Origin of the sequence: Lysinibacillus sp. FSL M8-0134 (assembly GCF_038069745.1) — a bacterium.
In the GTDB taxonomy this organism is placed as follows: domain Bacteria; phylum Bacillota; class Bacilli; order Bacillales_A; family Planococcaceae; genus Lysinibacillus; species Lysinibacillus irui.
The window spans coordinates 2,647,588-2,762,930 of the sequence record NZ_JBBPAJ010000001.1; the positions used below are offsets into that span (position 1 = coordinate 2,647,588).

Consider the following 115,343-nt stretch of genomic DNA (forward strand, 5'->3'; position numbering starts at 1 on the left):
GGTAGTATTTAGCCTTGGGAGATGGTCCTCCCGGATTCCGACGGAATTTCACGTGTTCCGCCGTACTCAGGATCCACTCAGGAGAGAACGAACTTTCGACTACAGGGCTTTTACCTGCTCTGGCGGACCTTTCCAAGTCGCTTCATCTAACTCGCTCTTTTGTAACTCCGTATAGAGTGTCCTACAACCCCAAGAGGCAAGCCTCTTGGTTTGGGCTCTTCCCGTTTCGCTCGCCGCTACTCAGGGAATCGATTTTTCTTTCTCTTCCTCCAGGTACTTAGATGTTTCAGTTCCCTGGGTCTGCCTTCAAGACGCTATGTATTCACGTCAAGATACTACGCGATTAAACGTAGTGGGTTCCCCCATTCGGAAATCTCCGGATCAAAGCTCACTTACAGCTCCCCGAAGCATATCGGTGTTAGTGCCGTCCTTCTTCGGCTCCTAGTGCCAAGGCATTCGCCGTGCGCCCTTAATAACTTAACCTACAGCTTTCAATACACATCGCATTTCGTTGTCAGCTTCACTCGTTCAATCAGTCACGTACTGAAGTACGCTCCTTCATTCACTCGATTGCTTCCTAGAACTGCTTGTGTCTTGAAACCTTACTAATGTTATTAAGCCTATAAAAAACTTAAAAAATAAATGTGTTTGTTACAATTTCAATGTCGTTTTATCCAGTTTTCAAAGAACAAAGTTACTGCCTGCTTCTACTTCTTCGCAGCTTTGCGACGAAAGCGTAGCGACAGGAGCACATATTTGAAGTATTTCATTCGGAAGAATGAACCTTCAAAACTGAACGCAAAACGTAATCTTACAAACCCTAGGTTTGTATTCCGAAATAATCCTTAGAAAGGAGGTGATCCAGCCGCACCTTCCGATACGGCTACCTTGTTACGACTTCACCCCAATCATCTATCCCACCTTCGGCGGCTGGCTCCAAAAGGTTACCTCACCGACTTCGGGTGTTACAAACTCTCGTGGTGTGACGGGCGGTGTGTACAAGGCCCGGGAACGTATTCACCGCGGCATGCTGATCCGCGATTACTAGCGATTCCGGCTTCATGTAGGCGAGTTGCAGCCTACAATCCGAACTGAGAACGACTTTATCGGATTAGCTCCCTCTCGCGAGTTGGCAACCGTTTGTATCGTCCATTGTAGCACGTGTGTAGCCCAGGTCATAAGGGGCATGATGATTTGACGTCATCCCCACCTTCCTCCGGTTTGTCACCGGCAGTCACCTTAGAGTGCCCAACTAAATGATGGCAACTAAGATCAAGGGTTGCGCTCGTTGCGGGACTTAACCCAACATCTCACGACACGAGCTGACGACAACCATGCACCACCTGTCACCGTTGCCCCCGAAGGGGAAACTATATCTCTACAGTGGTCAACGGGATGTCAAGACCTGGTAAGGTTCTTCGCGTTGCTTCGAATTAAACCACATGCTCCACCGCTTGTGCGGGCCCCCGTCAATTCCTTTGAGTTTCAGTCTTGCGACCGTACTCCCCAGGCGGAGTGCTTAATGCGTTAGCTGCAGCACTAAGGGGCGGAAACCCCCTAACACTTAGCACTCATCGTTTACGGCGTGGACTACCAGGGTATCTAATCCTGTTTGCTCCCCACGCTTTCGCGCCTCAGCGTCAGTTACAGACCAGAAAGTCGCCTTCGCCACTGGTGTTCCTCCAAATCTCTACGCATTTCACCGCTACACTTGGAATTCCACTTTCCTCTTCTGCACTCAAGTCCCCCAGTTTCCAATGACCCTCCACGGTTGAGCCGTGGGCTTTCACATCAGACTTAAAGGACCGCCTGCGCGCGCTTTACGCCCAATAATTCCGGACAACGCTTGCCACCTACGTATTACCGCGGCTGCTGGCACGTAGTTAGCCGTGGCTTTCTAATAAGGTACCGTCAAGGTACAGCCAGTTACTACTGTACTTGTTCTTCCCTTACAACAGAGTTTTACGATCCGAAAACCTTCTTCACTCACGCGGCGTTGCTCCATCAGGCTTTCGCCCATTGTGGAAGATTCCCTACTGCTGCCTCCCGTAGGAGTCTGGGCCGTGTCTCAGTCCCAGTGTGGCCGATCACCCTCTCAGGTCGGCTACGCATCGTCGCCTTGGTGAGCCGTTACCTCACCAACTAGCTAATGCGCCGCGGGCCCATCTTATAGCGACAGCCGAAACCGTCTTTCAGTGTTCCACCATGAGGTGGAACAGATTATTCGGTATTAGCCCCGGTTTCCCGGAGTTATCCCAAACTATAAGGTAGGTTGCCCACGTGTTACTCACCCGTCCGCCGCTAACGTCAAAGGAGCAAGCTCCTTCTCTGTTCGCTCGACTTGCATGTATTAGGCACGCCGCCAGCGTTCGTCCTGAGCCAGGATCAAACTCTCCATAAAAGAAATTTGATTAGCTCAAATTGTTTTGCTGGCATCAATTTTGATGTCCAAAATTTTGTTTCGTTCACTAGCCGAAACTAGTTACTTAAAACTTTATTGATTACGTTTTGCTTGTTCAGTTTTCAAGGTTCATTTTATACTGCCATACAGTGACAGGAATTTTATTATATCAAAACATTTTCGTGTTTGTCAACAACTAATTCAAAATATTTTATTCGCTAAATGATGTTTCACAATATATCAAAATATTTTTATGTTAACACCTGTGATTAATACTTATTAACATCTATCGATATTTCACGATAGAAATCAATAATATATTATATTAACAAAATAGTCAACATGAAATTAGTTAAAAACTTTCTTTTCTATCTCCCTACTATTAAATATTGTATTTTATACAATAGCACGTTTTATATCGTTTCTAAAAAATAATCCCATTGCTTTGCAGTTAGAACCGATAACCATAGCACTTTCATCAGGAAAAAGCCTTACATACTCCTTCAGCATTATTATCCTGAAGCTTAAATAACGTATACCATCTTTTCAATTCACTGATTCTCCTAACACTATGTCTTCCAGTTAGAATGAGTAATAACTGAATATGCTTTTTCTTCAACTGTCGAATCGAAAGTTTCTACAGAATAGCTTTGAAATGGTGAACATAGAAGGCAATACATTCTTTCTGTAACTTTACTTTTATATAAAGCAAAACTAATTAATATATTTTTGATGAGTTAATGTATCAGAAGACTTTCTTATTGAAAAAATTTTAAAAGCCAACGAAATTTTATTAATCGTAAAATTTCACTGGCTTTTTAGTTTATAGCTAGGATTTATCCAGCCACTTTTGCTTAGAATGCTACCCGCTTTGCCTCATAGGCAGCAATATGTTCTTCGTATTTAAAGGTTAAAGCAATTTCATCCCAACCATTTAGTAATGTTTCCTTATAGTACGGATCAATTGTGAAATGATAAACTTTACCATCTTCACCTGTCACTGTTTGCTCTGCAAGATTTACTTCCATTGTATATGGCTTTGCTAATCCCTTAGCCAGAATTTCATCACATTCTGCTTCTGTTAACTTAATAGGTAGAATGCCATTTTTAAAGCAGTTATTATGGAAGATATCTGCGAAAGAAGGGGCAATCACCACGTTAAAGCCATAATCTAAGATGGCCCATGGTGCGTGTTCGCGGGATGAACCGCAGCCAAAATTATCTTGCGCCACTAAAATTTTGGATTCTTTAAATTCAGGTTTATTTAAAACAAAGTCTTTGATCTCTTTGCCTTGTGCATCGTAACGCCAGTGATAAAATAAAAATTGTCCAAATCCTGTGCGCTCAATACGTTTAAGAAATTCTTTTGAAATAATTTGATCTGTATCAACATTTTTACGATCAAGTGGTGTGATGACACTATTAACGATATTAATTGGTTCCATTTTTAATCATCCCTTCCGTGTAAAGCAAGACTTACACAGTTTCCTTCACAAATTCACGTACATCCACAAAATGACCTGCAATCGCAGCTGCAGCTGCCATCGGTGGTGATACTAAATGTGTACGAGAACCCGCTCCCTGACGTCCTTCAAAATTGCGATTGGATGTAGAGGCACAGCGTTCACCAGCTGGTACAACATCATCATTCATCGCTAGGCACATGGAGCAACCTGACTCTCTCCATTCAAAGCCTGCCTCGATAAAGATTTTATCCAAGCCCTCTTCCTCTGCTTGCTTTTTCGTCGTATGTGAACCCGGCACAACAATTGCTGTTACATTATCATGCACCTTACGTCCTTGAATGACACTAGCAGCTGCGCGTAAATCACTAATGCGTGAGTTTGTACAGGAGCCAATAAAGACATGCTGAATATCAATAGATGTTAAAGGTTGCCCTTCCTCTAAGCCCATATAGGCTAAAGCTTTTTGAAGAGCTGCCTTATCAGATTCATCCTCATAATCTGCTTGTGTTGGAACATGACCAGAAACACCCGTACCCATCGATGGATTTGTGCCCCATGTAATGATTGGTTCGATTTCTTCTGCATTTATGATACGAACTGTGTCGTACGTAGCATCCTCATCGGAAGCCAAACTTAACCAATAAGCGGCTGCTTCCTCCAATTTTTCACCTTGTGGCGCATATTTGCGACCACGAATATAATCCATTGTTGTTTGATCAGGTGAAATCAGCCCAGCTTTCGCTCCTGCCTCAATCGACATATTACAGATTGTCATCCGTTCTTCCATAGACAATTTATGGATAGCCTCTCCAGTGAATTCCACAATATGCCCAGTGCCAACACCAATACCAAACTTTGCAATAATGGCTAAAATAATATCCTTTGCAGCTACCCCAACTGGTAGCTCCCCTTCAACACGAATTTCCATCGTTTTCGGCTTATTTTGCCATAAAGTTTGTGTTGATAAGACATGCTCAACTTCTGATGTACCAATCCCGAAAGCAATCGCACCAAAGGCACCGTGAGTTGATGTATGAGAATCGCCACAAACGATAGTTTTCCCTGGTTGTGTTAATCCCAGCTCTGGCCCAATAACGTGTACAATCCCTTGGTCAGGATGACCCATTCCTGCTAGCTCAACACCAAACTCTTTTGCATTTTTAGCCAATGTTTCGATTTGGTTGCGTGCAATAGGATCATGGATTGTCGGTAAATTTTTCGTTGGTACGTTATGATCCATTGTCGCAAAGCTTAAATCAGGACGACGCACTTTGCGTCCGTTCAAACGGAGACCTTCAAAAGCTTGCGGAGATGTTACTTCATGAATTAAATGAAGATCAATATATAACAGGTCCGGTTTGCCCTCTTCCTGATAAACTACATGTTTATCCCAAATCTTTTCAATTATATTTTTACCCATTGTCTTCACCTATTTCTTTAAATATATGTTGTCATAATACTTTGTGAAACAAAACTAGTATCAATTTCGTTAATCACTTTATCTGTCCATTCATTTGTTGATAAAATGCGGCTGCCGTCACGAGCAAGATCTGCTGTAAAGTAACCATCATCAAATACTGCACTAACAGCACGCTCAATTTCTGCCGCCTCTTCTTTCAGGCCAAAGGAATATTGTAGCATCATCGCAACAGATAGAATTGTTGCCGCAGGGTTTGCTACTCCTTGCCCTGCAATTTCCGGAGCTGATCCATGTACAGGTTCATATAAGCCAAAATTATCACCACGAATAGATGCCGATGGAAGGACGCCCAAAGAACCAGTAATAACTGATGCTTCATCACTTAAAATATCACCAAACATATTTTCAGTGACTACTACATCATAGTGACCAGGATTTGTAATTAGTTTCATCGCAACAGAGTCGACTAGATTATGTTCTACGATGACATCTGGATAGTCTTTTTTCTTTGCTTCTACGACTTCACGCCATAAGCGACTTGTTTCAAGAACATTCGCCTTATCAACAGAGCATAATTTGCCTCCACGTAAACGTGCTAGCTCAAAGGCATTTTCAACGATACGCTCCACCTCTGCTTTTGAATAAACAGTTGTATCAATTGCGCCATTTTCAGTACGCATACGTGGTTCCCCGAAGTATACGCCGCCTGTTAGTTCACGAACAATCATTAAATCAACGTTTTCAGCTACTTCACGTTTTAATGGTGAAGCATCTAGTAAACTCGGGAACGCCTTTACTGGACGTAGATTTGCAAATAAATCGAAGTGTTTGCGAATACGCAATAACCCTTTTTCTGGGCGTAATTCAGGTGGGTTTTGATCCCATTTTGGTCCACCAACAGCTCCTAATAGAATCGCATCGCTATTTTCACACATCTCGATTGTTTCTTCTGGTAATGGATTGTTGTGCTGATCAATGGCAGCACCCCCAATTGTTGCATATCCTAAATGAAATGTATGATTAAATCGTTTACCAATCACTTGTAGTACACGTACAGCAGAAGCAACAACCTCTGGCCCAATCCCGTCACCAGGAAGGACTGTAATTTTTTTCTCCATCGTCAAAACACCTTTCTTTTTTTAGCGCATTCGCTAATTTAGTAAGAACGCTCACCTACCAACTATTTAGATGAGCGTATTCATTACGACTAAGCGTAATTTTTCTTGAAAGATACAATACGCCATGACATCATTGCATCCGACTCGTGAATGGTACATCACACAATTCACTACCTTTACAACCTATACAGGCTGTGCGCGAAGACTTGCTTGTATTAAATGACGGTTAATGGCATTTAAATAAGCTTTAGCCGAAGCTTCTAAAACATCTTGTGAAGAATTGCGGCCTGTTGTCGATACATTATCATAACGAATATTAATAACCGCTTCACCAAGTGCATCCCGGCCCTTCCCTACAGATGACACACGGTAATCAAGCACCTGAACAGCTCCAGGTACAAGCTGCTCCAGCGTATTAAAAATGGCCTCCACAGAACCAGAGCCAGTCGCAACAACCGTTTTCTCTAGCCCCTCTGGTGTTAGGACAATGGCTGTAGCAGTAGGAATATTTTCTGTTCCATATTGCACTTGTACCATCTTTAAATCAAAGAGTGGTACATCCTCTATTTGAACCTGTTGTTCTGTGAGAAGAGTTAGTAAATCCTCTTCTGTAATCTCTTTTTTCCGATCAGCTAGTTTTTTAAATTCCACAAACGCTTTGTTCAGCTTTTGATCGGAAAGGTTGAAGCCCATTGTTTCAGCACGATCACGGAAGGCAGCACGCCCAGAATGTTTCCCAAGTACTAATGGTATTTCACCCTCACCGATGAGGGCAGGTGAGATAATTTCGTAGGTTTCCGGATTTTTCAAGACGCCATCTTGATGGATACCTGATTCATGCGCAAATGCATTCTTTCCAACAATTGCTTTATTAGGCTGAATCACAACGTTTGTCAATTTACTGACTAATTGAGACGTGCGTTTAATCTCTTGCAGCTGTATGCCTGTTTCCACTTGGTAAAAATCTTTGCGAATATGCAGTGCCACCGCAATTTCTTCTAGTGCTACATTCCCTGCACGTTCGCCAATACCATTGATGGTTCCCTCTACTTGCGCGGCACCATTTTCGATGGCAGCAATCGTATTGGCTGTGGCCATCCCAAGGTCATCATGACAATGGGCAGAGAATTTTACTTTGTCAGCACCTTTTACATTTTCCAGTAGGAATTTAAATAATGCGCCATATTCCTGAGGGGAAGCATAGCCTACAGTGTCAGGAACATTAATCGTTGAAGCACCAGCAGCAACCACTTCATTCATAATTCGTACTAAAAATTCACGATCCGAACGGAATGCATCCTCGGCAGACCATTGCACAAGAGGAAAGAATTTTTTTGCATATTTAACTGCCGCAACCGCTTGCTCGATCACTTGATCTGGGGATTTTTTTAACTTATATTCCATATGAATGGGTGAGGTTGCTAGAAAAACATGAATATGTGGTTGCTCTGCTACTTTAATTGCTTCCCAAGTCGTATCGATATCCTTTTGGATACAGCGAGCTAGACCTGTGATAATAGAATTTTTTACGGTTCCTGCAATGCGATGGACGGCATCAAAGTCACCGGGTGACGAAGCAGGAAACCCTGCTTCAATAATTGTCACTCCAAGGCGCTCTAACTGTTTGGCAATTTCAATCTTCTCGGCCGTATTTAAGTTGATCCCAGCAGATTGTTCACCATCGCGAAGCGTCGTATCGAAAATATCAATTTTTCGCACTTGTAGCCACTTCTCTCACAACTTTTTCTTTACCTTCATTAATGAATGGCATCATAGCACGTAATTTTGCACCCACTTCTTCAATTTGATGGTTTGCACCAGCCTCTTTGAATTTTGTATATTCTGGGCGACCATTTTCATTTTCTTGAATCCAACGACGAGCAAATGTACCATCTTGAATATCTGTTAACACATCTTTCATTCGTGCTTTTACTGACTCATCGATAATGCGTGGTCCCGCCACATAATCTCCCCACTCAGCTGTATCTGACACCGAGTAACGCATTGTTGCCATACCGCCTTCAAACATAAGGTCAACAATTAATTTAAGCTCGTGAAGTGTTTCAAAGTAAGCTAATTCCGGTTGGTAGCCAGCTTCTACTAGCGTTTCAAATCCTGCTCTTACAAGTTGTGTTGCACCACCACAAAGAACTGCTTGTTCACCGAATAAATCTGTCTCTGTCTCTTCTTTGAATGATGTTTCAAGAAGTCCACCACGTGCGGCACCAATTCCTTTACCATAAGCAAGTGCTAAATCTTTTGCTTGACCTGTCGCGTCTTGATGGATAGCGAATAAACCTGGTACGCCAGCTCCTTCTTGGAATTGACGACGCACTAAATGTCCTGGGCCTTTTGGTGCTACTAAAAATACGTCAACATCTGCTGGTGGTGTAATTTGACCAAAGTGAATGTTGAAGCCGTGCGCAAACATTAAAGCTTTGCCAGCTTGTAGATGTGGTGCAATTTCTGCTTCATAAACTGCTTTTTGACGCTCATCTGGTAATAAAATTTGGATAACATCTGCTTCTTGTGCAGCCTCCGCCACCGTTTTTACATCAATACCATCTGCTTTTGCAGCATCGAAAGATCCACCTGGGCGAACCCCTACTACTACATCAAAGCCTGATTCCTTAAGGTTTAATGCATGTGCGTGTCCTTGTGAGCCATAACCGATGATTGCGATTTTCTTTCCTTTTAGTACGTCCTCGTTGATATTTTGTTCATAATACATAGTAGCCATAGTTCATTTCCTCCTAGAATTTGGTTTGTTTTTTTAGCTCCATAAAGCTTGTTAAATTTATATGCAAACTATTTTAAAATAGAGAGCTGTGGATTTGAGATTTTTTGTGTTTCACGAACAGAAGCAGTGGCCCCTGTACGAGTAAGCTCTTTAATGCCATATGGTCGAATGAGTTCGATAAAGGCATCAATTTTGTCTGGGTGCCCTACCACTTGATACGTCACAACGTTTTTAGCCGTATCAATAATTTGAGCACGGAATGGTTCGACAATCGAATTCATTTCCAAACGTAAATTTGGCGGTGAAATAACCTTTACCAGCGCTAGCTCTCGCAAAACAATTGATTTATCCGTTATGTCATTGACCTTTAACACATCAATTTGCTTCGATAATTGTTTCACTAGCTGCTCGATCTTGCGTTCATCCTCGACGTGGACTACAAAAGTCATCTTTGAAAAGTTTGCTTGTTCCGTATGACCTACTGTAATCGATTCAATATTGAATTGACGCTTCATCAATAGACCTGTCAATCGGTTTAACACACCACTTTGGTTAATCACAGTTACGGTAATTACTCGTTTCAATTCTTTTTCACCCCAATCATTTCATGTAAGCCTTTGCCTGGTGCTACCATTGGGTAAACACATTCAAGCTGTTTCACTCGACAATCAATTAATACTGGCTCATCAGAAAGTAGTGCCTCACGGAAAATATCCTCCGCTTCATCAATTGTGTTAATTCGATAGCCTTTTATATTATAGGCATCTGCTAACTTAACAAAGTCTGGTTGGATTGGCATAAGCGATGATGAATAACGCTCTTCATAGAATGTCTGTTGCCATTGACGGACCATGCCAAGGCAGCTATTATTCAAAATCACAATTTTTACTGGTAAGTTAAACTCCTGTAGAATGGATAACTCCTGTGCAGTCATTTGGAAGCCTGCATCTCCTACAATCGAAATAACTTTTTTGTCTGGCTTCGCAAATTGAGCGCCAATTGCGGCTGGGAAGCCGAAGCCCATCGTACCAAGTCCACCAGACGTTACCCATGCATGATCATTATTTAAATGGTAGTATTGCGCTGCCCACATTTGATGCTGCCCAACATCAGTCGTTACAATGGCATCACCCTCAGTAATTTTATGCACTAATTGCAATGCCTCTTGTGGTAAAACTTCCTGATCACCATCATTCTTGCAATACCATAATGGATAGTCATTGGCATGATTGTTTAAATAGGCTAACCAATCTGCTGTATCAGGACCTTCGAAGTCCTTTTTCAATAATGCTTTCAAAGCTTCTTTTGCATCTGCAACGATCGGAATATCTGTCGGAACGTTTTTGCCAATTTCAGCAGGATCTATGTCGATATGGATGATTGTTGCATTTGGTGCAAATGTGGCTAAATTACCTGTTAAACGATCATCAAAACGTGCACCAATATTAAGTAATAAATCAGATTTTGTGATGGCTGTATTTGCTGTTACTGTACCGTGCATACCTGCCATCCCAAGGAATAAATCATGTTCACCATGAATGGACCCAAGTCCTAGCAATGTGTTCGTTACTGGAATACGGTATTTTTCTGCGAAGGCTGTTAATTCCTCACGTGCATCAGCAAAGAGAACACCTGCACCAGCTAAAATGATTGGATTCTTTGCCAAGGAAATCGCTTGAATCGCTTTTTGGATCTGTAAGTAATTTGGTTTATATGTTGGCTGATAGCCTGGTAAATAAATATCATCAGGTGCTTGTGGCGGATTCTCTACATCAAACAACATTTGTGAAACGTTTTTTGGGAAGTCCACGACAACTGGTCCCTTACGACCTGTGCTAGCAATATGGAACGCCTCTTTAACAATACGTGGAATATCATTTACGTCCTGCACTTGGTAATTGTGCTTTGTAATTGGTGTCGTAATCCCCATGATATCTGCTTCTTGGAAAGCGTCTGTTCCAATTACAGAAGTAGCTACCTGACCTGTAAAGACAACTAATGGAATGGAATCAATCATGGCGTCCGCAATACCTGTTACGAGATTTGTTGCGCCTGGCCCACTTGTCGCAATAACAACACCCGTTTTACCAGAAACACGAGCATAACCCTCGGCTGCATGAATAGCACCCTGTTCATGTCTAGTTAAAATATGGCGGATTGGATTTTTATACATTGCATCATAGATTTGCAATACGGCTCCTCCAGGATAGCCAAAGATGATTTCAACACCTTGATCGTGCAATGCCTGCACTAATACATCTGCACCGTCCTTTGCTTGATAGGTTTGCTCAGCAGTAACAGTTGTTACTAATTGTTCTTGTTCATTCATTGAAACATTTGCACTCATCAAATTATGCCTCCTTTATATCTTTCAAACTCACACATCAGTGTTGTAGATTAATGAAGTGTCACAAGCTGGATTATCTGCACTCTCTTCCATTTGGTTGAGAGTTTGCATTTCATTCGTGAAAATAATAAAAAGCCTTTTTCTCCACACGCAAAGAACTACCTTACGTAGGGATGAAAAAGACTTTCCATGGTACCACCCTTTTTTATAGCAAATAATTGCTACCTCGCGAATAAATGATTGCATTTATGCACCAATGCGAAAGAATTCGCATCCAATAGAGTGTCATAAAACATTTATTCATTAATAACGAGCACTTTCGACTATGCCCGGAGCTATCTAATGGTGTAAACACGTTTAATAGCCCACTCCGAGGGGATGTCGGATCTAGTTGTATCGCCGGCTTCCAGCACGACCGGCTCTCTGGTAGATACAAGGCTCTAGAACCTTTAACCTCATCAACGTTTTCATATATTTAGTTGTTAAATTTTCATTACGCCGCCAGTTGAGGCGTTCGTCACTAATTTTGAATATCTTGCTAGCCAACCTCGTTTAATTTTTGGCTCAAAGACTGGTAATTTTGCACGACGTTCAGCTAAAACTTCATCTGAAACTTGTAAATTAATCGTACGATTTGGTAGATCAATTTCAATAATATCTCCATTTTCAACTAAAGCGATTGGACCACCTTCAGCTGCTTCTGGTGAAATATGTCCAATTGAAATACCTCGAGATGCTCCTGAGAAACGACCATCTGTGATTAAAGCAACCTTTGTACCAAGACCACGACCTTGAATCGCAGAGGTAGGTGCAAGCATTTCTGGCATCCCCGGGCCACCTTTAGGTCCCTCGTAGCGAATGACGACTACATGGCCCTCTTTAACTGTTCCATTATCAATATTCTCTTGGGCTGCTTCTTGTGAATCAAAAACGATTGCTTCGCCTTTGAATACTTGGATGGAAGGATCAACCGCCCCTACTTTAATAACAGAACCATCCGGTGCGATGTTACCGAATAATACGGATAACCCACCTACAGCACTATATGGATTGTCTTTTGTTCGAATGACTTGATCATTCGTGATGTGATAATCTTTAACAAGTTCTCCCATTGTCACTCCTGCAACTGTAGGACGATCTGGGTGAATAGCACCTGGAATCGTTGTTAATTCGTTAATAATAGCGCTAACTCCACCGGCTTTATTGATGTCATCCATTGAAATATCCGAAGCAGGCATAATTTTTGCTAAATACGGTACTCGTTCCGCTACTTTATTAATATCTTCAATGTTATAGTCTATTTCTGCTTCATTCGCAATGGCTAATGTATGAAGAACAGTGTTTGTTGAGCCACCCATTGCCATATCAAGAGCAAATGCATCATCAATAGCTTCTTTTGTAATAATATCGCGTGGCTTAATATCTTCTTTTACCATACGAATTAATTGTTTAGCTGCTTCTTTAATCAGCTGGTGACGCTCTTCAGAAGTAGCTACGATTGTACCATTCCCTGGTAATGCGACACCTAGCATTTCCATTAAGCAGTTCATGGAGTTTGCTGTAAACATACCTGAGCATGAACCACATGTTGGACATGCATTATTTTCAATATCTAACAGCTCTTCAGCTGACATTTTCCCTGATTTATGAGCCCCTACTCCTTCAAAAACTGATGTGAGGGAAAGCTGCTTACCTGTAGCAGAGGTACCGGCCTCCATTGGACCACCCGAAACAAAGATAGATGGTACATTCGTACGAACTGCTGCCATAAGCATACCAGGTGTAATTTTGTCACAGTTTGGAATATAAAAAACACCATCAAACCAGTGTGCATTAATAACCGTCTCAGCTGAGTCTGCTATAATTTCACGACTAGGTAATGAATAACGCATCCCAATATGCCCCATTGCAATACCATCATCGACACCAATTGTATTAAATTCGAATGGAATACCACCCGCTTCAATAATAGCTTCTTTCACTACATCAGCGAACGTACGTAAATGAACGTGACCTGGTATTATGTCGATATAAGAGTTACAAACCCCAATAAATGGTTTGCCTAAATCTTTTGCTTTTACTTTGCCTGTTGCATATAAAAGACTTCGATGTGGCGCTCGATCTACGCCTACTTTAATCATGTCACTTCTCATTTTAAACGCCCCTCATTGCTTTCCATACTTTGTTCGTCACTATAATCAAAATGTTCTGTCTCTTTTGTTTTTATTTATAGATTAACAGCTTTCTAGTCGATCACTGCTGTAACGAACGTGTTAAATTGTTGTTATCATAGTACGAAAAAAAGGTCTCGTCAACACTATTTTTTGAATTGTTTAAACAATTCAAAAAATCTGTCAAAATTGAAATCGTTTACATGCTGATTAAGCATAAGTTTTATCTCGCTTTGATAAAAATTTTGACATTTCGTTCAAATTTAAATTTTTCTGATAAAAACAAAAATGAATAAATAATAGACCTACCAAATACTAGGACAAGGTGGAATCATATAAAAATAGAGAGAGCGCTTACAATAGAAACAGTTTTTTTAAGTATCCTGTAAAAAATACTTGATCTGGATCATACTGCTGCCGAACCGTTAAAAACTTTTCGATCTCCGGATATAACTCATACACTTTTTGTGCTGTTAAATGATGTTGTTTTCCCCAATGAGGCCGACCTTCATATTTTTGCATCAATGTATGCACCCATTTAAAATAAGGCTCCTCCGACATCCCTTTATACATATGAAAAGCTATAAAGGCTGACTCACGCCCCTGCGTAGGACTTAAAAAACCTGCTTCACCCGCAGTTGTTCGACACTCTAATGGAAAATGTACATCAAAAAGGCCTTTTTTAAAGGTTGCATGAATTTCTTCTAAACAGGCTTCAAAGTGAGATAACGGGATGGCATATTCACTCTCTTGAAACTTTACACTACGAGGTGAAGGATAAATTTCATAGCTTATTCCTACTTTTTCACTTTCCACGACATTAGCAGCAGCTATTTTACTCATCGTACCACTTAACGAAGGTTTCCATTTACATAGCTCTGACATAGCAAAGAAAGCACCATTTTCTACTATTTGAAGTTTTAGAGTTTCAATTCTCTTATTCCATTCACTTTGATAGATAGGCGCTACAGCATTCATTCGCTTTACTTGAATCGTCTCACTTCCAGGGAAATAAAACCACTCTACATGTCGATGTAGACGAATATCCTCAGCAAATGTAGTAAGTCCATTGCTCAATGTCTCTCTTGCCCCCACATAATGTAAGCCATATAGTGGCATTACCTTGACCGTAACTTTGACAAGAATACCAAGCATACCTAATGATACATGAAGGGCTTCGGATACATCGTCCATCCCTCTCCTGTGCTCATGATAAGTACCCTTTCCATCTACAAAGCCCCATGCCATAACTGCAGATGACAATGAACCTAGTGTAACACCTGTACCATGTGTGCCGGTCGATACTGCCCCTGCAATCGTTTGCTCCTGAATATCCCCCATATTGATTAAAGCAAAGCCATGTTTTGCCAGCATTGGACCCATTTCATAGAGATAGGTTCCAGCCCACAAAGTTGCCTCCTGCCTTTCCTCATTTACAGCAATTAATCCACGCATATTATGTAGGGAAATAGCTATATGCTCCGGCATTGCCACAGCGCTAAATGAATGAGCTGCACCTGTGACACGAATCGATTTTCCTGTTTCGCGTGCTTGTTTTACAATAGTTGAAACTTCTTCAATAGAATGTGGTGCATACATTTCGCTTGGATATGAAATAACATTCTCTGCCCAGTTAGTCCATTTTTCTCCATTTCGCCATTTTTCTATAGAAAACATTGGCCATCCCCCCTGTAAGTTGTGTAACGCCCGATATACTTGTCCCCTCGAATACCATGTAGCACTTGGAAACGCTCACAAAGCTCTCCTGCTTTGGCATGTCGAAAATAAATTGTATCGCCAATATTGACCGTTTTTCCTTTGACCTTAATAGGTGTTTGCACCTCACCGGCTCCCTCTAAGGTAAGATATGCGAATGTGGTAGGTTCATAGAATACTGGCAAGCGGTCCATGTTTACTGCACCTGAAGCCGTATAGCCCCCTCCGTGACAAACAACGATATTTTTTTCAGGCTTTCTCGTCACCCTTAAAGCAAATCCAGCTGCTTTTTCTAGCTGTAAATGAGTAAATTGATCGAATAGTCCAGGAGCGTAAAATGCAGATCCTACAGTAATTTCAGTCACTTCTTTTTGCTTGGCGGTGTAAGACATACTCCCAGAGCCACCACCATTAACAAAGCGTAGGTTTGGAAAATACGCTTTAATATGGGCAATAGCTAGTCGACGGAATTGTGTAACTTGTTTTTTGGCCTGCACTTGCATGGCGTCTATGACCCTACCTTTTAAAGCATTTGCAGGACGATTACCAACCCCTGCAATTTGGGCCTCATAGCCCATCGCTCCAACAACTTCCAAGAAAGGATTTTTTTGAATATATTGTAAGAAAGGAGTTAACGTCTCAAGCGAATATAATGAGGAACGCTTTGTTCCAAAATACAATACTTTAAAATCATTCGACACATTGATATCGATACAGATTTGTACACGTACATCTATTTCTTCCCCTAACCTCGCCAATAATTGGACATGTTCCTGTCGATCAACCATAAAAGTAACCGTTTTTCCTTCTTTGACGAATTGCAACAAGCGGCGAATAGACGCTTCCTCCATTACCGGATAGCCTAGTAATACATCATCAAATTGCTGCTGAAGTAAGAAAATCGTCTCGGCAGCCGTGAACGTCATAAATCCTACAACCTGTGCGAGGTTTTTTTGAACATACCGGAGCACGTCGACAGAACGAATCGATTTTGTCGCAATGCGAATTTGTTTCTCGCCACAGGCATCTTGTACAATTTGGATATTTTTATCCAGCGCATCTAAGTCCAACCATGCAAAAGGTCTCTCCACATCAATGAATGCTTGATCTAATCTTAGCGTCATCATACCCCTCCCCTATATGTCTATGTATTTGACATTTGGCAGAAAAATCCCTCTTTTCAGTTATTTGGTCAAAATAAAAACAACCGTGAGCTGCAAATAATTTACACGACACGGTTGTTTTAGAATGAGACAAACATTTTATTCACCTTTCTATTTAATTGTTACGATGTGTATAAGAAATCGGCTGCAAGATTTAGTAAAACTAACAAATGCAAACCAGCGATAAGAAAACCTTGACGATTCAAACGTTTCATGACAGCCATATTCATAAATAACACGCTCCTTTTCCTACATTATAATCGTTTTAAACAAAATTTTCAAACTATTCAAAAAGTGATGATTTTCCCATTTTTCCTTTCACTAAAATGAAAAATGATTAGGTAACTATGAATAATAGCCTATAACAAATACGGAAAATGAACATGCATATAGGTGATAGGAAATTGAAATTCTGCATCAACAAAAATGTAGGTTGTCGCGAATGAACAGTCTGTTCTTGCAAATAATTTAGTTAGATGGTTGATTTTATACTACTTACAATGGGGAGTTGGCGTAGCTTGTAGATACTGGTACAAATTTCATTTGTGAACATACTATAGAAGTAAGCGATTCATTCGATGTATGGACCATATAGAAGTATTGTATTTAATGTGGACATTTTCACAATAAATTATGCAGAAGGATTGGCTGTCATCCCTCCAGCCAACGCAAATTAGGCATCATACCCCAGCCTAATTTAAAGCATGTAATAATTACTAAACAAGATCAATGCGTTTAATCTACTCCATTCAGGGTATAACTAAGTAATCGCCATTATATCTTAATTTTAAGGAGATGAAAATAATGATTAGTTTCATTTGGTATTTAATCATCGGAGGAATTCTTGGATGGTTAGCTGGCGTAATTTTAGGTAAGGATGTACCTGGTGGCATCATTGGGAATATTATTGCAGGTATTGTTGGTTCTTGGATTGGTAGTATGGTTTTAGGGAACTGGGGTTGGAAAGTAAGTGATTTCTACGTATTCCCAGCACTAATTGGTGCTATCGTGCTGATCTTTATCGTCAGCCTTATTCTAAAAGGTATGCGTAAAGCAACTTAAATATGTAATGAAGAGCCATCCAATGTGATGGCTCTTTATTATTCATTATTTATAAGAACAGCCGCTTTGAGATCATCATGATAATCATCATATAATTTGTAGTAATACAACACATCTTCTACATATTCTTTGCTATGGTTGTATTCAAAAACAGCGTTCTTAATATTCCCTTTTGCAGCACCGTATTTAGATAAGTAATTAGCTGCGCTAAATACCGCATCCTCTATATCATATGGGTCAGCTATGCCATCTCCATTTGCATCTACGCCAAAGCCTCCATATTTTGCAATGGTTTCTGGGTTCATTAATTCTGCCTTCGTGATATTACCTTTACCTAGCCCTGAACAAGTGGGATGCTTCCAACCAACGAATGTGCAAGGCATGAATTGCAAATGGCCTTCTGCTCCTGCTGACGAAACCATCGTTTTTATAGTAGAAAAACGTGTTTCAATTCGATGGTGTGCTGCAAGTAATGTCCATGGTACACCATATTTCTCCTCAGCCGCTACATATATAGGTATGTATTTCTCTGGAATATTCATATCGAAATGTTGTTGAATTTCTTCAATCGCCTTTTGTTGCGCGAGTTTTTCGAAAATCGGTAGTGTTTGAAGTTCCTTCCACGCAAAAAATGTCAGGACATAAACAGTTATCGCTATAGGAATTAATAATGCTATCATGCCCAATTTTGTGGCTGATGATAACATCGGTTTGTTATTCTTTTTCTTTGCCATAAGTCACACCTAATCTAGTATTCTTCATCCATTTTACCAAATTTTACGATATAGGTAGTAAATCTTTTGAAATTATGTACTTTATTAAACAAGATTACTATTTTCACTACGAAAGCGGTTGAAAGGTTTGGGAAAAATATAGTAAAATACAGATTGATTAATTTTATGGATAATAATAGGGAGGAATTTATTTTGTGGAAAGACTTTAAAGAATTTGCGATGAAAGGCAATATTGTCGATCTAGCAGTTGCAGTTGTTATTGGTGGTGCTTTCGGTAAAATTGTTACCTCCTTAGTTGAAAATATCATTATGCCATTAGTTGGTGTTTTAACAGGTGGTATTGATTTAACAAAGAGCTTTGTCTTTGGCTCAGGTGAAGCCCAAGTCAATTTAGGTGTATTTCTACAATCAATCATTGATTTTTTAATCATTGCATTTGCTATTTTTATGGCCTTACGAATCATGACGAAACTCACTCGTAAAAAAGAGGAAGCTGTTGTTGAAGAACCAGCTCCTGAACTGGATGCTAAAGAAGAGCTCCTCAAAGAAATTCGCGACTTGCTAAAAAAAGAACAAGCCTAACATAAGGGTCAAAAGCATCTGTCACATTGAGGCAGATGCTTTTATTTTGAGCTTCTATGTTGAAATTTACTTCTTTTGGTGGTCACTGCTTCCTTTCATAGTATTACCACTTCATAGTATTACCACTCTCCCTTCGTTTTATTTGACGTCATCACATTCTATACCCTACTATTCCTACTTGATTAACAATAAATAATCTAGCTAATTTTCTGAAATCACCCTTGTTCTTCTTGGGTATCCATGTTAAATTGGTAACAATTATTGAGAATACTATTAAATTGAAAGCGAAATTTGTCGCTTTTAATAATATTGGAGAAAAGAGTGACGTCATGACATTAAACAGAAGTATTGAAACAAAACTTGTACAACTAGGAAATTTAAGTGATCCGGCAACAGGTGCTGTGAGTCCACCAATTCATTTATCAACTGCTTATAAACATGGAGGAATTGGAGAATCTACTGGCTTTGACTATACTCGTACAAAGAATCCAACACGTGCTCTTTTAGAAGCAGGGATTGCAGATTTAGAAGGTGGCGACATGGGCTTTGCCTGTAGCTCTGGGATGGCTGCCATTCAACTAGTCCTATCCATATTTAAACCAGGCGATGAATTAGTGGTGCCAGATGATTTATATGGCGGTACATATAGACTTTTTAACTTCTTCCAAGAAACTTATAATATCAAAGCTGTCTATTCAAAATTTGAATCAGTTGAGCAAGTGGAAGCATTAATTACTGAAAATACACGTGCATTATTTATTGAAACACCGACAAATCCCCTTATGCAGGAATTTGATTTACAAGTGTATGCAGAATTAGCACATAAGCACGGAGCTTTATTAATTGTCGATAATACCTTCTATACTCCTTACTTCCAACGTCCGATCGAATTAGGGGCAGACATAGTAGTACATTCTGCTACGAAATATATCGGTGGACATAATGATGTCTTAGCTGGTCTAGTAGTAGCGAAAGGCGCAGAATTAGCAGAACGTATTGGTTTTATTCATAATGGCAGTGGCATGGTGTTAGGGGCGATGGATTCATGGCTGCTTATTCGCGGCTTAAAAACAATGCATCTTCGATTAAAACAACATGATGTGAATGCGAAAGCAATTGCTGCTTATTTAGAGGAAGAGGAATTAGTGACAGATGTACTTTATACAGGAAAAGGTGGTATGTTGTCATTCCGTTTGCAAAAGCCTGAATGGATAGATCCATTCCTTCGTAACTTAAAGTTAATTACATTTGCTGAAAGTCTAGGTGGTGTCGAAAGCTTTATTACGTATCCGGCTACACAAACACATGCCGATATGCCTTATGAAGAACGTGTTGAACGCGGCGTTTGTGATCGTTTATTACGCTTCTCTGTTGGTATTGAGGAAGCAGAAGATTTAATTGCAGACTTACGTCAAGTGTTCGATATCCTTAGAAAAGAGGCATAAAAAATGAAGCAACGTATTGAAACTAGTCTCATTCACGCAGGGGTTCGCGATGGCTATGCGAATCAAAAAGGGGCCGTTAACGTTCCTATGTATCTATCATCTACGTTCCACCAAGAAAGTATTGATGAGTTTGGCGAATATGACTATGCACGCTCTGGCAACCCTACGAGAGATGCGTTAGAAAAAGCTATTGCCGAGCTGGAAGGTGGCGTTCGTGCTCATGCGTTCTCTTCTGGAATTGCGGCCGTATCAGCAGCACTCATGTTGTTATCACAAGGTGACCATATCGTCGTGACGGAGGATGTATATGGAGGTACGTATCGTTTTGTAACGAAAGTGTTACCACGTTTTGGCATTTCCCATAGTTTTGTGGATTTTACAGATATAGCTGCAGTTGAGGCAGCGATAACCCCTGCTACAAAACTATTATATATGGAGACACCATCGAACCCAACATTAGGTATTACCGACATTCGTGGTGTAGTGGCACTTGCGAAGCAACATCAATGTCTTACATTTTTAGATAATACTTTTATGACACCATTACACCAGCGGCCATTAGAACTTGGTGTTGATGTAGTCATTCATAGTGCAACAAAGTTTTTATCTGGCCATTCTGATATCATTGCTGGCTTAACAGTCACAGCTGATGAAAAGCTAGGACAAGAGCTATATTTTATCCAAAATTCATTCGGAAATATTTTAGGTGTACAGGATTCTTTCACACTATTACAAAATATTAAAACAACCGATGTACGCTTTAGTCGTTCTGCTGAATCTGCTCAAAAAATTGCAGAATTTTTAGCTAGTAACCCACTGGTGGAACAAGTCTACTATCCTGGACTTGCCTCACACCCAGGATATGCCATTCATCAGCAACAATGTACAAGTGCTGGAGCTGTATTATCTTTCCGTCTACCAAGTTATGCAGCTGCAAAAGCATTAGTCGAAGCGATGACAATTCCTGTTTTTGCAGTCTCACTTGGGGGAGTGGAATCAATTCTTTCCTACCCAGCAAAGATGAGTCATGCTGCTATGGAGCCTGAGGAGCGTGCAAAACGTGGGATTACAGATGGCCTTTTACGTTTTTCTGTAGGGCTTGAGCATGTAGAGGATTTAATTGCTGATTTCACACAAGCTTTGGAGATTGCTGCACGAGCATAATTGAAGAAACATGAAAACCGCGCCTAGTATGACGCGGTTTTTATTATTGAACGCTCAATTTTCCACCTTGGCTAATAAACGATATAAATAATCCCCATGCCCCTTCGCCAACAATGCATCTTGCTCTACCGAAATCCAATAAAAAGAAAATAGTAAGTCTCCTTCGTTCAATCCCGTTGGATGATGCTGCCAAGAATCTGATGATTCATTCGTGGTTAAATGGAAAAAATATCGCTTCTGTAAAATACCTGACGGATGATTAAAGTAATCCTGTGCAATGAGTCCCTGGACGACAAGCGATGTGAGACCTGTCTCCTCCAACATTTCACGCTTCACTGCCTCTAATGGTGTTTCACCTTCCTCAACTGTACCTTTTGGAACTTGAATACCTGCCCCTATGGTATTTTGTTCAAATACGAGTACTTGTATTTGTTCCTCACGTTCTCTCGTAATATAGCCAAATGCTTTTTCAACTACTTGCATGAAAGTAATCCCCCTCTACTGATTGGATATTACAATAAAGATAAAAATTGGATTTTCAGGTGAAAAGTGTTGACACTTATTATACGATAGATACACGAAAATGACATTACTTTTGTACAGAATTTCCTAGTAAAAGTTGGTTTTAAATATATGAAGGTAACGCAGCTCCTGAAACTTAAATAGTTTATTATTATCTTTTTGAGACACTAGCGTTTTAATAAACATATCATATGGTAAAAGCCTGATGCTCGTGAAGAAATGGCGATGATATTGTGCAGACTTCTCAACAAGTTAAAAGTGTTTTGCGCAATATTATCAGTCGCCAGGGTTATACTTAATAAGATAAAGATTTTAGTTGAGATATCTTTTTCTTAAAATAACTGGCCCTCGTAGGATTAGCGATTCAGGAAAAAAGACAGAATTTAATCAACAAGCTTTGTCGATTAAATCTGTCTTTTTGATTTTAACAGCTATAGTTTTTGAATATACAGCCTTACATTAAATGGTCTTCTTAGTCAGCTATCGATATAATTAAATTTTACCAGATAGAAACTCGGTCCTCCGGGGCTACATACATGCCATCTCCCGCCTTAATTCCATAGGTATCATAGAATTGCTGGAAGTTTACAATCGTACGGTTTACTCGAATTTTATTGGCTGAATGTACATCGTTTTTGCTCAGAACCGCTGCAAATTCTTTTGTAGTTGTGGATTTCCACATTTCTGCATTACTTTCGAAATAGGCTTTATAATCAGGATTACTCATTTGAGAGACAACTTGTAGTGAAGCAGCCATCCCACCTAAATCAGCGACATTCTCGCTTAGTGTCAGCTGCCCGTCGTTCAATACTCCTGGAATAATCTCAATAGCATTATAAAACTCAATCAATTTCTGATTTTTATCTTTGAATTTCTCAAAGTCCTCATCTGTCCACCAGTTATTTGCATTTCCATGTTCGTCGTAGGCAGATCCGTTGTTATCAAAAGCATGGCTTATTTCATGACCAATAACCATGCCAATAGCACCATAGTTTTCTTCAGGTTTAGCGTTAATATCATAGAAAGGAGCTTGCAGAATACCAGCAGGGAATGTAATTTCGTTATTAAGAGCATTGTAGAAAGCATTTACAGTGTATACGCTCGTTACCCATTCTGATCTATCCACCGGTTTTCCTAGCTTAGCTTTCGTGTTCTCAATGTATGCTTTGTTTACTGCAAAGGTATTAGAGAACAGTGAACCGCCTTCGTCATAAGTCTTGATCGCTACGTTATCTAATGCCGCATCCCACTTATCTGGGTAACCGATTTTAACGATCATAGTATCCAGCTTTTTAATAGCTTTCGCTTTTGTTGTTTCAGACATCCAATCAAGAGATTTAATTCTCTCTTCATACGTAGTAATTAACTTCTCTACCATCTGCTCAACATCTTTTTTAGCATTTGGTGAAAAATGTTTCTCGGCAAACATTTGCTCCAAATATCCGCTCATTGTACTCGTTGTTAGGGCTACAGCGTTTTCCTGTTCTGTTTTTTCTCCTGTAACTCCATATAACGTTGCAGCAAACTCATTAGCAGCGTCCCCAAATTCATCTGATAGTAAACTGCCTGTTGCCATAAGTAATTGCACTTTCGAGTAAGCTTTAAGCACATGAAGGTTCGTATCATTCAAGACTTCCGCACCTTTTTCCGCCAGCTTTAAATCGAATACGATTACTTTATCAGCACTGTCGACCTTCATAGATGTCAAGACTTGCTTCATATCTACAGTTTTAAACATGTCATCGAATTGTTGAATTGTATATGGATTATAATATTTATTAACATCGCCTTGTTCATGAGGATCGAGCGACACAGAAGCTAAGCTTTTTTCCATTTCGTAAACTTGCTCAGCAAGTGCTTTCGCTGTAGACTCTTCCTCGCCAGATACTACAAGAAGTTTTGTCATATATTCAATATAGGCATTTTTTGCATTTGCATCTTCCGTAACAAAACTGTTCTTATCCAAACCAGTTGCTAATCCGGCGTAATACAATGCATTTTCACTGCTGTTCTTTGCATCGTTCATGATGGCAAAGCAGAAAAGTGAGCTTAGTCCTAATTCTTTTTCTTGAGCAAGATCTGCTTGAACAAGTTCATCAAGAGTTTTAGCTTCGTTAATTGCCTTTACATATTTTTGGATGGGCTCAATCCCCTGCTTATTTCTATTTTTTGTATCTAACGCTGTCGAATAGAAGTCGGAAATTTTTTGTTCCTTAGTGCCTTCTGCAAATTCTTTACCAGAGAGCGCGTTTATTATTTCTTCAATTTTATCGGTATTTTCCTTTTGAAGCTCAGGGAAACCACCACCCATGATTTCTCCTACCGGAATTGTTGATTTATTTAACCATTCTTTATTGATTGCTTCATAAAAATCATCATTTAAATGTGAGCCTTTAAGTGACCATATTCTAGCGATGATGTTTTGGAATTCAGCAATCGTAATCGTGTCATTTGCACCTAAGGTACCGTCAGCGTTACCCGTCAGGACGCCTGCTTTTGTCAGTTTATCGATATCTTTTTTTGCCCATGCAGGTACATCTGTAAACTCAATGTCAAATGTTCCACTGCGAAGGTCATTGCCAACTGGCTCTGGCAATTCACCGAATGCTCTGCTCAACATGACTAATGCTTCCACTTTCTTAGCTGGCTCATTCTCTCTTAAATCTCCGTTTTTAGAGCCTTGTATTACAGTTGCTTTGTTAATTCCTGGTTGATAAGCATCTGCTGCTGTCAACAAGGTTGTAACGATATCTCCTCTTGTCGCTACTGGCGATGTTTCATCGGCATACACCGATACGCTAACGGATAGGACCATTATTATGGTCATGAGTAAAGATAAAAACTTCTTTTTCATCGTCGTGCTCCTCTAGTGTATTTTGTATAAATAAAGATAAATAGGTAGAATTTAGAGTTTCTACCATCCGTCTATTGTAGTTGATTTTCTTTAGTTTGAAAATATGTAAGTGGCATTTTCATTTTAAGCGGGATAATCTAGTCCGTTTTTTAGCGAAGGTAACTCATCAATAAGGTCGCTTTTTTAGTTAGCACAGTTAAGTACTGCTTTAAATAAAAAACGATTATCAATTTTCTACGATTAGAAAATTGGCCTTTATAAATCACAGTGCATTTACTTAATACACCAAGCCTATAATAGACTTGCACCATCTATTGCTCTCTCTTAAGCTTTTTATACGAACAAATTCAATCTTTATGTAAGATGTAGATGCTCTGCCTGGATTACAAGTGCTGTTAATCCTGTCATACTGCCTGATTCGTGCGCTTGTCCTTGTTGCCAAAGTACACCCTCTCCTGTTTTTATAACCATCTTTTCTCCATCTTCACCGCAAACCCAACCTTCACCCTGAACAACAATAAATAGCTGTGGAATGGGGGCTTCATGCATACCTACGACACCGCCTGGTTCAATATAGATCAAGCCAATACTGGTAGGTTCTTCTGTTTTCATGATCTTTCGATAAAAAGCATCCACTGAATTATAATGGATGATTTCATTAGCTACTTCTTGTGTGAATTGTATTCGTTTCATTCATTCCTCGATCCTTTCCTACTAGGCTAATTCTTCTTGCGCAAATGCTAGTAGTGTGCCAACCTCTTTCTTGACATAAAAAGCAAAAGCATCATAACCATTGCATTTGATTGTTTCCCAGTCTGCTGTTTGTCCACTGATGAGGAGCACATTTCCATGGTCATCTGAACGATAGTCATCAGCCTCTTCATCATAGTCAATATTATAGAAAAATGAGACGACTATTTCAGTGGCCGGCATATTATATTTCTTTAACGGACGATTAACACGTTGATCTTCTGTATATTCATCGCAGAATAGCGCATTATAGCCATGTAGGGTCGCATCAAACAGTAAGATCTCCTCCGTTGTTTCAGAATCTTTAGCGACGATTCTAGCATGTTCGCCAGTGATGATAGGCAATGGTTCGTCTTCAATTGTTAATAAATCACCGTAAAACCAAATTTCAAACTGTCGATTGCCTGTACTAGAATGAAGCTGAAACTGGGTTTCAACATCTTCTTGTTGGATGTTTTCTGCAAATGACTGTAAATATGTAGGAATAGAAATATTCAAAGCTTAATCCTCCTTTTTATATAATAATACATGCCACTTTCTATTTTTATCCATAAAAAAAACCCAGAATTTTTTCTGGGCTTGATGACACTTACTTTTCTAGCATGATTAAAACTGACGGGCCTTTGCTTCACTTCGCAACAGGCGGTTATGGAGGGTAATCTCCGTTTCACCATTTACTTGCGATTTGGAATGCTTAATCCTTGACCAGTTGCGGTGGATTTTTTGAGATTTTGGATCTAAATTTTCGAACCTACTCATTTTTCATCCTCCTCATCATTATAGATTTCATAAGTGAATCTTTGTTATTATGAGCTACCTGGATGAATTTATACAAATTTTCATGGATGAAAACGCTACTCACTTTTTTTCATGAAGGAGATGGAGATTACAGTGATGACTACCACTTATAAAAGAGACGATGATGATCATTAAGTGAAAGAACGTTATTTTGCTTCCCTCTTTGCTCTCAGTCCTGGATCTCGACTTTCCCGCTTTACCTCTGGAGTCGCCGTCCTGCGTTCCAATCCCCTTCTACATAAAGAACTCCATATTCGTATGTTGATAAAAAGTAAACTTTCAAGGTGATTCATCACGAAAGAAATAAGATTGTAGACTAACTCGAAATTCATTGAGTTGGTCTACAGTCTGAAGAGCACCGGAAAATGTACATTTTAGTCTTGTCATTGCACGATTTATCTTTTGAAACGATTGCCGGTATTCACAAAAATCATTAAGAAAATCGTTAGGGCTATGAAAAGAATAAATCCTATACTAAATAACCACTGTGTATGAAATACTTCATCCAGAATCCACAAGAGAACGCAAAAACAATAACCATACATCATTTTCCCCATAAATTTTGCTAGTGCTTTTTCGTCATATTGTTTTTTATCTTCTTGTGGCAACGTATTAAAGCCGGCAATTAAAAATGCTCCTTTACCTTGTGATAAAACGATGGCAAAGATGAGAAATGGCAACATGATTATTAAATAGACAAGAACTCCCATAGTCAATCAACCTACTTTTTCGTTTGTATAAATTGCTCTATCGCTGGTAGTAATTCTTCATGTAACGGCAATGAAGGGTCTGCATAGGTTGCTAAGTTTTTGGCACTATCGACTGGTGCCTTTTTAAGCACATGATTCATGCCCTCCATATAAAGCAGCTGTGCCTCTGGTTTGCGATTCTTTAATGCCTCCGCATCGGCTTCTTTCACTTGTAAATCGGTTGTTCCTTGGACTAATAATACACGACTTTTCACTTTGGCAAGCTCATCGGCAGGATGATACTTTAACAAGGAAATAAGGAAAGGCTGTACAGATGGTCGGAAGAGTGCTTGAAGCTCTGGCGAAACATTTTTCACTTGCTCACCTTGTTTTAACGATTTCAAAATGTCTGTCGATTCGTTGAATAGCTTTGGCGGTAACTGACCTTTTATTTGCTCTAATAGCACCTCATCCAATGGTCTTCCCGCTCCCGCAATCGAGACAAAGGACTCTACATCTGTTTTTTGGGCTGCTAGCAAACCAATGAGCGAACCTTCGCTATGTCCAATAACGTGAATACTTGAGTAAGCTTCATCAGCTTGTAATGCTTGGATAATTTGTACTGCATCATCTACGTATTGATCGAACGTGCTATCCTCTTCCTTTGTTAAAAGTGCTTGATTATCACCAAGTCCACGCTTATCATAGCGCACTGTCGCAATGCCCTCTTGCGCTAACCCTTCAGCAAGCATTTTCAAGCTATTATTTTTACCAGCTAAAGCTGAATTTCCATCCTTATCTGTTGGTCCAGAACCAGCAATAATAAGTGCCACTGGCGTTGGAGATGCGCTAGCCTTTTGCAATGCTACGGTTAAGTTACCATCTTCAACAGGAATCTTTATTGTTTCGTACGTAACGGGTTGCTCTTTATAAGCTTTTAAGATTAATGGGAATTTGGCACCGTTTTGTTGGAATGTAGCCTCTATTTGCTCATTTTTTAATGTTCCATTTATAGCAATCACAGAGCCGTTTAAATGAATGGACACTGTTACTTTATCGCCTGTATAGCTCACGCTTTTAAATGGAAAGTTCGATAAGCCTTGCGCTGGGACAGATAATGTGCCAGCTTCCTTTTGTAAATCAACGATAATCGGTAGTGGTCCATTAGGTGTTTCAATATTTCCTTCCCATTTTCCAATAAACTGTTCACTCATGGCACGTTCCCCTTTTGTTTCTTGATTTTCAGCTGTCGCCTCTTTTTGCCCACAAGCCCCTAAGAGTAACAGCGTACAGCATAACAATAACCATTTTTTCATCTAATCTTCCTCTCTATATAAAAATCACCAATAAAATTGGCAATAATGTTATACCAATTAAGAAGTAGCTCCACTTGTTGGCAAAATTAACGGTCCAGCCAATTCCGTATTTTTTTTGCACTAATAGGGATGGATCATTTTTGTTGCAATAAAATATGCCCCATTTCCAGTATTGATCATCTGCTACAGCTGTTTCATTTGTATGTATTTCATCAAATCGCTCATTACTTGTACTGAACTTCCAAATTAGTAATAGCAAGCCCCCTAACGTAACGACATTAAAAACAAGAAAAAGTGGGAAAAAGTATGGGGCTGTTTGGTCATGTAAAATCACAGTTGTATAGTGTAAAACAACAAAAAGAATTGTCATACTAAAATTTATCGCAGCTAAATACCAGCTTCCATATTTACGATGAGCTAGCTCACGATGAATCGACGCTTCTTTGGCTTGTGCACTCAATTGTATTTTGGCACTTTTCATGCCCCGCCCCAGAATGAAAAAGCTGATTTGTATCGCTAATAATAGAAGCGGCATACTGATGACAGAGATCCATGATTTTTCCGTCCAGCCGTCTACCTTGCCTGCTGCATTCCAATGCGTCGCAAAAACATCTGGAATGGCCTCATAATTCATGTACGTAAAAGTGATGAGTGCTACTGTCATAATGATTGGTAAGCTAAAAAATACAGGCGATAGTGTTTCATCTTTTTGGCGAATAGATAAATCTGTAACGTAGACCATTTTTATGTGTGCTTCCCACTGCTCCTGTGCCTTTAATTTTTTCGTTCTGACATGGTAATTCATGTAAAGGCCAGATGAAAGAAGGAGCATAACATACAAGAAAATAAAGGAAATTAAAACCATCTTATCCTCTTTTATGGGTGAAAAGTATATGCCGATTTGTCCGAGTAAAAATAGACCTGTAAGAGCACCTATTATTTGGCTATACTTTTTCTTCCAAAGCAGTAATTGAGGATGCATGACATAGGGTTCTGGTATGGAAACTCCAAAGACTATCGATTTTCTTGATAAGTGTGGTGTCATGGCTTCCAAAATCCCGACGATGATAAAGATGCCTACTATTATAAGCATACTACCCCTACTTCCATTGTTTTAAAATTCGTTGGAACAAATTTGTCATTTGTTCTTTTTCGAGCCCACGAGCAAAAGCTTCCGCCATAATAGGCTTTAAAGCATTTTCTACTTTTTCCACCTCTGTTTCCTCAAGCTCCCGCTTTTGACCACCAATAATAATAGCTTTTGCCTTTGGTTTTAATTCAATTAAACCCTTATCTTCAAGCTCATGATAGCTCTTACTCACCGTGCTTACATTGACTCCTAAATCCGTAGCCATGGCACGTACAGATGGTAATGTATCACCGTTTTTTAACTCACCTGTAGCAATCATTTCAATCAATTGATTGGCTAATTGTTTATAAAGCTGCAATTCACTGCTTGGATCTAACCGTATTTGCATGTCACCCCTCCAATCTGTATTGTTAACAACCAAACAGAATCTGTTATATCTAGGGTAATACAGATTTGATTATATGTCAAATGAAGGTATTTATTTTGGTGATGGCTATCTTGTATTGGAATTTTTACTCTTAAAGGTGGCGCCCTTACATATAGTGAGCGCTTTTGCCTCTGCTAGGAGCGGATTCTACTGCTTTATGAGCGCTTCTGTTTTCTTTATGAGCGGGTCTTCACTTTTTTTGATCACTTTCGCTTCGTTTTCGAGCGGAGGCACACTCTTTATGATCACTTTCACCTCCTTTTCGAGCGGGTTCACACACTTTATGATCACTTTCGCTTCCTTTTCGAGCGGGTTCACACTTTTTATGATCACTTCCACCTCCTTTCCGAGCGGATACACACTCTTTATGATCACTTCCACCTCCTTTTCGAGCGGGGGCACACTCTTTATGATCACTTCCATCATCTTTTCGAGCGGGTTCACACACTTTATGATCACTTCACTTCCTTTTCGAGCGGGGGCACGCACTTTTTGATCACTTCCACCTCCTTTTCGAGCGGATACACAGTCTTTATGATCACTTCCACCTCCTTTTCGAGCGGATACACACTCTTTATGATCAGTTTCACCTCCTTTTCGAGCGGATACACACTTTTTATGATCACTTCCACCTCCTTTTCGAGCGGGGGCACACTCTTTATGATTACTTTCTCCTTTTCGAGCGGATTCCCCCCTTTTTTGATCAGTTCCAAACACTTATTCGGTGGTTTCTACCCAAATATCTTCTAACACCCTTGTTTCCTCAAACTAAACTAAAAAAGGACCCAGAAATAATTCTGGATCCATGGACACTTATTGCCTCTATTTGATTTTTAACTGGTATAGTTTACGCTTCTTCTTAATCTATAGCAAAACAGAATAGTTCTGTTTCACCTTTAGGCTTAAGATTTATGAAGCTTCAACCGTTGACAGTTGTGGCGGACTTTCCTGAGATTCTTGGTCTTTGGGTGTTTGACAATTACTCATTCTGCATCCTCCCCATCATCTTAGATTAATAAGTGTTTCCTCTTTTATTATGAGTCTTTGCTTTTGCTTTTATGCATGATTTTTTCTGCAAAAACTTGTTGTGCGATTGTTAAAGCATTTTGTACCTTTGGAAAGCCAATGTAGGGTACTAATTGTAAAAGTGCCTCGCCCAATTCTGTTTGTGTTAAGCCAGCATGTAAACCTCGCTGGATATGTGTTTTTGTTTGTGGTGTGGCACCTTGTGTGACAACTGCAGTAATAACAACAAGTGCCCGACTTTTCACATCCAGGCCTGGTCGTGAATAGACATCACCATAAGCAAATTCAATAATCATTTTGCGTAAATCGGGTGCAACATCGGCTAAGGCATCAGATTCAATCATCCTTGCTGCTTCTTCCTCTGTGACATATTGTTTGATTGTTTCGAGCCCCTTTGTCAAACGGTCATTCATTGTCTTAATTCCTCCCCATCTTTCCATATACAAAAACCCCAATTCCGCGTCTCCAGAATTGGGGATTGTCCTTCACGTATGTAAGGGTCTCTTTTTCACTTCACCCTCTGGCTCAGTTGAAAAGGTTAAAGGTTTTCATAGTGCCTCACAGGACAGCTTTAATGAATATCTATGCAAAAGTCACTTGGACATGCACGCAAAATTAATGTTCTTGAAGACAGGCTTTGGCTTTTTCAATTTGAATTTTTACTTGATCAAAGCCAGTTCCACCAAGGGAATGACGGCGACGAACAGCCGCTTCTGGTGCTAGCACATCAAAAATGTCGGCTTCAATGAGCTTACTTTCCTGCTGCATCTCTTCCAATGGTAAATCTAATAAGTAAATGCCCTTTTGAATACATGTAAAGACAAGTTTGCCTGTCACCTCATGCGCCTCACGGAATGGCATCCCTTTTGTAGCAAGATAGTCTGCTAACTCCGTTGCATTCGAGAAATCGGAATGGACAGCTTGATGTAAACGTTCCGTATTAACGGTCATTGTACGAATCATGCCTTCAAAGATTTTAAGTGAGCCAAGAATGGTATGCACCGTATCGAACATGCCTTCTTTGTCCTCCTGCATATCTTTGTTATACGTTAATGGCGTACCCTTTAATACAGTTAATAAGCCCAAAAGGTTACCATAAACACGGCCTGTTTTCCCACGAATTAGCTCTGCCATATCAGGGTTTTTCTTTTGTGGCATAATCGAAGAGCCTGTTGAAAAGGCATCATCTAGCTCGATAAACTTAAATTCATCTGTAGACCAAATAATAATTTCCTCTGCAAAGCGCGAGAGATGGGCCATAAGCAATGACGAATTACTTAAAAATTCGACGATAAAATCACGGTCACTTACAGCATCCATAGAGTTTGCATATACTTCAGTAAAACCAAGTAACTCTGCTGATTTTATACGGTCTATTGGGAAAGTTGTACCCGCCATAGCCCCTGCTCCTAATGGCAGAATATCTATGCGTTTCACGGATTCTGTAAAGCGTTGTTTATCTCGCTCAAGCATCCAAAAATAGGCCATTAAATGGTGTGCAAAGGAAATCGGTTGCGCACGTTGTAAATGTGTATAACCAGGTGCAATCGTTTCAATATGCTCCTGTGCCTTCTCTAATAGCGTTTCTTGGAATGTTACAATTAAATCAATGGCTTCCTGCACTCGCTTTTTCAAGAATAGATGCATATCCGTTGCTACTTGGTCATTACGACTACGACCAGTGTGTAGCTTACCACCAACAGGACCAATTAAATCAATTAGCATTTTTTCTAAATTTAAATGTATATCTTCATTGGCAACGCTAAATTCAAGTTCACCTGCAATTGCCTTTTCTTTTAATTGGGCAAGACCACCTAGTATGGCCTCTACGTCAGCTGCCGGTAAAATTCCTGTTGCACCAAGCATTGTGACATGTGCAACACTACCTTCAAGGTCCTCTAGCACAAGTTGCTGGTCAAAGCCAATGGATGCGCCAAACTCGTCTACCCATGCTTCTGCTGATTTTTGGAAACGTCCACCCCAAAGTTTTGTCATGTCAGCTCACCTTTTCCTTTAGTCCTTAGCCAAAGTGTAGTGAAAACACAAATGCCTCACCACACATTGCTCGTTCAATATTACTTTTTATTAACAGAAGAATTCACTACAGTTGGTAGACCCCATAATTCGATAAAGCCAACTGCGGAAGCGTGATTGAATTGATCTTCCTTGGAGTATGTTGCTAGCTTTTCATTGTATAGTGAATTCGGTGATTTACGTCCTTCTACAATGGCGTGACCCTTGAACAGTTTCACACGTACTGTACCATTTACATATTGCTGTGATTGTGCAAGGAACGCTTCAAGTGCATCACGTAATGGTGAGAACCATAAACCATCGTAAATTAATTCAGATAGCTTCTTCTCAATTACTGGCTTGAAGTGTGCTAATTCTTTTACAAGTGTTAAGTCTTCCAGTTCTTTATGAGCTGTTAACAACACTTTTGCGCCTGGAATTTCATACACTTCACGAGATTTAATACCAACTAGACGATTCTCCACGTGATCGATACGTCCTACGCCATGTGCACCTGCTACCGCATTTAATTCTTGAATTAAATCTGCTAGCTTCATTTCTTTACCGTTTAAGGCTACTGGTTTACCAGCAACAAATTCGATTTCCACATATTCAGCTTCATTTGGTGCATTTTCAACAGAAACGGTTAAACCGTAAGCTTCTTCTGGTGGAGACACCCACGGATCTTCCATAATACCTGCTTCATTGGCACGTCCCCATAAGTTTTGGTCAATTGAAAATGGTGAGTCTAATGTCGCTGGAATCGGTACATTATGTTTCATCGCATATTCGATTTCCTCATCACGGCTCCAACCCCACTCACGTACAGGTGCTAAAACTTCTAAATCAGGGTTTAAAGCTTTAATGGAAACTTCAAAACGAACTTGGTCATTTCCTTTTCCTGTGCAACCATGTGCAACAGCATCTGCGCCTACTTGGTTCGCAATCTCTACTAATTTTTTTGAGATTAAAGGACGAGAAAGTGCTGATACTAATGGATATTTTTGTTCATACCAAGTATGTGCTTGTAATGAAATTAATGCATATTCCTCAGCAAATTCGTCTTTTGCATCCACCATATAAGATTCAATAGCTCCTACTTGAAGAGCTTTATTTTTTACGAATTCAAGATCTTTTCCTTCGCCAACGTCAAGACATACTGCAATTACATCCCAACCTTGTTCTTTTAACCATGGAATTGCTACCGAAGTATCAAGTCCACCTGAATAAGCTAATACAACTTTTTTATTTGCCATTAAAAATGCGCCTCCATTGCACTATAGATATGTATGTTTATACATTCATTTAAAAGTTTATACACGAATAGTATCATGTTATAAAAATAAATACAAGTGTATTTTTATAAATTCATAGACAATTATTTTTCCTGTCAAAAGTCTGTCACTGCAGACATTAAGTCATGATGGTAACACGAATATTTACTCTAAAAAACGCTTTTTTACTATTTATATAAATGTATACAATATAAATTTAGCAATGAACAAAAAAAAAGAATCCATCTTAAAAACTGGATTCTTTTCTAATTATTCATGGGAATGGTCTTATATAATACATTTTTGGGGTTAATTAAAATAAGAAGAATGGCGGCTAGTGAATAAAGAATGGCATTGTACATTAATAAATCGACTAAGTTGCCATTGATCAAACCAATAAAAAAATTAAAGAACTGATGAATGATAATGGGGATGATGAGATTTTGGTTTAAATTATAAAATGCTGCCATGATGATACTCGTTGCTATGATAGACAACATAAAGAATAAACTATATTTGATTAAATCTATCCCCATAAATCCTGTTGTAAGCCAAATTGGTACATGCCACATCCCCCACCAAAATCCTATGATGATGGAAGCTATTAATGGGGAATATTTCTTTTGAAGCTCTAGTAGTGCAAAGCCTCGCCATCCTAATTCTTCACCTAATGGTCCAGATAAAAGATTTTTAATAAAGTAATAGCTTAGCATCCCCCAAGAAGATATTGTCAAAATAGAGTCTACCCCTTCCTTATTCCATACAAGAAAGACAATCATGAAAAAGATAGAGACTTGTATTGCCAGTACAACAACAATGACTGAAAGATGAAGCTTATTGGTTAATTTCTTTTTCACAAAGTGGGCAAAGCTTTGCGTAGGATAGATTTTTTTAAATAAGATGGCAAAGGCAAACGTTGATGACCAAGCTGACAAACAGCGAACTACGTCAAACACCCAAGTTGGAAGCCCTAAAAGCTTGATGGCTCCCACAAGGCAAAAAAGTGGCCAAAAAATGACATTAGTTAAAAGTATAAAGCTTGCTACTGGTCTTTTAAGCTTCTTTGTTCTACTCATGTTAAATCCCCCATTTCACTACGAATACCTTTAGCATAAACCTGGGGGTTACTCACAGGTCAATCGTATTTTTTCTTTACTTGACCGGTACATACATTTCTAAAAAAATACGTTCAAGTCCCTCTTCATAAGTGGTCAGTAATAAGTTAACATAAACAAGCCCTACCAGTTCATAGCCGTATTCTTTGGCTACTTGTCTAATGCTCGCTTCCACTTTTTCGTCTGTATTTTTGCCACCCGTAGACCATCGCCCATCTTCAATGACTGTATACAAACATTTGGGATGAGCTACAATGTCTCCATCGATTATGTTTTCACCATCTTCTACTTTCCTGACAATCACAAATTGATTTTCTACCATGCCTTCATCATTGAACCGTATGACTCTTCTTAACGAAGTAAGAATCACCGCTTTTTTTAAACTGTCAGTGTTTTCTTTTAACGTGTCATAATCATCATAAGCTTTATAATGGTCGATCTCCCCCATTACTTCTAGAGGTTTCATTTCTTTTATCGTGTAGTTTCCTAAAAATTGTTTTATTTTTTCGCAGTCTTCTTTTACGAGCTGGAGCTTTTTTAATTGGAGCTTTTTATAAGCAATCTCCTCTAACACTTCCTGTTCTTTCTCTTCTACTATAGATTGAATCCCTTCAATGCTCTTGCCTTTTCTTAATTCCTGGATTTTTTTGATTTCCAAATCAATTTCTCTATAAAAGTTGATCGTTGTTAAATCATAGATATCAAAATGATTGTAGGTTCTATACCCGTTTTCTCTATTATGCTGTGGTCTTACCAATTCCTTTTCCTCATAAAATTTGATTGTATCTCTTGTAATGCCTAAAAATTTAGCAACTTGTCCGATTGTATACATCGTATTCTCCTTTATTTGCTTCATTTTCACTACTATATCAACAAATTTACATAAATATGAAAAAAACTGTAGACACGCATAAAGCATGTTTACAGTTAGATTTTTGTTATTTCTTATGGAAAAACGATTTGCCTAAAAATTCAATGGTTGCAGGCGCAAGTGCATATAATTTACTTGATAATCCCATGATTTTTGGTAAGTTGACTTCACGTACTGGGCGTTCGATCGTTTTCACTGTTGCTCTTGCCACTTCCTCGGCTGATAATAAAAATCTACCTAGGGACTCTCGATAACCACTTGCATCATTTGCCTTATCTAAAAATGGTGTATCAATTGGACCAGGATGGATAGCGGTTACGTTGACCATGTAAGGTGCTAACTCCATTCGAAGTCCATTTGTAAAACCTACTATCGCATGTTTTGTAGCAGCATAGACACTCGCTTTCGGGGTAGCTACCTTTCCCGCCTGTGAACCGATGAATATCAAATGGCCTTGTTGACGCTCCATCATCGTAGAGGCTAATCTTTTCGCAAGATAGATTGGTACACTGACATTCAATTCGATCATTTGAGCAATATCCTCATCCATTAAGGCAGATGCATTAGCGAATTTTCCAACGCCTGCTGAGAGAATCGCAACATCAAGAGGGGGGAGCTGTGCACAAACATCATCCAGTGTATGTAAATTAGTTAAATCTGCTTGAATGACATGTGCTCCTAATCGTTCTAGTACTTTTAGAGCGACAGCATTGCGACCTGTGGCATATACCGTATGGCCTTGTGCAACAAGCAATTCTGTAATTTTTAAGCCTACACCACTTGTCGCTCCAGTCACAAAGATCGTCTTGTTATGGTTATTCATGTATGAACCTACTTCCTTTGAAATAAATAAATACCTGCTTCCGTTTTTGTAGAAGTTATATAATTTCTGGCTTCTAAATAATCTAAATGACCTAGTGTTTTGGAAAGGGTTAAGCCAAGCTGATGCTGGAAAATAGCTGGATACAGCCGTTTTGTTACTTGTACAACCGTTAATTGATCGTCTCCTAATAATTCATACACCTTCATCGATTGCTGGTGCTGACGCTCTAAACGTTTATCAATTAAATATGGTATATCCACTAGCTCTGCCCCATGCCCTGTATGCATCATTTTGACAGGTAATTGGCGTAAAATTTCAAGAGATTCATTATATTGCAGTAATGATTTTGGTCGTCCAATCGTACGATCCAATGGTGGCTCTATTAATGGGTTTGGCGTTATTTTTTCGAGTAATAAATCACCGCCAATAACATGATGTGTTTTTTCATCCCAGAAAATAAAATGACTTTGAGCATGACCCAAAGTTTCAATCGCCTTTAATCCTGGATGACCAGGCACTTCATCTCCATCTGCCAAGATTTGTGTTAATGGCCGTTCGCCCACTAGCTCTAATTCACGACGAACATGTACACTTTTTGAAATATATTCTTGTGGTACCCCATGCTCCAACAAACGCTCACTATAAAATTGCTCGTGATAGCGTAAAAATTCTTCATCATGACGTAGCCATTTATCATTATAGGCATGCCCCAAAATTTCTGCATGTGGAAAAGCATCGACCCATCCAGCATGATCTGGATGATGATGGGTTAACACAACTTGTTCAATATCACGCATGTCAAAGCCAGCTGCTCGAATCCCCCATTTCAAAGCATCATAGGCTTCCATTGTTTTTGGTCCAACATCAAATATGCTAAGTGCATCGCCTTTGACAACAAATGCGTTGACATCTCCTACTTCATAGGGTGTTGGTATTTCTATTTTGTATATAGACAAAGTTGTCTCCCCCTTTTCAAACGCTAGTGAATACTGATTCATTCTATTTTACAAGTTTTTTCTGTTTTCGTCATCCTCCTGTTGACACGTTGCCGATTCATCACTATAATTTTGAATAATCTAATTATTTATGTGCGTTGAGGAAGCCAAGTACGTAACTGGTGAAGGTGTTAGAGAGTGTTACATATGCTGAAAGTAACATCACCCACTCCCATTACCGAACCTACTTCTGAGCAGTTATGTAAACATAACCGTTTCCCTTGCGATAAAAGGGCTAAGAGTTGTGCCAACTAATGGCAAACAAAGGTGGTACCGCGGAAACAATAGCGTTTTCGTCCTTCGAAATAAGGACGAGAGCGCTTTTTTATTTTGAACTGGAGGTTTTGTTCATGAAAAAAATTTTATTTATCGGTGCAGGGTCGATGGCAGAGGCATTGATACAGGGCTGGATTAAGGAAAAGGTCTTTACCCCACAGGAAATTTACGTCACCAATCGCTCTGACAAAGAACGCTTACAATTTCTACAAGAAACATATGGCGTTCATTGTCTGTTTGATCAGGCGATTTACAAGGAGGCGGATCTTATTATTTTAGCGATGAAGCCAAAAGATGCTATTGCCGCGATGTGTGACCTTCAATCTAAGATTACGGAGCAATCTGCTATCCTGTCGATTCTAGCGGGAATTGCCATTACTACCATTACAGAATATTTAGGGAATCGCCCTGTAGCAAGAGTGATGCCTAACACGTCTGCCACAATTGGTATGTCAGCAAGTGGCATTGCATTTAATAACGAGGTGTCTTCAGGTCAGCGTGTCATGTTCCTCCAATTATTAGAGGCTGTCGGCTCTGTTATTGAAGTTGATGAGGATCAATTACACGCTGTAACAGCTCTTTCAGGCAGTGGTCCTGCATACATTTATTATTTAATGGAAGCCTTTGAACGAGTAGGTACGAAGGTGGGGTTATCCAAAGATACTGTGCGACTTTTAATGACTCAAACATTAGCAGGTACGGCCGAAATGCTTAAGCAATCAGTAGATGAACCAGATGTTTTACGCAAAAAGGTTACAAGTCCAGGCGGCACGACGGAGGCAGGTATTCAAGCTTTAGAGCAATATCAATTTAATGAAGCCATCGAAGCATGCATTAAAGAAGCAGAGGCTCGATCTCGTTCACTTGCAAATGGTTAATATTATGTGCAAAATAAAGTGTATCACTAGGAATTAGGAGGCTTTATTTTGAGTAAATTATTTGAACCTTATCAATTGCAATCAATCTCCTTAAAAAATCGTGTTGTCATGGCACCGATGTGCATGTACTCTGCTGAAGATGATGGCATGGTAACACCTTTTCATTTGGTCCATTATGCCACACGTGCAGCAGGTCAAGTTGGTTTAATTATTTTAGAAGCGACAGGTGTTGTTCCAGAAGGGCGCATCTCCAATAAAGATTTAGGAATTTGGGATGATGCACATATTGAAGGCTTGCGTCAAGTAGTGGAAGGAATAAAAGCTTATGGTGCAAAAGCAGGTATCCAGCTTGGCCACGCTGGGCGGAAGGCAGCAGTAGATGGTGAAATTTTTGCCCCTTCAGCCATTGCCTTTAGTTCAGATTATAAAACCCCGACGGAAATGACTGAAGATGACATTCACTATGTTGTAGAAGCATTTAAACAAGCAGCAGTTCGTGCCGCAAAAGCTGGCTTTGATGTGCTAGAAATTCATGGCGCACACGGCTATTTAATTAGCGAATTTTTATCACCTGCTTCCAATAAACGTCAAGATCAATACGGTGGTTCACAAGAAAATCGCTATCGTATCCTTCGTCAAGTTATCGATGCGATTCGCAGTGTTTGGGAGGGGCCTTTATTGGTGCGTGTCTCTGCAGAGGATTATGCGGAAGATGGCACGACAATGGAGGATTTCATCGTCTTTAGTCGCTGGATGAAATCCCAAGGTGTTGATTTAGTCGATGTCTCAACAGGTGGTGTTGTCCATGCAGCGATTAATGTCTTTCCTGGCTATCAGGTACCACATGCCGAGGCCATCAAGCACGGGGCTGACATCCCTACTGGCGCTGTTGGCCTGATAACAAGTGCCATTCAAGCTGAAGAAATTCTCCAAAACAATCGGGCAGATTTAATTTTCTTAGCACGTGTTTTACTACGGGAACCCTACTGGCCATTACATGCGGCTAAAGAATTAGGCGAAGAAGTTCAACCACCTGTACAATACGCTCGTGGTTGGTAAATGAGTATCCAGCAAAAACAGCTTGCTATCTAGCAAGCTGTTTTTCATTAGAAAAGTGGATTTTGTTTTAATTCTTCATCTATAGCCTGTACTAATGTCTCCGCATCATCTGCTGTCACAACTTCTCCATTTACTATTGCAAAAATACCTTGCTCGCAAATTTCACAATGGGATGTGCAACCCGACTCCTCGATATCTATCTCATCACGTTCCATTAATATGTCATACGCATCTGCTGCACCCAGTGACAAATTAGTGATACAAAACTCAACTCTATTTTTAAATGGCTGTGGCTGTGCTGCTTTCTTTTTTTTAAAAAGAGAAAATACCATATTTATTGCCCCCTTGCTCTCTAGAACTCTATGATAACATAATTAGTTAGGATATTTTTGAAAACCCTTTCAACTAACTGCATCATGTATATTGCATTTTTGAACGTCGTGTGAATTATAAATAATTTCTTGTTTGCAATACATCGACCAATCCCTGTGTAACCTGTGTAGACTCTTTATAAAATAAGTATACTGGCACACTAGGTAATGGGAAAGCTTCAAAAGGAACAATATTAAATCGCCCCTCCATCCGTTCTTTTCTTACAATCATACGAGGTAAAAATGACATCCCTAACCCATCTTTAATAAAGCGTTTTACCACATACGATTGAGAAATGGATACTTGCTTCGTTACAACATATTTTTCTCTTAATTTATGTAATAACTCTCCCCAAATGGTTGGATGATGGTGCGTAAACAAAGTGTACGTTTGAAATAGCTCCTCATAATCAATATAGGTTCCTGTTTCATCATCATAGGCATCAAGTGGAATAACTAACTCGAGTGGACTATCGATAAGTAATTCTTGATACCATTGTCGATAACGTGTAGGTAATAACGAAATACCGATATCGGCCTTATCCTGATTGACTAAATCTTCTATTTTCGTTGAATCTTCTACTAAAATTGCTATTTCAAGTGTCGGATTGTCATTGCTAAATTGATAGATGACATGAGGCAATATAGTTTCAACCATTAAAGGGGTCATCGCAATAATCATCTTCTCCTGAATACCTATACTTGCTAATCGGATACGTTCAATACTTTGCTCCCACTGGCTCATCATCTGCTGTGCTTCCAGTTTAAACAGCTTTCCAGCGTCCGTTAATTGGACACGGTTTTTTTCACGCTTGAACAATTGGACATGTAAAAATTCCTCTAACTGCTGGATATGGACGGTAATGCTTGGCTGTGATAAATGCAGTTGCTCCGCTGCTGTTCGAAAATTACAAGTTTGAGCTGCGACAATAAAAGATTGGACCCACTTATATTCCAACATCTCACCTCCTTGATTAAAATTTTTAATTAAATTCATTAAATATATTTAATTTACTAAATTATACAATAATAATAGACTGATAATTAATATAGATGCTACCAAAAGGAGAGAAACGTATGCTAAATACTACATTAAGTCAACAATTTCTGTTGTTTGCCAAAAATGAATGCAAAGGATCAAGCCCACTGTATGAACATTTAGCTTATAAAATTGCCAATGATGAGGATTTGTTAGCTATTGCCTCCTTGATCCCACAGGGTCAGCCTGCGCCCAATTTATTGTTGGCAGCAGTTCATTATTTGTTAGCAACATCTGATGAGCCATTAACTCATTATTATGCATCTTTAACACCCTCTCCTCTCCCAATACAGGAGGTGTTCCCTGCTTTTAAAGCATTTGTACTGTCCCATACAAATGAATTAAAGACATTGTTACAAGAAAGGCTTGTCCAAACAAATGAAATTCGACGTTGTTCCTATCTCTACCCAATGATGACTGAAATTTATGACAAGCATCAACAACCGCTAGCTTTCATTGAAATTGGAGCAAGTGCAGGGTTGCAGCTTGGCATGGATCACTACAATTATTGCTATAACCAACAATTAGCCATTACCAATACTGAAAATGATATCATGTTGATTTCAGAAAATCGTGGTGAACCATTGCCTGCCTCTCTGTCAAAGCCTCCTGTTGTTTGTCAACGAATAGGTATCGATTTAAATCCGATAGATTTGCGGGATATGAAAGAATGCCAATGGCTTCAGGCTTTGATTTGGCCTGAACACCATGAGCGCAGAACATTAGTCAATCAAGCTCTCCCAATCATGAATGAAATAGATATTCAATTGGTTAAAGGAGATGCTATTCAATTGATTAAAAAGCTCAGTCGGACAGTTGAGCAAGAAGCTATGTTGGTGGTGTATCATACACATGTTGCCAATCAAATACCACTCGAATTACGACATTCTTTACTAGAACAATTAAAAGAGATTAGCATGGAACGACCGCTCTACCATTGCTATAACAATTTATTTGATGGACAGCTACATCAGGATTTTATGAATCAAGGCACAATCGAGTCCATTCGTACAATGGAAAGTCCAGACGGTCATGCACGATGGTTTCAATGGTCAAATAGCTAGCCTGAAGCACAAAAAAACGCTGTGTCCTACTACTAACACAGCGTTTCTTCTATTAATCTTAAAAATCATATTCTGCATCTTTTTTTGCCCGAATATCTGCAAAAGCATCCGTAACCATAACTGTATCCTCAGCCAATCGTTCTAGACGGAAAAGGACATCATCGTTGACAATTTCTTTGCGTAAAAAATCCTTTTCTTCTATAAATACATAAGTCGGAACTATATGTGCTTTCATATAGGCAAGGATTGGCTTTAGTTGTTGCTCCACCATTAAATAGTGCTTTGACGTCCCCGCAGTCACAATGACACTAACCACTTTATCGCGAAAGGCATTGACAGGTAACAGGTCAAAGATATTTTTTAATGTAGCGGGTATAGAAGCTTGGAAGGTTGGTGTCCCAATGACAATAGCATCTGCAGCCATAATCGTTTCTGTGACATATTTTGTATCACCATCATAGTCAAAGTAATTGCGACCGTCACTAAATACTAGCTGATAGTCTGCGAGATCCAGTAGCGTGACTTCATGCTCTGGGTATTTTTTTTGTAATAGATCAACCATTTTAAGCGTAGCTGTTCTTGTTTTGGAACCGACAATCGAACCGGCAAGCGCGACTATTTTCATGATGGTACACTCCTTATTTTACTGTATATTTTTTTATTGCAGGGATAATATCATTGCCGATTATTTCAATGTTTTTCATGATTTTATCGAACGGTACCCCACCGAAATCAATTTGTGCCATAAAACGTTGCATACCATATAATTCATACTGATAGAGTAATTTCTCTATAATCTCTTCCTTACTACCGACCATCAAGGCATCACGTGTATCAGTAGCTTGAGCAAATTGTTGTTTTGGATACCCTCCACCACGAATGGCTTGGAAACCACCGTTTAAATGTGGATACATACCTTGTAAAGCCTCTTTCGTTGTGTCTGCTACATAAAATAAGCTTGTTGTCGCAACTGGCAATTCCTTTGGATCATAGCCTTGTCGCTCTGCCGCTTCTCGATAGGCGTCTACAGATGGTTTAAAATTAACAGCTGGTCCTCCTAATGTTGTGAGCATCATAGGGATTCCCATATAGCCCGCCTTGATAGCACTGGCAGGAGGGCCACCGACAGCGCGCCAAATCGGTAATGAGCCATTTTTTGGCTGCGGTAATATTTGTGCATGATGGAGTGGTGCACGGAATTGGCCCTCCCACGTCACAAGCTCTTCATCATTGATTTTCATAAGTAGCTCTAATTTTTCCTCAAAAAGCTCTTCATAATCATGTAAATCAACACCAAGCAAATGATAGGCCCCTACTCGCGAACCACGTCCCGCAACAATTTCCGCACGACCATCCGATAATAAATCAATTGTGGCAAAATCCTCATAGACACGTACAGGATCCGAAACACTTAATACCGTTGCAGAACTAGACAGCTTAATTTTTGATGTTGCTTGCGCGATTGCACCTAACACGACTGTATGTGCTTGTGTTGTGAAATAAGCTTGATGACTTTCACCAACACCGAAAACATCAATACCAGCTTGCTCTGCTAATTGACTAGCCTCTACTAGCTCTTTTAATCGCTGCTGTGCAGAAATACGGTGTCCTGTTAATGGGTTTGGAATATGGTCACCTAAAGAATATAATCCAAATTCTAGTCCTTGTGATTGATTAATACGATATTTTTCCATCATGTTCTCTCTCCTTAATCAAGTGGTTCTAAAATCGCTTCAATATCCGCACGTTTCTGTTCTAAAAACGGTGGAAGATCGAGCTCTTTTCCTAGGTCCTCGATGGCGGAATCCACTGTAAACCCTGGGCCATCTGTTGCTATTTCAAATAAAATACCGTTACGATCTCTAAAATAAAGACTGTGGAAATAATAACGATCAACGACACCTGAACTCTCCAATCCTCGCTCCTTAATTTTATCTTCCCATTGCCGTAACTCTTCAACGGTTGAGACACGTAATGCAAGGTGATGGATACTGCCCTTACCAGGTTTCTCGCTTGGCCCTTCTAATTCCTTGACGACAATTTCTCCATGCACTTCCCCTTCACTTGATTGCAGAATGGCTTCTTTGTCATCATCTTCAACCACTGAATAGTGAAATAAATCTTTTAGTAAATTTACTGTTCGTTGTAAATAACGTACAGTGATTTCAATTGTACCCATCCCTAAAATGCGATGTTCTTCTGGTATATCTGTGCCATCCCATGTTTGCCATTGAGCAGGCGCTTCCTTCCCCTGATGGTTTAACAGCACCATCCGTAATCCTTCGTGGTCTTCAAAAAATAACGCATCTTTACCTGCATACGATGTGAGGCCACTATGTTCAACTCCTAGCTCTTGAAAACGCTCCTGCCAATAAAGTAAGCTTTCAAAGCTTGGTACGAGTAAGCCAATACGTGTAATGGCATTCGTCCCTCTCACTGTACGTCCCGCAACCGGCATTTCGAAAAATGTCAATTCAGTACCAGGTGCTCCTGTTAAGTCACCATAAAATAAGTGATACATAGATGGTGAGTCTTGATTTACTGTTTTTTTCACACGGCGTAGCCCTAGAATTTTAGTGTAAAAATGATTATTTTGTTTGCCATTTTTCGTCAGCATCGAAATATGATGGTGTCCGTTTAATTTGTGCATCCTCAATTTCCTCCTTCTCGTTTTCACTTGACTAAGCAAGTGACGATGCAAAAAAAATTACACAGGTGGCAATTTTTTTTCTCGACTATGCTTTTCAAGCTTTGTCATGACTTTATATAAAGATTTTAGTTCTTCATCTGTTAACACTTCTTCAAAAAATGAGGACTGGAAGTGAAGCTGACTGGGGGTTGCAGCTTGAATCATGTGCTCCCCTTTTGCCGTCAATGAAATTGTTTTAGTCTTCCAATTTTGCTTACGCTCAATTAGTCCCTCTTTTTCAAGTCGGGCAAGCATACGAGACATGCCCCCTTGAGTAACCGTTACTTTCTTTGCTAATTGAGATTGTGTAATAGGTGCATAAGTTTGAATTTGAATCAGAACATCGAATTGTGCTGTTGTTAAATCAAAACGTTTTAAAAATTCATTCGATAGCTGATTACTTTGGGTTGTAAAGCGCATCATACGAATCCATGTTAATGAGCCTAATGTATGATTTCTCACGACTTCATCCTCCCTTCAGTTATCACTTTACCACGCAAGTGATAACTTAGCAAGAAAAATATCTTGAATTTGAGATATTTATTCATAGGGAATATCCCTATATGATGCCAGGTGTTGAAATGGGATATAGATTGCCTTGAAAGGCGAAGGAGATTTTGCCTGTTTCTTCGGAAACAACCATTACAAGAGCATCACTCATCTCACTTAATCCTAGCGCAGCTCGATGTCTTGTTCCTAATTTTTTTTCACCCGTGTAACGCTCTGACAGTGGCAGTACGTTGGCTGCTGACTCTATCTGATTACGATTGACTAACACTGCCCCATCATGTAACGGATTGCCCGGGAAGAAAATAGATTCTAATAAGGAATGAGTTAAATCTGCACCGATATGAATACCAGGCTGAATGAAAGCCTCTAAAGCATCTTGTCGCTGAATTACAATTAAACCACCATGCCTTCTCAATGACATATTTTGCACACTATGCGACAATTCCGGATACTTTTCTGTAAACGGGGAAAGATAACAATTTAAATAAAACGTAGCCGCCTTCATTTCAATTGTCATAAATCTCTCTTTAATTTTTTCAAAATTGCCGAGAAGACAATTCGTATTTGTATCCATTTCTTCAACACTTTGCTGCAAGGACAAAATTACTTGGAGAAGCTCATCCTTTAATGTTTCTTTCATCGGTGAAAAATCACAATTGATTGGATTCACAAAAAGCACCTCTCTTTTCTATAACTGCGAAGTCTCTTCTTGCCTTAGTTTCTCTAGGTGGGCTATTTTTATGCGCAGTGCATTTGAATGAAACAAGCGTAATGGTTATTCAGCCTTGTTTTCTTTACTTAAGTAGAAAGATAATAGTAACCCTATGGCACTCAATAATGTTGTCACAAAGAAAGACGCACGGATTCCATTTAACAAGGCGTTAGCTGCATCCATTGGCTGTTGTAATGTTGACACGGTACTCATGATTGTTACCAGCAATGCTGTTACCAATGCTCCCCCAACCATACGCAGCGTGCTATTAACTGCTGTCGCATGTGCCATCAAATGGGTAGGTAAAGCGTTCATGCCTGCAGTTGTAAGTGGCATCATGATCATTGATATACCAAAAGAAATGATTGTAAATGTCCCTGCAATGAGCCAGAGTTTTGTATGCATTGATACCCACATTAAAAAACTTGAGCCAAGTAAAATGCTTGTAAAGCCTACAAGTGCCAAGCCTTTTCCTCCAACCTTATCAAAAATTTTACCGGTCACTGGAGACATAAAGCCCATTACAAGGGCACCTATCAATAACACCAGCCCTGTTTCCAATGCCGAAAGTTGACGTACATTTTGAATATAAAAGGTTAATAATATTTGAATGCCGATCATGAGCGCATAAACCAAACCCGATAAAAAAGTTGTAATGGAAAAGATCTTTGATTGAAATACACGAAATTCAAGCATCGGTTTGGGTAATTGAAGCTGACGTCTAATAAATAGAAGAAGCATAATCCCACCAATTACTAGCGGTACAAATACTTGCATCGATTTGAATCCAACCGCTCCAGCTATACTGAATCCATATAATAGGCCACCCCAACCTAACGAAGAATAGACAATTGATAGACTATCTAACTGCCGCTCTTTTTTAGTCGTTACATTTTTCATAAAAATTGTGGCCACTGTCAATACAATGACCGAAACAGGTAATACCGTAAAAAATAAATGTCTCCATGTAAGCTGCTCTAAAATCCATCCTGATAAAGTTGGGCCTATTGCCGGTGCAAAACCTGTAACAAGACCTGCCAATCCCATAATAGAACCTCTTTTTTCTTTCGGATACAACGTTAATAATACCGTTTGCATTAAAGGCATAATAACACCTGCACCAGCCGCTTGAATGATTCGTGCTAAAAGTAAAACTGTAAAAGATGGTGCAAATGCGCCTAAAAAAGTTCCGACACTAAATAAAGTGAGGGCAACTATTAACAGTAAACGATTCGAGAAACGACCGATTAGAAAAGCTGTAATCGGGATAAGAATGCCATTTGTTAATAAATACACAGTTGTGAGCCATTGTGCTAAATTGGCATCTATCTTGAAATCTTCCATTATTGGTGGCATAGCAATAAGTAATAATGTCTGATTGAGAATAGACACAAATGCAGCAGCTAGTAAAATAGCTACTATTAAATTTCTTTTTCTATTCATATAAACCCCCTCTTCTATGTATGTTAGTACTAACTAACATTTTGTTTTAAAAAAATATAGTAAAGTTGTGTGAGTGAAAGTTATACAATAACTCCACTCACAAAATTAGTTATTAAATTATGAACAAAAGTATCCCTTTGATCTTTTAAGAAATGATAATCCCATAATGCATTTGATACAAAAAATCCAAAAAGGCTTGTTAAAAAAACAATAGCCTGTCCTTTTGTATCTATTTCCTTCATCCTTCCTTGTTCGATTTGAGATTGGAAATAAGCAGCTAATAATTGGAGCAATTGCTTCGTTTGGTTATCCGAAATGGTATCCATTAATCCAGGTAGCAAACTTCTATCTTGGGTTGTAATAAGAAAAATAGGTTTATTTTTCTCCATAAAAGCTAGATATGTATTGGCAATCTGCTGTAAGTCATTAGCAAGGTCCCCTGATAACTCTTGCGCAAATAAATGCTCAAAGTATGGGATATAAGAATGATGATGTAGCACTGCTTGTAGGATACCCAATTTTGTTTCATAATGACGGAAAACAGTCATTTCGCTAACACCAGCAGTTGAGGCAATATCTTTCACCGACACATTCGAGTAGCCCCTTTCCGTCATTAAGGTTGTGGCAGCAGCAAGAATTTTATCTTTTGTATCTTTTTTCATTCTAACTCCCCCAAATGTTAGTTGTAACTAACAAAAATATAGTCGATTGAGCACAACTTGTCAAAAAAAGTGTTACCCTAGAAAAAAATCTAGTGATAACACGTAATACACTTACATATGTCCCGCTCGAATTTTCTTGACGATACTGAAAGTCGTGTATGTCGCAGCTGGTGCTAGTACAACAATAAAAATAATCCAAACGGTTAGGTTGTTCGTCGCTTTTAATGTTTCATAATTGGTCATGACAAAAATAATTAAACCGAATAGTAATAAATAGCTCAGCACATTTGGAAAAATAACGATTAATCGTAATAGTGCTGGTGGCATCTTTTGTTGATTCATTTCACCACACCCCTTTTTCAATTATACGTGAAACAAGCTATTTATCCTACTATATTTTTCCTATATAGGTATCTGCTGATAGTTGGAGGTTTTCTAGTGTCGTATGTAACTGATCGATAAAGTCAGTCATGCTGTTCTTTAGCTTTTTGGGCTAAGAATCTTTATCTTCTTCACAAAAAAACATCTATTAGCAGCAATAGATGTTTTTTAGACATTAAATTAATTGATTGTTTTGCCATGTAAAGACGGCTTGGTCAGCAGTCAGGAGCGTTTGAGGGAAAATTTCCTGTGCTTCTGCCAAAAATTGAGGTAAATCATGTGGAAGAAAACGAGCACTTAAATGATTTAATAGTAAATACTGCGCACCCGCTTGCTGTGCGACTTTTGCCGCCTCCACATTTGTAGCGTGGCCATAGCTGGCAGCTAAATCCGTTGTTGTGCCGTCAAATGTGGCTTCATGCACCAGGATATCAGCACCCATCGACAACTGTATGGCCTCTTCACAATATTTCGTATCACCTAAAATCGTCAGGGTGAAGCCTTTTTTTGCAGGTGCCACAACGTCCTTCGCTTGAATCACTTTGCCGTTTTCAAGCACAATATCTTGGCCATTTTTCAATTGTCCAAGCAACGGTCCTTTAGGCACACCGAGTGCTTGTGCTTTGTCGATTAATAACTCGCCCGGTAAATCCTTTTGTTCAATACGGTAGCCGTAGCATGGAACAACATGACGAAGTTCTCTTGCACGAATTGTAAAGTGTGCATCCTCATAAATAAGCCCTTCCTGCACTTCTACAAAGCGAAGTGGATACGTTAAATGAGTTTTGGATAAGGCCAATGTTTGTTCAATCCATTGCTGTAACCCTGCTGGTCCGAAAATCGTAAGGGGTTCATCTCCTCCTTGAAAGGATCGAGAGCTTAAAAAACCAGGTAATCCTAAAATATGATCCCCATGTAAATGTGTAATGAAAATTTTTGTTACTTTCCGAGGCTTTAATGACGTGTGTAAGATTTGATGCTGTGTTGCCTCCCCACAGTCAAATAACCACATTTCGCTCACTTCATCTAACAGTTTTACCATCAATGCACTCGTATTTCGTTCTTTTGAAGGCATGCCTGCGCCTGTCCCTAAAAAATGTAGCTGCACATATGCCACCTCACTTCTTTTTTTATCATTTTATTGTACCTTATCATTCCCCATAAGAAAAACCTTTGGTGAATGGCCTTCTCCAAAGGTTTCTCGTTTATTTTGGTTGCCATGAAACAAGTGCTGCATGAAAATCATGACGATAATAATATCGCCCATCCTTTTCTTCAATAAAAGGGAGGAGAGATTCCTCCACATGTGCTCGCTGGAAGTTCGTCGTTAGTATTTTTTTACTTTGCGTTGTTATAAGCTGTTCATAGCTTTCATATTCATAGACACGTTCCAGCGGGATAATTTGACAATCCGCATAGATATCCATTTCATACAGTAAATTCAAAAATTCTATATAATCTCTGCGCGGGAATTTGATCTCATAGCCATACTTTTCATATAATCGCTCGTAGTGTGGCTGTATAGGCCCTGTTGTCATCCCAATGATGGCACGCTTTTTTGCTAGTCGATTCATATGGTGTAAGGCAGATTTAATCTCATACATGCGGTAAAAGCAATTCACACCCAAGACGATATCATGCTGTTCCATTTCATCATTCTCTAGACTTTCCCATTTAGCATGAACATATGAAACGTGCTCCTGATGAGCCATGCATTGTTGTAAGTATTGTAAAATGCTTTCTGAGCTATCCACACATGTTAGCTTGTTTACTATCTCGGCTAATGGCAATGTATAATTACCCCAGCCTGGGCCAATTTCTAACACAGAATGCTGTGGTTCAATGCTTTTCTGAAGCTCCTGGAAAATACGTGCAGCATAAGGATCTGTTTGCCCCTTTTTTTTACGTGCAACAGACTGCGCCCAAAATTGCTCCTCTAGCTGATCATTCACCATACGCTCAGGCATATTACCATGCCAGTCCTTCATGCCTTCTTGCCATAAAGCCTCATAATTAATGGCTAACGGTCCTTTTCTCGTCATACAGATACCTCTAATGCTAAAATTTCATAAATCTTTTTCATATCAAGATTGGCTCGAACATGCTCGGCTAACATATTATAGGCATCTTCTCTTCGTTCGGCGTCACTTTTTACATCACTTGGTAAAGCTGCTAACCCTTTTTTTGCTCGTATTTCATTAACTAGCTGACGAGTGAATGTACGATTATGAAACAGGCCGTGGAAATACGTTCCTATCACTTGTTCATCACGACTAACCGCACCATCTTCTCTGCCATCCTCTAGCTGTAAGAATGGCGATACTTCATCACGTAAAATTTTCGTGCGTCCTAGATGAATTTCATAGCCTGTCAATGTGTCCTGTCCTCTTGTTCCTGTCATTTGTACCGTTTTTTTATTGCCTACAAAAATCGTTTCCATTGGCAATAAACCAAGACCATGAGCAGATTCACCATTTCCCTCTACCGCCTCAGGGTCTAGCAATGTTTCACCAAGCATTTGAAATCCACCGCAAATGCCGATTATTTTTGTTCCGCGCTCACGTAAATGATGGATGGCTTGATCGAAGCCTTGCTCTTTTAACCAAGCTAAATCATCCATAGTACTTTTTGTACCCGGCAGTATAAGCAAATCTGGTGTGCCAAGCTCGTTAACATGTCCAATTAAGCGTACACCTACTTCTGGCTCATCAAAAAATGGATCAATATCGGTGAAATTTGAAATACGTGGCAAACGAATCATCGCAACATCTACGGCAAACTCGCCACGTTTTGGCTTTTTAAAGCGCAGTGATGATAAAGCAAGGGAATCCTCTGCTTCAATATTGACATCTACATAAGGGATAACACCAAGAACCGGGATGCCTGTTTCACGCTCCACCCATGCTAAACCATCATCTAATAATTCACGCATGCCTCTAAATTTATTGATAACTAGTCCCTTGACACGTGCACGTTCATCATCATCTAACAATGCTAATGTACCAACAATCGAGGCAAAGACCCCACCACGATCAATATCAGCAACAAGCACTACTGCTGCATCTGCTAAATGCGCCATACGCATATTGGCAATATCGCGATCCTTTAAGTTAATCTCTGCTGGGCTACCTGCCCCCTCTAGCACAATAACATCATATGTATTTTGGAGTGTGCGTACTGATTTTTCAACGATCGGCATCGCTTCCTGAACAAAATTATTGCGGTAGCTTTTGGCATCCATATTTAAAAAATGCTTGCCATGGACAATGACCTCTGACATCATATCTTGCTTCGGTTTCAGCAGAATGGGATTCATATCAGTCGTCGCCACAACACGTGCTGCCTCGGCCTGTACCCCTTGTGCACGGCCGATTTCTCCACCATCAGCTGTTACAAATGAATTTAGGGCCATATTTTGTGATTTAAACGGCACTACATGAAATCCATCATCCGAAAATATACGACACAATGCCGTACATATCATACTTTTTCCAACATCGGAAGCGGTTCCTTGAATCATGATCGATTTTGCTGGCATAGTCACTTTCCTCCGTAATTATTGGTGTAACGCGGTTTATGCTCTGGCCCCGCGGGTATTCACCTTCACTCCGCGAGTATTCACCTTCACTCCGCGGGTATTCACCTTCACTCCGCGGGTATTCCCCCTTCACTCCGCGGGTATTCACCTTGCTTCGCGGGTATCCACCTTCGTTCCGCGGGTATTCACCTTCGTTCCGCGGGTATTCACCTTCACTCCGCGGGTATTCACCTTCACTCCGCGGGTATTCACCTTCACTCCGCGGGTATTCACCTTTTCTCCGCAGATATTCCCTTCATCCAACGGATTGTTAAAATTCTAGTCCTTTTACTGCTGGAATACCTTCATCATAATAGTGCTTTGTTGCATCGATGGTCGATACTAAATCAGCCATTGCTAGTAACGCAGGATGTGCGCTTCTTCCTGTGATGACAAGGTGCATGGTAGATGGGCGTTGCTGGATAGCCTCGATGACTTCTGCTAATGGTAGGACATCATCGATTGGAAACTTGCTAATCGCGAGTGCATTGTTTAATTCATCTAGTACCAATAAATCGATGCTCTCATCTTGCAGAGCTGCCTTCGTTTTTATCCATGCCTTTGCTAAGGCAGTACGATGCTCCTCAGGTGTTTTTGTCCACGTAAAGCCAATACCCATCTGCTCCATCTCTACGCCAAGTTTACGAAGGGCAATTTGCTCTCCGTAAGTACGTTCGGGGGATTTGATGAACTGTAAATAGCGCACAGTTAAGCCTCGGCCAACCGCGCGTAATGTTACACCAAGTGATGCTGTCGTTTTACCTTTTCCTTCGCCTGTATATACTAAAAACAAGCCTTTTCTTGCCATGCTGTTAGCCTCCTTAGAGCCAAGTTGTCTTTTCTTCAAATGGCGTGCGCTTCTTGTCGTTCAGTTCTTGCTCTTGTGGGTACCCAATAAATATTGTTCCGACTACTTTTTGACTAGCACTTGCTCCAATAAATGCGTGCATACGTGGATCATGAACAAGTCCGACACCACGTGTACGCCAGACAAAACCAAGTCCAAGCTCTTCAGCTGTCAGCCACATGGACATAATGGCACTACATACGGCAAAGACATTGTCTTGCGTTGCATCGGCATCACCTTCTACCACATCTGCTGTTACGACAATCGCTACAGGCGTTGTTTGGACAACCTTTAAAGAGCTTTCTACTAAATTCGGCTTTGTTGGGAAACGCTCTTGTAAATAAGCACTCGCCATTGCCTCATAGCGCTTCATGGCTTCATCTTGGATGACATAAAAATGCCAAGGCTCACGCATACGGTCATTTGGCGCATAAGTTGCTGCCTGTAAAATTTGTTCAATTTTTTCCTTTTCTACTGGCTGCGTTGTGTAATTTCGAATTGCTCGTCGCTTTTTTAATGCTTCGATGACTGTCATATTACTTCCTCCTATTGCGCTTCAACTAAATGATTATGAAAAGGCAAGTCCCTGCTCTTCAAACCATTGAATTTTTTCTCGTACATTGACTACATCGCCAACTACAATCATAGAAGGATTATGATACCCTTCACGTTCAATAATGCCTGCAATCTCATCAAGTTGCCCTGTAATCGTTCGTTGTTGAGCAGTTGTGCCCCATTCAATGACTGCAACAGGCGTTGTTGCCTTACGTCCATTCTCGATTAATTTTCGAGCAATATAGGCAATATTGCCAACGCTCATATAAAAAGCAACGGTATCAATGCCAATTGCTAGTGCAGGCCAATTTAAGAAATCTTCCCCTTTTTCTTCACGACCATGGCCAGTCACAAGAGCAAAGCTTGTCGCAAAATCTCTATGTGTCACAGGAATCCCTGCATAAGCAGGAGCCGCAATTCCTGCTGTAATACCCGGAACGATTTCATACGAAATACCATGATTTTTTAGTATTTCTGCTTCTTCGGCACCTCGACCAAAGACAAAGGGATCGCCCCCTTTAAGACGTGTGACAACCTTTCCTTGTTGTGCTTTTTCAACAAGTAATGCATTAATTTCATCTTGGATGAGATGATGCTTCCCTGGAAGTTTGCCGCAATAAACGAGCTCGGCATCCTTTTTTGCAAAATCAAGCAATGTAGGATTCACAAGACGGTCATAAGCGATGACATCTGCCTTTTGAATACATTCCAGGCCATACACAGTAATGAGCTTCGGATCTCCAGGGCCTGCTCCAACGATATATACGATTCCATCCTTCATTGCTTTTCTCCCATCAATAATTGTTGTAAATATGCTTCACGTTGATCGATTTCACCATGACGTGTCCATTCCAAAATGTTTGGTTCTAGCAATGCTTGCAATGCCGCACGTCTTTGTGGGCCCTTGTCATACTTTGCAGCAATCATTAACCTGGCTTGTTGTAAGAAGCATACATAGTCTTCATAGATTTCATCAAATTGATCTTCTAAATCTGCTTTAATTTTGCGGGCTAAAGCTGGGCTTGCTCCCGATGTTGAGACAGTTAATACCAATGGACCTCGGCGAACAATCGCTGGCGTAATGAAATCACTTTCACTTTGCTGATCTGTTCGATTAATTAATTGCCAATGCTGTGCAGCCTCTTGTACAGCTTCGTTAACAGCCGTCTCATTCGTTGCTGCAATAATGAGAATCGCATCATCCAAATCACGTGGTTCAAATTCCTTTTGCTTCCAAGTAATTTGCCCTGATTCAGCAAGTGGCTGTAATGTGTCATGGAGTGTAGGACTGACAATGACGATATGGGCCTTTGCTGGTAACAAGGATGCTACCTTCTGTGTTGCAACATGACCGCCACCTACAATCACAACTGTTTTATATTCTAAATTGATATGAATTGGAAAATAATTAGTCATCATTTTTCACCTTCTTACAAGCTGTTAACCAATTATCAACTAGCTTTGGGTTTGATACAAAATGGAAATGTGTGTAACCAGCCACCAAATTTCCCCTTTGATAGCCTTCTTGCTTTTTACCAAAACGTCCAATCGTTTCGTAGGCAGGGGTGTGAAGAGAGCCACTATATTTAGAATAATGGAATTCATGTCCTTTCGCTTGTTCCTCTGCACCGATTAAGAAATTATCCGCAGTACCAAAAATTTCACGATAGCCTAGTGCTGCTAATTTTGTTTGCATCGCTACTTCTCCTGGAATGACACCTACCATATCATAACGTTCACCATGGCTATTGGTAATCGCCTCTGTTAAATACATAAAGCCTCCACATTCTGCTAATGTTGGCAGACCTTTAGTGATAGCTTCACGTATCGAATTTTTCACAGCGGTATTTTTAGCAAGTGTCTCCGCAAATTCTTCAGGGAAGCCTCCACCAATATATAAGCCATCAGCTTGTGCTGGTACAGGTTCATTGGCAAGTGGTGAGAAGAATTGCAATGTCGCACCCTTCGCACGTAACAAAGCCAAATTTTCTTCATAATAAAAATTAAAGGCTGCATCTCTTGCCACAGCGAGACAAATATTTTGTGAAGGCTCTTCTCTAAATAGCTGACCGCATTCTTGAAGCATGGGAGCCCTTGTTAAATCAAGTAATTGATCTAAGTCAATGGTCTCAGCCATAAGGTCACCTAGTTTCTCAAAAAAGGAATCGAGCTCCCCTCTTTCAATGGCGGGCACTAAACCTAAATGACGACTTGGAATATCAATCCCTTCCTCCCGCTTTAGATAGCCAATGACAGGGATACCACATTCTTGTTCAATAGCGGCCTTGGCGATTTCGTAATGACCCACACTGCCAACTTGGTTAGCAATAACGCCTACAATTCGTGGTTTATCTGAGAGCAATTGGAAGCCCTTTACAACAGCCGCCACACTACGTGCCATACTTGCACAATTGACTATTAAAATAACCGGACTCTCTGTCACTACACTAATATCTGCTGCAGAACCCGCATCTGATAATGGACTTTTTCCGTCGTAAAAGCCCATCACTCCTTCAATAATGGATACATCGGCATCTTTACTGGCACGTGCCACAATATCACGGACTGCTTCATGCGAGAACATCCAGCTATCAATATTACGTGAAACCCTGCCTGTTACAGCCGTATGATAGGTAGGATCGATATAATCAGGACCACATTTGAAGCCCTGCACAATGTTCCCTTTATTTTGTAGAGCTTTCATCAGACCAATAGTAAAGGTCGTTTTGCCTACGCCACTGCCCGTACCAGCCAGTACAAAACGATTTGTTTGCATGGACTTCCTCCTTAAAATAGGTATCTAGCAACTGAAATCGTAGCATTACCTGATTTTTTCTTTTCTAGAATGAGTGATTGGACCTGTGCATAGCGCATCGCCGCTGGTTCACTAACACCATATGCTCCTGTATATTTAAAAACCGTTTCTGAAGGTGATGGAAAGTCGATTTCATTTAATTCGGCCGGTGAATAGGTGATGAACTCCCAATCATATTTCTTTGTAATATCTATGAAACATGGCTCATCTTTCTTTAGATCAATTGTACATAACGCTCTTACACTTTTTTTCGAAAGTTTAAGCTCTGCCAACGTTTCATCAATTACTTGTTCAATTTCCTCTAAAGATGTACCACGATTACAGCCCATTCCTAGCACAATGGATTTTGGTCGAAAAATAACACCATTTTCTAGAAGAATCTCTTCCTCTTGCTCGATAATTCGGTCTGTTATTAATAAGGTAGCATGAGGTTTGGCATCAATGGCTGCCTGTGTAGATGGATATATTTTAATTTGCTCTGGCATTGGTGTGTCACGCATCCACCAATCACGTTCACCTGTTTCCTGCACGATCGCCACATGCTCCTCGTTGACGACAGAAGCACTAACAGGTGTCAATTTGTCGGCACTATCCCATACCCACCCAAAACGTGCGCCAAATAAATCAACAGGAATGGTCTTTTGCACATCAGAAGCAGTTGTAATGATCGGATTAGCACCAAGTGCAGCTGCCACTTCATGTGTTAGCTCATTGGCCCCACCCAGATGCCCCGATAAGACACTAATAACGTTTTCGCCTCGATCATCTATGACGACAACACCAGGATCTGTCTTTTTATCTTTTAAAATCGGCGCAATCATTCGGACGACTGCACCAAGTGAAATGATTAATATCAACCCTTTGTATTGCTTAAATAGCGTTGGCAATAATAAGCGTACTGTGCCCGTAAATAGTTGAATATGCCTTTCTGCTTCATCACCTTGTTCAAATTTGCTCATGTAATATAAATCACTGGCTGCAAATGTTTGCTGTAGGCGACGTCCAATTTGAACACCGTGCTTAGTAATCGCCACAACAGCATAGGGATTGCGTTGATCAACTTCTGGTAACACGCCCTCTTGTAACTCAATCACTTGTCTTCACACCTTTTCTAAAGCCATGTGTAAAGGTTGCATCATACAACTTTGAGCGATATTGGTCCTTATCATGAATAGTCGGATCTAACGCCCAACCTGCTAGAATCATGGCATGCTTACGAATACCGTTAACACGCATCGCTTCATCTAATTCTACTAATGTCGTACGGACTATTTTTTGATCTGGCCATGAGGCACGTTGAATTACCGCTACTGGCGTATCGTCAGCCCAGCCAGCACTTTGTAGTTCCTTGACAATTTTCTTTGTAAGCGTTGCACTTAAAAATAAAGCAATTGTACAATGATGACTCGCTAAATCACGAAGCTTTTCAAATTCTGGCACAGGTGTACGCCCTTCAGCACGTGTTAAAATAAGTGTTTGTGTTAAATCAGGAATGGTTAGCTCAGCACCAATAGCCGCTGCCGATGCAAATACAGAGCTGACTCCAGGAATGACCTCATAGCCAATGCCTTCTTTTTTTAAAAGTGCCACTTGCTCCATAATCGCACCATACATCGCTGGGTCACCTGTATGCATACGTGCCACTACTTTCCCAGCATTAACGCGATCAACCATCACAGCCACCATTTCCTCTAAATGCATACCCGCCGTCCGAATGACCTCTGCATCAGGTCTCGCTTTCGCAATGAGGTCTTCACTCACTAATGAATCTGTATACATCACAACGTCCGCTGTTTGTAACATATGTAAACCTTTAACAGTAATTAAATCTGGATCACCTGGACCGGCGCCGACTATATAGATTTTTTTCATTATTTACGCACCACCATTAATGTTAAATATTCTAAATCGACACCATCTAGCTCCCGTACATCCCAAATGACTTCTTCGTCTGATGTTACTTTTGTCACCACAGAAGCTTTATCAAGTAAATCTAGATCACGTAGCACCTCAAGCATTAAATCAATTACTTTTGCCACTTTTATAAAGACAACTGCATCATGGCTTTCAATGGCTTCACGCATTGCCTTATAATCATCATACGCAGGGATAATTGCAACACGGTCATCACCATCCGCTAGCGCAATTCCTAGACGAGATGCGGAACCATTGAATGAGGATATCCCTGGAACTGTACGGATTTCTACATCCGGATGCATCTCCTGCATTAATTTCATCATATGGATGAACGTACTATATAATAATGGATCACCTTCTGTGACAAAGGCTACATCCTTGCCCTCTTGTAATTTTTCGTAAACTAGTTCTACAGACTTTGTCCATTCACGTTCTAGAACAGCCTCATCTTTAGTCATTGGAAAGACAAGCCCCAGCATATCTTTTTCGTCAGGGTTTATATACACATCTACAATACGATGGGCATAGCTTTTACTACCTCTTAGCTTTTTTGGATAGGCAATAACAGGAGATTCCTGGATCACACGAAATGCCTTCACTGTAATTAATTCTGGATCGCCAGGACCGACGCCCAAGCCATATAAAACACCTAGATTACTCATGATTTTCTTCCTTTCGATAAGCCGAAATAATATATATTGGATTTAATGGTACAAAGCGTGTCATATCTAAAATAGGTTTGCTGCGTGCAAGCTGAGCCTGTAAAATGTCAACCGCAAAACCACAAGCCTTAAATGCCTCAACGGCTTTATATAAATTTTCAATTGTCGCTGCATTTAACACAATGCGCCCATTTGGCTTTAAACGCTGACAGCATAATTGCAGTAACTCAACCATTTCCCCACCAGTGCCACCAATGAAAATGGCATCAGGGTCAGGAAAGTTGTCTAGTCCTTGTGGTGCTTTACTATGAATAGCCGTTATATCGACTCGAAACTTTTGCTGATTTTGAAGACAGTTTTCTAAATCAGGTGCATTTTTTTCTACTGCAAATACTTGTCCCTCTGGAGCCAGTTTACCTGCCTCAATAGCCATAGAACCCGTACACGTGCCGATATCCCAAATAACACTATCCTTTTGAAGCTGCATCGCTTGTAAACTTAAAACACGAATTTCTTTTTTCGTAATAAGCCCCTTATCTGGCTTTCGTTGTGAAAACTCCTCATCATCTATCCCGAGTGTATAGCATTTTGGTTCCATTGTTTGCTTTAAAATCACGACGTTCAACGGAGAAAAATGACCGACTTCCATTTCATCAAGCGAGTACCAGCCGTATTTTTCATGAACACCCTGTAAGTTTTCTGCTACAAACGCACGGTATTCCGTCATACCAAAATGCTTTAAATAACGAGCAAGGGCATTTGGACTATTTTCTGCATCTGTTAAAAGCGCTACTTTCTTTTTCCCATCAATCTTTTGTGCCAAGCCTTTCATTGGTCGACCATGAATACTCGTTACATAAGCATCCTGCCAGCTTTCTCCCATCTTCGCAAAAGCAAGCTGGAGGGAGCTCATATAAGGGTAAATCTCTATGTCAAGCTTTTTCGCAAGATAGCTCCCAATACCATAAAATAATGGATCGCCAGAGGCCAGGATGACTGTATTTCTAGTTTCTTCAGACAATCTCTCAACAAGTGTTGAAAGTCCTCCTTTGATGGTGATTTTTTCACCTGCAAAGTCTGGGAAAAATTCAAGGACACGTTCACCCCCAACCAGTACCTCACAGTTTTCAATCAACTGCAGATATTGAGGGTATAAGCTTGCTAATCCGTTATCCCCGATCCCAATCAATTTCATCGATCGATGCAATGTCATCAGCCCTTCCTAATAATTGTCCCTGCATCGAATAGATCGATGTAGAAAGTGTTAAACCACCCTTTATATGACGGATGGATGAGTAGCAGCAAGCCTCACATAAATGATGGAAAAATGCATCATAGCCCTTGTCCATCATTATTTCTCCTACTTGTGACGCTGTGTTGGCTTCACGTACTTGTGCTATTGTTTCTTCATTTGCTCCTATATCTACTGCCAGTTGCGCTAAAAAATTAAAGTCAATGGGTGCACTTTTGGAATGCACCATCATCACGCCTTGGGCCACCTTCGAGAATTTTCCCATCATGCCAACAAGAGAAACTTGTTTGATGCCGAGTCGCTTACAATGTTTTAATGTAAAGCCGACAAAATCACCCATTTCAATAAAGGCCTCTTCTGGTAAATGAGGATATTGTTTCATCGCAAATTTTTCACTGCGACCACCTGTCGTTACCACGACATGCTCACAGCCTGCCTCTTTGGCAACGCTAATGGCTTGAACAATACTTGCCATATAGGCTGAACTTGAAAAAGGCACGACGGTTCCCCTTGTGCCTAAGATCGAGATGCCCCCAAGTATACCGAGTCGTCCATTTAACGTCTTTTTAGCAATCTCCTCTCCCTTCGGTACAGAAATCACCACATTCACGCCTCTTGTAATGTGAAATTCGTCCAGAACACCTTGGACAGTACTAACAATCATTTTACGTGGTACAGGGTTAATGGCTGCCTCGCCGACAGCTACTGGCAAGCCTGGCTTTGTTACACGCCCGACACCAATTCCTCCATCTAAATGGATGCCTGGTGTATCTGCCCAGCTTACTGTGCCAACGATGAGTGCCTGATGTGTGGCATCAGGGTCATCGCCAGCATCTTTAATCGTTTCACAGCTCACTGCATTTTCCTCAAAGGTACATTTTTCAATGGTAAAGGTTGCATCCCGACCAATAGGTAAATGAATGGTACTTGTCTCTTGTTCTTCCTTCGTAATAAGGGCCAGTAATGCTGCCTTTGATACTGCCGTCGCACAGGCTCCAGTCGTATAACCGTGACGCATGTCCTTGGGATCCTTTTTGGGCTTCCGCTCCATTATTTTTTCGCCTGCTCATCCGCTAAGAGTGAGATGGCGTTTAATGCGGCAACCGTCACTGTACTACCGCCTTTACGGCCAACATTTGTAATGTACGGAATACCTTCCAGTTTGAGCAACTCTTCTTTCGACTCAGCAGCTGACACGAAACCAACTGGCATCCCGATAATTAAATCTGGTTTTGCTAAGCCTTCCTTAATTAAACGAATCAATTCCAGTAATGCTGTTGGTGCATTACCGATTGCATAAATACCACCTTCATGCAACTTAGAAGCCTTTTGCATAGAAATGATGGCACGTGTTGTATTTTGTTTTTTCGCTTCTACTGCTACATCCTCATCTGCAATATAGCAATGCAGATCACCACCGTGCTTTTGGAAACGTTTTTTACCAGATCCACTTTCAATCATTTGGACATCGGCAATGACATGACGACCAGCAAGGATCGACTTAATACCCGCTTCAATGGCGCCGGGAGTAATAATGACACTACGACCTAGTTCGAAATCAGCCGATGCATGGATAATACGACGTACAATCTTCCATTCATCTTCGGAGAAGTCATGCTCACCCATCTCCTCTGCAATAATCGAGAAACTATAGTCGTAAATTTTATCTGGGTCTACTGTTAACGGTTTGAAATCTGTTTTAAAATCCATGGATAATGCCTCCTAAATAGTATGTTGAACAGCCTGTAAGACTTCTTCAAATGTTGAATATTGTTGCCCATATTGAATATTGGGTCTTGCTATCAAAATTGTTTCAATATTACAGGCAAGAGCTGCCTCTAGCTTTTCATCAACCGAACCGACTTTACCGCTTTCTTTGGTAATCATCAAAGTGACCCCATATTGACGAAAAAGGGCTTCATTTAATTCCTTTGAAAATGGACCTTGAATGGCTACAATATCACGTTGTGCAACACCAAGTGCCTCACATTTTTCCATATTGTCCAATCTAGGTAGCATGCGAGCGATCACTCTTGTATTTTCTAAGCCTTGTAAAACCTTTGTAAATGTCGCAAGTGTTTTACTGCCTGTTGTCAACATGATGACACCGCGTTTTTCTGCTGCTAGCTTGGCTGCCTCCTCATAATCCTTCACCACAGTAATAAGTGGATGCGTATAATGCTCATGCGCACGTTCATAACGGATATAAGGTACTTGCGCCTGTTTAGCTGCAGCCATTGCATTTTTCGAGGCTTCCTCTGCAAAGGGGTGGGAAGCATCTACTACCAATTGATAGCCCTGATCCAAAATAATGGACGCCATTTCTTCCGCTGTCAATCGACCTATTAAATGTGGCAAGCCAACATCAGCAAGACTTGAAGCTGCCGATTCTGTTACAACTGTGGCGGTTACAGCATGGCCTGCACTTTGTAAGGCAAGAGCTAGATCCCTTGCATCACTCGTCCCTGCTAACATGAAAATCATTTTACCGGCTCCTCTTCATGATGATGCTCGTGATGTTCGTGATCATGATGGTGGTGGTGGTGGTGGTCGTGACCATGATCGTGATCGTGATGATGGTGATGATGGGCATGACCATGAACCGCCGCATAGGCGCGATAATTTTCTAAATCTTGCATCCCTGTTGATGTACCGTTAACTGCTTGCTCAATACGCTCTAATAAAACATTTTGTAATCGTTCGTGGTAGCCAAAATAGTTAGCAATTTGAATATCACACGCTGGATATTGCTCATTAAATTTCTTACACATATCATTCATACGTTCCATTAAAATCCCTGTGAATAAAAAATAAGGAAGCATAACAATTTTTTTAGCACCTAGCTTGACACAGCGCTCGATCCCTTCTTCGACACGAGGATCCGTTACACCCATAAAAGCGCTTTCCACGTATTTAACAGGTAGCTCCTCCCATAAAAGACGAGTAATTTTATAAAAATCACCATTTGCAGATGGATCACTGCCACCTCGTGCAATTAATAAAATCGCTGTATCTTGCTCTTCCTGTTCCGCATTAAAACCAATTTCAGCGAGACGATCTTGTAATATCGCAAAGATTTCTTCATGAATTCCAATTGTTTGACCGTACGTGAAAGTAATATTCGGGTAATGCTCACGCGCATGCTCGATCTCTGCTGGAATATGTAGCTTCGAATGACCAGCATGCAGTAATATGATCGGTATTACATGAACCTCTGTCGCGCCCTTCTTCACGCAGTTTGTAATGCCCTCTTCAATATTTGGTGATGCAAATTCAAGGAAACAAGTTTCCACTAAAAACTGTTCATCAATACGAGGCTTCATTTGCTCGATAAATGTACGTACCTCATCATTCCCTGCTGCTAAACGGCTCCCATGGCCGACAAATAAAATCGCTTTCATCTCTTTTCTCCTTACCTAGTCGCCGCACGGAGCTGGCTCTACTTTTATTTTGGAAGACATATCTTGATACGTATAATGCAGTATCTTTTTCACACGTTTAAAGTATTTAAACAAGCGTTCATTTGGATGAGCATTTGCTTTATATTCTTCAATAATGTCTGTAATAAGTGGGAGTAGCTGTTCAGGCTCCAACCCTTCTACAACTGGCTGCGCTGCATGAGCCGTACGACCGACTGGCTTTGCTCCAATAAAAACATCAAATTTACTTTTACGATAGACGATGCCAATATCATCAAATACAGCTCGATAACAGGCCATACCACAGCCATTGAAGCCAATATTTAATGTTTTAGGTAAGGACATGCCGCCTAGTTTTTCTTGTATTTCTTCCGCATATGGAATGGAATCAGCCTTTTCACCATAGCAAAAATCACAAGCCTTCAATGACAGGACATCCCCAATAGGCGCTAATAAAAAGCCTACTTCCTGTAATTTCTCTGTAATGCGTTCAGGCTCTGTCGTCGGAATTTTTAAGTGGATTTGATGGTCTGGCGTATATTCCATCGTGCCCTCTTCTCCAACCACCTCTGCTAATGTCATCATTTGCTGTGGTGTGAAAAACTTATTGGCTACCCCAGGACTTACTGCTAGCTCAAAAATAGATTCTATTTTTTGCTGCACAAGCTTCGGCGGCGTGACCTTAATTGCACTTGTTCCTTTCACCATGGCGAGTGCCGCTGTTGCCATTTCAAGCGCTGTTTTTTTCGGCCGAGGCGTAGCCGCTACACTGGGTTTATTAAATCGTCCAGCATTAGGGTCTGCTGCAAAGTCATCACGTGCAGTCCCTGTCTCTTGGTTCATTGCCCACGGCTCATTTTCTTCACGTAAACGCTGATGTGGTCGTAATGGCTGTTTTTCTTCCCCAAGTGTATATTTACGCTGGTAGCCACGTGGCGTAATCATTTTATTATCATAGAAAAATGTCGATGAATTGCCGATAATCACGGTTGTCAGCATACCAATATCATGTTCGAGCATTTCTGCTAATGTTGTCATCGTCACTTCCTGACGTTCTCTATAGGCACTTTTTACAAGTCCTACTGGTGTGTCTGGCGAGCGATATTCTAAGAGAATTCGTTGTGCTTCTACAATTTGTCTTGTTCTCCTACCGCTTTTAGGATTGTATAAAGCAATAACAAAATCAGCCATTGCAGCAGCCTCGACACGCTTTGCAATTAAATTCCATGGTGTTAGGTGATCACTCAGACTAATGGTACAAGCATCATGCATAATCGGAGCCCCTAGTAAACTAGCACATGAATTGATTGCTGAAATACCAGGAACTATTTCTACTTCAATGCCTGTAGCTTCTGTCCAGCCTAATTCGATTAACACTTCGTACACTAATCCCGCCATACCATAGACGCCCGCATCCCCACTCGAAATTACGGAGACGATGCTGCCTGCTTCTGCTTGACGAACAGCCTCTTGAGCACGTGATACCTCTTCTGTCATTCCGGTACTGACAATAGACTTTGCACTGACTAAATCTTGAATAAGCTCTACATAGGTTTTATAGCCTATGATCATATCACTTTGTTGTAAAGCCTCTACTGCTCGTGTCGTAATATGCTTAAAATCTCCAGGTCCAAAGCCCACTACGAAAATTTTCCCTTTTTGCGCCATGCTGTTACCCCTCTTTCACCTTTTCGATCCCTTTAATGGCTGTCGTTTGTGCTGTACGCTGTAATGTACCTTCCCGAAGTGTAAAGACATGTTCGTTGTATAATGATTCATGATGTAAATCTTGTACGAGTATTCTTGCATGCTCTGTTGATGGCACTCGATACCAATTTCCTTGTGGATAGGCGATGACTACACAAGCATCCTTGCATCGTCCATTACAGCGCGTTCTTGTCGTATGTATTTCCTGATCGAGTGCTTGTCGCTGTATTTCATCTCGAATGGCTAAGGTAATTTCCTCAGCATCCTTTCTCATGCAGCTACTGCCATTGCAAATAAAGAGATGTGTTTTCATCCCCTCTAAATTCCATGTTGTCATCTTCTGTCTCCCCTCATTTGCTTTCTGGAAAAAGAAAAAACCCTCACTCTTAACGAAGAGTAAAGGTTTTGTAGAAGCCAAATAAAAACGAATAGAATAAAATACAGGTACTCGCTCTCGCTTCAACTTCTCCCTCCGAAAAGTTTGCATGCACAATCAAATAAGCAGGTTTCCTGACTTAAGCTTCATTTTACTATCGCACCTTCCCAAGTTTTCACCAGTGGTACCTGCGAATTCATCAGCTATTACAGTAGCGGGGGCTGTATTGGATTTTCACCAATTTCCCTATTATCTCGAGCTATTCGAGCACTTATTGACGTTTTATATGAAATTTATTATCTTCTTCAATTGTTTAGAAAACTGTCTCTATCATATCTTATTATTTTAAAATTTCAATATTTCTTTAAAAATTTATGACAAATTTATCAATTTTGCTCGAATCTTATTCTTTAAAAAACTAAGTACTCCTTACTTCTATCTAAATTTTCTATATGGATATGCAATTAAAAATTTTTATATAAAAAAATCTAGCACAATTATGGAAATTTATGTTACACTTTGTCGTGAAATCTCACAACTTTATGTTTTTTCGGTGTAAAATGCTTGCCATTTTACTTAAAAGGGAAGCCGGTTTGAATCCGGCGCGGTCCCGCCACTGTAATAGGGAGCTTTATAGATAATGTCACTGTCCAATGATGGGAAGACCTATAAAGTGTTGAACTAGAGCCAGGAGACCTGCCGAAAAAAAGGTGATCGTTTCAACCTACGAGGATAGGTGTGCGGCTTAGCAGATGAGAATGATTTGCTTTTTTTAGCTATGCACTTTTCCAGCAGCGGAGAAGTGCTTTTTTATTTTACGCACGCTACATTCTTAAAAAACTAATCGTTAGGAGGAAAGCTTTTGACATTTTCATGGTGGAAACTTAGTTATTTTTTATTGGCCTTGTTAATCGTGCCAAACCGGGCCTTTGCTATGCATATCATGGAAGGCTTTTTACCCATTGAATGGGCCATTTTTTGGTGGGTCATCACGACTCCCTTTATTATTCTAGGATTGCGTTCCATTCGAAAAACAATGGAAGAAAACCCTGAAACAAAAATGCTCTTAGGGCTTTCAGGAGCATTTGCTTTTGTGCTATCGGCCTTAAAGATCCCCTCTGTTACCGGGAGCTGCTCCCACCCAACTGGCGTTGGACTTGGAACAGTTTTATTTGGACCTTTAGCAATGAGTGTCATTGGGACGATTGTGTTATTATTCCAATCATTACTATTAGCGCATGGTGGTATCACTACTTTAGGAGCCAATGCCTTTTCTATGGCTATTGTCGGTCCGTTTATTGCTTACTTTGTTTTTAAAGGGGCTCAACAAATAGGGTTGTCATTTTCACTTGCCGTTTTCTTTGCCGCTATGCTTGGTGACTTAGGTACATATATTGTGACTTCTGTCCAACTAGCACTAGCCTTCCCTTCAGAGGTTGGAGGTTTTATGGCATCCTTTACAAAGTTCGCAGGAATTTTTGCCTTAACTCAAATTCCGTTAGCCGTTAGTGAAGGAATTTTAACAGTCATTGTGATGAATTTCTTGAAAAAATACAATGTCAGCGAATTAAAAACTTTACGTGTTTTCTCTACAAAGGAGGCACATTAAAATGAAACGTAATGTATTGCTATTAGTGATTGTAGTGCTGTTAGCCATCATCCCACTGTTCATCCAAAAAGGAGCAGAATTTGGTGGTGCTGATGGAGAAGCAGAAGCTGCTATTGGAGAAATCGATGCAGAATATGAACCGTGGTTCGACAGCTTATGGGAGCCGCCAAGTGGTGAAATCGAAAGCTTATTATTCGTCCTACAAGCCGCTATTGGTGCTGGTTTTATTGGCTACTTCATTGGCTATATGCGCGGCAAACATAAAGAAGGTTAACCAACATGTTGCTCATTGATAAATATGCCTACCTCAATAAGCTAGCGTTCGTTCATCCACTTGAAAAAATGATCTTTTCACTTGGACTACTTCTAGTAACGCTTATCATGAAAGATGAAGGTCTTTCACTCATTACATTTTTTGTAATGAGTGCTTTTATCATTATAGGTGCGAAAATCCCGCTTAAATACTATATTAAATTACTATTACTACCAGCTTTTTTCTTGCTGACGAGTCTCGTATCCATTTTACTAGCTATTACACCTTCAACCACTGTCTTACCTGCGCATGTTTGGTCTTTCACGTGGATGGCTTGGACAATATTCATCGGGAAAGCAAGTGTCCTAACTGCGCAACACTTGTTCTTTATCGTTCTTGGCAGTATTAGCTGTTTATATTTTTTAATTTTGACCACATCCGTACAAGGAATTTGTTTTGTGCTACGACAATGGCGACTTCCCTCACTCCTAGTCGAGCTAGTAGAATTAACCTATCATTTTATCTTTATTTTTTTAGAGAGCATGCAAAAAATTCATCTAGCCCAGCAGGCCAGGCTTGGCTACCATTCACCTATGCAGTGGCTACGCTCTATATCTATGCTTATTGCGGCACTATTTGTTGAAATGTTTCAGCGTAGTCGAGAGCTCAACAATGCCATGCAGTCACGGGGTGGTGAAAGCGTTTATTGGCAAGAGACGAGCTCTTATAGCAAGAAAAACTGGCTAGGCATGGCCGTTATTTTTCTAGTGCTCATCGTTTATGGAGGATACTTCTCATGAAAAACTGTTATTTTGAACTAAATCAGCTGTCCTATGCCTATGCTGATGGAACGAAGGCTCTGACAGACATTACCTTACACATACCTAAAGGAAAAAAAATCGCCATCCTAGGTCATAATGGTGCTGGAAAATCGACTTTATTTCAGCATCTGAACGGCATCTTGAAGCCAACTGCTGGAACGATATTATTTGAAGGAAATAAGCTTCAATACAATCGAAAGGCATTAAAGGCACTTCGCCAGCAAGTCGGCATCGTTTTTCAAGATGCGGATCATCAACTTTTTTCAGGCACTGTCAAGCAAGATATCGCATTTGGACCGCTGAACCTTGGTTGGTCTACTGCAAAAGTTGAAGAAAAAATAGCATGGGCTGTTGCACAGACAGAAGTGGGAAATTTACTCGAAAAACCGATTCATTTTTTAAGTGTAGGTCAAAAAAAGCGTGTGGCAATGGCAGGTGTGTTAGCGATGGAGCCCTCTGTCCTCCTGTTAGATGAACCAACAGCTGGTCTTGATAATTATTATTCTTCAAAAGTTTTACAAACTTTAGCTAAATTAGCAGACGGTAAAAGAACGATTTTACTAGCTACTCATGATCTCTCTCTTGCTTATGAATGGGCGGATCAAATTATTGTTATGGAGGGTGGATCAATTATTTATAATGGCGATCCTATCACCTTGTTTTATGATGAAGAATTGCTAACACAAGCTCATCTAGAACGACCATGGGTTTTAGAAATGGTCTTAGCATTACAAAAAAAGAAATTAGTGCAGGAAAGCATCCGTATGCCTCGCTCTAAAAAAGATATAGAAAAATTAATTGACCAAATTGAATGCTAGAGAAAAATTTTCCTCAATTACGAAACTTTACTAATCTTTATTCGTATATGTATAGTCGAGACTAAATTTACAACCCCAAGGAGAGATAACAATTGAAAAGTTGGTTTAACAAATCTGTCGCAGTGGTAGCATCCGCTGCACTAATGGTTCCTACCGCTTCTGCCTTTGCTGAGACACCACAACATACAGCAAAAAATGTGCTGGCAAACAGTTCGAAACAAATAGAAAAGAATGAAGAAAAATGGATGAGCAAGGATACAATTGTTATCAAGCATTCAGGTCTTGATAAAAATGTACATAAAAAAATTGGCTCTAAAGTCATCCGCTCTATTCCTTCATTAGGTTACGATGTAGTTCAACTGAACAAAGGGGTAACAATCGAAAAGGCCGTTTCATACTACTTAAAGCAAAACGGGATTAAAAGTGTATCCCCTAGCTATGTATATCATTCTTTCACTAAAGACATAGATCCAAAAAAACAAGAGATGTATCATTTAAGTCTACTGCAAATGGATCAAGCACTCCAATTAGCTGGCGATCATGATGTAAAAGTTGCTGTCATTGATTCTGGTGTCGATTTTAAACACCCCGATCTCAAATCTCAAGTACTCCCACCCTATAATGCAGCAGCACCTGCAAATGCTACTTATCCAGGCGACCATGGAACACATGTGGCGGGAATTATCGCCGCAGCAAAAGATAATGGTATTGGTGGACACGGGATTAATCCAAAAGCAAAGCTACTGCCAATTGATGTATTCAATGGCAAAGAGGGCGCAAATGATTTCATTATTGCACAGGGCATTCTCTATGCCATTGAGCAAGGTGCCGATGTCATTAATATGAGTCTAGGGGGCTATGGGGAATCTCCACTGATGAAGGAAGCTGTTCAGAAAGCCATTGATAGTGGAATAACAGTTGTGGCTGCTGCTGGAAATGAATCAACAGATGATTACTCCTTCCCCGCTTCATTCGAAGGTGTCATTAGTGTTGGTTCGACGAATGATCGCAACAAGCTATCAAGTTATTCAAATTACGGACCGTCCGTTGATGTTGTGGCACCTGGTGAGGAAATATATAGTACGGTTCATGATGGGAAAAAAGGTTCTTCCTTTGTCAAATTTAGTGGCACATCTATGGCATCGCCAGTCGTGGCAGGTATTGTCTCCCTTCTTAAATCAAAATATCCAAATTTAAAGCCGCATGAAATAGAAGCCATTCTGGAAATGACAGCACAAGATTTGGGCGAGAAGGGTTATGATCTTACGTATGGTCATGGGCTTGTAGATCCTGTAAAAGCATTACAGTTTGATTTAAATAAACTGCCTAAGCATTATTCAGAGACTAAGGAAAATCAGCTTAAAAATGCCAAAGTACTAGCTAAAAATAAGTTGAACACGGAACAAGGTGTATTTGAGCAACAGGACGAGATAAAATGGTACAAGGTTGAATTAGACCAGGATGAATATGCTCAGCTTACATTAAAAGGTGCTGATAAATATGATTATGCCTTTGACTTATATTTCTACCCAAATAGCGGGATTGGTGATGTAGAACCGATCAATGTGAATGATGTTCGTGTAGGTAAAAAAGAAGGATATTTATTTAAAGCAGATCAAAAAGGCACGCTATTAGTTGGTGTTAAAGATCATAATGGTAGCTATAGCTTAAAAGGTAAATCTACTTATGTCTTTACAGCACAAACGACGAAGGACCTGCCAATCGATACATTGGATAAGTCTGCAATGGAGACCATTAAAAAGTTCCCATATAGTACAGCAGGCAAAAACTATACCCTTCTGTCAAAAGATCAACAGCAAGATCAAGATTATTTCACGTTTTCTGTAAAAAAACCTACGACGTTAAAATTTGATCTTACTGGGATTCCAGGTGTTACCGCTTCTATGGAGCTTTATCTAAAAGATGACCTTTCTCCAATACCACCACAAGAAGCCGGCAAAGCTGAAAATGAGGAAGTTGAAGAAGAGGAAGCTTATCCAATACAATCTGCTTATGGTGCAGCGAAAGGTGAAGCAGTCAGCATGATAATCGATGCTGTTCCAGATCAAGAATACGTATTAAGTGTATCTAATGAGAGTAATAGTGAGTTTTCAATGGAGATGTTCTTTAGTGGTGGCATTGAAAAAGAGGAAACGATCAGTGAATCTATGATTCCTTACACATTAAAAGGTGAAGTGGTGACCCTTCCTCCTGACGAGGATGGACTACCTTTAGATGAAGCCATGTTAGAAGAAAACGTCCCAGAGGAACAAGTACCTATTTCACCAAGTAACATAAAAAAACGCAATGAAATGGATAGCCTGATGAGTATGTTAATGACACCTATGACGTCGGGCAATCTTGAAAATGTTGATCAAATTCTGAAACAGGCGATACGCTTTGATATCGGCGAAGATCAAAAAGCTTATTTCCAAACTGAATATGATGAAGATTTCTTCACATTTAAAGCGAAGGAAGACGCTCTCTATAGTTTTAGCTTTAACAAAGGTACAAACCAAATGCCTACGGGTACAGTGTTTGAATATGACGAGGAAGCAAAGGAATTAATTCCGGTTTCTTCCTTAACAAATGATCTCGGCATTTTAGCACTACTACTTGGTTCAGCCGGTAATGAAAATGAAGCAAAGGTCATTCCATTAAAAAAGGACAAAACATATGTAGTAGCTGTTGTTAATGCTGGTGAACGTTCTGCTGATCCTTACACATTGAAAACTAGTAAAATAGGTGAAATTCCAGCAGATTATAATCCGGAAAATAATGAGGAAGCAAAAGCCCTCAAAATTCAACCGGGTACTACTTACAAAGATCATCTCATTTATTCAGATGATGTAGATTACTACTACTATAAGCAAGAAGGCAATGATGAAGTGATGAGCCTGCTTCTTTCTTCGGTTCCGTTTACAAATGAACAATTAGCGCAACTACCAAATGAACTGCAAAAAGACTTGAAATTTGCAGGAGCGATTATCGAGGATACGAACGGTAATATGAAAATTGATCCAAAGGAAATGGAAACTGAAGTTCCATTTGGACTTGGTGACAACATACTTGAAATGCTCCTTGGAATGATGGGAACAACTGATGTCAACACATCCTTTACGGCTAAAAAAGATCGAGGCTATTTTATCCTTGTTAACAGCATGGGGCTTGGTCAAGTGTCCGCTCAACCGTATACATTAACGCTGTTTGACCATAAGCGAGCAGACGAAGATGCCGATTCTAAATTAGTGAATGGAATCCCAACCAAACCATCTGCTCTTACGAAAAAAGAGGATCGATGGATCGCAAGTCAGTATTTAAATGCAGGTATCCCATTTGGTGATAAGGATTATTTTGAATGGAACAATGACCAAAAGCGCGACGTGACATTCTCTCTTCAAACAGAAAAATCACTAGATGGCGTCATCCGAGTGATCGATGCAAATGGAAAAACAGTCAAAACGCTAGATCTTTATGGGGCAGGAGATGCTGAGGTAGGTACAGTAGAACTAGATGCTGGTAAATACTATATTGAAGTCAGTGAATATTATGGTCAGGCAAGTACCCTACCTTATACGCTAGAAATTAAATAACCAACCTAATTTCCCCTAGATTATGATAGATCTAGGGGATTTTTAGCACAAAAAAGCATCCGTCCGTAGACAGGATGCTTGCTCGTTTATTTTACATAAAATATTTCACATAATTACAGTATTCATCTTGCTTCATGTGAAGTTTTTCATAAAGTTTACGCGCATTTACATTATCGGCTGCTGTTTGTAGCGTAACATAGCGAGCATCTTGTTGCTCACAATATTGAAATACCTGTTCCATCAATGCCTTGCCCACCCCTAGGCCTCTAGCATCTTCGGTTACATAAATATCATTGAGAATAAAGGCGCGTTGCAAAGCGACAGAGGAAAATGTTGGATATAATTGTGTAAATCCAATCACCCTACCATCTTCCTGCGCTACAAAAACAACAGACTCTTTTAAAGCCAATCGTAATTGTAAAAATGCCTTGGCACTACTTATATCTGAATCAATCCCATAAAATTGGCGATATTCATCAAATAATTTTGCTAAGTCTTCTAGTTCGTTCATTGTTGCTTGTAGTATTTCCATTCCTGTCTCCCCTTGTGTCTACCCATGATTGTCTAACCTATATTTCTAGAATCTATTATATAGGAAATAATGGTATAAAGAAAAGAATACTCCACTATTTAGAGAAAGAATATTTACGTTTATTCATCCAAATATACAGCAACCTTCTTCACAAGTTGCTGCCAGTTTAGTTCCTTTCGTGCAAATGCTTGCAATTCTACACAAGTATTTGCTAGCAATGCTTCCTGCTTCGTGACTTGCTGGAATGTCCGGCCAATACTTTCCCAGTCATGTGTCGGATGTATGGTGCCAAAACGTTGTTGCTGGGTTATATCATCAGCACCATCCACATCAGTTGTCACAATATAACAACCATTTTTAGCTGCTTCTACAAAAACATGTGCATAGCATTCAACTAGAGACGTTAAACAAAAGATTTTAGCCTTACGGTATTCCTCCTCTAATTTCACCCTATCATAAATGGGCCCTATGATAGTCACTTGCTTCGCAAGTGGATGACTATCCAGTATCATTAGCAGCTCCTGCTGGAATGTTGCAGACATCGGACCTACTAACCGAAGCTCCCAGTCTGGAATTTGTGCTGCTAGAAAAGCCCTAACAGCCAATATAGTTTGCTTCTCTGGCGAATCTAAGCGTCCCACCATTAAAATTCTATTTTCTTTTTCCTGAAACGGCACCGGCTCTGTGTAAAAATGCTCATAAAAGCCATTGGGCAGATGTTTAATTTCCAATTGTGAAAACTCTTGAATGGCCTTTTGAATAGATACACATTCAGAGGTGAGGAGATCACAGAGTTTTAGTAACTCTAGAAAATATGGATAGGTTTTTAATCGGTTTAGCCAAAATCGATTCACATCTAACTTCATATATATTTTCCCATCTGGATGATAGTGCTTATAGGTCTGGAGAATAGGAAGGTAGGATGGATAGGGACCGATAGCGAATACTATGTCGATCTCCTTTGCATACTTCACTAAATAGGCATTCATATTCGCCACATAGTCAATGCCAAATGGGACATGTTCAAATTTCACATTAGGAAAAGATTGTTGAAGTAGGGCGTCGTTCATCTCTGTTGTAACAATACTCACTTCATAGCCTAAGTAGTCCCCAAGTAAAATAGGTACAAGGCATAAATCTTTGAAAATATGTGCATCGGAAAGTTTATAGGACTCCACGCTACAAATAAAGGCGATCTTTTTTGACATCGTATCCCTCTTTCTAATAAAGCACTCTAACTAGTTTATGTCCCCCCCTGTTAAACGTGCACAACTTAGTAAATTTTCGCCCTTAGCAGCACATTTCTCTAGTAAAAGAGCTTGATAGATGTAAAAACTACTCTCTCAAAAGCTTCTAAAAACAAGCATTGGCCTACAGTCACACTATATTCACGCATATTGTATTAAAGAATCCGCTCGGTTAAGTAACTCTACTAATTATGAAAGAATGGAGGGATCACATGAAAATCAGCTTTTTATCACCCGCATTCAATAGTGAAGAATGGATCTTAACAATGCTTGACAGCATTCCAAAAGAATATGCCTATGAAATTATTGTTGTAGATGATGGTTCCACTGACAATACATTAGCTATTTTACAAGACTATCAAAAAAACTGTGCGGCTTTAAAAATCATCGTTCATCCAACAAACCTAGGCGCGAGCGTTGCATATAATCGGTGTATTGCAGAGGCAACAGGAGACTATATAGCCATCATTGATAGCGATGATCATTATTTGCCTGCCATTCGCAACGTACTCGCACAGGTAGATGGTGAGTTTGATATTTATTATTACAACATGATTATAAAAAATGGCTATGGATTTATTAAAGATGAATCCAACCGCTACTCATTACCTGGTCAGTTTAAAATCATTCGAAGAAGTTTTATCGGTGATGCTAAGTTTACCATTCGGAAAGATATTGCGGGAGATTGGGATTTTAACTGTGCACTCATGGATAAAAATCCAACTTGTAAATATACAAATGAATTTGCCTACTGGTACAACTATCCTAGGGAAAACTCTGAATGTGATTTGCATGAAAAAGGCCTGAAATAAAATGATCCTAATCAACATACAGGAGGTGCTACAAACCATACAATGTTTACAGATAAAATATTACTGATTACAGGAGGCACTGGTTCTTTCGGTAACGCAGTTTTAAAGCGATTTCTAAATACTGATATTAAAGAAATTCGAATTTTTTCAAGGGATGAGAAAAAACAAGACGATATGCGTATGCTCTATCAGCATTCGAAAATAAAATTTTATATTGGGGATGTCCGTGATATACAAAGTATTCACAACGCTATGTATAACGTAGACTATGTATTCCATGCCGCTGCGCTTAAGCAAGTTCCCTCCTGTGAATTTTTCCCTTTAGAAGCTGTGAAAACCAATATTTTAGGAACCGACCATGTATTAACTGCCGCCATCCAAGCAAGTGTGAAAAAAATCATTTGTCTATCAACAGATAAAGCAGCCTACCCTGTCAATGCAATGGGGATTTCCAAAGCAATGATGGAGAAGACGTTTATAGCAAAGTCTCGAATGGTTGATCCTCATCAAACGCTTATTTGTGGCACTAGATACGGCAATGTCATGGCTTCACGAGGCTCGGTGATTCCATTATTTATCGAACAAATAAAAGCAGGAAAACCTTTAACGATTACTGATCCAAATATGACACGTTTTATGATGACGCTTGAGGAGGCAGTTGAATTAGTTATCTATGCTTTCTCACATGCACAAAATGGAGATATTATGGTACAAAAATCGCCCGCTGCAACGGTCGAGCATTTGGCACAGGCTTTACTTGAAATTTTTCAGGCAAACAATACCATTCAAATTATCGGGACACGGCATGGGGAAAAAATGTATGAAGTATTATGTACAAAAGAAGAAGCTGCAAAGGCCATTGATATGGGCAAATTTTATCGCATCCCAGCGGATAATCGGGATTTAAATTATGGAAAATACCTCGAGGAGGGCTCTCCAAAAATTACTTTAACTGATGAATATAACTCTAACAATACACAACGATTAAGTGTGGCTGATATTAAAGAAAAATTATTAACATTACCTCTTATTCAAAAAGAGCTTCTCCATTGGACGGGAGGAACACCATGAAATTTTTAGTGCTCGGTGCTACCGGTATGGCTGGCCACACCATTGCTATCTATTTATGGGAACAAGGGCATGACGTAACAACATACTCTAGAACTTCTTTCCCATTCGGACACAATATAACAGGTGATGTAACCGACTCCAATTTTTTACGATCCCTGCTGCAAGACAATGATTTTGATGTCGTAATTAATTGTATAGGTGTTTTAAACAATGCTTGTGATGCAAATCCCGCGCAAAGTATTTTGCTAAATAGCTATCTACCACATGCGATTGTAGCTCTCCTAGAAAATCAACAAACAAAGCTTATTCATCTAAGCACAGACTGTGTCTTTTCAGGGCAGAATGCCCCCTATCATGAAAAAAGTATGCGAGACGGGGAGACCTTTTATGATCGCACAAAAGGGTTAGGTGAAATTGAGCGAAACAAGCATTTAACATTTCGTAATTCGATTATTGGTCCTGATTTAAAACAAAACGGCATCGGATTATTCAATTGGTTTATGCAACAAGATGGCCCTATTAATGGTTATACAGGTGCTATTTGGACTGGTGTCACAACAATTACATTAGCTAAAGCCATTGAACGTGCTACCTATGAAGAACTAACAGGGCTCTATCATCTCGTCCATACTTCGAATATATCAAAATATGAACTTCTTCAGTTATGTAACCGACACTTTTTGGATAGTAAACTGGACATTCTCCCCTATCAGCTTGTTAACGTGAATAAAACATTACTAAATACAAGGAACGACTTTTCCTTTGTTGTCCCAAGCTATGAAGAAATGATTGTTGAAATGAAGGAATGGGTGCTACAGCATAAAGATTTATATCCACACTATTTTCGTAAATAATTTCGTATAAACTCCATTATGTGGAAGGTTACTCATAATGGAGTAGTTCTATTGAATCTCGATTCCCTCAGGTAAATGACCCTTTTGAATCCAATTTTCTACAAAATGGTTGAAAAATGCAGGCTTAGCTAACGATACTCCATGACCTATGTTAGTCAATAACACACCGTTGCTATTGGGATGACTGCGAACTAGTTCTATTGCTGATTTTTTCATAATACTTTTCTCTTTGTTTCCAACTGTTATTAAAATTTTCCCTTGGGCTTTGCGAAAACCGGAGGGAATGGTAAACGACATATTTTCCTGTAAAACTCGAACTAATGTATTGACAGATATAGCTGAACTTTCACGATAATAGCGTTCAAAATAATGGTCATCGATATATAAAGATTTCGCTTGGAGTTTCGCGAATGTTTTATTTTTTATAAGCGGAAATGTCAGCCGAATGAGCGGCGGTAGCATCCATTCTAATACAGGAGAAGGAAGAACAAGCGCACTATTAATGATGGTAAAATCAATTAAACTTGGATTTATACTTAGCATTTGAATAGCTATTTGAGCTCCTAACGAGAAACCTATTACTATAATGGGCTTACCATTAGCTTTTTCTTCAATTAGCTGTAGCAGCTCTCTAGCACTTTGCTCAATGGAAAAAGAGGATTGTGACATAAGCTCTGGTACTACACAGTAATAATTGGTAAAATACTGAACTTGCTGATCCCACATCCAGCCCCCAACACCCCCACCATGAATAAACATCATGAACGGATTATTAGTATCGCCATATTCCTTGTAGTACATGTTTACTCCCGCTTTCATTCACTCTTTAATCATGGTCATCTAAAAAATCTTTACTGAAGCTTGATTGTGATTGATAAGATGACCGTTTCCCTAGATCTACTCCTCGTTTTATAATCCCCTTGCCAAAACGCCCCTCAATTTCATCGACTATTTTGAGAATAGGCTCATCTTTTACATGCTCTTGATAATTAAAAATCGATAATTGCTGGGTATAGTCCTTACGATCCACCACATTGGAAACTGTTACACCTAGTAATCTTACTGGAGATTCATCCCAATGCTTATCAAATAATGCACAAGCAATATCATAAATTTCTTCAAAACGATAAAGGACATTGGACATTGTTTTTGAACGCGTGTGATTATGCCAATCTGCATCACGTATTTGAATACTGATCGTAGAACCAGCTAAACGTTTGGCATCAAGGCGTTCTGCTACTTTTTTACATAGCCCTTCAATCGTCTTATGTAGTGTGCGAATATCTGTCACATCTTCTGGTAATGTTGTTGAATTTCCTACGCTCTTCGTATCAAAAATCGCCTCGGGATCAACTACTCTATGATCTATCCCATTGGCCCTTGCTCGAAGTCGCACACCATTCTTCCCTAAAATTTGCTTCATCTTAAACTCTTCTGCTTGAGCTAAGTCACCAATTGTAAAAATACCATGTGCATTTAATTTTTTTGCTGTACTTGCCCCAATACCATGCATATTGACAACCTCACGATTCCATAGCTGCTGTTCAATATCACGTATCCGTAAAATGGTTATACCCATCGGTTTTTTCATATCAGAAGCGGTTTTCGCTAAAAATTTATTGGGTGCAATACCGATGGAACAAGGTAAATCAAGCTCCGCTAACATACGCTCTTGTATTTCCTGGGCAATACTTAACGCATGTTTTTCCTTACTTAACTCTGTAATATCCATGTAGCCTTCATCGATTGAAACAGGCTCTACTAAAGGAGTATAGCTACGCAAAATCGTAAACATTTCTTTAGATGCTGCTCGATATTTTTGAAAATCCGGAGGCAATAACAAGAGCTCAGGACATTTACGTTTTGCTTCATGGACTGTCATTGTTGTATAAATACCGAGAGCTCTTGCTTCATAGGAACAGGTTACTAAAATGCCACGGCGCTCCTTTGGGCTACCTGCGATTGCGATAGGCTTGCCCTTTAAGCTAGGATTATGTGCCTGCTCCACTGAAGCATAGAAACTATTCATATCCACATGTAAAATTACACGTCCTTTATGAGTCATGTTAAATCACCTCTTTGTTCTCTTCGCTTTATTATACGCTTGCTATCCATTAATCAACAAATGCATAATCACCATTACTTTCGAGTATATCCTTTAAGATGATTAATGCCTGCTCCAATTGCGTTTCTGGTGCTGCAATGGCTAATCGAACTGCATTCACAGGCTTTGTATTCCCAACAGCGAAACGCTCCGCCGCATAAACTTGTACACCAGCTTTGGAGGCTAACAATTCAAATTGAACACCTGTAAATTTGTCAGGTAAGTGGAGCCATCTGAAAATACATTCGTCATCCCCTAAAATGTGATAATCTCCTAAATACTGATTAACAAGCGTATTTTGCTGCCTAGCATAGGCTCGATGTTTTTCTAAAATCGTTTGCGCCACCCCTTCATGAATCAATCTAGCAGCAAGTTCCAGCATCATAGGAGAGATGGAAATGTTGATATTATAGAGAGTTTCCATAAGTCTTTTGCGAAAAGTTGGAGGTGTCACAAGGAAAGAAAGCCGTAATCCTGGTGATAGCGTCTTTGACAGGCTAGCAATATAAATGACCTTGTCTGGAGCATAGGAAGCAATAGGGGCAAGCGCTCGTTCCTTAAGAAAGCTATAAATGGCATCCTCAATAACGATTAAATCTTTCGCTCTGGCCACTTCCGCAATCATTTTTCTCGTTTCCACGGACATCGTATGTGTCGTTGGGTTATGAAAATCAGGGATAACATAGATGCCTTTGATATGTTCATTTTTACAGGCATACAATAAACCTTCTCTTGTCATCTCGCCCTGGCATTGTTGTATGGCCACCAGTTGTATACCTAGCATATTAGCGGCTGTTTTAATGCCAGCATAGGTAATAGGATCTGTACCAATTCGGTCTCCGGGCTGAAATAGGGCGGCGAGTGTTCCCACAATGGCATTTTGTCCGCCAGCTCCGAGCAAAATAGGTTGATCGGTTTGAAAATTCACCAATTCAAAAAGCTTCATGACAGCTTCATTTTGCCAAGCATTTCCCTCTGGTCGTCCATATTGAAATAGCTTGCTAAAACTAGGTTCGTTCAACATCTTTTTCATAAATCGTGTAATATCATCATTTACAAAATTATCTGGTAACACTGAGCCCATTTCAATGATAGGCGTGGCACGATTCGTGGGGAGTAACATTTTGTTGCTAGCCGCATCCGTTGAAACAAACGTTCCACTCCCAATTGAGGCATAAATTAATCCTTTTTGTCCACAGAGCTTGAAGGCTCGTGTGATGGTGCTTAAATTGACATCTAAAAAATCAGCTAATTCACGCTGTGGAGGAAGTTTTGTCCCTGGCGCTAGCTTTCCATCCTTGATATCTTGTTCAAGTTGATGTGCGATAGCTATATATAATGGAGCCGAAATATGGCTAATATCTGGCTTCCAACTCATTGGGTATTCGTCAAATGAATTAATAGGCATTGAAGAAGCCCTTCTTTCTGTTAATTTGCATACAATAGTTTAATTGTCTTGCATACAATGATAATATTGTATGCACACGATGACAATGATATAATTTTTAAAAAATCAGAAAAAAAGGACCGATTATTATGCAATATTCAGAAAGAATCTTAAAAACCCCATCCTCATTTATTCGAAATATTTTGAAAGTAACAGATGCAGAGGATGTCATTTCCTTTGCAGGTGGGCTTCCAAACCCAATCTCTTTCCCTATTGACGCGTTAAGAGCATCAGTGGACCATGCCATTATGGAAAACGGCAGCCGTTTATTTCAATATTCATCAACACAAGGATATGCACCACTGAGAGAATACATTGCTGCGAAATATCAGCGTGTTCATGGATTAGATGTACAGGCAGATGATGTCTTTATTACTACAGGTTCACAGCAAGCACTTGAACTCATTGGTAAAGTACTCATCAATAAAGGCGATGGCATTATTATCGAAGAGCCTGGTTACTTAGGGGCGATTCAAGCCTTTACATTAAGTGAGCCAACTTTCTATGGGGTGACACTTGAAAACGATGGTCTTAACCTAGAGGAATTAGAGCGCGCCCTTCAACAGCCTAATGTAAAATTCATTTATACGGTACCAAACTTCCAAAATCCAACAGGGCTCACTTACTCAAAAGAAAAACGTGAGCAAATTTGCGAAATAGTGTCCAAATACGATGTTGCTTTAATTGAGGATGACCCATATGGAGAGTTACGATTCCAAGGCGAGCCACTTCCATATATCGGTGCTGGTAAATTAGAAAATAGTATTTTACTAGGTTCTTTCTCTAAAACGGTCACACCAGGCATGCGTCTTGGTTTTATCATCACGAAAAATAAAGAGCTTTTACAGCATATCGAAACAGCAAAGCAAGCTTCTGATCTTCATACAAATATTTTCTCTCAATATGTTATCTATGATTATTTAGCTAGTAATGATTATGCGGAACATGTAAAGAAAATAATTGCGCTGTATAAAAATCAGTCAGATGCGATGCTTGAGGCAATGCAAGAGTTTTTCCCTGCCCATGTTGAATATACACGCCCTGACGGAGGGATGTTTATTTGGGCAACAATGAAGGATGGTACACCAGCCCTTGATGTTTTCCATAAAGCAATGGAACAAAAAGTTGCCTTCGTACCTGGTGATCCATTCTACACGTCAAAAACAAACGTGAATACAATGCGTCTTAACTATACAAATGCAACACCTGAAGTGATTCGTGAAGGAATTAAACGTTTAGCAAGTATATTATAAAAAGTGAAACCGTATAAACGCTTACACAGCGCTTATACGGTTTTTTAATACGAATAATGAATGGTCATCCTAAGACCTGTAGTGTATTACTTGGATTGATGTATGTGTCGATCGGCCTTACATCTTATATCATCCCCACTTTATAGTTCCTTTTCAATTGTCGTTTATTAAAAAACAGCCCTCAAAGAAGAGAGGGCTGCATGTCTTAAAAACCTATTTTGTATATGTTAAAACTGCATTTTTCTTGAATTTTAACATCGCTTCTGTTGCCTCATTTTTACTTGCATACTCAAAAATCCGAACATCCTTTTTATCAAAAACTGTAATAACCCACATGTGAAAAGCTCCCTTCGCTTAGTTTTTATTGTAATATAACAACCACCAAAACTTGAGCTACATATCGTCAACTGTTTTATAACAATTCCTTACTTGATTCTTATTTTACGCTGTTTTTTTTGAAAAGAAAGCTTTATGTGAAGGTCTTCACAAACTGTTCAATTTCAAAACGCTTTCATTGAACAATTTGTGAAAATTGTTATTTGATAGGCATAAAACAGTAAACTCTGTTAGTTCTATCCGTCATTTTTCAATTTATATCACCAATTTGCTTCTCTCATCCGTCATTTGCCTTACTTTATCTGTCTCAAGCAAAAAACCGTACGAATGTACGGTTTTGCTGTAGTAGTAGATTTCATTTCATAAGGTTAACAAAAAACTGCTTCTTGCTTTTGTGTTAATTCAATCTCGAAGCCTAAGTCTTCCAACATACGATAATCACTATTCGCCTCTTGACCAGCTGTTGTTAAATAATCGCCTACAAAAATGCTGTTTGCTGCATAGAGGCCAAGCGGTTGAAGTGACCCTAAATTAATTTCACGACCTCCCGAAATACGGATTTCCTTTGTAGGATTGATGTAACGGAATAACGCCAAAACTTTTAAACAGTACCGGGGATTTAATTCCTTTGTTCCCTCTAACTTTGTACCATCAATGGCATTTAAAAAGTTCACTGGGATGGAATCAGCGTCCAATTGATGGAGGGCACGTGCTATATTGACTACATCCTCTTTCGTCTCCTTCATACCGATAATGGCACCAGAACAAGGTGAGAGCCCATGCTTTTTCACAATCTCCACCGTATTGACACGATCCTCATAGGTATGTGAAGTAGTAATATAAGCATGATGACGTTCGGATGTATTCAAATTATGGTTGTAGCGATCCACACCAGCTTCCTTTAATTGCTGTGCCTGTTCTTCTTTCAGCAAGCCAAGACAAGCACAAACCTTTAAACCGTATTTTTCTTTAATTTCAGCGACTGCCTCGCTCACTACATTGACATCTTTACGAGTTGGCCCTCGACCGCTTGCTACGATACAATACGTCCCAATTTTGTTGTCAAACGCTCGTTTAGCACCAGCTAGAATTTCTTCTTTTGAAATAAAAGGATATTTTTCAATAGGTGCAGTAGATTTAGACGACTGCGAGCAATAACCACAATCCTCTGGACAATAGCCGCTTTTTGCATTCATAATCATGTTTAATTTTACTTTTTTACCATAATAATGACGACGAATCACAAAAGCACCATCCATCAGCTGCAATAGCTCATCATCTTCACAATTTAAAATGGCCAGTGCCTCCTCATTGCTAATGATTTTGCCAGCAATTACTTCTTGCGCTAATTGTTTAAAATTCATATGACATTCTCCCTTTCCACTTGTGAAATTTTCACATTTCTTGCCGACTGAAATACTTTATACAATCTTTCTGCTAGTAGCCCTGATGTAATAGCTAAGCAAAAGTCAGCCACAATGCTGCTTAGAAAACCAATAGCGAAAACGTGTGACCAACTTGACTTCATGTCTAACCAGAAATTCAAAGCCACATATAAATAAGGAACGGCTACAGCATAAATAAGGATAAGCCCCATAATCGTTGCCCCAATGAAATGCTTTTTTGTTGGTGTCTTTATTCTTTCCATAATGAACCCAATGCAATAGGCAGCAAGGGCAAAGCCAATCAGATAACCGAATGTAGGCTGCAAAACATACATAATACCTCCACCCTGTGTAAATACTGGTAATCCCACTAACCCTACTCCAATATAAATAAGTTGACTATAAAGGGCATTGCGACTACCTAATAAGCACCCAGCTAAAAACACAAAAACAATTTGCAATGTGAATGGTACGACAGGTAATGGGATTTTAATAAAAGCCCCGATTGCCGTAAGAGCAGCAAACATAGCAATCATGACAAGTGCTAATGTATGGTGACGTTTACTCAACTGTAACCCTCCTGTCTTGGAAAAATTGTTCAATCGTTTCTTTTGTTGTTTCGATCATGAAGATCATTTCTTCATCAGAAATAATATACGGTGGCATAAAATACAGCACATTGCCAAGAGGTCTTATGAGTAGACCATGTGCTAAAGCACGTTGGTAAATTTGATAACCAATTCTTTCTTCACTAGGGAATGGTTCCTTTGTCTTTTGATTGGCAACAAGTTCAATAGCCCCCACTAAACCAACTTGTCTGTATTCTCCTACATAAGGTGCCTCATGAAATGCAGCCGTTGCTAACTCTCGCATACGCTCACCTTTCTGTTGAATCATTGCAATCACTTGCTCCTCTTCAAACATCGTTAACACTTCAAGTGCAACTCGGCAGGCCAATGTATTGCCCGAATAACTATGAGAATGTAAAAATGCCTTCATTGTTCCATAATCGTCATAAAAAGCTTGATAAATTTGGTCCGTCGTTAAGACAGCAGATAATGGTAAATAACCGCCTGTAAGCCCCTTTGATAAACACATAAAATCAGGTGAAATCCCCGCTTGTTCACAAGCGAACAATGTACCTGTGCGGCCAAAGCCAACAGCAATTTCATCTGCTATTAAGTGCACATCATACTGAGAGCACAGTGCTCGTAAGCGTTGCAAATAGATGGGTGGATACATTTTCATACCTGCTGCCGCTTGTATAAGCGGTTCTATAATAACAGCCGTAATTTCTTCATGATGTTCTTTGAGCTGATCTTCTATAAAGCGACTACATGGCGCATTACAACTTGCTGGCTCTTTGTGAAATGGACAACGATAGCAGTCTGGCCCTTTGGCACGAACAGTATCTAATAAAAGAGGCTTGTACACTTCATTGTAAAGCTCTACTCCTCCTACAGATAAAGCCCCAATCGTTTCTCCATGATAAGCATCCGTCAAAGCGAGAAAGCGCTTTTTCTTTGTTTTACCTGTCTGCATATGGTATTGAAAGCTCATTTTCAAGGCCACCTCTATGGCAGAAGAGCCATTATCCGCAAAAAATACTTTATGTAAGCCTTCTGGTGCTAAAGCTGATAATTTCTCGGCTACTTTTATTGCAGGCTCATGGGTAAAATTAGCAAAGATCGTATGCTCTAATGTAAATGCTTGCTCACTTAAAGCCCGGCTAATACGTGGATTAGCATGCCCAAATAAATTGACCCACCAAGAGGATACGGCATCTAAATAACGTCGGTCGTGCTCGTCATATAACCATACTCCTTGTCCTTTTTTTATAACAATGGGTGGAAACGCCTCATAATCCTTCATTTGCGAGCATGGATGCCAAATATGCTTTACATCTCTTTTCTGTAAGTCAGTTAATGCTTGATTCATATGCAAAAAGCCTTTCAAACAAAGTTGTGTGTGTTATGGAATACTCCATTAGCTGTGACATATTATTTAGCTTCGGGATAATTGCATAAGGTATAGGGTGGTATTGTAAAATCGTTTGTATATTGTCCTGTTCCATTTTGCTACCTGTGTCCCCATTAAAAACAATACCTGCCACATTGATTTGACGAGAATGTAATGCCTCCATCGTTAGCAATGTGTGATTAATCGTCCCAAGAGATGTCCTTGTAACTAGCACTACTGGCAGCTTGCTCCTAACAATCACATCCAGTAATGTCGGACCATTAGGAGCAGTGAGCGGCACAAAAAGTCCACCAGCCCCCTCGCATATCACGACATCATAGGATTCTTGTAATCCTTGAAGGTGCTGAAATAATTCGTCTACATGAATTTGCTGTCCCTCCAGCTGTGCAGCAAAATGTGGTGAAGCGGCTTCTCTAAAAGAATAACTATTGATGTGCCCTTGCTTAAGCTTCTGTAAGGAATATGCTTCATACATGGCTGTATCATGATAATAGCCATGCCCATTGTCATTTACCTCCCCTGTCTGAACAGGCTTATATGGGGTAACGTTTAACCCCTTTCTTTGTAAATGACACATTAACATGGTGGTGACAATGGTTTTTCCTACATCCGTATCTGTTCCTACAACCCAAAAATGTTGCATTGTTAACTTCCCCCCTTTTTAAGTTAACCAACTTCATTATTTAAGTTAACATAAATATTTTTGTTTTGTAAATGCTATTTCTCTATTTTTCTGAATTTACTATTTTCCTTAATAAAATCAGTAAATTCCGTCCTAAATGAAGAAAAAACACTAGACCCCCTCCTTCTAGAGAAAGAATCTAGCGTTTACTGTCATACCCAATAAAACAATTTCATACTTTGGAAAAGTTCAAGAACCCAGGAATTATTAACCTTTTGATTATTAGGATGTTTTTAAAGGATTTTAATCATTACTCGTAGTATTAAACTACATGGGGGTGGTTGTATGTTTGGCATTTTTAAAGAACCAGAGAAGATTATCGATACATATGAACAAGTACATGTTATTTTGAAATCCTTACTCACCTATGAATTAAAAGAGTTACCGCATCGTTATGAATTTTGGTACCGTGTGGCGATTCGTCAGGAGGAGTTGCGTACATTACAGGCAGAGCATCGAGCTAAAATATCCATGTCGTCTGCAGTTGGACGCTTTCATCAAGTGCAATATGAGGTTATGACGCAAAAGCTAGCAAAGCTTGAACGTGTTGCAGATATTTATAAACTATTTTGTATTGAAGATGAACGAGAAGCTTTAAATCATCGACTATACTTTCATCAAAATAATATTGCTATTCTATACGACCATATTCAGCATAAAGAGCTTTATACGTATTGTGATGCGGCTCAGCAGCAATTTTGGGAAGCAGTCCGCGATGATATTCTTCATGCGATTGCCCATCTTGATTAAATAAAAAGGCCAGCGTTTTGATTAACCTATTCAAAACGCTGGCTATTGAATTGTTACGCTAGAAGTGTTTGGACATTCCTTTTTCTAGCATTTGTCTAAATTCCTGTACTTGATCTGCTTTAATCGCTACTTGGTTATAGTGTTTTTTTATTCCTAACATAAATGTCACTTCTACCGGTTCTTTCATTTTTAAAATAAATTGTGGATAGGCTTCTCCAAAATCACGGGCAATAAAATCTATCGTATCCTTTGATAATTTTCCTTCTAGTTGCCCTTTGTCTTCAACCATTTCTGCAATATGAGCAAAGCGGACTTCTGTTCGTTTCATTAAACCAAGAGATAAATATAAAGTATCCTCAGTGACGTATACGGGGTTTAAACGAATGGCCTGCATATCCGCTATAAAAAAAATAACTGAATACAAATTAAAAATAAGCAGTACAATCGAAAGGATCATGGATTTTTCATGTAGCCACCAGTGAATACCAATTGTCTCGATGGCAATACCATGAATAATCATAAGCTGAAAAGCAATATAGCTTGACTGTTTATGCAAAGTTAAGCCTTGAGGTTCTTTCCTTCTCCAGCTTGCAAAACTATAATAAAGCACTAGTAAATCTGCACAAATCATTTGAATAACCGGATGCTTTGGTGCATGCTTTTCTAAGGCCTTTGAAAATGAAAAGAGATCAGGTAAGGAACTTTCACGAACATCCTTTAAAATAGATGGCAAGTATCGTACAAGGGTTGCTACAAGGACAATTTCCAATAGAATAACCGTTCCTTCGACCGCAAAACCAGCCCACGTTACGGCCACAAATGGCTGAAGATGCTCCATGGGAATGATAAAGCGTGCGGCAATACAGCCAAAAGCGGCCAATAATATAGCCTGCTTTAAGGAGAATTTCCCTTTATAAAGCATATATAACACAGGCATGACCACAACAAAGTCAAACAATGAACCCATCACTACACCGTTCGTTTTGAGGGGTAAAATGGACGAACCTAATCCACTATGATAGAGCATAAAATTGCTAGCTAGCACTAATAGTAACAAGGCTAGCCATATATTTTGCTTTCTTTTTAAAACGATCATTTTCCTTAAGCCCCCTTTCTACTGTTAATTAAACTTTATTTCAATTGGTTAATCTTGTATATATTTTAAGTAAAAAAGTTTATCGTCTTTCCATTTTAGTTCAATTATTTTTCACACTTAGAAACTTTCTGCGATAAACATGTGGCGAGTAGCCTGTATATTGTTTAAATTTCTCAATATAGTAACTGACTGTACTAAATCCAGTATTAATCGCAACGGCAGTAACGGATTGCTCATCATTCTGTAATAGCTCTATGCTTTTGCGAAGTCTGTATTGTAATAAATAGCTAAATGGTGTCATCCCCACTATTTTTTTAAAGAAGCGGCTACATTCGGCACGACTTAAGTAAACATGACTAGCTAAATCTTCTAATGCTATTTTCTCGTGATAATGTGCGTGAATAAAATCCAGCATAGCTTTTGCTCGTTCATGCTGTACGATAATACTAGAATCCACGATTTCTTTTGTTAGCATGGATTGTGTTAGCATCGATTCCCAAATGAAGAGGAGTTCTCTCCATATCTTAAACTCAAAGAATGCTGCCTGCTCTCGCATCATATCCGCTATATCCCCTACTTTTTCTGATAACTCCCCGGTTAACTTAACATATGGCAATCGATTAGTCGTTATATAGGGCTGCACATATTTAGAGTGAAAGATGCTGCCTTCATGTCCCCCCATCAACTTTGCATCCACATTTACACAATAAATCAAAGCTTGCTCAATTTGATATGGTTTGGCTTCATGTAATCCCGATACATTGATAAAAAGTCCCTCCCCCTCCTCCAATATAAATACATCTGTTCCTACTCGATATTGGACACGTCCACTTTTTATATAAACAAATTGAATTTCTTTATGCCAATGAAGTGGTAGGAAATCCATGCTTCCTAATCGCATGACCGTTTCATATAAGGCAACTGGAAATTCCTTTGTGCCATGTAATGTTAGTTCTTGTAAATCCTTCGAAATGTTTAAGTGTGGCAACAATTTTCACATCCCTCAATATATTGATATTTTCACAGTATTAAACCGCTATTTTTTCATATTTAATTCCATTATAATCACTTTATCATGATAGTTTAGGAGATGTTAGGATATGGGTCAAACCATCAAGAAAAATCGTACATATGGTTTATTACTTGTCATTCTAGGAGCAAGTTTTTGGGGAATTGGAGGAACCGTAGCGCAGAGACTGTTTCAACAGGACAATATAGAGGTAGGCTGGCTTGTTTCTAGTCGGTTGCTTTTGGCTGGAATACTACTACTTGCTGTTTATAAAATTACCCATCGTCATGCCTCCATATTTGTTGTGTGGCGGACAAAGCAAAATGCATATAGACAAATTTTATTTAGTTTACTTGGGATGCTTGCTGTCCAGTATACCTATATGATGTCCATCGCTATTGGTAATTCAGCAGTGGCAACATTACTACAATATTTAGCACCTCTGTTTATCATGGCTTATTACTTTTTAACGAAGCAAAGTCCATTAACAAAACAAGATGGCGTTGCAGTCACACTCACTCTTGTGGGAACATTTTTGCTCTTAACAAACGGTTCCTTGTCGACTTTATCAGTTCCATTTCTAGCTGTGTTGTGGGGTGTATTATCAGGACTTTCAGTTGCATTTTACACGCTATATGCCGTGCCGCTTCTGCAACAGTTTCACTCTTTATTAGTTGTTGGCTGGTCTATGATCATAGGTGGTTTAGTAATGAGTTTTTTCCATCATCCTTGGGCTATTGATATGTCAACTTGGACCTTTTCTACCGTTATTTATTTCCTTTTTATTATTGTGTTTGGCACGATGCTTGCGTTTTGGTTTTATATTGCTAGTTTGCAGTATTTATCGCCAAAAGAATCTAGCTTACTAGGAAGCCTAGAACCATTAACTGCTGTCGTCACGAGTGTATGGTGGCTAAAAATTTCATTTGGAGGCTATCAGTTTTTGGGGACATTATTAATTCTCTTGATGATTTTATACCTCACAGTTTTTCAAAAGAAACAGCCCGAAACATCTTAAAATCAGATAATTCAAAATAGTAATAGTTAATACTTCCTATTATAGATATAGCAAAATATGAATTTATACATAAATTTTACATATTTCATATATCTTTTCTCCCTTTTTGTCAACTATACTGAACATAATAACAGACAAAGGGAGGTACTATTATGGATAAAAAAGTTATTATTTTCGAGGTTGAGGGTGGCACAGATAAAGGACCAGACGGCTATCGCCCAGATACAATGCCCATGGTGGATGCATTAAAGCAACGAGGGCAAGATGCTGAGGTTCTTTTCTTTGATGTCACTAAAAAACAGGCAATTTTTGAGTATGTAAAAGAGCATGGTGTAGCCTATGTATCCCGCATTAATCCAGGCAACTTGCAGCATGAAGAAGAGTATTTTGAAATGTTGCGGGAGCTATGCCAAGCGGGAATTATAGGAATGCCACATCCAGATGCCATGATTAGCTACGGTTCTAAAGATGTGTTATCAAAGCTTACCACGACTAATTTAGTACCTGATGATACATTTGCCTACTACACAATCGAAGCATTCAAAACACAATTCCCTATATCCTTAGCCGTGACTGAACGTGTTCTAAAGCAAAACCGTGGTTCAACTGGTGAAGGCATTTGGCGAGTAAACTTGGTGGACCCACTGGCCGAGGGCGTTACTGCAGTGCCACTTGATGCTCAAATTAAATGTACAGAAGCAAAAGATAACCATGTTGAATATTGGCAACTTGGCGACTTTATGACGTTTTGTGAGCAGTATATTACTGGTGCCAATGGTATGTTAATTGATATGCGATTTCTTCCACGTATTACAGAGGGGGAAATCCGTTTATTGATGTTACGAGATCACCCTGTTCATGTCGTACATAAGAAACCTGCTGAAACGAAGGATGCCTTTAGTGCAACGCTCTTTTCAGGTGCTCACTATCGTTATGATCAGCCCGAAGAATGGCCAGAGCTTGTAGAAAACTTTTTAGCACAGCTCCCTCACATGACAAGCTTATTAGGGAATCATGATTTACCGCTGATTTGGACTGCTGATTTTATGTTAGATACAAATGAAGCGGGAGAAGATTGCTATATTTTAGGGGAAATGAATTGTTCCTGTGTTGGTTTTACGTCTGAACTTTCGTTAGCGCAGCAAGTAGCAGAAGAAATAGTCATGTGTATGGATGAGCGTACAGAGGTTGTTGCGCAATAAAAAAAGTGCGATCTTTTTAGATCGCACTTTTCATATATAAATCTTAATTGCTTGTATAAATTCATATATAAAATAACCAGCAAAGCCAATTAACAAGAATCCTGCTACAATGGTAAATGTTTTAATCATTTTACGATTCATTGCTTTACGTGTCACCGAGACAATCGTTAGTAAACCGATATCGTGGAGTAAAATTCCACTAAGAACACCAGCAGCAATGATTAAAAAGCTTGTCTGCTCTCCTTGTCCATAGGATTTCGCTAAAACCACTCCAAATACATTAACCCAAAAAACGAGATTACCAGGTGAAATTGCTACTAGTAGGCCATTAAAATAAGAGGCAAAAAACGATTTGGTGACTTTTTCTCCTACCAACGTAATATCATGGTCGGCATTCTTGATCGAATCATACCCTAACAAAAATAAAAATCCTGCCCCTATAATCCACATGGGTAGTTGTACCATCGGCATAGCCAATATAGAAGCTAGTCCCATATACAAGGCAAAAACTAATACTATATCAATGGTCATGCCACCAAGTCCCACAGCCCAGCCGTGTATAAAACCATTTTTGAGTCCTTGCTTTGTCATTTCTACCGTAATTGCTCCTACAGGCATGGCAATGGCAAGTCCTACTAATACATACGCTACATATAAACTCAAAAAAACACTTCTTTCATGTCATCGATAAGCTTCATACGTCCGTTTATACATTCATGGTAGCATAAATATACTTTAAAGGAAATAATTATAAATATTAAATATATTTCTAGATTTATAGCATCTGCTTTTTCCATTGAGCCAGTACATCGTTTGATTTTGCTAGGTCCATTTTCAATGTAACTTGCTTGGCTGTGCAACGTTTTTTGGCTTTTTCCCATGCTTCTTCTAAGGCCGGTAAATAGCTTAAATTTTTAGTTGCGGCTATAAGTTGTAAAAAAATATTCCCTTGAATATAGTGCCAACGAGGATTCATACCATCTAATAGAATAGCTTCCTCAATTAAGCGCAGCGCCAGATAGGGGCTTCCCTCATGTCGATTTAAAAACTGTGCAAAAGCCCCCCAGTATAGCGCTTTATTTGGCTGTAGCTTGATGGCCTCAGCATATTGTACGGTTGCCTTATCATGTTCTTTAGCAAGGACATAATATTCAGCCATTGTATAATAAGCATTCGCCTGTGCTTCAATGGTCCCTGCTAATAATTCATCGACTACTTTTCCAAACTGTTCACTATCTTGACTACCTATATAAGCAGCAAGAACATCTTGTTCTGGATAGGAGCCATCTGTTCGTTCTACACTTTGCTTCACCTTCTCATCAGTAGTTGCCGGTATATTGGCATAACCATTTGCCTCAAGCAATGCAACATGTTGCAAAATGAGCTGTTTAGCCTCCCCATCTTTAATGGTTTCATTGGCAAGTATATCTTTAGCTAGTTGATAACTCTCTTTTACTTGTCCACTTACAAATAAGTCATTGATTTGTTGAACTTGCTCATCCATTCGATTAACCACTATTCATATCCTCGCCTTCACCTAAAGAAAAATCTTATAGTTAGTGTACCATCTTCATAGTGTAAGAAAAAGATAACCTGTCCTAATCTTTCTACAATTCTTTTAATTTAAATGCTTTAACATGTTGCTCTAGTGTATGAGCCATTTGATTTGTTTCATTAGACCCTTGTGAAACCTCATCAATACTTGTAGTTGTTTGCTGTGCTGCGAGCGTAATCATATTCATCGTTTCCTCAATATCTCGAATCGATTCTGTTAATCGTTGAATCATTTGAACAATATGAGCTGATTTTTGATTTTCAGCGGTCATGGCATTCGATATAGCAATCATTTCATCAACTGTAGTAGCCACTGCTGTTGAAATATTTCCTAAAGCTTGTGCTGTTAAACGCACCGTCTCTGTTCCTTTTTGGATATATTGCGTATTATTATTCGTTGATGTCATGACTTGCTGTACATGTTGCATAATATCCCCAATAAGTTGCTCTACTTGTAAAACCTCCTGATTGGATTGCTCAGCAAGCTTACGTACTTCCTCTGCTACAATGGCAAAGCCCTTCCCATGATCCCCTGCTCTAGCAGCTTCAATTGAAGCATTTAAGGCGAGCAAATTCGTTTGTGAGGCAATAGTAGCGATAGACGTTGTAATAGTCTGGATTTTGGTGGCAGAGCTAACTAAGTTTTCTACTGTCTGACGTACTTCACCTGATCCGCTATGAATTAATGCCATATCATTGCTTATATCCTTTGCTAATCGCTCACCCTCTGTTGCTAAATTCATTGTTTGTCGAGCATTCTCTGCACTTTTATTGGCATTGTTTTGAATCATTTGAAGATCTTCTGCTAAAGATGTAAGAACATCTGTGGCATTTTCCGCATGATGCATCCCTGCAGTCACAGCACTTGTTACCTCTTCAATATTATTAGCGACACCTTGAATTGTATTAGTCATATTCATCAAAGTGGAAGCGGTTTCATCTGCATTATTAGTTAGAGTATTGGAAGTGGAACGCATTGTCATAATCATATTTTGTAAATTAGCCGTCATTCGATTTAATGTATTCGCTAAATCCTCCACTTCATCCTTACTGTTAATCTTAGTTTCAGGTACAGCTAAATTACCATTTGCAATTTCTTTTGCCTGCTGAATAAGGACAGTAATAGGTTTTACTTTTCGACGGATTAAAAATCCAGTAATGATAGAAGCAATAAGCATTGGGAAAATACTAATTAATATACCGTTCCGTACGACATCCCAAGTTCGCTCCTTGACGATATTGGCATCAAAATCGATAACACTAATGGCAATAATCTCTTTATTAGAGTCGTGGTCTTTAAAAATAGGCGCATAGCCAGATAAACGCTCCATCCCAGCAAAGGTATATGGTTGTGAGTATGTCGGGTGTTGATGTGAAAGCAAATTTTCAAGCGCTTCTTTGTCTACATAAAATGAATCGCCAGGTGCAAAGCCTTTCTCAGCTAATTGATCATCAAGGGCTATTAATGTACCATCAAGGGCTAATATATATTGTGTTTGGAAAATATCTTTATGGCCCGTTGTCCAGTTTAAATCCTTCCCAATACGCTGCTGTGCAGCTTGATCGCCGCTAATGGCCTTATCTATCTGTTCTGGATTGATCAAACCTGTCGTAATATTGGCACAGCCATAGGCCTCTACACCAGCAGCATCATATAGTTTATTGTATGCAGTTATGTATGTGGCGAGCGAAGTGATCCCTAGCATAACAACTAAAATACCAGCGATAATCGTCCCTAGTTGAAAAGTTAATGAATTGCGTAATTTCACGATTCATCGTCTCCCCTTTCTTGTCATAATCTATGAATATTTCCTATTATTTCTCATCATACTATAAAAAGATGTATTAAAAAAGCATCTTTAATTTATCTTAGAAGTTTAAAGTGTTGGATAAAAGTTCTGAATTGTGCGATAATTGAAGTAAACTTTCTTCATTTTGAAAGCAAAGTACTTCAACAAATAGGAGGGCTTGCTATGAATAAACGTTTTCATTTTATATCGCTTATTATGGGAAATTTGTTAACAATAGGAGCTATCTTCATTTATACCGTGCATAGTCAAGTGCATGTAGCCCTCAGTACGTATGCTCTAGTGATGGGATTTTTAAGTACATTGCTCGTAATCTTCTTTTATGTTTGGGGAGAGGAGAAGCAACAAATACCAAACCGTTATTTGAAATAATATGCATAAAACTAACTTGACTTGCCATTACTACTATAAAACGTTCCCTTTCTACCTTTAGTGTAAAAGGGATATTTTTATGTAAAGTTAGAAAGCATTAGCTCTTTAAGAATCCTATTTCATTCTTTTATTGATGTTACAGTTATTTTTTAAAGAGATTTAGTCGAACTGCTTCTCCTAACAGAAACATTTTGATATGAGTTGATTTCAATTCATTTTTTTACTAAATAGGCTGATTCGTTTAGTTCTTTTCATTCACAATTGGCTTCTTTTTCGAGGTATTCCCCTCTGATTACGACTAATTGTTGTAGAAAAACAAAATTTTTTGTAGAAAATTTTAAAACAATGATTGAGTACTATATCAAATTTCTGTATAATCAGCTTGTTTGACAATACTTTTATGAACTTGGGGGTAGACAATTGGGTAAAGCATTGATTATCGGAGCTGGCGGAGTTGCCAGTGTTGTGGTACACAAGTGTGTTCAAAATTCGGACGTATTTGAGGAAATTTGTATCGCAAGTAGAACTGTTTCAAAATGTGACGCTCTAAAAGAAAAACTAGACGGCGGAAAAACAAAAATTCATACTGCACAGGTAGACGCAGACAACACAGAAGAGGTTATTGAGCTTATAAAATCTTTCGGACCTGATGTTGTTATTAACGTTGCACTACCTTATCAGGACTTAACGATTATGGATGCTTGCTTAGCGACAGGTGTGCACTATGTGGATACTGCAAACTACGAGCCACCTGAAACGGCTAAATTTGAATATAAATGGCAATGGGCTTATAAAGAGAAGTTTGAAAAAGCTGGCTTAACTGCATTACTTGGTAGCGGTTTCGATCCAGGTGTTACAGGCGTTTTCACAGCTCATGCGCAAAAACATGAATTTGATGAAATCCACTATATCGATATCGTGGATGCAAATGCGGGAGATCATGGTTATCATTTCGCAACAAACTTCAACCCAGAAATTAACATTCGCGAAATTACAGCGAATGGTCGTTACTGGAAAGATGGTGAGTGGGTAGAAACTGCACCACTTGAGAAAAAAGAAGTTTATAACCTACCAGAAATCGGGCCAAAAGATATTTACCTTCTATACCATGAAGAGCTTGAATCACTAGCGAAAAATATCAAAGGTTTAAAACAAATCCGCTTCTGGATGACGTTCTCTGAAAAATACTTAACACACTTAAAAGTATTAGAAAACGTAGGTATGACATCAATTGAGCCGATCGAATTTGAAGGTCAAATGATTCAACCAATTCACTTCCTAAAAGCAGTATTACCAGATCCAGCTTCTCTTGGACCACGTACAAAAGGTAAAACAAATATCGGATGTATCATTCGCGGTCTAAAAGATGGCAAAGAAAAAACGTATTATGTTTACAATGTTTGTGATCACGAAGAGTGCTATAACGAGGTTGGTTCACAAGCGATTTCTTACACAACTGGTGTACCAGCTATGATCGGTGCAATGCTTGTGATGAATGGTCAATGGCGTAAACCGGGTGTTTGGAACGTGGAAGAGTTCGATCCAGATCCATTCATGGATGCACTAAATAAATGGGGTCTACCATGGCAAGAAAGCCATAACCCAGAATTACTTGACCTTGATTTAGATGCAAAGGAATTAAGCCGATGAAACCAATTGATTTTTCAAAAGTTCCATCCCCTTCCTATGTAGTGGATGAACGATTATTAACAAAAAATCTTGAGCTTTTAAAATCAATTCAAGATCGTACAGGCTGCCGAATTTTACTAGCCCTTAAAGGTTTCTCAATGCATTCAACATTCCCTTTAGTTGGGGAATATTTAGCAGGTATTACAGCCAGCTCACTACATGAGGCACGCCTGGGCTATGAAAAAATGGGCAAGGAAGTTCACGTTTATGCTCCTGCATATATTGAGCATGAAATGGACGAGCTTCTAGGATATGTGGATCACATTGTTTTTAACTCATTTAACCAATGGGCACAGTACAAGGATAAAGTGAAATCTGCAGGTAAAACAATTGAATGTGGTATTCGAGTAAATCCTGAGTACTCTGAAATTGAAACTGCGCTTTACGATCCTTGCTATACAAATTCCCGTCTTGGTACGACTTTAGCTAACTTCGATAAATCACAGCTTGACGGCATTGATGGCTTGCACTTCCATGCGATGTGTGAGCAAAACTCTGATACGTTAGAGCGTATTATTGAAGTAGTAGAAGAAAAGTTTGGTGATGTTTTACACCAAATGAAATGGTTAAACTTTGGTGGTGGCCACCATATTACACGTGAAGATTATGATGTAGAGAAACTTGTTCACATCATTAATTATATTCAAGAAAAGTATAACCTGCTTGTTTACCTAGAGCCAGGTGAAGCAGTAGCGCTTAATACAGGCTATTTAGTCGCTACAGTACTTGATATTCAAAAAAATGGGATGGACCTTGCTATTTTAGATACGTCAGCAACATGTCATATGCCTGACGTACTTGAAATGCCATACCGCCCAATGATCATTGGCTCTGGTCAAGCGAATGAATTCGCACACACATATCGCTTAGGTGGACTTACATGTCTTGCTGGTGATGTGATTGGCGATTATTCGTTTGAAGAGCCATTAAAACCAGGTGATCGACTTGTCTTCACAGATATGGCCCATTATTCAATGGTGAAAAACCATATGTTTAACGGCGTCAACCTCCCTTCTATCGTTTCTTATAATGATGAAGAAGGTATTAAAGTCATTCGTGAATTTAAATTCGAGGACTACAGCGGTCGACTATCCTAATACCAATAGAAAAGTCCTTCCAGTTTTACACTGGAAGGACTTTTTTTATGGCCGCATGATCATCCAATTCTCCACATAATGAATGGCTACTCCATGAAAAGCATCATTATTTGAAAAATGTTGCTGAACAAGTAAAAGCTGTTCATTCATATAGGCTTCTCCATTATCATAAAAAGTAATATTTTGCCCTTCCTCTGAAGCGCCTGTTTCTACACCAATTACAATCGATTTATTCACCATGGAAGCATAAGCGATTTCATGCTCAACAATAGAAATAATATCTTTTGCAGCATCGCGATAGGCCATGATCGTCACACTATCCACATGGTCAATGACCCAATCAGCTAATAACCCTTTTCCAAATTCGTTATGATACTGAACTTCATCAAACCAAAATGGCATATCTACTTCTAAAGTAAGTTGTAACTGATTTGCTTGCTCACTTGCTTTCATTATTAGTGTTTGATAGGATCCTATCGTTTGTGCTTGATGTGAGCTCCATCCACTATTTAAATAAGGTTCAACATCAAGATGAACCCCAGAAAATTGCTCAGATTCAGTTGAATTCTCATTATATGTATGTAACCAATTAAACAACTCGTCTTGGCTTCGACTACCCTCAGCTGAAACCCAGCTTGCAGCACCATCCAATGCATAAATGCGAATACCTTTGTCAGAAGCGTTGCTAATAAACTGCTTATAGTCATCGTTCGCTATGCCTTGATCGATTTGCAGATAAACCTTTTTAACATCGTTATGTTCTAAAAATAATAATATTTTTTCTTGGTCATCCATGATGAGGGATGTATCCCACAGCCACGTAGCCTTTTCCTGTGTAGCCATTGCATCAACCTTTCCACTTGATAAAGCTAATGAACTAATCATGATGACGATTAGTGCTGTCCACATTTTTAATTGTCTCTTCATACAAACTAACTCCATTCTACTCGCCACGGCTCCTAGAACAGAACCTGGCAACCTGACAATCATGCACTGAAAAAATAGTGTTTAGACTCATGGCTTTGCGTCCTTCCCTTTCGGTGAAGTTTGCCTTTTTCAGTTTTTTCTTACTCATTATCATACGCGGTTAGCAACGGTTTGTCTGTAGGTATAATGCATAATTGTCACATGTATGATCAGGTAAAAACGATAAAATACAGGTTAAATTTACTAGTCAAATATAAAAAAACGTAGAGTACTTAAGCCTCTACGTTTTCCTTTTCATTTTCAAGCATTTTGTGTAAATAATCGATAATTTCCCGAATGCCCTCTAATGAATTAACCAGTATTTTTGGATCAACATATGTTATCATACGATTTTCTAGATTAGCTACAGCTGTAAAGTAGCGCGTTTTACTATAATTGACAAGACCCAATTGTTGCAGTATGGAATCATCAAAATCAAGAATTTCACGAGCCTCTGTAACAAGTAATCCATAATTGACAACGTCCGTATTCATCACAATAATACGAGCAGTTGCTGTATTGGAGGAGCGGTTGTATAGTATTCGTTCAAAATCGAGAACGGGTACAAGCTCACCTCGAATTCTTGTAAAGCCTAGAAGATAGTTCGGTAAATGAGGAATAGGTGTTACATGCTCTAATTTTTCAATTGATATCGCTTGCTCTACAGGTACCGCATATTCCTCTGTCCCACAAGCAAAAACGACTGCTTTGACACTTTCCATGCGTTCACATCCTTCTATTCGACTGTTATTTTTTTGCAGATTCCTTGACGATTTCAACGAGTAAATCTGCTAATTTTTCTAATTCTTCGACTGGTATTTTTTCATTTGTTGTATGAATATCCTCGTATCCGACAGATAAATTCACTGTAGGAATACCAAATCCTGCGATCACATTCGCATCCGATCCTCCACCAGAAATACCTAATGTTGGTGTACGGTCAATATTGCGAACAGCTTCCATAGCAACCTGCACAACTTTATCTGTTTCTGTTACACGGAATCCAGGATACATAAGCTTCACTTCCACTTCTGCACGTGCGCCTAATGAAGCGGAAACCTGTTCAAATGTTTCCTGCATATGCTTTGTTTGGGCATCTAATTTAGCTTGATCAATGGAACGTGCTTCAGCTAGAATCGTCACTTCATCACATACGATATTCGTTGCTTGGCCACCTTCGAAGCGTCCAATATTAGCTGTCGTTTCCTCATCTAAACGCCCAAGCTTCATTTGAGCAATACACTTAGATGCTACTGTAATAGCGGAAATACCTTTTTCAGGAGCAACCCCAGCATGTGCCGTTTTGCCAATAATCTTTGCAAAAATTTTCGCTTGGAATGGTGCGGCTGTTACGATCCCACCTACTTTGCCATCACTATCCACCGCAAAGCCATACTTTGCTTTAATGTTAGATGGATCTAACTCTTTAGCACCAGCAAGACCGCTCTCTTCACCAGCGGTAATAATGAATTCTATATCTCCGTGCTCTATATCTTGCTCTTTTAATCGCTTGACCATCTCAAAGAGTGCTGCTAGGCCTGCCTTATCATCAGCACCTAAAATTGTCGTACCATCGGATACGATATAACCATCTTCACGCAGGGATGGTTGAATGCCTTTCCCTGGAACAACTGTATCCATATGAGAAGTAAAATAGATTGGCTCCACATCTAGAGTACCTTTTAAAGTGGCGATAATATTGCCTGCTCCATGTCCATTACGCGTATGTGCATCATCTTGGATGACTGTAAATCCAAGTGCAGTTAATTTATCTACAAGAATTGGTGCAATTACTTGTTCATACTTTGTTTCTGAATCAATTTGAACGAGCTCAAAAAACTCTTCTACTAAACGACTTGTCATGTTGTAAAACTCCCTTAGTTTACGTGTTCTTCCACGTTATAGTATACGTATTATTTTAGCACAACGTCAGAAGAGTTGAAATCACTTGAACAATCCGACAGACAAAAAGTCCGAGAAAAAAATCCTCAGACTTTCCTTAGACATTTAAAATAGCCTCTTTTTCTTCTATTATCGTTTGTAGATAGCTCACTGCTTTGTTATGTTTATCCCGTAAGCGCCAAATTGTATTATGTACATCATCTTGCACACGTGATACCTGTTCCCTTGCAGTTGAAATTTTAGAATGGACAGACCAGGCTGAAAAAATATCATCAAAGAAGTAGTCAGCAAATTTAACGAAACCATCTGTCTCCACATGGAGTGATTTTGTTGACATCTCATGAACATCCAATAATTCATTATGAAAACGTTGCAAGGCAATTTGAGCACTGTGTAAGTAGTTCTCCGATTGATCGAGTGCATCGTGCTTTAAGTGAGTGGCAATGAGTCCACCGCCAAAAAAAGTATCCCAAGTGGAGTATCCGCTGGCAGAATGTAATGAAGCTGCCGCTTGCCCTAGCTTTGTTAAGGCTACTTCTCCTGCTTCCTCAGCTTCTTGGATTTCTGTTATCAGTTGTTTGGTTAACATTTCTTCATTTGCTAAATGCTCTAGTCTAGCTGCTTGTGCTGGATCATGAAGCTGTAAGTACTTGTTCTTTTTTGAAAGTACCTGTTTCAGTGCTTGTTGTAAGGCCACTTCATCTATTTGCGTTAGTTTATGCTTTACTTGAATGTTATCTTCAGTTAAGTCAACTTGCATTTTTTTTGCTTCATTCATCTTTAATTCAAGTACCGCTGCTTTATCAATTTTTTCTGCACGAAGCTCATCTTGTTGTCCAGTCCACGTACGAATCATATTCATAAACGAGAAACTATCTAATTTATCCAGTTTGGATCGAATTTGATTGAGTGCTGCTGTATGTTGGTCTATTTCCTGTTGTGTAAGTTCAATTTGGCTATTCAGTAACTGACTTTGCTCCTTTAATCTGGATGCTTTTCTTAGTTGTGCATGAATCTTTTCTTGCTCTGTTTGTAATTGCTGCCATTCCATTCATCTCAACTCCTCTTATCTATCAGTACGGATGACAAGGAAAAATGTTTCATTTAAAAAAAGAAAAACCTAGTAACTATCACGCTACTAGGCTTGTTTTTTTATAGTGGAATGTTACCGTGTTTTTTCTCTGGACGAGTTTCGTGTTTGTTTGCTAGCATATCTAGTCCTTGAATTAGCTTAATACGAGTATCTCGAGGATCGATAACATCGTCTACCATTCCACGTGAAGCTGCAACATAAGGGTTTGCAAATTTTTCTTTATATTCTTCAATTTTGGCAGCACGTGTCGCTTCTGGGTCATCCGATTTCGCTATTTCACGTGCAAAAATAATGTTCGCGGCACCTGCTGCACCCATAACAGCAATTTCAGCATTTGGCCAAGCAAATACCAGGTCTGCACCAATAGATTTAGAGTTTAAGGCAACGTAAGCGCCTCCATAAGCTTTACGTAAAATAACTGTAATTTTTGGTACTGTCGCTTCTGAATAAGCATAAAGGATTTTCGCACCATGACGAATAATACCGCCATGCTCTTGTTTAACACCTGGGAAGAAGCCAGATACGTCTTCAAATGTGATGATTGGAATATTGTAAGCATCACACGTGCGAATGAAACGAGCCGCTTTATCAGAAGAATCAATATCTAATCCACCTGCAAGTACTTTTGGTTGGTTACAAACAAGTCCAACTGATTCACCAGCAATACGTGCAAAACCAACAACTACGTTTTTTGCAAACTCTGCGTGAACCTCCATGAACGAATCTTCATCCACTACTTGTTCTACAACTCTACGTACATCATATGGTCGCGTTGTTTCAATTGGCACTGTATCCACGATTTCTGGACGGTAGTCATCCCCTTCAGGACGTGCTTGACGAGGTGCCTTTTCTTTATTATTTTGTGGTAAATAGCTTAATAGTTTCTTAATTTGATCAATTGCTTCTTCTTCAGATGGTGCGCGGAAATGAGCGTTTCCACTTACTGCATTATTGACTTTTGAACCACCTAAATCTTCAGCGGAGATTTTCTCACCCGTTACGGTTTCGATTACTTTAGGTCCTGTAATGAACATTTGAGATGTTTTATCAACCATTAGGATAAAGTCAGTAATAGCCGGAGAATATACCGCTCCACCAGCACATGGTCCCATAATAACAGAGATTTGCGGAATCACCCCTGAATAAATCGCATTACGGTAGAAAATGTGACCATAACCATCAAGAGAAAGAACACCCTCTTGGATACGTGCGCCACCTGAATCATTGATGCCGATAAATGGTGTACCATTTTTCGCAGCTAGGTCCATTACCGTCGCCATTTTTTTCGCATGCATTTCACCAAGAGCTCCACCAAACACTGTGAAATCTTGAGAGAATAAGTATACAGGACGGCCATTGATTTTTCCGAAACCGGTTACAACACCATCACCAGGACCTTCCATTTTGTCCATCCCGAAATCTACTGTACGATGCGTAATAAATGGATTGATTTCAAAAAATGTGCCATCATCTAGCAATAATTCAATACGTTCACGAGCTGTTAATTTTCCTTTTTCGTGCTGTTTGTCGATGCGCTCATAGCCACCACCAAGTTCAATTACCGTCTTACGATCATATAAATCATTGATTTTGTCGAACATATCCATATTGATCACTTATCCCCTTTTCCACTTTTATCACATAATTCATATAACACACCGAATGAAGATTTCGGATGCATGAACGCAACCTCTGCACCACCAGCACCTGGCCCTGGCTCGTCGGATAATAGACGTACACCTTTCTCCCGAAGCTCTGCCATACGCTCACGAATTCCTGTCACTCCAAAGGCCACATGATGAATGCCTTCTCCACGTTTCTCAATAAATCCATGAATGGCGCTCTTTTCACTCATTGGTTCTAATAGCTCTATTTTTACGTTGCCTGCGTCGATAAATGCCACACGAACCTGTTGAGATTCTACTTCTTCTACTTTCAACAACTTTAAACCTAAAGTTTCTGTATAATATGTAATGCGTTCATCAAGATCGCGCACCGCAATCCCAATATGGTCTACTTTCTCCATGGTGACATCTCCTTCTGTTATGGTACATACTCTATTTTACAGACTTTTTTGTCAAAACTCTACTACTTGAGAAATTTTTCAGATTTGCTAAACTATTTATAAGAAAAGAAGGAGCGAACGAGCATATGAGTAATAAAAAGTTTCAAAAAATTGTTGTTTATAGCATGATAGCGATTATGCTAATCTCATCTCTAGCATTCGGATTATCTATGCTAGTTTAAGGCAAGGCACAAGCGTCCACACTACTGTGGGCGCTCTTTTTTGACCTTTAAACCCTTAAATGATTGCTTTATTTCTAAATACCTGTCCATTTCCTCTATAAACTGATAGAGGGCTGCCTGGGCGATAAATTGCTCATGATTTTGTGGTAAAGGTAACTGTGAAAAATCATGTTTAACCTGCTCTAACTTTTCTCGATAATGTCGCGCTGTATTTCCAGAGTGAACATGCTCACCAAGGTCTTGTAAAAAATCTGCCACAATTTCAGCCTCTTGTACTATAACAGGTAATGTTGTAATTTTTGGAAGTACTCTTTCAATAATTTCTAACTGCCGCTCACGCATATCAAAATACTTGTAGTAATCATTTTTTCGTCTCATAAAATGATTTTCAACATCTTTAAATGCTAAAGACTTGGCATCATCTAATGTTTTTATCGCTTCTATGATTTCATGCCCATCCCACAGCATATCTCCTTGTCGTAAATAGCTTGCAATTTCTATAAAAATCTTACTATAAAGATCCTCAATTTTAACTCTATAGTAATTTAATTCCTTTTGAATGTCTGGCATATACATATTAATGGCAATTCCCGTTCCATAGCCGATAGCCATTAATGCTAATTCATTATAAACAAGTGCCAGCGAAAAACCTTCAGCAGCGTATATATGCATAATAATGACGACACTGGAAATAAATCCGTCTGCAACTTTTAACGACACGATGGTTGGTATAAACAGTATTAACATACCCGCTAATGTAAGTGGATGATAAGCAAAAAGCTCAAAGCTCACAAAAGCAAAAATCATCGCAATAATACTTGAGACCAATCGTGTATATGCTGCATAAATGGATTTCTTTTTCGTAGGCTGCACACATAATATGGTTAGAATACCAGCAGATGCATACGAGGCTAAATCAAAATATTGAGCAATGGCAATTGCAATTGCTGCACCGATTGCTGTTTTTAACGTTCGATAGCCGATTGAAAACTTCTTCAGGCCGACTGCCTCCCATCCTTTAGTACTCTTCACTCATATAGCTAATCATTTAGCCAATATTACAAAAATTTTAATAATAACGGAACTCACTATATATGGAGATAAGTAGGTAGCCTACATAGATAAAGTTATCTATGTGGCTATTCTACTTACATTTAATGATTTTTCTTATACAAGTATAGAATTACAGTTCGTCACAGTATTCTTCAAAGTTAGCTTGTAAATTTGTTACAACTGACATTGGGTCATGCCCTTCGATTTCATAGCGACCAACTTCGGCTACTACTTGTCCATCCTTTAAAAGCACGAATGATGGTGAAGAAGGTAAGTGATCTTCCCCGAAATGATAACGTGCTGCTGCAGTAGCTTCTTTATCTTGCCCTGCAAATACTGTTACTAAATGATCTGGGCGTTTATCGTAATGTACGCATTGTGCAGCTGCTGGACGAGCAATACCACCCGCACAACCACATACTGAGTTAACCATAACTAATGTAGTACCTGGGCGAGCAAACGCCTCTTCAACAGCTTCTGGTGTTTTAAGTTGTTCGTAACCAGCTGCCTCAATTTCAGCACGTGCTGTTTTTAAAATTTCCTGCATAAATAAATCGTAATCCATATTCATATAGCGATAGCTCCTTTCAAGTCGGCGTCATTTTAGCTTTATTTTATATAGTTGGTATTTGACGCTCATACATCTCTTATCATAGCAGTTTGCAAAGAATTTGTGCACCTTCTTGCTCAACACAAATCACTTGATTTTACTAAGATTTCAATATGACTAGTTTACTTGTCTTCCTGCTCTTCGCTAAATAAACGATCAACACCCTGTGTGACTGTCAATTGTCCGCTTAAAATTTGGCGTTCAAGCAGCTGTACATGGGCTTTTCGCTGTGGATTCCCATAAAATAAATCAATTAGATGATCAGTAATCATAGATTGGAACCACTCTTTTGTTTGATTTTGACGTCGAGTAGCCCAATATTGATTGTCTTCCACAATTTGTTTGAATTGTTCAATTGTCGCCCAAACCTTATCAAGTCCCCGTTTTTCTAGTGAACTCACTGGCATCGATGTTGACATCCAACCAGGTGTGGCAGGCTGTAAAAAATGTAAAATTTGCTTATACTCTGCAACTGTTTTTTTGGCTAAACGAACATTATCACCATCAGCTTTATGCACGATAATGGCATCCGCTAATTCCATGATTCCTTTTTTCATGCCTTGCAGCTCATCGCCAGCCCCTGTTAAAACGAGTAATAGGAAGAAATCAACCATCCCACGGACATAGGTTTCACTTTGCCCAACACCAACGGTCTCAATTAAGATCACATCATAGCCAGCCGCTTCACAAACTAACATTGTTTCACGTGTCTTTTTATGAACACCCCCTAGGGTACCTGCTGATGGGGATGGACGGACAAATGCAGTAGGCTTCTTGACGAGCTCCTCCATGCGCGTTTTATCCCCAAGAATACTTCCTCCGGATAATGAAGAGCTTGGATCAATCGCAAGGACAGCAACTCGTTTCCCCATTTCACAAAGCATTGTTCCGAAAGCTTCAATGAAGGAACTCTTCCCTGCTCCTGGAACACCTGTAATGCCTATTCGAATACTATTCCCTGTATGCGGGAGAAGCTCCTGTAATAGCTCTTGTGCTTGCACTTTATGGGTTGCATTAGAGCTTTCTATGAGGGTAATGGCTTTTGACAAATGGGTGCGAGAGCCCGCACGTACCTGTTGTGCAAGCTCTCGTATATTCAAATTGTCGGCCTTTTTCTTTCGGAATTTTTTCGGTGTACCATATTGCATACCGTCGTGAGTTGCCTCGACTCCGTCCATGACAAATAGCGCACTGTCTTCCATTTCTTTATTTTTGTCCATTATTCAGACACTTCCTCATAGCCTAAACGTTTGTAGATTTCCTCTATAATTTTTTGTGCGGATACAGGAATTACTGTACCTGGTCCAAAAATAGCTACTGCGCCGGCATTATATAGGAATTCATAATCTTGCGCTGGAATAACACCGCCAACGATAATGATAATATCTCCACGTCCTAATTTTTCAAGCTCTGCAACCAATTCAGGGACCAATGTTTTATGACCTGCTGCTAGAGATGATACCCCAATGACATGAACATCATTTTCAACAGCCATTTGAGCTGCCTCGGCTGGTGTCATAAATAATGGTGAAATATCCACATCAAAGCCTAAATCAGCATAGCCTGTTGCAACAACTTTAGCACCACGGTCATGTCCATCTTGTCCCATTTTGGCTACTAAAATACGTGGACGACGACCTTCATTTTCAAGGAATTCTTCTGTCATTTGTTTTACTTCTGCAATTTGCTCCTCATCAGAGAAGTTTGCAGAGTAAACACCAGAAATAGAGCGAATTACGGCCTTATGACGTCCAGAAACCGCTTCGATGGCATCAGAAATTTCACCTAAAGAGGCACGTGCACGCGCTGCATCCACTGCAACAGCAAGTAAGTTTTCTTCCCCATCTTGAGCAGCTTTCGTTAAACGAGCTAAATGTTTTTGCACTTCCGCTTCATCTCGAGCTGCCTTCATTGCTTCTAAACGTTCAATTTGCTTTTGGCGTACAATTGTATTATCGATATCGAGAATATCAATTGGCTCTTCTTTTGCTAAACGATATTTATTTACCCCGACAATGGTTTCCGTTTTAGAGTCGATTTTCGCCTGACGTTTAGCCGCAGCTTCCTCGACTTTCATTTTTGGAAGTCCAGTTTCTATTGCTTTGGCCATTCCGCCAAGGGCTTCAATTTCTTCGATTAGTGCCCAAGCGGAATTTGTGATTTCGTCTGTTAATTTCTCGACGTAGTATGAACCACCCCACGGATCAATCACTTTCGTCATCGCTGTTTCTTCTTGTAAAAATAGCTGAGTATTACGAGCGATACGGGCAGAGAAATCGGTTGGAAGGGCAATTGCTTCATCTAGTGCGTTCGTATGAAGAGATTGTGTATGCCCCATCGCAGAAGCATTCGCTTCGATTAGCGTACGTGCAACATTATTAAATGGATCTTGCTCGGTTAAAGACCAACCAGATGTTTGTGAATGTGTTCGCAATGCTAATGTTTTTGGATTTTTCGGATTAAACGTTGACATCATCTGTGCCCAAATACGACGTGCTGCGCGCATTTTAGCAACTTCCATGTAATAGTTCATGCCAATTGCCCAGAAGAACGATAGTCGAGGCGCAAATGCATCAATATCAATCCCTGCTTTTAACCCTGTACGTACATATTCCAAGCCATCTGCTAATGTATACGCAAGCTCAATGTCATTTGTTGCGCCTGCTTCTTGAATATGGTAACCAGAAATCGAAATAGAGTTAAATTTAGGCATATACTTTGCTGTATATTCAAAAATATCTGCAATAATTTTCATCGACATAGCTGGTGGGTAAATATATGTATTACGCACCATGTATTCTTTTAAAATATCGTTTTGAATCGTACCTGCTAATTTCTCTGGAGTTACCCCTTGCTCTTCCGCTGCTACAATATAGAATGCAAGAACTGGTAATACTGCTCCATTCATTGTCATAGAAACGGACATTTGGTCTAACGGTATTTGATCGAAAAGGATTTTCATATCCTCAACAGAATCGATAGCTACACCAGCTTTCCCTACATCCCCCGTTACACGTGGATGATCTGAGTCATAGCCTCGGTGTGTTGCTAAGTCGAATGCTACAGAAAGCCCTTTTTGCCCCATTGCCAAGTTTCGTTTGTAAAAGGCATTAGATTCTTCAGCAGTTGAAAAACCTGCATATTGTCGAACTGTCCACGGACGAGCTACATACATGGTAGGGTATGGACCACGTGTATTAGGTGCAATACCAGCTACGTCGTTTAAATGTTTAGCTTCCTTAATATCTTCTTTTGTATAGATATCTTTAATTTCAATTCCTTCATTCGTCATAAATTTGTCTTCAGACGCTTGAGGTGCTTCAGTTGTTAAAACTTTTTCTATTTCTACTGCATTAAAATTTGGCTTGCTCATCGTTGGACCTCCTTCATGCTCGCGAACACAGACTGTAATTTTTCAATGATATTCTGTCCTGCGAAAATAAAGCCGTTTAAGCCATTTGCTAACCATGCTTCTTCTTCGTCTTTAAATTTACCAGCAACATCTACTATCACATCTGCTGGTTTATTAGCTAAAATGGCTGGTACAAGCTCTTTTGTATCTTCATCATTACCTGCAATCACCACATATCTAGCCTCTGTTGCCTTTAGCCATGCTACTGCCTCTTCAACAGTTGTTACTGGCTCGCTTTTTTCGGGAACTAGGCCAACTGTATTTAAGAAACCAGCTACAAAATCGGCACGTGGCTTAGCGCTTTTTAATGTACCTATTGCTAGAATGCCTGTTTGGACATGGGCTGCTGTCATTTTTCCACGCAGATTTTCAAATGGAATGGCGATACGCTTAATGTCAGCAAATAATGGATTTGTTTCCTGTTCAAGGGCATCGGCTGGATTAGCATAAATGTTTGTTCCAATTAATGATTGCTTGCGTGTTTCTGCAGCATTTATACGAGTTCGATAGGATTTTTCTATTTCCTCTGCCAGCTTACCAGATGCTGTGTATTCATCAATTCCACCGGCTGCCTCAATTTCTAAAAATAATGCCCATGCTTCTTTCACAAAGTCCGCTGTTAACGACTCAATGAAATAAGAACCGCCTGCAGGATCAGTTACTTTCAGGACATTTGTTTCTTCTTTTAAAATTAATGATACATTACGGGCAATACGAATAGATTGCTCCGTAGGCTTCGTTAATACATCATGTGGATGAACAGTAAAGAGGTCGGCACCACCGATTAATCCCGAAAGCGCTTCATTTGAAGAACGCAATAAATTGACATAAACATCTAATTTAGAAAAGCTTCTTAACGATGTCTCGGCAACTGTTGGGATTTTTACATTGTTTGACACACCATAAGCAGATGAGAACGCTTTCCAAAGTACTTTAAAAGCACGAAGTTTTGCAATCTCCGTAAAGAATTGTGTATCAATAGCAAACGAGACAAAAAACTTCTTCGAAAAGGCTTCAAAGCTATCTTCCTGCTCGGCAAATTTTGCTGCTAATGCAAGTGCATAGGCTAATTCTTGTACTGCATTGGCACCTTCATTATGATAAACAGTTGTATCTGCACTGACTGAGCGCACGCTCGGAAAAGCACCTAAAGAAATAGGATCTTTCGAAACAATGAATCCTTTAACTGCCTCTCGTTGATCCTCTACTATATGATCGAATACTGCTAATAATGGGTCTTTTGAATTTTGAATAGTAATTTTAAATGAATATTCAGAGAAATATGATGCTAATTTGACCAATACTTCTTCTGTCCAAACAAAATTCACACGGCTATCAATCGTAATAATTTCATTGCCTCGTGCTAAACTATCTTCAAGTTGAGCAAAAAAAGCTTCACTTGTATCAGCATGAATTTGCTGTGCCACCTGAAAAACTTGATTATTTTGTTGGGAACGGATTGTGGCAACTTGTAAATCAAGCTCTTCACCAAGCTTTGCTACTAAGCTTTCTTGTGTGTAAAGTGGCTGTAGTGTAACACCTTCATTTGTTTTCGTAAATAGTGACTCAAATGGTTTCCCTTTTAAAGCTTTGATTGCTGCATCTTGCCAGTCTGAATAGGCTGGTATTTCAAATTCAATATTTTTCATGTTGTTTGACATGCGGACGCTAATCAGCTTCCCCCCTTAGTAGTTTCTATTTGTTATTCTACATGACAAATAGCGACTCGAAAAGCATAAAAAAAATCGGAAACCTTTATACAGCAGGTTTCCGACGAGTCATCAGTAGACTGACGTTGAAGATTTATTCGTATTTTCGAGTATTTCTTTTACTCTATTTAGGAATTTGCCACATACAAGTCCATCAAGTACTCGATGATCTAATGATAAACATAAATTCACAATATCACGAGCAGCAAACATTCCACCTGGTAAAACAACTGGTTTCTTTACAATACTTTCCACTTGTAAAATTGCTGCTTGTGGGTAATTGATAATACCCATTGATTGAACTGAGCCAAATGCTCCCGTATTATTAACTGTAAATGTACCACCTGTGATGTCATCCATTGCCAATTTCCCTGTACGAACTTTTACTGCAAGCTCATGGATTTCTTTAGCAATTCCTTTAATGGATTTCTCATCAGCGTGTTTTATAACAGGGACAAATAAGGCATCATCTGTCGCTACCGCAATCGAGATATTGATGTCATGCTTTTGGATAATTTTATCTTCTGCCCACATCGAATTCAACATTGGGAACTCCTTCAAGGCTTGAGCAACTGCTTTTACAAAGAAGGCGAAATATGTAAGATTAAAGCCTTCTTTTTGCTTAAATTCATTCTTTAAGCTATCACGGTAAGCTACTAAATCTGTTACATCCACTTCCATCATCATCCAAGCATGTGGCGCTTCATGAACGCTTCTTACCATATTATTTGCAATCGCACGGCGCACTTTCGTCACTGGAATTTCAATATCTCCTGGGTGAACAGGTTGTGCTGGTGCTGCTGGTTTTTCTGCTTGTTGCTGCTGAGCTGGTGCTACAGTAGCATCTGATGTTGTTTGAACAGCTGATGGTGCTGGCACGACATCATTTGCTGTTGGAATATTGCCAGTTTCAATGAGCTTAAGCAGATCTTTTCTTGTAATACGACCACCCTCGCCTGTTCCTGTTACTTGATCGAGTGCAATATCATGCTCCTGGGCAAGACGAAGAACAGCTGGTGAGTAGCGCACTTTATCCTTGCGTACTTCTTTTGGCGTAGCTGAAGGCGTAGGAGCTGGTTGAGGTGCCTCCTGCTTCTTTTGAACCCCTGCATTTAAAATAGCTGAGCTTACTGAAGATTTTTTTTCTTGAGGCGGTGGTGGTAATTCACCTTCCCCTGCTATTTCAATAGAGCATACGACGGCTCCAACTGGTAATGTTTGACCTTCTTGCGCGATAAGCTCCGTAATAACCCCTTCAAATGAGGATGGGATTTCTGCATTTACCTTATCTGTTACGACCTCTGCTAGTGGATCATATTTTTTAACTGTATCTCCAGGCTTTACAAGCCATTTTTCAATTGTACCTTCTGTTACACTTTCACCGAGTTGAGGCATTGTAATATTTTGAACTGACATCCTTTATTCCTCCCATCAATTAAGCCTAGGCGTCATTGTATCTGATGTCGCGCTAAATCATAAAACATAGATAGGCAACAAGACAGATTTTGACTATTTTATGATCAAGTCAAAATCTGTACTTCCGTCTAAGGCTTTCATTTTTTTAAACAGCCTTGTGTGATTTATTAAAATGCCGCAAGTTCTCGCATTGCACGTTCAACTTTTTCAGGATTAATCATAAAATATTTCTCCATTGTTGGTGCATATGGCATAGCTGGCACATCAGGTCCTGCTAGACGTTGAATTGGTGCATCAAGCTCAAATAAACAATGTTCTGCAATAATTGCTGCAACTTCACTCATGATACTGCCTTCTTTATTATCCTCTGTAACAAGTAAAACTTTTCCTGTTTTACTTGCTGCTTCAATAATCGCCTCTTTATCAAGTGGATAAACAGTACGTAGATCAAGAATATGAGCAGAAATACCATCAGCAGCAAGACGTTCCGCTGCTTGTAGAGCAAAATGTACAGCTAAACCATAGGTAATAACTGTTACATCATCCCCTTCACGTTTCACATCTGCCTTACCAATAGGTAATGTGTAATCGTCTAATGGTACTTCACCTTTAATTAAACGGTACGCACGTTTATGTTCGAAAAATAATACCGGATCCTCATCACGAATAGCTGCTTTCAGCAGGCCCTTTGCATCATAGGGTGTTGATGGAATGACAATTTTCAAACCAGGTGTACCAGCAAAAAGTGCTTCTACAGATTGTGAATGATAAAGCGCCCCATGAATGCCACCGCCAAATGGTGCACGGATGACCATTGGACATGACCAGTCATTATTAGAACGGTAACGAATTTTAGCTGCCTCCGAGACGATTTGGTTAACAGCTGGCATAATGAAATCGGCAAATTGCATTTCAGCGATTGGACGCATGCCATACATCGCAGCCCCGATACCTACCCCAGCTATAGCACTTTCTGCAAGAGGTGTATCAAGGACGCGGTATTCACCAAACTGATCATACAGACCCGTAGTTGCTTTAAATACACCGCCCTTACGACCAACATCCTCCCCTAAAATGAAAACACGTTCATCACGTTCCATCTCTTCCTTCATTGCCAATGTAATCGCATCAATATAAGACATTACTGCCATTACACGTCACCTCCGTCCACTGGTGCATAAACATATTTAAGTGCATGCTCTGGTTGTGCATATGGAGCCGCTTCTGCATAATCTGTTGCTTCATTAACTTCAGCCATAACACGCTCTTCAATTTCAGTTCGTATTGCTTCTGTCATAACGCCAGCATCCATTAAATACTTTTCGAATAATAGAATCGGATCTTTAGCCTTACCTTCAGCAATATCTTCAGCCGTACGATATTGACGGTCATCATCATCTGATGAATGGGCTGTTAAACGATATGTTACCGTTTCAATTAAGCTTGGCCCTTCCCCATTACGTGCGCGGTCTGCGGCTTCTTTCACCACTTTATACACTTGTAACGGATTTTTCCCATCAACTGTCACTCCAGGCATTCCGTAGCCAATTCCACGATCAGATACTTTGGCACAGCCTAATTGACGTTCTACGGGTACAGAAATAGCATATTGATTGTTTTCTACCATAATAATAACTGGTAGCTTATGAACACCTGCAAAGTTTGCTCCTTCATGGAAGTCCCCTTGATTGGATGAGCCTTCACCAAGCGTAACGAAAGAAACAAAATCTTCTTTTTGTAGACGTCCAGCCAGTGCAACACCAACTGCATGTGGAACTTGCGTTGTAACAGGAGATGACCCTGTTAAAATACGATTTTTCTTTTGACCAAAGTGACCTGGCATTTGACGACCACCAGAGTTTGGATCTTCTGCTTTTGCAAAAGCAGACAACATCAATTCTTTTGGTGTCATTCCAAAATGTAATACAACACCCATATCACGATAATAAGGTGCGATATAATCCTTGTTTTTATCAAGTGCAAAGGCTGCTCCTACTTGTGCGGCCTCCTGCCCTTGACAGGAAATAACAAACGGAATTTTACCAGAACGGTTTAATAACCACATACGCTCATCTAATCTTCTGGCCATTAACATTGTTTCGAACATAGCAAGTACATCTTCATTTGACAAACCTAATTCTTCATGTTTGATTTGAACATCTTGCATACGAACACCCCTTTCGTATTATAGAGAAATAACTATCTTATCCTATATCCCCACTTTTGGATAGTTTAGCTAA

Annotated in this window: 109 protein-coding genes, 2 rRNA genes and 3 riboswitches (1 of these 114 running past the window's edge); of the genes, 23 read left to right on the top strand and 88 right to left on the bottom strand. The window is 39.5% G+C overall.

The features are described from left to right. From MKY49_RS13575 to MKY49_RS13630, 12 genes are all read right to left on the bottom strand, one after another. A 23S ribosomal RNA gene (locus MKY49_RS13575) occupies nucleotides 1-483 on the bottom strand (it extends 2,445 nt beyond the left edge of the window). A gap of 366 nt (nucleotides 484-849) precedes the next feature. Beyond that, a 16S ribosomal RNA gene (locus tag MKY49_RS13580) occupies nucleotides 850-2,401 on the bottom strand. Together the 16S and 23S rRNA genes form the textbook arrangement of a ribosomal RNA operon. Nucleotides 2,402-3,255: 854 nt before the next feature. After that, entirely contained in the window at nucleotides 3,256-3,846 is a 591-nt protein-coding gene (gene leuD, locus MKY49_RS13585) for a 3-isopropylmalate dehydratase small subunit (protein WP_341386487.1), read from the bottom strand. A 31-nt stretch (nucleotides 3,847-3,877) separates the two neighbouring features. Then, the gene (gene leuC / locus MKY49_RS13590; RefSeq protein ID WP_341386488.1) at nucleotides 3,878-5,287 is read right to left on the bottom strand and encodes a 3-isopropylmalate dehydratase large subunit; all 1,410 of its coding nucleotides are present in this window, start codon (nucleotides 5,285-5,287) and stop codon (nucleotides 3,878-3,880) included. 17 nt (nucleotides 5,288-5,304) lie between these two features. Next, nucleotides 5,305-6,405, bottom strand: coding sequence for a 3-isopropylmalate dehydrogenase (leuB, locus tag MKY49_RS13595; protein ID WP_274793507.1), 1,101 nt, complete (start codon nucleotides 6,403-6,405; stop codon nucleotides 5,305-5,307). Nucleotides 6,406-6,588: 183 nt separating this feature from the next. After that, nucleotides 6,589-8,124, bottom strand: a complete 1,536-nt coding sequence (locus tag MKY49_RS13600) for a 2-isopropylmalate synthase (protein ID WP_341386489.1) — start codon at nucleotides 8,122-8,124, stop codon at nucleotides 6,589-6,591. Then, complete coding sequence (gene ilvC, locus MKY49_RS13605) at nucleotides 8,111-9,145, bottom strand: ketol-acid reductoisomerase (protein WP_274793509.1); 1,035 nt, start codon at nucleotides 9,143-9,145, stop codon at nucleotides 8,111-8,113. Before ilvC ends, MKY49_RS13600 begins: the two co-directional genes overlap by 14 nt. Before the next feature lie 68 nt (nucleotides 9,146-9,213). Beyond that, on the bottom strand, nucleotides 9,214-9,729 hold the full coding sequence (gene ilvN / locus MKY49_RS13610) for an acetolactate synthase small subunit (RefSeq protein WP_274793510.1): 516 nt from the start codon (nucleotides 9,727-9,729) through the stop codon (nucleotides 9,214-9,216). After that, nucleotides 9,726-11,492: a biosynthetic-type acetolactate synthase large subunit gene (gene ilvB, locus MKY49_RS13615; RefSeq protein WP_341386490.1), complete on the bottom strand. Its 1,767-nt coding sequence runs from the start codon at nucleotides 11,490-11,492 to the stop codon at nucleotides 9,726-9,728. Before ilvB ends, ilvN begins: the two co-directional genes overlap by 4 nt. 482 nt (nucleotides 11,493-11,974) lie before the next feature. After that, on the bottom strand, nucleotides 11,975-13,645 hold the full coding sequence (gene ilvD / locus MKY49_RS13620) for a dihydroxy-acid dehydratase (protein ID WP_274793512.1): 1,671 nt from the start codon (nucleotides 13,643-13,645) through the stop codon (nucleotides 11,975-11,977). A gap of 372 nt (nucleotides 13,646-14,017) precedes the next feature. Continuing rightward, entirely contained in the window at nucleotides 14,018-15,340 is a 1,323-nt protein-coding gene (locus tag MKY49_RS13625) for a D-arabinono-1,4-lactone oxidase (RefSeq protein WP_341386491.1), read from the bottom strand. Then, entirely contained in the window at nucleotides 15,328-16,503 is a 1,176-nt protein-coding gene (locus tag MKY49_RS13630) for an amino acid deaminase/aldolase (RefSeq protein ID WP_341386492.1), read from the bottom strand. Before MKY49_RS13630 ends, MKY49_RS13625 begins: the two co-directional genes overlap by 13 nt. 843 nt (nucleotides 16,504-17,346) lie before the next feature. Here MKY49_RS13630 and MKY49_RS13635 point away from each other — a divergent pair. Continuing rightward, nucleotides 17,347-17,604, top strand: a complete 258-nt coding sequence (locus MKY49_RS13635; protein ID WP_274793515.1) for a GlsB/YeaQ/YmgE family stress response membrane protein — start codon at nucleotides 17,347-17,349, stop codon at nucleotides 17,602-17,604. Between the two features lie 38 nt (nucleotides 17,605-17,642). On the opposite strand, the gene MKY49_RS13640 is transcribed toward MKY49_RS13635, so the two are convergent. Further along, on the bottom strand, nucleotides 17,643-18,338 hold the full coding sequence (locus MKY49_RS13640; RefSeq protein WP_274793516.1) for a lytic transglycosylase domain-containing protein: 696 nt from the start codon (nucleotides 18,336-18,338) through the stop codon (nucleotides 17,643-17,645). Between the two features lie 192 nt (nucleotides 18,339-18,530). On the opposite strand from MKY49_RS13640, the gene mscL reads away from it, so the two are divergent. From mscL to MKY49_RS13655, 3 genes are all read left to right on the top strand, one after another. Then, nucleotides 18,531-18,920, top strand: coding sequence for a large conductance mechanosensitive channel protein MscL (gene mscL / locus MKY49_RS13645; RefSeq protein WP_274793517.1), 390 nt, complete (start codon nucleotides 18,531-18,533; stop codon nucleotides 18,918-18,920). A 329-nt stretch (nucleotides 18,921-19,249) separates the two neighbouring features. Then, entirely contained in the window at nucleotides 19,250-20,365 is a 1,116-nt protein-coding gene (locus MKY49_RS13650; RefSeq protein ID WP_322605544.1) for a methionine biosynthesis PLP-dependent protein, read from the top strand. Between the two features lie 3 nt (nucleotides 20,366-20,368). After that, nucleotides 20,369-21,529: an aminotransferase class I/II-fold pyridoxal phosphate-dependent enzyme gene (locus MKY49_RS13655; RefSeq protein ID WP_322611930.1), complete on the top strand. Its 1,161-nt coding sequence runs from the start codon at nucleotides 20,369-20,371 to the stop codon at nucleotides 21,527-21,529. Between the two features lie 54 nt (nucleotides 21,530-21,583). Here MKY49_RS13655 and MKY49_RS13660 read toward each other — a convergent pair whose 3' ends face one another. The 18 genes from MKY49_RS13660 to MKY49_RS13745 form a co-directional block, all read right to left on the bottom strand. Next, nucleotides 21,584-22,012: an NUDIX hydrolase gene (locus tag MKY49_RS13660; RefSeq protein ID WP_341386493.1), complete on the bottom strand. Its 429-nt coding sequence runs from the start codon at nucleotides 22,010-22,012 to the stop codon at nucleotides 21,584-21,586. Nucleotides 22,013-22,550: 538 nt separating this feature from the next. Beyond that, a complete protein-coding gene (locus MKY49_RS13665) occupies nucleotides 22,551-24,905 on the bottom strand; it encodes a M13-type metalloendopeptidase (protein ID WP_341386494.1) in 2,355 nt (784 codons plus the stop codon). 354 nt (nucleotides 24,906-25,259) lie between these two features. Then, entirely contained in the window at nucleotides 25,260-25,598 is a 339-nt protein-coding gene (locus MKY49_RS13670) for a cupin domain-containing protein (RefSeq protein ID WP_274793522.1), read from the bottom strand. Between the two features lie 21 nt (nucleotides 25,599-25,619). After that, nucleotides 25,620-26,153 carry a hypothetical protein gene (locus tag MKY49_RS13675; RefSeq protein WP_341386495.1) on the bottom strand — a complete coding sequence of 178 codons (534 nt, stop codon included), beginning with the start codon at nucleotides 26,151-26,153 and terminating at the stop codon, nucleotides 25,620-25,622. 108 nt (nucleotides 26,154-26,261) lie between these two features. Continuing rightward, the gene (locus MKY49_RS13680) at nucleotides 26,262-26,414 is read right to left on the bottom strand and encodes a YpzG family protein (protein WP_274793524.1); all 153 of its coding nucleotides are present in this window, start codon (nucleotides 26,412-26,414) and stop codon (nucleotides 26,262-26,264) included. A gap of 434 nt (nucleotides 26,415-26,848) precedes the next feature. Then, entirely contained in the window at nucleotides 26,849-27,163 is a 315-nt protein-coding gene (locus MKY49_RS13685) for a DUF3784 domain-containing protein (protein ID WP_274793525.1), read from the bottom strand. A gap of 11 nt (nucleotides 27,164-27,174) precedes the next feature. Further along, nucleotides 27,175-28,458, bottom strand: a complete 1,284-nt coding sequence (locus MKY49_RS13690; RefSeq protein ID WP_341386496.1) for an alpha/beta hydrolase — start codon at nucleotides 28,456-28,458, stop codon at nucleotides 27,175-27,177. A gap of 13 nt (nucleotides 28,459-28,471) precedes the next feature. Next, nucleotides 28,472-29,551: a DUF1648 domain-containing protein gene (locus tag MKY49_RS13695; protein WP_274793527.1), complete on the bottom strand. Its 1,080-nt coding sequence runs from the start codon at nucleotides 29,549-29,551 to the stop codon at nucleotides 28,472-28,474. Between the two features lie 7 nt (nucleotides 29,552-29,558). Continuing rightward, on the bottom strand, nucleotides 29,559-29,936 hold the full coding sequence (locus MKY49_RS13700; protein WP_322611924.1) for a GntR family transcriptional regulator: 378 nt from the start codon (nucleotides 29,934-29,936) through the stop codon (nucleotides 29,559-29,561). Nucleotides 29,937-30,122: 186 nt separating this feature from the next. Then, a complete protein-coding gene (locus MKY49_RS13705) occupies nucleotides 30,123-30,350 on the bottom strand; it encodes a hypothetical protein (protein ID WP_341386497.1) in 228 nt (75 codons plus the stop codon). Between the two features lie 80 nt (nucleotides 30,351-30,430). Beyond that, on the bottom strand, nucleotides 30,431-30,688 hold the full coding sequence (locus MKY49_RS13710; protein ID WP_341386499.1) for a hypothetical protein: 258 nt from the start codon (nucleotides 30,686-30,688) through the stop codon (nucleotides 30,431-30,433). Nucleotides 30,689-31,009: 321 nt separating this feature from the next. Further along, nucleotides 31,010-31,414, bottom strand: a complete 405-nt coding sequence (locus tag MKY49_RS13715; RefSeq protein ID WP_341386500.1) for a carboxymuconolactone decarboxylase family protein — start codon at nucleotides 31,412-31,414, stop codon at nucleotides 31,010-31,012. 202 nt (nucleotides 31,415-31,616) lie between these two features. Then, complete coding sequence (argH, locus tag MKY49_RS13720; protein WP_341386501.1) at nucleotides 31,617-32,996, bottom strand: argininosuccinate lyase; 1,380 nt, start codon at nucleotides 32,994-32,996, stop codon at nucleotides 31,617-31,619. Nucleotides 32,997-33,076: 80 nt separating this feature from the next. Further along, the gene (locus MKY49_RS13725) at nucleotides 33,077-34,270 is read right to left on the bottom strand and encodes an argininosuccinate synthase (RefSeq protein ID WP_274793532.1); all 1,194 of its coding nucleotides are present in this window, start codon (nucleotides 34,268-34,270) and stop codon (nucleotides 33,077-33,079) included. A gap of 284 nt (nucleotides 34,271-34,554) precedes the next feature. After that, entirely contained in the window at nucleotides 34,555-35,364 is an 810-nt protein-coding gene (locus MKY49_RS13730; protein WP_341386502.1) for a CPBP family intramembrane glutamic endopeptidase, read from the bottom strand. Nucleotides 35,365-35,440: 76 nt separating this feature from the next. Continuing rightward, entirely contained in the window at nucleotides 35,441-36,235 is a 795-nt protein-coding gene (locus MKY49_RS13735; protein ID WP_274793534.1) for a MerR family transcriptional regulator, read from the bottom strand. Nucleotides 36,236-36,341: 106 nt separating this feature from the next. Next, nucleotides 36,342-37,097 (bottom strand): SDR family NAD(P)-dependent oxidoreductase, encoded by a 756-nt coding sequence (locus tag MKY49_RS13740; protein ID WP_322611916.1) that lies wholly within the window; start codon nucleotides 37,095-37,097, stop codon nucleotides 36,342-36,344. An 8-nt stretch (nucleotides 37,098-37,105) separates the two neighbouring features. Beyond that, nucleotides 37,106-38,095 (bottom strand): MBL fold metallo-hydrolase, encoded by a 990-nt coding sequence (locus tag MKY49_RS13745; RefSeq protein ID WP_341386503.1) that lies wholly within the window; start codon nucleotides 38,093-38,095, stop codon nucleotides 37,106-37,108. Between the two features lie 347 nt (nucleotides 38,096-38,442). Between MKY49_RS13745 and proC the strand changes: the two genes are divergently transcribed. Both proC and namA read left to right on the top strand, forming a co-directional pair. Further along, nucleotides 38,443-39,246, top strand: coding sequence for a pyrroline-5-carboxylate reductase (proC, locus tag MKY49_RS13750; RefSeq protein ID WP_341386504.1), 804 nt, complete (start codon nucleotides 38,443-38,445; stop codon nucleotides 39,244-39,246). A gap of 48 nt (nucleotides 39,247-39,294) precedes the next feature. Continuing rightward, nucleotides 39,295-40,305 (top strand): NADPH dehydrogenase NamA, encoded by a 1,011-nt coding sequence (gene namA, locus MKY49_RS13755; protein WP_274793538.1) that lies wholly within the window; start codon nucleotides 39,295-39,297, stop codon nucleotides 40,303-40,305. 47 nt (nucleotides 40,306-40,352) lie between these two features. Here namA and MKY49_RS13760 read toward each other — a convergent pair whose 3' ends face one another. Together MKY49_RS13760 and MKY49_RS13765 are read right to left on the bottom strand one after the other, a co-directional pair. Further along, the gene (locus MKY49_RS13760; RefSeq protein ID WP_341386505.1) at nucleotides 40,353-40,637 is read right to left on the bottom strand and encodes a DUF1450 domain-containing protein; all 285 of its coding nucleotides are present in this window, start codon (nucleotides 40,635-40,637) and stop codon (nucleotides 40,353-40,355) included. 115 nt (nucleotides 40,638-40,752) lie between these two features. Beyond that, nucleotides 40,753-41,634 (bottom strand): LysR family transcriptional regulator, encoded by an 882-nt coding sequence (locus MKY49_RS13765; protein WP_341386506.1) that lies wholly within the window; start codon nucleotides 41,632-41,634, stop codon nucleotides 40,753-40,755. A 119-nt stretch (nucleotides 41,635-41,753) separates the two neighbouring features. Here MKY49_RS13765 and MKY49_RS13770 point away from each other — a divergent pair, with 119 nt between their 5' ends. Further along, entirely contained in the window at nucleotides 41,754-42,779 is a 1,026-nt protein-coding gene (locus tag MKY49_RS13770; protein ID WP_341386507.1) for a DUF2332 domain-containing protein, read from the top strand. 58 nt (nucleotides 42,780-42,837) lie between these two features. Here the strand turns inward: MKY49_RS13770 and MKY49_RS13775 are convergent, their stop codons facing one another. The 26 genes from MKY49_RS13775 to MKY49_RS13900 all read right to left on the bottom strand — a co-directional run bounded on the left by MKY49_RS13775 (nucleotide 42,838) and on the right by MKY49_RS13900 (nucleotide 66,264). Beyond that, a complete protein-coding gene (locus tag MKY49_RS13775; RefSeq protein ID WP_274793543.1) occupies nucleotides 42,838-43,404 on the bottom strand; it encodes an NADPH-dependent FMN reductase in 567 nt (188 codons plus the stop codon). Between the two features lie 13 nt (nucleotides 43,405-43,417). Beyond that, on the bottom strand, nucleotides 43,418-44,473 hold the full coding sequence (locus MKY49_RS13780; protein WP_274797345.1) for an LLM class flavin-dependent oxidoreductase: 1,056 nt from the start codon (nucleotides 44,471-44,473) through the stop codon (nucleotides 43,418-43,420). 14 nt (nucleotides 44,474-44,487) lie between these two features. Next, nucleotides 44,488-45,429, bottom strand: coding sequence for a ring-cleaving dioxygenase (locus tag MKY49_RS13785; RefSeq protein ID WP_274793544.1), 942 nt, complete (start codon nucleotides 45,427-45,429; stop codon nucleotides 44,488-44,490). A gap of 57 nt (nucleotides 45,430-45,486) precedes the next feature. Continuing rightward, nucleotides 45,487-45,930, bottom strand: coding sequence for a MarR family winged helix-turn-helix transcriptional regulator (locus MKY49_RS13790; protein WP_274793545.1), 444 nt, complete (start codon nucleotides 45,928-45,930; stop codon nucleotides 45,487-45,489). Nucleotides 45,931-46,027: 97 nt separating this feature from the next. Continuing rightward, nucleotides 46,028-46,648, bottom strand: coding sequence for a sporulation-specific diadenylate cyclase CdaS (gene cdaS, locus MKY49_RS13795; protein ID WP_312507263.1), 621 nt, complete (start codon nucleotides 46,646-46,648; stop codon nucleotides 46,028-46,030). A 105-nt stretch (nucleotides 46,649-46,753) separates the two neighbouring features. Then, nucleotides 46,754-48,133 (bottom strand): MDR family MFS transporter, encoded by a 1,380-nt coding sequence (locus tag MKY49_RS13800; protein ID WP_274793547.1) that lies wholly within the window; start codon nucleotides 48,131-48,133, stop codon nucleotides 46,754-46,756. An 80-nt stretch (nucleotides 48,134-48,213) separates the two neighbouring features. After that, nucleotides 48,214-48,795 carry a TetR/AcrR family transcriptional regulator gene (locus MKY49_RS13805; protein ID WP_274793549.1) on the bottom strand — a complete coding sequence of 194 codons (582 nt, stop codon included), beginning with the start codon at nucleotides 48,793-48,795 and terminating at the stop codon, nucleotides 48,214-48,216. 111 nt (nucleotides 48,796-48,906) lie between these two features. Beyond that, on the bottom strand, nucleotides 48,907-49,137 hold the full coding sequence (locus tag MKY49_RS13810; RefSeq protein ID WP_274793550.1) for an acyl-phosphate glycerol 3-phosphate acyltransferase: 231 nt from the start codon (nucleotides 49,135-49,137) through the stop codon (nucleotides 48,907-48,909). A gap of 214 nt (nucleotides 49,138-49,351) precedes the next feature. Then, nucleotides 49,352-50,284, bottom strand: coding sequence for a ribonuclease Z (rnz, locus tag MKY49_RS13815; protein WP_274793551.1), 933 nt, complete (start codon nucleotides 50,282-50,284; stop codon nucleotides 49,352-49,354). A 97-nt stretch (nucleotides 50,285-50,381) separates the two neighbouring features. Next, nucleotides 50,382-51,218: a class I SAM-dependent methyltransferase gene (locus MKY49_RS13820; protein ID WP_274793552.1), complete on the bottom strand. Its 837-nt coding sequence runs from the start codon at nucleotides 51,216-51,218 to the stop codon at nucleotides 50,382-50,384. After that, entirely contained in the window at nucleotides 51,215-52,714 is a 1,500-nt protein-coding gene (locus MKY49_RS13825; protein ID WP_274793553.1) for a cobyric acid synthase, read from the bottom strand. The genes MKY49_RS13820 and MKY49_RS13825 overlap by 4 nt, the downstream gene beginning before the upstream one ends. Before the next feature lie 310 nt (nucleotides 52,715-53,024). After that, nucleotides 53,025-53,561, bottom strand: a complete 537-nt coding sequence (locus MKY49_RS13830) for a cob(I)yrinic acid a,c-diamide adenosyltransferase (RefSeq protein ID WP_274793554.1) — start codon at nucleotides 53,559-53,561, stop codon at nucleotides 53,025-53,027. A 13-nt stretch (nucleotides 53,562-53,574) separates the two neighbouring features. Further along, the gene (locus tag MKY49_RS13835; RefSeq protein ID WP_274793555.1) at nucleotides 53,575-54,135 is read right to left on the bottom strand and encodes a nitroreductase family protein; all 561 of its coding nucleotides are present in this window, start codon (nucleotides 54,133-54,135) and stop codon (nucleotides 53,575-53,577) included. Between the two features lie 33 nt (nucleotides 54,136-54,168). Further along, on the bottom strand, nucleotides 54,169-54,936 hold the full coding sequence (gene cobA, locus MKY49_RS13840; protein ID WP_341386508.1) for a uroporphyrinogen-III C-methyltransferase: 768 nt from the start codon (nucleotides 54,934-54,936) through the stop codon (nucleotides 54,169-54,171). Beyond that, the gene (locus MKY49_RS13845; RefSeq protein WP_322605563.1) at nucleotides 54,933-55,571 is read right to left on the bottom strand and encodes a precorrin-2 dehydrogenase/sirohydrochlorin ferrochelatase family protein; all 639 of its coding nucleotides are present in this window, start codon (nucleotides 55,569-55,571) and stop codon (nucleotides 54,933-54,935) included. Before MKY49_RS13845 ends, cobA begins: the two co-directional genes overlap by 4 nt. Beyond that, nucleotides 55,564-56,931, bottom strand: a complete 1,368-nt coding sequence (locus MKY49_RS13850) for a cobyrinate a,c-diamide synthase (protein ID WP_322611908.1) — start codon at nucleotides 56,929-56,931, stop codon at nucleotides 55,564-55,566. The genes MKY49_RS13845 and MKY49_RS13850 overlap by 8 nt, the downstream gene beginning before the upstream one ends. A gap of 11 nt (nucleotides 56,932-56,942) precedes the next feature. Continuing rightward, nucleotides 56,943-58,064 carry a cobalt-precorrin 5A hydrolase gene (locus MKY49_RS13855; protein WP_341386509.1) on the bottom strand — a complete coding sequence of 374 codons (1,122 nt, stop codon included), beginning with the start codon at nucleotides 58,062-58,064 and terminating at the stop codon, nucleotides 56,943-56,945. After that, nucleotides 58,057-58,842 (bottom strand): precorrin-4 C(11)-methyltransferase, encoded by a 786-nt coding sequence (gene cobM / locus MKY49_RS13860; protein ID WP_322605566.1) that lies wholly within the window; start codon nucleotides 58,840-58,842, stop codon nucleotides 58,057-58,059. The genes MKY49_RS13855 and cobM overlap by 8 nt, the downstream gene beginning before the upstream one ends. Then, the gene (gene cobI / locus MKY49_RS13865; protein WP_341386510.1) at nucleotides 58,842-59,549 is read right to left on the bottom strand and encodes a precorrin-2 C(20)-methyltransferase; all 708 of its coding nucleotides are present in this window, start codon (nucleotides 59,547-59,549) and stop codon (nucleotides 58,842-58,844) included. Before cobI ends, cobM begins: the two co-directional genes overlap by 1 nt. Continuing rightward, on the bottom strand, nucleotides 59,542-60,762 hold the full coding sequence (cbiE, locus tag MKY49_RS13870; RefSeq protein WP_274793561.1) for a precorrin-6y C5,15-methyltransferase (decarboxylating) subunit CbiE: 1,221 nt from the start codon (nucleotides 60,760-60,762) through the stop codon (nucleotides 59,542-59,544). The genes cobI and cbiE overlap by 8 nt, the downstream gene beginning before the upstream one ends. After that, nucleotides 60,719-61,852 carry a cobalt-precorrin-5B (C(1))-methyltransferase gene (locus MKY49_RS13875; RefSeq protein WP_274793562.1) on the bottom strand — a complete coding sequence of 378 codons (1,134 nt, stop codon included), beginning with the start codon at nucleotides 61,850-61,852 and terminating at the stop codon, nucleotides 60,719-60,721. Before MKY49_RS13875 ends, cbiE begins: the two co-directional genes overlap by 44 nt. Further along, complete coding sequence (locus MKY49_RS13880; RefSeq protein ID WP_274793563.1) at nucleotides 61,852-62,511, bottom strand: precorrin-8X methylmutase; 660 nt, start codon at nucleotides 62,509-62,511, stop codon at nucleotides 61,852-61,854. The genes MKY49_RS13875 and MKY49_RS13880 overlap by 1 nt, the downstream gene beginning before the upstream one ends. Nucleotides 62,512-62,523: 12 nt before the next feature. Further along, nucleotides 62,524-63,285 (bottom strand): precorrin-6A reductase, encoded by a 762-nt coding sequence (cobK, locus tag MKY49_RS13885; protein WP_341386511.1) that lies wholly within the window; start codon nucleotides 63,283-63,285, stop codon nucleotides 62,524-62,526. Beyond that, nucleotides 63,282-64,202, bottom strand: coding sequence for a sirohydrochlorin chelatase (locus tag MKY49_RS13890; protein ID WP_341386512.1), 921 nt, complete (start codon nucleotides 64,200-64,202; stop codon nucleotides 63,282-63,284). The genes cobK and MKY49_RS13890 overlap by 4 nt, the downstream gene beginning before the upstream one ends. A gap of 15 nt (nucleotides 64,203-64,217) precedes the next feature. Beyond that, entirely contained in the window at nucleotides 64,218-65,888 is a 1,671-nt protein-coding gene (gene cobJ / locus MKY49_RS13895; RefSeq protein WP_274793566.1) for a precorrin-3B C(17)-methyltransferase, read from the bottom strand. A gap of 4 nt (nucleotides 65,889-65,892) precedes the next feature. Continuing rightward, the gene (locus MKY49_RS13900) at nucleotides 65,893-66,264 is read right to left on the bottom strand and encodes a (2Fe-2S) ferredoxin domain-containing protein (RefSeq protein WP_322611905.1); all 372 of its coding nucleotides are present in this window, start codon (nucleotides 66,262-66,264) and stop codon (nucleotides 65,893-65,895) included. 146 nt (nucleotides 66,265-66,410) lie between these two features. Then, nucleotides 66,411-66,593, bottom strand: a riboswitch (cobalamin riboswitch). Nucleotides 66,594-66,837: 244 nt separating this feature from the next. Then, nucleotides 66,838-67,021, top strand: a riboswitch (cobalamin riboswitch). Between the two features lie 144 nt (nucleotides 67,022-67,165). On the opposite strand from MKY49_RS13900, the gene MKY49_RS13905 reads away from it, so the two are divergent. From MKY49_RS13905 to MKY49_RS13925, 5 genes are all read left to right on the top strand, one after another. Then, the gene (locus MKY49_RS13905) at nucleotides 67,166-67,912 is read left to right on the top strand and encodes an energy-coupling factor ABC transporter permease (RefSeq protein WP_274793568.1); all 747 of its coding nucleotides are present in this window, start codon (nucleotides 67,166-67,168) and stop codon (nucleotides 67,910-67,912) included. Nucleotide 67,913: 1 nt separating this feature from the next. Then, nucleotides 67,914-68,186, top strand: a complete 273-nt coding sequence (locus MKY49_RS13910; protein WP_274793569.1) for an energy-coupling factor ABC transporter substrate-binding protein — start codon at nucleotides 67,914-67,916, stop codon at nucleotides 68,184-68,186. 5 nt (nucleotides 68,187-68,191) lie between these two features. After that, on the top strand, nucleotides 68,192-68,965 hold the full coding sequence (gene cbiQ / locus MKY49_RS13915) for a cobalt ECF transporter T component CbiQ (RefSeq protein WP_341386513.1): 774 nt from the start codon (nucleotides 68,192-68,194) through the stop codon (nucleotides 68,963-68,965). Next, complete coding sequence (locus MKY49_RS13920; protein WP_341386514.1) at nucleotides 68,962-69,804, top strand: energy-coupling factor ABC transporter ATP-binding protein; 843 nt, start codon at nucleotides 68,962-68,964, stop codon at nucleotides 69,802-69,804. The genes cbiQ and MKY49_RS13920 overlap by 4 nt, the downstream gene beginning before the upstream one ends. Nucleotides 69,805-69,896: 92 nt before the next feature. Continuing rightward, nucleotides 69,897-73,397 carry a S8 family peptidase gene (locus MKY49_RS13925; RefSeq protein ID WP_341386515.1) on the top strand — a complete coding sequence of 1,167 codons (3,501 nt, stop codon included), beginning with the start codon at nucleotides 69,897-69,899 and terminating at the stop codon, nucleotides 73,395-73,397. Nucleotides 73,398-73,488: 91 nt separating this feature from the next. Here MKY49_RS13925 and MKY49_RS13930 read toward each other — a convergent pair whose 3' ends face one another. Both MKY49_RS13930 and MKY49_RS13935 read right to left on the bottom strand, forming a co-directional pair. Further along, complete coding sequence (locus tag MKY49_RS13930; RefSeq protein ID WP_274793573.1) at nucleotides 73,489-73,929, bottom strand: GNAT family N-acetyltransferase; 441 nt, start codon at nucleotides 73,927-73,929, stop codon at nucleotides 73,489-73,491. A 119-nt stretch (nucleotides 73,930-74,048) separates the two neighbouring features. Further along, nucleotides 74,049-75,137, bottom strand: a complete 1,089-nt coding sequence (locus MKY49_RS13935; RefSeq protein WP_341386516.1) for a glycosyltransferase family 4 protein — start codon at nucleotides 75,135-75,137, stop codon at nucleotides 74,049-74,051. Between the two features lie 251 nt (nucleotides 75,138-75,388). Between MKY49_RS13935 and MKY49_RS13940 the strand changes: the two genes are divergently transcribed. The 3 genes from MKY49_RS13940 to MKY49_RS13950 are packed head-to-tail and all read left to right on the top strand — an operon-like array spanning nucleotide 75,389 to nucleotide 77,913. Then, nucleotides 75,389-75,988: a glycosyltransferase family 2 protein gene (locus MKY49_RS13940; RefSeq protein WP_312507256.1), complete on the top strand. Its 600-nt coding sequence runs from the start codon at nucleotides 75,389-75,391 to the stop codon at nucleotides 75,986-75,988. Nucleotides 75,989-76,030: 42 nt separating this feature from the next. Then, the gene (locus MKY49_RS13945; protein WP_322605574.1) at nucleotides 76,031-77,059 is read left to right on the top strand and encodes a polysaccharide biosynthesis protein; all 1,029 of its coding nucleotides are present in this window, start codon (nucleotides 76,031-76,033) and stop codon (nucleotides 77,057-77,059) included. Continuing rightward, nucleotides 77,056-77,913 carry an SDR family oxidoreductase gene (locus MKY49_RS13950; RefSeq protein ID WP_274793577.1) on the top strand — a complete coding sequence of 286 codons (858 nt, stop codon included), beginning with the start codon at nucleotides 77,056-77,058 and terminating at the stop codon, nucleotides 77,911-77,913. Before MKY49_RS13945 ends, MKY49_RS13950 begins: the two co-directional genes overlap by 4 nt. 48 nt (nucleotides 77,914-77,961) lie before the next feature. On the opposite strand, the gene MKY49_RS13955 is transcribed toward MKY49_RS13950, so the two are convergent. From MKY49_RS13955 to MKY49_RS13965, 3 genes are read right to left on the bottom strand one after another with little or no spacing between them, the layout of a single operon-like run. Beyond that, nucleotides 77,962-78,714 (bottom strand): alpha/beta fold hydrolase, encoded by a 753-nt coding sequence (locus MKY49_RS13955; RefSeq protein WP_341386517.1) that lies wholly within the window; start codon nucleotides 78,712-78,714, stop codon nucleotides 77,962-77,964. Nucleotides 78,715-78,739: 25 nt separating this feature from the next. Next, nucleotides 78,740-79,978: a DNA polymerase IV gene (locus MKY49_RS13960; RefSeq protein WP_341386518.1), complete on the bottom strand. Its 1,239-nt coding sequence runs from the start codon at nucleotides 79,976-79,978 to the stop codon at nucleotides 78,740-78,742. A gap of 49 nt (nucleotides 79,979-80,027) precedes the next feature. Beyond that, nucleotides 80,028-81,425: an aminotransferase-like domain-containing protein gene (locus tag MKY49_RS13965; protein ID WP_341386519.1), complete on the bottom strand. Its 1,398-nt coding sequence runs from the start codon at nucleotides 81,423-81,425 to the stop codon at nucleotides 80,028-80,030. 128 nt (nucleotides 81,426-81,553) lie between these two features. On the opposite strand from MKY49_RS13965, the gene MKY49_RS13970 reads away from it, so the two are divergent. Continuing rightward, nucleotides 81,554-82,717, top strand: coding sequence for an aminotransferase-like domain-containing protein (locus MKY49_RS13970; RefSeq protein WP_274793581.1), 1,164 nt, complete (start codon nucleotides 81,554-81,556; stop codon nucleotides 82,715-82,717). 213 nt (nucleotides 82,718-82,930) lie between these two features. Here MKY49_RS13970 and MKY49_RS13975 read toward each other — a convergent pair whose 3' ends face one another. The 5 genes from MKY49_RS13975 to bioD form a co-directional block, all read right to left on the bottom strand. After that, nucleotides 82,931-83,053 (bottom strand): hypothetical protein, encoded by a 123-nt coding sequence (locus MKY49_RS13975; protein WP_274793582.1) that lies wholly within the window; start codon nucleotides 83,051-83,053, stop codon nucleotides 82,931-82,933. A gap of 368 nt (nucleotides 83,054-83,421) precedes the next feature. Further along, entirely contained in the window at nucleotides 83,422-84,417 is a 996-nt protein-coding gene (gene bioB / locus MKY49_RS13980) for a biotin synthase BioB (protein WP_341386520.1), read from the bottom strand. Next, nucleotides 84,414-85,007 carry a biotin transporter BioY gene (locus MKY49_RS13985; RefSeq protein ID WP_312507462.1) on the bottom strand — a complete coding sequence of 198 codons (594 nt, stop codon included), beginning with the start codon at nucleotides 85,005-85,007 and terminating at the stop codon, nucleotides 84,414-84,416. Before MKY49_RS13985 ends, bioB begins: the two co-directional genes overlap by 4 nt. After that, nucleotides 85,000-86,376, bottom strand: coding sequence for an adenosylmethionine--8-amino-7-oxononanoate transaminase (gene bioA, locus MKY49_RS13990; protein WP_341386521.1), 1,377 nt, complete (start codon nucleotides 86,374-86,376; stop codon nucleotides 85,000-85,002). Before bioA ends, MKY49_RS13985 begins: the two co-directional genes overlap by 8 nt. Continuing rightward, nucleotides 86,357-87,061, bottom strand: coding sequence for a dethiobiotin synthase (gene bioD, locus MKY49_RS13995; protein WP_274793586.1), 705 nt, complete (start codon nucleotides 87,059-87,061; stop codon nucleotides 86,357-86,359). Before bioD ends, bioA begins: the two co-directional genes overlap by 20 nt. Nucleotides 87,062-87,385: 324 nt before the next feature. On the opposite strand from bioD, the gene MKY49_RS14000 reads away from it, so the two are divergent. Then, nucleotides 87,386-87,850: a hypothetical protein gene (locus MKY49_RS14000; RefSeq protein ID WP_274793587.1), complete on the top strand. Its 465-nt coding sequence runs from the start codon at nucleotides 87,386-87,388 to the stop codon at nucleotides 87,848-87,850. 58 nt (nucleotides 87,851-87,908) lie between these two features. On the opposite strand, the gene MKY49_RS14005 is transcribed toward MKY49_RS14000, so the two are convergent. Both MKY49_RS14005 and MKY49_RS14010 read right to left on the bottom strand, forming a co-directional pair. Beyond that, the gene (locus MKY49_RS14005; RefSeq protein WP_341386522.1) at nucleotides 87,909-88,946 is read right to left on the bottom strand and encodes a beta-carotene 15,15'-monooxygenase; all 1,038 of its coding nucleotides are present in this window, start codon (nucleotides 88,944-88,946) and stop codon (nucleotides 87,909-87,911) included. A 100-nt stretch (nucleotides 88,947-89,046) separates the two neighbouring features. Further along, nucleotides 89,047-89,934, bottom strand: a complete 888-nt coding sequence (locus tag MKY49_RS14010; protein WP_341386523.1) for an AraC family transcriptional regulator — start codon at nucleotides 89,932-89,934, stop codon at nucleotides 89,047-89,049. Between the two features lie 112 nt (nucleotides 89,935-90,046). Between MKY49_RS14010 and MKY49_RS14015 the strand changes: the two genes are divergently transcribed. After that, nucleotides 90,047-90,973 carry an EamA family transporter gene (locus MKY49_RS14015; RefSeq protein WP_312507457.1) on the top strand — a complete coding sequence of 309 codons (927 nt, stop codon included), beginning with the start codon at nucleotides 90,047-90,049 and terminating at the stop codon, nucleotides 90,971-90,973. Nucleotides 90,974-91,125: 152 nt separating this feature from the next. Beyond that, a complete protein-coding gene (locus tag MKY49_RS14020) occupies nucleotides 91,126-92,175 on the top strand; it encodes a Cj0069 family protein (RefSeq protein WP_341386524.1) in 1,050 nt (349 codons plus the stop codon). Nucleotides 92,176-92,205: 30 nt separating this feature from the next. Here MKY49_RS14020 and MKY49_RS14025 read toward each other — a convergent pair whose 3' ends face one another. The 3 genes from MKY49_RS14025 to MKY49_RS14035 form a co-directional block, all read right to left on the bottom strand. Further along, a complete protein-coding gene (locus MKY49_RS14025) occupies nucleotides 92,206-92,838 on the bottom strand; it encodes a LysE family transporter (RefSeq protein WP_312507455.1) in 633 nt (210 codons plus the stop codon). 112 nt (nucleotides 92,839-92,950) lie between these two features. Beyond that, nucleotides 92,951-93,691: a tetratricopeptide repeat protein gene (locus MKY49_RS14030; RefSeq protein ID WP_341386526.1), complete on the bottom strand. Its 741-nt coding sequence runs from the start codon at nucleotides 93,689-93,691 to the stop codon at nucleotides 92,951-92,953. 91 nt (nucleotides 93,692-93,782) lie between these two features. After that, nucleotides 93,783-95,498, bottom strand: coding sequence for a methyl-accepting chemotaxis protein (locus MKY49_RS14035; protein ID WP_341386527.1), 1,716 nt, complete (start codon nucleotides 95,496-95,498; stop codon nucleotides 93,783-93,785). A gap of 204 nt (nucleotides 95,499-95,702) precedes the next feature. On the opposite strand from MKY49_RS14035, the gene MKY49_RS14040 reads away from it, so the two are divergent. The 3 genes from MKY49_RS14040 to nspC all read left to right on the top strand — a co-directional run bounded on the left by MKY49_RS14040 (nucleotide 95,703) and on the right by nspC (nucleotide 98,695). After that, entirely contained in the window at nucleotides 95,703-95,909 is a 207-nt protein-coding gene (locus MKY49_RS14040) for a hypothetical protein (protein ID WP_312507452.1), read from the top strand. 420 nt (nucleotides 95,910-96,329) lie between these two features. After that, nucleotides 96,330-97,559 carry a saccharopine dehydrogenase family protein gene (locus tag MKY49_RS14045; RefSeq protein ID WP_274793596.1) on the top strand — a complete coding sequence of 410 codons (1,230 nt, stop codon included), beginning with the start codon at nucleotides 96,330-96,332 and terminating at the stop codon, nucleotides 97,557-97,559. Continuing rightward, nucleotides 97,556-98,695, top strand: a complete 1,140-nt coding sequence (nspC, locus tag MKY49_RS14050; protein WP_274793597.1) for a carboxynorspermidine decarboxylase — start codon at nucleotides 97,556-97,558, stop codon at nucleotides 98,693-98,695. Before MKY49_RS14045 ends, nspC begins: the two co-directional genes overlap by 4 nt. 45 nt (nucleotides 98,696-98,740) lie before the next feature. On the opposite strand, the gene MKY49_RS14055 is transcribed toward nspC, so the two are convergent. From MKY49_RS14055 to mce, 6 genes are all read right to left on the bottom strand, one after another. Beyond that, a complete protein-coding gene (locus MKY49_RS14055) occupies nucleotides 98,741-99,622 on the bottom strand; it encodes an amidase (protein WP_341386528.1) in 882 nt (293 codons plus the stop codon). Nucleotides 99,623-99,665: 43 nt separating this feature from the next. Then, nucleotides 99,666-99,757: riboswitch (cyclic di-GMP riboswitch) on the bottom strand. A 137-nt stretch (nucleotides 99,758-99,894) separates the two neighbouring features. Continuing rightward, nucleotides 99,895-100,383 (bottom strand): chemotaxis protein CheW, encoded by a 489-nt coding sequence (locus MKY49_RS14060; protein ID WP_274793599.1) that lies wholly within the window; start codon nucleotides 100,381-100,383, stop codon nucleotides 99,895-99,897. A 25-nt stretch (nucleotides 100,384-100,408) separates the two neighbouring features. Then, nucleotides 100,409-101,524, bottom strand: coding sequence for a M20/M25/M40 family metallo-hydrolase (locus MKY49_RS14065; RefSeq protein ID WP_341386530.1), 1,116 nt, complete (start codon nucleotides 101,522-101,524; stop codon nucleotides 100,409-100,411). 136 nt (nucleotides 101,525-101,660) lie between these two features. Then, the gene (locus tag MKY49_RS14070) at nucleotides 101,661-102,614 is read right to left on the bottom strand and encodes a hypothetical protein (protein ID WP_274793601.1); all 954 of its coding nucleotides are present in this window, start codon (nucleotides 102,612-102,614) and stop codon (nucleotides 101,661-101,663) included. A gap of 101 nt (nucleotides 102,615-102,715) precedes the next feature. Beyond that, nucleotides 102,716-104,263 carry an acyl-CoA carboxylase subunit beta gene (locus MKY49_RS14075; RefSeq protein ID WP_274793602.1) on the bottom strand — a complete coding sequence of 516 codons (1,548 nt, stop codon included), beginning with the start codon at nucleotides 104,261-104,263 and terminating at the stop codon, nucleotides 102,716-102,718. A gap of 5 nt (nucleotides 104,264-104,268) precedes the next feature. Further along, a complete protein-coding gene (gene mce / locus MKY49_RS14080; RefSeq protein WP_107949440.1) occupies nucleotides 104,269-104,682 on the bottom strand; it encodes a methylmalonyl-CoA epimerase in 414 nt (137 codons plus the stop codon). A gap of 125 nt (nucleotides 104,683-104,807) precedes the next feature. On the opposite strand from mce, the gene prli42 reads away from it, so the two are divergent. Then, complete coding sequence (prli42, locus tag MKY49_RS14085) at nucleotides 104,808-104,903, top strand: stressosome-associated protein Prli42 (RefSeq protein ID WP_155273190.1); 96 nt, start codon at nucleotides 104,808-104,810, stop codon at nucleotides 104,901-104,903. A 21-nt stretch (nucleotides 104,904-104,924) separates the two neighbouring features. Here prli42 and MKY49_RS14090 read toward each other — a convergent pair whose 3' ends face one another. The 8 genes from MKY49_RS14090 to MKY49_RS14125 form a co-directional block, all read right to left on the bottom strand. Beyond that, nucleotides 104,925-105,935, bottom strand: a complete 1,011-nt coding sequence (locus MKY49_RS14090) for an aromatic acid exporter family protein (RefSeq protein ID WP_341386532.1) — start codon at nucleotides 105,933-105,935, stop codon at nucleotides 104,925-104,927. A gap of 151 nt (nucleotides 105,936-106,086) precedes the next feature. Continuing rightward, a complete protein-coding gene (locus tag MKY49_RS14095; protein WP_274793604.1) occupies nucleotides 106,087-106,527 on the bottom strand; it encodes a BrxA/BrxB family bacilliredoxin in 441 nt (146 codons plus the stop codon). Between the two features lie 161 nt (nucleotides 106,528-106,688). Beyond that, complete coding sequence (gene meaB, locus MKY49_RS14100) at nucleotides 106,689-107,786, bottom strand: methylmalonyl Co-A mutase-associated GTPase MeaB (protein WP_322605589.1); 1,098 nt, start codon at nucleotides 107,784-107,786, stop codon at nucleotides 106,689-106,691. Beyond that, nucleotides 107,786-109,939 (bottom strand): methylmalonyl-CoA mutase, encoded by a 2,154-nt coding sequence (gene scpA, locus MKY49_RS14105; RefSeq protein WP_341386534.1) that lies wholly within the window; start codon nucleotides 109,937-109,939, stop codon nucleotides 107,786-107,788. The genes meaB and scpA overlap by 1 nt, the downstream gene beginning before the upstream one ends. Continuing rightward, nucleotides 109,936-111,639: a methylmalonyl-CoA mutase family protein gene (locus tag MKY49_RS14110; protein ID WP_274793607.1), complete on the bottom strand. Its 1,704-nt coding sequence runs from the start codon at nucleotides 111,637-111,639 to the stop codon at nucleotides 109,936-109,938. Before MKY49_RS14110 ends, scpA begins: the two co-directional genes overlap by 4 nt. 120 nt (nucleotides 111,640-111,759) lie before the next feature. Next, a complete protein-coding gene (locus tag MKY49_RS14115) occupies nucleotides 111,760-113,103 on the bottom strand; it encodes a dihydrolipoamide acetyltransferase family protein (protein WP_341386535.1) in 1,344 nt (447 codons plus the stop codon). Nucleotides 113,104-113,270: 167 nt separating this feature from the next. Beyond that, complete coding sequence (locus MKY49_RS14120; RefSeq protein WP_274793609.1) at nucleotides 113,271-114,254, bottom strand: alpha-ketoacid dehydrogenase subunit beta; 984 nt, start codon at nucleotides 114,252-114,254, stop codon at nucleotides 113,271-113,273. Then, nucleotides 114,254-115,270, bottom strand: coding sequence for a thiamine pyrophosphate-dependent dehydrogenase E1 component subunit alpha (locus MKY49_RS14125; protein WP_274793610.1), 1,017 nt, complete (start codon nucleotides 115,268-115,270; stop codon nucleotides 114,254-114,256). Before MKY49_RS14125 ends, MKY49_RS14120 begins: the two co-directional genes overlap by 1 nt. Nucleotides 115,271-115,343 lie beyond the last annotated feature (73 nt).

Bases quoted from the DNA above. Each gene is read 5' to 3' on its own strand.
- leuD (WP_341386487.1), bottom strand. From the start codon at position 3,846: ATGGAACCAATTAATATCGTTAATAGTGTCATCACACCACTTGATCGT.
- leuC (WP_341386488.1), bottom strand. From the start codon at position 5,287: ATGGGTAAAAATATAATTGAAAAGATTTGGGATAAACATGTAGTTTAT.
- leuB (WP_274793507.1), bottom strand. From the start codon at position 6,405: ATGGAGAAAAAAATTACAGTCCTTCCTGGTGACGGGATTGGGCCAGAG.
- ilvC (WP_274793509.1), bottom strand. From the start codon at position 9,145: ATGGCTACTATGTATTATGAACAAAATATCAACGAGGACGTACTAAAA.
- ilvB (WP_341386490.1), bottom strand. From the start codon at position 11,492: ATGAGTGCAAATGTTTCAATGAATGAACAAGAACAATTAGTAACAACT.
- ilvD (WP_274793512.1), bottom strand. From the start codon at position 13,645: ATGAGAAGTGACATGATTAAAGTAGGCGTAGATCGAGCGCCACATCGA.
- MKY49_RS13625 (WP_341386491.1), bottom strand. From the start codon at position 15,340: ATGTTTTCTATAGAAAAATGGCGAAATGGAGAAAAATGGACTAACTGG.
- MKY49_RS13630 (WP_341386492.1), bottom strand. From the start codon at position 16,503: ATGACGCTAAGATTAGATCAAGCATTCATTGATGTGGAGAGACCTTTT.
- MKY49_RS13635 (WP_274793515.1), top strand. From the start codon at position 17,347: ATGATTAGTTTCATTTGGTATTTAATCATCGGAGGAATTCTTGGATGG.
- MKY49_RS13640 (WP_274793516.1), bottom strand. From the start codon at position 18,338: ATGGCAAAGAAAAAGAATAACAAACCGATGTTATCATCAGCCACAAAA.
- MKY49_RS13650 (WP_322605544.1), top strand. From the start codon at position 19,250: ATGACATTAAACAGAAGTATTGAAACAAAACTTGTACAACTAGGAAAT.
- MKY49_RS13655 (WP_322611930.1), top strand. From the start codon at position 20,369: ATGAAGCAACGTATTGAAACTAGTCTCATTCACGCAGGGGTTCGCGAT.
- MKY49_RS13660 (WP_341386493.1), bottom strand. From the start codon at position 22,012: ATGCAAGTAGTTGAAAAAGCATTTGGCTATATTACGAGAGAACGTGAG.
- MKY49_RS13665 (WP_341386494.1), bottom strand. From the start codon at position 24,905: ATGAAAAAGAAGTTTTTATCTTTACTCATGACCATAATAATGGTCCTA.
- MKY49_RS13670 (WP_274793522.1), bottom strand. From the start codon at position 25,598: ATGAAACGAATACAATTCACACAAGAAGTAGCTAATGAAATCATCCAT.
- MKY49_RS13680 (WP_274793524.1), bottom strand. From the start codon at position 26,414: ATGAGTAGGTTCGAAAATTTAGATCCAAAATCTCAAAAAATCCACCGC.
- MKY49_RS13685 (WP_274793525.1), bottom strand. From the start codon at position 27,163: ATGGGAGTTCTTGTCTATTTAATAATCATGTTGCCATTTCTCATCTTT.
- MKY49_RS13690 (WP_341386496.1), bottom strand. From the start codon at position 28,458: ATGAAAAAATGGTTATTGTTATGCTGTACGCTGTTACTCTTAGGGGCT.
- MKY49_RS13695 (WP_274793527.1), bottom strand. From the start codon at position 29,551: ATGCTTATAATAGTAGGCATCTTTATCATCGTCGGGATTTTGGAAGCC.
- MKY49_RS13700 (WP_322611924.1), bottom strand. From the start codon at position 29,936: ATGCAAATACGGTTAGATCCAAGCAGTGAATTGCAGCTTTATAAACAA.
- MKY49_RS13715 (WP_341386500.1), bottom strand. From the start codon at position 31,414: ATGAATGACCGTTTGACAAAGGGGCTCGAAACAATCAAACAATATGTC.
- argH (WP_341386501.1), bottom strand. From the start codon at position 32,996: ATGACAAAACTTTGGGGTGGACGTTTCCAAAAATCAGCAGAAGCATGG.
- MKY49_RS13725 (WP_274793532.1), bottom strand. From the start codon at position 34,270: ATGGCAAATAAAAAAGTTGTATTAGCTTATTCAGGTGGACTTGATACT.
- MKY49_RS13730 (WP_341386502.1), bottom strand. From the start codon at position 35,364: ATGAGTAGAACAAAGAAGCTTAAAAGACCAGTAGCAAGCTTTATACTT.
- MKY49_RS13735 (WP_274793534.1), bottom strand. From the start codon at position 36,235: ATGTATACAATCGGACAAGTTGCTAAATTTTTAGGCATTACAAGAGAT.
- MKY49_RS13740 (WP_322611916.1), bottom strand. From the start codon at position 37,097: ATGAATAACCATAACAAGACGATCTTTGTGACTGGAGCGACAAGTGGT.
- MKY49_RS13745 (WP_341386503.1), bottom strand. From the start codon at position 38,095: ATGAATCAGTATTCACTAGCGTTTGAAAAGGGGGAGACAACTTTGTCT.
- proC (WP_341386504.1), top strand. From the start codon at position 38,443: ATGAAAAAAATTTTATTTATCGGTGCAGGGTCGATGGCAGAGGCATTG.
- MKY49_RS13760 (WP_341386505.1), bottom strand. From the start codon at position 40,637: ATGGTATTTTCTCTTTTTAAAAAAAAGAAAGCAGCACAGCCACAGCCA.
- MKY49_RS13770 (WP_341386507.1), top strand. From the start codon at position 41,754: ATGCTAAATACTACATTAAGTCAACAATTTCTGTTGTTTGCCAAAAAT.
- MKY49_RS13775 (WP_274793543.1), bottom strand. From the start codon at position 43,404: ATGAAAATAGTCGCGCTTGCCGGTTCGATTGTCGGTTCCAAAACAAGA.
- MKY49_RS13780 (WP_274797345.1), bottom strand. From the start codon at position 44,473: ATGGAAAAATATCGTATTAATCAATCACAAGGACTAGAATTTGGATTA.
- MKY49_RS13785 (WP_274793544.1), bottom strand. From the start codon at position 45,429: ATGCACAAATTAAACGGACACCATCATATTTCGATGCTGACGAAAAAT.
- MKY49_RS13800 (WP_274793547.1), bottom strand. From the start codon at position 48,133: ATGAATAGAAAAAGAAATTTAATAGTAGCTATTTTACTAGCTGCTGCA.
- MKY49_RS13805 (WP_274793549.1), bottom strand. From the start codon at position 48,795: ATGAAAAAAGATACAAAAGATAAAATTCTTGCTGCTGCCACAACCTTA.
- MKY49_RS13810 (WP_274793550.1), bottom strand. From the start codon at position 49,137: ATGAATCAACAAAAGATGCCACCAGCACTATTACGATTAATCGTTATT.
- MKY49_RS13820 (WP_274793552.1), bottom strand. From the start codon at position 51,218: ATGACGAGAAAAGGACCGTTAGCCATTAATTATGAGGCTTTATGGCAA.
- MKY49_RS13825 (WP_274793553.1), bottom strand. From the start codon at position 52,714: ATGCCAGCAAAATCGATCATGATTCAAGGAACCGCTTCCGATGTTGGA.
- MKY49_RS13830 (WP_274793554.1), bottom strand. From the start codon at position 53,561: ATGGCAAGAAAAGGCTTGTTTTTAGTATATACAGGCGAAGGAAAAGGT.
- MKY49_RS13835 (WP_274793555.1), bottom strand. From the start codon at position 54,135: ATGACAGTCATCGAAGCATTAAAAAAGCGACGAGCAATTCGAAATTAC.
- cobA (WP_341386508.1), bottom strand. From the start codon at position 54,936: ATGAAGGATGGAATCGTATATATCGTTGGAGCAGGCCCTGGAGATCCG.
- MKY49_RS13845 (WP_322605563.1), bottom strand. From the start codon at position 55,571: ATGACTAATTATTTTCCAATTCATATCAATTTAGAATATAAAACAGTT.
- MKY49_RS13850 (WP_322611908.1), bottom strand. From the start codon at position 56,931: ATGCAAACAAATCGTTTTGTACTGGCTGGTACGGGCAGTGGCGTAGGC.
- cobM (WP_322605566.1), bottom strand. From the start codon at position 58,842: ATGAAAAAAATCTATATAGTCGGCGCCGGTCCAGGTGATCCAGATTTA.
- cobI (WP_341386510.1), bottom strand. From the start codon at position 59,549: ATGAGTAATCTAGGTGTTTTATATGGCTTGGGCGTCGGTCCTGGCGAT.
- cbiE (WP_274793561.1), bottom strand. From the start codon at position 60,762: ATGACATTGCATCGATCGATGAAATTGATTGGGATCGGGGATAACGGA.
- MKY49_RS13875 (WP_274793562.1), bottom strand. From the start codon at position 61,852: ATGGAGCGGAAGCCCAAAAAGGATCCCAAGGACATGCGTCACGGTTAT.
- MKY49_RS13880 (WP_274793563.1), bottom strand. From the start codon at position 62,511: ATGGATTTTAAAACAGATTTCAAACCGTTAACAGTAGACCCAGATAAA.
- cobK (WP_341386511.1), bottom strand. From the start codon at position 63,285: ATGATTTTCATGTTAGCAGGGACGAGTGATGCAAGGGATCTAGCTCTT.
- MKY49_RS13890 (WP_341386512.1), bottom strand. From the start codon at position 64,202: ATGAAAGCGATTTTATTTGTCGGCCATGGGAGCCGTTTAGCAGCAGGG.
- cobJ (WP_274793566.1), bottom strand. From the start codon at position 65,888: ATGGCGCAAAAAGGGAAAATTTTCGTAGTGGGCTTTGGACCTGGAGAT.
- MKY49_RS13900 (WP_322611905.1), bottom strand. From the start codon at position 66,264: ATGACAACATGGAATTTAGAGGGGATGAAAACACATCTCTTTATTTGC.
- MKY49_RS13910 (WP_274793569.1), top strand. From the start codon at position 67,914: ATGAAACGTAATGTATTGCTATTAGTGATTGTAGTGCTGTTAGCCATC.
- cbiQ (WP_341386513.1), top strand. From the start codon at position 68,192: ATGTTGCTCATTGATAAATATGCCTACCTCAATAAGCTAGCGTTCGTT.
- MKY49_RS13920 (WP_341386514.1), top strand. From the start codon at position 68,962: ATGAAAAACTGTTATTTTGAACTAAATCAGCTGTCCTATGCCTATGCT.
- MKY49_RS13930 (WP_274793573.1), bottom strand. From the start codon at position 73,929: ATGGAAATACTACAAGCAACAATGAACGAACTAGAAGACTTAGCAAAA.
- MKY49_RS13935 (WP_341386516.1), bottom strand. From the start codon at position 75,137: ATGTCAAAAAAGATCGCCTTTATTTGTAGCGTGGAGTCCTATAAACTT.
- MKY49_RS13940 (WP_312507256.1), top strand. From the start codon at position 75,389: ATGAAAATCAGCTTTTTATCACCCGCATTCAATAGTGAAGAATGGATC.
- MKY49_RS13945 (WP_322605574.1), top strand. From the start codon at position 76,031: ATGTTTACAGATAAAATATTACTGATTACAGGAGGCACTGGTTCTTTC.
- MKY49_RS13950 (WP_274793577.1), top strand. From the start codon at position 77,056: ATGAAATTTTTAGTGCTCGGTGCTACCGGTATGGCTGGCCACACCATT.
- MKY49_RS13955 (WP_341386517.1), bottom strand. From the start codon at position 78,714: ATGTACTACAAGGAATATGGCGATACTAATAATCCGTTCATGATGTTT.
- MKY49_RS13960 (WP_341386518.1), bottom strand. From the start codon at position 79,978: ATGACTCATAAAGGACGTGTAATTTTACATGTGGATATGAATAGTTTC.
- MKY49_RS13965 (WP_341386519.1), bottom strand. From the start codon at position 81,425: ATGCCTATTAATTCATTTGACGAATACCCAATGAGTTGGAAGCCAGAT.
- MKY49_RS13970 (WP_274793581.1), top strand. From the start codon at position 81,554: ATGCAATATTCAGAAAGAATCTTAAAAACCCCATCCTCATTTATTCGA.
- MKY49_RS13975 (WP_274793582.1), bottom strand. From the start codon at position 83,053: ATGTGGGTTATTACAGTTTTTGATAAAAAGGATGTTCGGATTTTTGAG.
- bioB (WP_341386520.1), bottom strand. From the start codon at position 84,417: ATGAATTTTAAACAATTAGCGCAAGAAGTAATTGCTGGCAAAATCATT.
- bioA (WP_341386521.1), bottom strand. From the start codon at position 86,376: ATGAATCAAGCATTAACTGACTTACAGAAAAGAGATGTAAAGCATATT.
- bioD (WP_274793586.1), bottom strand. From the start codon at position 87,061: ATGCAACATTTTTGGGTTGTAGGAACAGATACGGATGTAGGAAAAACC.
- MKY49_RS14000 (WP_274793587.1), top strand. From the start codon at position 87,386: ATGTTTGGCATTTTTAAAGAACCAGAGAAGATTATCGATACATATGAA.
- MKY49_RS14005 (WP_341386522.1), bottom strand. From the start codon at position 88,946: ATGATCGTTTTAAAAAGAAAGCAAAATATATGGCTAGCCTTGTTACTA.
- MKY49_RS14015 (WP_312507457.1), top strand. From the start codon at position 90,047: ATGGGTCAAACCATCAAGAAAAATCGTACATATGGTTTATTACTTGTC.
- MKY49_RS14020 (WP_341386524.1), top strand. From the start codon at position 91,126: ATGGATAAAAAAGTTATTATTTTCGAGGTTGAGGGTGGCACAGATAAA.
- MKY49_RS14040 (WP_312507452.1), top strand. From the start codon at position 95,703: ATGAATAAACGTTTTCATTTTATATCGCTTATTATGGGAAATTTGTTA.
- nspC (WP_274793597.1), top strand. From the start codon at position 97,556: ATGAAACCAATTGATTTTTCAAAAGTTCCATCCCCTTCCTATGTAGTG.
- MKY49_RS14055 (WP_341386528.1), bottom strand. From the start codon at position 99,622: ATGAAGAGACAATTAAAAATGTGGACAGCACTAATCGTCATCATGATT.
- MKY49_RS14060 (WP_274793599.1), bottom strand. From the start codon at position 100,383: ATGGAAAGTGTCAAAGCAGTCGTTTTTGCTTGTGGGACAGAGGAATAT.
- MKY49_RS14065 (WP_341386530.1), bottom strand. From the start codon at position 101,524: ATGACAAGTCGTTTAGTAGAAGAGTTTTTTGAGCTCGTTCAAATTGAT.
- MKY49_RS14070 (WP_274793601.1), bottom strand. From the start codon at position 102,614: ATGGAATGGCAGCAATTACAAACAGAGCAAGAAAAGATTCATGCACAA.
- MKY49_RS14075 (WP_274793602.1), bottom strand. From the start codon at position 104,263: ATGGATATGTTCGACAAAATCAATGATTTATATGATCGTAAGACGGTA.
- mce (WP_107949440.1), bottom strand. From the start codon at position 104,682: ATGGAGAAAGTAGACCATATTGGGATTGCGGTGCGCGATCTTGATGAA.
- prli42 (WP_155273190.1), top strand. From the start codon at position 104,808: ATGAGTAATAAAAAGTTTCAAAAAATTGTTGTTTATAGCATGATAGCG.
- MKY49_RS14095 (WP_274793604.1), bottom strand. From the start codon at position 106,527: ATGAATATGGATTACGATTTATTTATGCAGGAAATTTTAAAAACAGCA.
- meaB (WP_322605589.1), bottom strand. From the start codon at position 107,786: ATGGACAAAAATAAAGAAATGGAAGACAGTGCGCTATTTGTCATGGAC.
- scpA (WP_341386534.1), bottom strand. From the start codon at position 109,939: ATGAGCAAGCCAAATTTTAATGCAGTAGAAATAGAAAAAGTTTTAACA.
- MKY49_RS14110 (WP_274793607.1), bottom strand. From the start codon at position 111,639: ATGTCAAACAACATGAAAAATATTGAATTTGAAATACCAGCCTATTCA.
- MKY49_RS14115 (WP_341386535.1), bottom strand. From the start codon at position 113,103: ATGTCAGTTCAAAATATTACAATGCCTCAACTCGGTGAAAGTGTAACA.
- MKY49_RS14120 (WP_274793609.1), bottom strand. From the start codon at position 114,254: ATGGCAGTAATGTCTTATATTGATGCGATTACATTGGCAATGAAGGAA.
- MKY49_RS14125 (WP_274793610.1), bottom strand. From the start codon at position 115,270: ATGCAAGATGTTCAAATCAAACATGAAGAATTAGGTTTGTCAAATGAA.